This is a genomic window from Halomicrococcus pelagicus, assembly GCF_050954125.1.
The window spans coordinates 1-92,363 of the sequence record NZ_JBPBWC010000020.1 but is presented as its reverse complement, the minus strand read 5'-3'; the positions used below and the strand labels follow the sequence as shown (position 1 = coordinate 92,363).

At 56.1% G+C, this 92,363-nt stretch carries 80 protein-coding genes and 8 pseudogenes; 52 read left to right on the top strand and 36 right to left on the bottom strand.

The annotated features are described in order from the left end of the window. Nucleotides 1-143 precede the first annotated feature (143 nt). The 3 genes and pseudogenes from ACRYA2_RS22995 to tnpA all read left to right on the top strand — a co-directional run. On the top strand, nucleotides 144-1,001 hold the full coding sequence (locus tag ACRYA2_RS22995; RefSeq protein ID WP_433633449.1) for a universal stress protein: 858 nt from the start codon (nucleotides 144-146) through the stop codon (nucleotides 999-1,001). A 156-nt stretch (nucleotides 1,002-1,157) separates the two neighbouring features. Then, nucleotides 1,158-2,114 carry an HAD-IC family P-type ATPase gene (locus tag ACRYA2_RS22990; RefSeq protein WP_433633447.1) on the top strand — a complete coding sequence of 319 codons (957 nt, stop codon included), beginning with the start codon at nucleotides 1,158-1,160 and terminating at the stop codon, nucleotides 2,112-2,114. After that, nucleotides 2,089-2,256 (top strand): annotated as a pseudogene (gene tnpA / locus ACRYA2_RS22985) (IS200/IS605 family transposase); the annotation flags it as partial. The gene ACRYA2_RS22990 and the pseudogene tnpA, both read left to right, overlap by 26 nt. Before the next feature lie 1,089 nt (nucleotides 2,257-3,345). Here the strand turns inward: tnpA and ACRYA2_RS22980 are convergent. The 3 genes from ACRYA2_RS22980 to ACRYA2_RS22970 form a co-directional block, all read right to left on the bottom strand. Beyond that, the gene (locus ACRYA2_RS22980; RefSeq protein WP_433633445.1) at nucleotides 3,346-3,804 is read right to left on the bottom strand and encodes a pyridoxamine 5'-phosphate oxidase family protein; all 459 of its coding nucleotides are present in this window, start codon (nucleotides 3,802-3,804) and stop codon (nucleotides 3,346-3,348) included. A gap of 383 nt (nucleotides 3,805-4,187) precedes the next feature. Further along, nucleotides 4,188-4,613, bottom strand: a complete 426-nt coding sequence (locus ACRYA2_RS22975; protein WP_433633443.1) for a universal stress protein — start codon at nucleotides 4,611-4,613, stop codon at nucleotides 4,188-4,190. Nucleotides 4,614-5,414: 801 nt separating this feature from the next. Next, nucleotides 5,415-6,965, bottom strand: coding sequence for an SLC13 family permease (locus ACRYA2_RS22970; protein ID WP_433633441.1), 1,551 nt, complete (start codon nucleotides 6,963-6,965; stop codon nucleotides 5,415-5,417). Between the two features lie 709 nt (nucleotides 6,966-7,674). On the opposite strand from ACRYA2_RS22970, the gene ACRYA2_RS22965 reads away from it, so the two are divergent. The 5 genes from ACRYA2_RS22965 (at nucleotide 7,675) to ACRYA2_RS22945 (ending at nucleotide 13,942) form a co-directional block, all read left to right on the top strand. Continuing rightward, nucleotides 7,675-8,913, top strand: a complete 1,239-nt coding sequence (locus tag ACRYA2_RS22965; protein WP_433633439.1) for a sugar ABC transporter substrate-binding protein — start codon at nucleotides 7,675-7,677, stop codon at nucleotides 8,911-8,913. A 29-nt stretch (nucleotides 8,914-8,942) separates the two neighbouring features. Beyond that, nucleotides 8,943-9,962: an ABC transporter permease gene (locus ACRYA2_RS22960; protein WP_433633437.1), complete on the top strand. Its 1,020-nt coding sequence runs from the start codon at nucleotides 8,943-8,945 to the stop codon at nucleotides 9,960-9,962. Continuing rightward, nucleotides 9,946-10,743, top strand: a complete 798-nt coding sequence (locus ACRYA2_RS22955; protein ID WP_433633435.1) for an ATP-binding cassette domain-containing protein — start codon at nucleotides 9,946-9,948, stop codon at nucleotides 10,741-10,743. Before ACRYA2_RS22960 ends, ACRYA2_RS22955 begins: the two co-directional genes overlap by 17 nt. A 299-nt stretch (nucleotides 10,744-11,042) precedes the next feature. Beyond that, nucleotides 11,043-12,287 carry an RNA-guided endonuclease InsQ/TnpB family protein gene (locus ACRYA2_RS22950; protein WP_433633433.1) on the top strand — a complete coding sequence of 415 codons (1,245 nt, stop codon included), beginning with the start codon at nucleotides 11,043-11,045 and terminating at the stop codon, nucleotides 12,285-12,287. A 131-nt stretch (nucleotides 12,288-12,418) separates the two neighbouring features. After that, nucleotides 12,419-13,942 carry an aldehyde dehydrogenase family protein gene (locus ACRYA2_RS22945; protein ID WP_433633431.1) on the top strand — a complete coding sequence of 508 codons (1,524 nt, stop codon included), beginning with the start codon at nucleotides 12,419-12,421 and terminating at the stop codon, nucleotides 13,940-13,942. Between the two features lie 19 nt (nucleotides 13,943-13,961). Here the strand turns inward: ACRYA2_RS22945 and ACRYA2_RS22940 are convergent, their stop codons facing one another. From ACRYA2_RS22940 to ACRYA2_RS22920, 5 genes and pseudogenes are all read right to left on the bottom strand, one after another. Continuing rightward, complete coding sequence (locus tag ACRYA2_RS22940) at nucleotides 13,962-14,774, bottom strand: creatininase family protein (RefSeq protein ID WP_433633429.1); 813 nt, start codon at nucleotides 14,772-14,774, stop codon at nucleotides 13,962-13,964. Nucleotides 14,775-15,156: 382 nt separating this feature from the next. Continuing rightward, nucleotides 15,157-15,540 (bottom strand): annotated as a pseudogene (locus ACRYA2_RS22935) (metal-dependent transcriptional regulator); the annotation flags it as partial. 97 nt (nucleotides 15,541-15,637) lie between these two features. Then, nucleotides 15,638-16,723, bottom strand: a complete 1,086-nt coding sequence (locus tag ACRYA2_RS22930) for a metal ABC transporter permease (RefSeq protein WP_433633427.1) — start codon at nucleotides 16,721-16,723, stop codon at nucleotides 15,638-15,640. Then, nucleotides 16,720-17,544 carry a metal ABC transporter ATP-binding protein gene (locus ACRYA2_RS22925; RefSeq protein WP_433633425.1) on the bottom strand — a complete coding sequence of 275 codons (825 nt, stop codon included), beginning with the start codon at nucleotides 17,542-17,544 and terminating at the stop codon, nucleotides 16,720-16,722. Before ACRYA2_RS22925 ends, ACRYA2_RS22930 begins: the two co-directional genes overlap by 4 nt. Beyond that, the gene (locus ACRYA2_RS22920; protein WP_433633423.1) at nucleotides 17,541-18,623 is read right to left on the bottom strand and encodes a metal ABC transporter substrate-binding protein; all 1,083 of its coding nucleotides are present in this window, start codon (nucleotides 18,621-18,623) and stop codon (nucleotides 17,541-17,543) included. The genes ACRYA2_RS22925 and ACRYA2_RS22920 overlap by 4 nt, the downstream gene beginning before the upstream one ends. 311 nt (nucleotides 18,624-18,934) lie before the next feature. On the opposite strand from ACRYA2_RS22920, the gene ACRYA2_RS22915 reads away from it, so the two are divergent. Then, nucleotides 18,935-19,270, top strand: coding sequence for a DUF8118 domain-containing protein (locus tag ACRYA2_RS22915; protein WP_433633421.1), 336 nt, complete (start codon nucleotides 18,935-18,937; stop codon nucleotides 19,268-19,270). A gap of 321 nt (nucleotides 19,271-19,591) precedes the next feature. Here ACRYA2_RS22915 and ACRYA2_RS22910 read toward each other — a convergent pair. Then, nucleotides 19,592-21,353 (bottom strand): annotated as a pseudogene (locus tag ACRYA2_RS22910) (cbb3-type cytochrome c oxidase subunit I). Nucleotides 21,354-21,983: 630 nt separating this feature from the next. Between ACRYA2_RS22910 and ACRYA2_RS22905 the strand changes: the two are divergent. From ACRYA2_RS22905 to ACRYA2_RS22890, 4 genes are all read left to right on the top strand, one after another. Beyond that, on the top strand, nucleotides 21,984-22,331 hold the full coding sequence (locus ACRYA2_RS22905; protein ID WP_433633419.1) for an amphi-Trp domain-containing protein: 348 nt from the start codon (nucleotides 21,984-21,986) through the stop codon (nucleotides 22,329-22,331). Between the two features lie 411 nt (nucleotides 22,332-22,742). Next, on the top strand, nucleotides 22,743-23,303 hold the full coding sequence (locus ACRYA2_RS22900; RefSeq protein ID WP_433633417.1) for a hypothetical protein: 561 nt from the start codon (nucleotides 22,743-22,745) through the stop codon (nucleotides 23,301-23,303). Nucleotides 23,304-23,645: 342 nt separating this feature from the next. Beyond that, nucleotides 23,646-23,930: a hypothetical protein gene (locus ACRYA2_RS22895; protein WP_433633415.1), complete on the top strand. Its 285-nt coding sequence runs from the start codon at nucleotides 23,646-23,648 to the stop codon at nucleotides 23,928-23,930. A 696-nt stretch (nucleotides 23,931-24,626) separates the two neighbouring features. Continuing rightward, on the top strand, nucleotides 24,627-24,812 hold the full coding sequence (locus tag ACRYA2_RS22890) for a hypothetical protein (protein WP_433633413.1): 186 nt from the start codon (nucleotides 24,627-24,629) through the stop codon (nucleotides 24,810-24,812). Nucleotides 24,813-25,942: 1,130 nt separating this feature from the next. On the opposite strand, the pseudogene ACRYA2_RS22885 reads toward ACRYA2_RS22890, so the two are convergent. Next, nucleotides 25,943-26,689 (bottom strand): annotated as a pseudogene (locus ACRYA2_RS22885) (aspartate aminotransferase family protein); the annotation flags it as partial. A 433-nt stretch (nucleotides 26,690-27,122) separates the two neighbouring features. On the opposite strand from ACRYA2_RS22885, the pseudogene ACRYA2_RS22880 reads away from it, so the two are divergent. After that, a pseudogene (locus ACRYA2_RS22880) lies at nucleotides 27,123-27,299 on the top strand (zinc ribbon domain-containing protein); the annotation flags it as partial. 114 nt (nucleotides 27,300-27,413) lie between these two features. Here ACRYA2_RS22880 and ACRYA2_RS22875 read toward each other — a convergent pair. Continuing rightward, complete coding sequence (locus tag ACRYA2_RS22875; RefSeq protein ID WP_433633411.1) at nucleotides 27,414-28,616, bottom strand: aminotransferase class V-fold PLP-dependent enzyme; 1,203 nt, start codon at nucleotides 28,614-28,616, stop codon at nucleotides 27,414-27,416. A gap of 102 nt (nucleotides 28,617-28,718) precedes the next feature. Between ACRYA2_RS22875 and ACRYA2_RS22870 the strand changes: the two genes are divergently transcribed. Then, complete coding sequence (locus tag ACRYA2_RS22870) at nucleotides 28,719-29,828, top strand: mannonate dehydratase (RefSeq protein ID WP_433633408.1); 1,110 nt, start codon at nucleotides 28,719-28,721, stop codon at nucleotides 29,826-29,828. Nucleotides 29,829-29,928: 100 nt separating this feature from the next. On the opposite strand, the gene ACRYA2_RS22865 is transcribed toward ACRYA2_RS22870, so the two are convergent. After that, nucleotides 29,929-31,251, bottom strand: a complete 1,323-nt coding sequence (locus ACRYA2_RS22865; protein WP_433633406.1) for a sugar ABC transporter substrate-binding protein — start codon at nucleotides 31,249-31,251, stop codon at nucleotides 29,929-29,931. Between the two features lie 233 nt (nucleotides 31,252-31,484). Between ACRYA2_RS22865 and ACRYA2_RS22860 the strand changes: the two genes are divergently transcribed. Further along, a complete protein-coding gene (locus ACRYA2_RS22860) occupies nucleotides 31,485-32,291 on the top strand; it encodes an ATP-binding cassette domain-containing protein (RefSeq protein WP_433633404.1) in 807 nt (268 codons plus the stop codon). A gap of 23 nt (nucleotides 32,292-32,314) precedes the next feature. Here ACRYA2_RS22860 and ACRYA2_RS22855 read toward each other — a convergent pair whose 3' ends face one another. Both ACRYA2_RS22855 and ACRYA2_RS22850 read right to left on the bottom strand, forming a co-directional pair. Then, complete coding sequence (locus ACRYA2_RS22855) at nucleotides 32,315-33,325, bottom strand: ABC transporter permease (protein ID WP_433633402.1); 1,011 nt, start codon at nucleotides 33,323-33,325, stop codon at nucleotides 32,315-32,317. Nucleotides 33,326-33,571: 246 nt separating this feature from the next. Further along, nucleotides 33,572-34,390 carry an SDR family NAD(P)-dependent oxidoreductase gene (locus tag ACRYA2_RS22850; protein WP_433633400.1) on the bottom strand — a complete coding sequence of 273 codons (819 nt, stop codon included), beginning with the start codon at nucleotides 34,388-34,390 and terminating at the stop codon, nucleotides 33,572-33,574. A 529-nt stretch (nucleotides 34,391-34,919) separates the two neighbouring features. Between ACRYA2_RS22850 and ACRYA2_RS22845 the strand changes: the two genes are divergently transcribed. Further along, a complete protein-coding gene (locus ACRYA2_RS22845) occupies nucleotides 34,920-35,831 on the top strand; it encodes an SMP-30/gluconolactonase/LRE family protein (protein WP_433633398.1) in 912 nt (303 codons plus the stop codon). Nucleotides 35,832-35,906: 75 nt separating this feature from the next. Then, entirely contained in the window at nucleotides 35,907-36,689 is a 783-nt protein-coding gene (locus tag ACRYA2_RS22840) for an SDR family NAD(P)-dependent oxidoreductase (protein ID WP_433633453.1), read from the top strand. Here ACRYA2_RS22840 and ACRYA2_RS22835 read toward each other — a convergent pair. The 4 genes and pseudogenes from ACRYA2_RS22835 to ACRYA2_RS22820 form a co-directional block, all read right to left on the bottom strand. Then, complete coding sequence (locus ACRYA2_RS22835; protein ID WP_433633396.1) at nucleotides 36,637-37,179, bottom strand: DUF7347 domain-containing protein; 543 nt, start codon at nucleotides 37,177-37,179, stop codon at nucleotides 36,637-36,639. The genes ACRYA2_RS22840 and ACRYA2_RS22835 overlap by 53 nt on opposite strands. 207 nt (nucleotides 37,180-37,386) lie before the next feature. Further along, nucleotides 37,387-38,322: an SDR family NAD(P)-dependent oxidoreductase gene (locus ACRYA2_RS22830; RefSeq protein ID WP_433633394.1), complete on the bottom strand. Its 936-nt coding sequence runs from the start codon at nucleotides 38,320-38,322 to the stop codon at nucleotides 37,387-37,389. A gap of 476 nt (nucleotides 38,323-38,798) precedes the next feature. After that, nucleotides 38,799-41,150, bottom strand: coding sequence for a lamin tail domain-containing protein (locus ACRYA2_RS22825; RefSeq protein ID WP_433633392.1), 2,352 nt, complete (start codon nucleotides 41,148-41,150; stop codon nucleotides 38,799-38,801). A 288-nt stretch (nucleotides 41,151-41,438) separates the two neighbouring features. Further along, nucleotides 41,439-41,642: pseudogene (locus tag ACRYA2_RS22820) on the bottom strand (hypothetical protein); the annotation flags it as partial. Nucleotides 41,643-41,686: 44 nt separating this feature from the next. On the opposite strand from ACRYA2_RS22820, the gene ACRYA2_RS22815 reads away from it, so the two are divergent. Further along, nucleotides 41,687-41,833: a DUF7560 family zinc ribbon protein gene (locus tag ACRYA2_RS22815; protein WP_433633390.1), complete on the top strand. Its 147-nt coding sequence runs from the start codon at nucleotides 41,687-41,689 to the stop codon at nucleotides 41,831-41,833. A gap of 90 nt (nucleotides 41,834-41,923) precedes the next feature. Next, nucleotides 41,924-42,127 carry a hypothetical protein gene (locus ACRYA2_RS22810; protein ID WP_433633388.1) on the top strand — a complete coding sequence of 68 codons (204 nt, stop codon included), beginning with the start codon at nucleotides 41,924-41,926 and terminating at the stop codon, nucleotides 42,125-42,127. Nucleotides 42,128-42,653: 526 nt separating this feature from the next. Here the strand turns inward: ACRYA2_RS22810 and ACRYA2_RS22805 are convergent. Further along, on the bottom strand, nucleotides 42,654-43,424 hold the full coding sequence (locus ACRYA2_RS22805; protein WP_433633386.1) for an IclR family transcriptional regulator: 771 nt from the start codon (nucleotides 43,422-43,424) through the stop codon (nucleotides 42,654-42,656). A gap of 269 nt (nucleotides 43,425-43,693) precedes the next feature. Here ACRYA2_RS22805 and ACRYA2_RS22800 point away from each other — a divergent pair, with 269 nt between their 5' ends. The 7 genes from ACRYA2_RS22800 (at nucleotide 43,694) to ACRYA2_RS22770 (ending at nucleotide 50,852) form a co-directional block, all read left to right on the top strand. Then, complete coding sequence (locus ACRYA2_RS22800; RefSeq protein WP_433633384.1) at nucleotides 43,694-44,719, top strand: alcohol dehydrogenase catalytic domain-containing protein; 1,026 nt, start codon at nucleotides 43,694-43,696, stop codon at nucleotides 44,717-44,719. 41 nt (nucleotides 44,720-44,760) lie between these two features. Beyond that, nucleotides 44,761-46,161: a substrate-binding domain-containing protein gene (locus tag ACRYA2_RS22795; RefSeq protein ID WP_433633382.1), complete on the top strand. Its 1,401-nt coding sequence runs from the start codon at nucleotides 44,761-44,763 to the stop codon at nucleotides 46,159-46,161. A 30-nt stretch (nucleotides 46,162-46,191) separates the two neighbouring features. Next, nucleotides 46,192-47,127, top strand: coding sequence for a carbohydrate ABC transporter permease (locus ACRYA2_RS22790; protein WP_433633380.1), 936 nt, complete (start codon nucleotides 46,192-46,194; stop codon nucleotides 47,125-47,127). Continuing rightward, nucleotides 47,127-48,041 (top strand): carbohydrate ABC transporter permease, encoded by a 915-nt coding sequence (locus ACRYA2_RS22785; protein ID WP_433633378.1) that lies wholly within the window; start codon nucleotides 47,127-47,129, stop codon nucleotides 48,039-48,041. Before ACRYA2_RS22790 ends, ACRYA2_RS22785 begins: the two co-directional genes overlap by 1 nt. 97 nt (nucleotides 48,042-48,138) lie before the next feature. Continuing rightward, the gene (locus ACRYA2_RS22780; RefSeq protein WP_433633376.1) at nucleotides 48,139-49,317 is read left to right on the top strand and encodes an ABC transporter ATP-binding protein; all 1,179 of its coding nucleotides are present in this window, start codon (nucleotides 48,139-48,141) and stop codon (nucleotides 49,315-49,317) included. Between the two features lie 126 nt (nucleotides 49,318-49,443). Continuing rightward, complete coding sequence (gene dgoD / locus ACRYA2_RS22775) at nucleotides 49,444-50,595, top strand: galactonate dehydratase (protein WP_433633374.1); 1,152 nt, start codon at nucleotides 49,444-49,446, stop codon at nucleotides 50,593-50,595. Nucleotides 50,596-50,708: 113 nt separating this feature from the next. Continuing rightward, nucleotides 50,709-50,852 carry a hypothetical protein gene (locus tag ACRYA2_RS22770; RefSeq protein WP_433633372.1) on the top strand — a complete coding sequence of 48 codons (144 nt, stop codon included), beginning with the start codon at nucleotides 50,709-50,711 and terminating at the stop codon, nucleotides 50,850-50,852. 428 nt (nucleotides 50,853-51,280) lie between these two features. Here the strand turns inward: ACRYA2_RS22770 and ACRYA2_RS22765 are convergent, their stop codons facing one another. After that, nucleotides 51,281-51,556 (bottom strand): DUF8118 domain-containing protein, encoded by a 276-nt coding sequence (locus ACRYA2_RS22765; RefSeq protein WP_472850137.1) that lies wholly within the window; start codon nucleotides 51,554-51,556, stop codon nucleotides 51,281-51,283. A gap of 341 nt (nucleotides 51,557-51,897) precedes the next feature. Between ACRYA2_RS22765 and ACRYA2_RS22760 the strand changes: the two genes are divergently transcribed. From ACRYA2_RS22760 to ACRYA2_RS22730, 7 genes are all read left to right on the top strand, one after another. Beyond that, nucleotides 51,898-52,254 carry an HTH domain-containing protein gene (locus tag ACRYA2_RS22760; RefSeq protein WP_433633368.1) on the top strand — a complete coding sequence of 119 codons (357 nt, stop codon included), beginning with the start codon at nucleotides 51,898-51,900 and terminating at the stop codon, nucleotides 52,252-52,254. Further along, on the top strand, nucleotides 52,247-52,693 hold the full coding sequence (locus ACRYA2_RS22755) for a type II toxin-antitoxin system VapC family toxin (protein ID WP_433633366.1): 447 nt from the start codon (nucleotides 52,247-52,249) through the stop codon (nucleotides 52,691-52,693). Before ACRYA2_RS22760 ends, ACRYA2_RS22755 begins: the two co-directional genes overlap by 8 nt. Nucleotides 52,694-52,758: 65 nt before the next feature. Further along, the gene (locus tag ACRYA2_RS22750; RefSeq protein WP_433633364.1) at nucleotides 52,759-52,959 is read left to right on the top strand and encodes a hypothetical protein; all 201 of its coding nucleotides are present in this window, start codon (nucleotides 52,759-52,761) and stop codon (nucleotides 52,957-52,959) included. A gap of 1,254 nt (nucleotides 52,960-54,213) precedes the next feature. Then, nucleotides 54,214-54,444, top strand: coding sequence for a DUF7576 family protein (locus tag ACRYA2_RS22745; RefSeq protein ID WP_433633362.1), 231 nt, complete (start codon nucleotides 54,214-54,216; stop codon nucleotides 54,442-54,444). Nucleotides 54,445-55,113: 669 nt separating this feature from the next. Next, entirely contained in the window at nucleotides 55,114-55,440 is a 327-nt protein-coding gene (locus ACRYA2_RS22740) for a hypothetical protein (protein WP_433633360.1), read from the top strand. A 265-nt stretch (nucleotides 55,441-55,705) separates the two neighbouring features. Beyond that, the gene (locus ACRYA2_RS22735) at nucleotides 55,706-56,500 is read left to right on the top strand and encodes a ParA family protein (RefSeq protein ID WP_433633358.1); all 795 of its coding nucleotides are present in this window, start codon (nucleotides 55,706-55,708) and stop codon (nucleotides 56,498-56,500) included. A gap of 7 nt (nucleotides 56,501-56,507) precedes the next feature. Continuing rightward, nucleotides 56,508-57,014, top strand: coding sequence for a hypothetical protein (locus tag ACRYA2_RS22730; protein ID WP_433633356.1), 507 nt, complete (start codon nucleotides 56,508-56,510; stop codon nucleotides 57,012-57,014). A gap of 183 nt (nucleotides 57,015-57,197) precedes the next feature. On the opposite strand, the gene ACRYA2_RS22725 is transcribed toward ACRYA2_RS22730, so the two are convergent. Beyond that, nucleotides 57,198-58,037 (bottom strand): aldo/keto reductase, encoded by an 840-nt coding sequence (locus ACRYA2_RS22725; RefSeq protein WP_433633354.1) that lies wholly within the window; start codon nucleotides 58,035-58,037, stop codon nucleotides 57,198-57,200. Between the two features lie 147 nt (nucleotides 58,038-58,184). Between ACRYA2_RS22725 and ACRYA2_RS22720 the strand changes: the two genes are divergently transcribed. After that, entirely contained in the window at nucleotides 58,185-59,165 is a 981-nt protein-coding gene (locus tag ACRYA2_RS22720) for a D-2-hydroxyacid dehydrogenase (RefSeq protein WP_433633352.1), read from the top strand. Nucleotides 59,166-59,307: 142 nt separating this feature from the next. Here ACRYA2_RS22720 and ACRYA2_RS22715 read toward each other — a convergent pair whose 3' ends face one another. Further along, nucleotides 59,308-59,622 (bottom strand): enolase C-terminal domain-like protein, encoded by a 315-nt coding sequence (locus ACRYA2_RS22715; protein WP_433633451.1) that lies wholly within the window; start codon nucleotides 59,620-59,622, stop codon nucleotides 59,308-59,310. Between ACRYA2_RS22715 and ACRYA2_RS22710 the strand changes: the two genes are divergently transcribed. Together ACRYA2_RS22710 and ACRYA2_RS22705 are read left to right on the top strand one after the other, a co-directional pair. Then, entirely contained in the window at nucleotides 59,606-60,895 is a 1,290-nt protein-coding gene (locus ACRYA2_RS22710) for an RNA-guided endonuclease TnpB family protein (protein WP_433633350.1), read from the top strand. The genes ACRYA2_RS22715 and ACRYA2_RS22710 overlap by 17 nt on opposite strands. Before the next feature lie 18 nt (nucleotides 60,896-60,913). Then, a complete protein-coding gene (locus tag ACRYA2_RS22705) occupies nucleotides 60,914-61,261 on the top strand; it encodes a hypothetical protein (RefSeq protein WP_433633348.1) in 348 nt (115 codons plus the stop codon). 81 nt (nucleotides 61,262-61,342) lie between these two features. On the opposite strand, the gene ACRYA2_RS22700 is transcribed toward ACRYA2_RS22705, so the two are convergent. Beyond that, complete coding sequence (locus tag ACRYA2_RS22700; protein ID WP_433633346.1) at nucleotides 61,343-62,305, bottom strand: NAD(P)-dependent oxidoreductase; 963 nt, start codon at nucleotides 62,303-62,305, stop codon at nucleotides 61,343-61,345. 138 nt (nucleotides 62,306-62,443) lie between these two features. On the opposite strand from ACRYA2_RS22700, the gene ACRYA2_RS22695 reads away from it, so the two are divergent. Continuing rightward, nucleotides 62,444-63,595 (top strand): mandelate racemase/muconate lactonizing enzyme family protein, encoded by a 1,152-nt coding sequence (locus ACRYA2_RS22695; RefSeq protein WP_433633344.1) that lies wholly within the window; start codon nucleotides 62,444-62,446, stop codon nucleotides 63,593-63,595. 61 nt (nucleotides 63,596-63,656) lie between these two features. On the opposite strand, the gene ACRYA2_RS22690 is transcribed toward ACRYA2_RS22695, so the two are convergent. The 4 genes from ACRYA2_RS22690 to aldA all read right to left on the bottom strand — a co-directional run bounded on the left by ACRYA2_RS22690 (nucleotide 63,657) and on the right by aldA (nucleotide 67,340). Further along, nucleotides 63,657-64,886, bottom strand: a complete 1,230-nt coding sequence (locus ACRYA2_RS22690) for an NAD(P)H-dependent oxidoreductase (RefSeq protein ID WP_433633342.1) — start codon at nucleotides 64,884-64,886, stop codon at nucleotides 63,657-63,659. 157 nt (nucleotides 64,887-65,043) lie between these two features. After that, nucleotides 65,044-65,454 (bottom strand): VOC family protein, encoded by a 411-nt coding sequence (locus ACRYA2_RS22685; RefSeq protein WP_433633340.1) that lies wholly within the window; start codon nucleotides 65,452-65,454, stop codon nucleotides 65,044-65,046. A gap of 18 nt (nucleotides 65,455-65,472) precedes the next feature. Further along, a complete protein-coding gene (locus tag ACRYA2_RS22680; RefSeq protein WP_433633338.1) occupies nucleotides 65,473-65,892 on the bottom strand; it encodes a VOC family protein in 420 nt (139 codons plus the stop codon). Beyond that, on the bottom strand, nucleotides 65,889-67,340 hold the full coding sequence (gene aldA / locus ACRYA2_RS22675) for an aldehyde dehydrogenase (RefSeq protein WP_433633336.1): 1,452 nt from the start codon (nucleotides 67,338-67,340) through the stop codon (nucleotides 65,889-65,891). The genes ACRYA2_RS22680 and aldA overlap by 4 nt, the downstream gene beginning before the upstream one ends. A 119-nt stretch (nucleotides 67,341-67,459) precedes the next feature. On the opposite strand from aldA, the gene ACRYA2_RS22670 reads away from it, so the two are divergent. The 5 genes from ACRYA2_RS22670 to dgoD (ACRYA2_RS22650) all read left to right on the top strand — a co-directional run bounded on the left by ACRYA2_RS22670 (nucleotide 67,460) and on the right by dgoD (ACRYA2_RS22650) (nucleotide 72,677). Continuing rightward, nucleotides 67,460-68,194 carry a fumarylacetoacetate hydrolase family protein gene (locus ACRYA2_RS22670; protein WP_433633334.1) on the top strand — a complete coding sequence of 245 codons (735 nt, stop codon included), beginning with the start codon at nucleotides 67,460-67,462 and terminating at the stop codon, nucleotides 68,192-68,194. A 112-nt stretch (nucleotides 68,195-68,306) separates the two neighbouring features. Next, nucleotides 68,307-69,071: an HpcH/HpaI aldolase family protein gene (locus ACRYA2_RS22665; protein ID WP_433633332.1), complete on the top strand. Its 765-nt coding sequence runs from the start codon at nucleotides 68,307-68,309 to the stop codon at nucleotides 69,069-69,071. 28 nt (nucleotides 69,072-69,099) lie between these two features. Further along, on the top strand, nucleotides 69,100-70,332 hold the full coding sequence (locus ACRYA2_RS22660; protein ID WP_433633330.1) for a mandelate racemase/muconate lactonizing enzyme family protein: 1,233 nt from the start codon (nucleotides 69,100-69,102) through the stop codon (nucleotides 70,330-70,332). Between the two features lie 87 nt (nucleotides 70,333-70,419). Continuing rightward, nucleotides 70,420-71,283 (top strand): fumarylacetoacetate hydrolase family protein, encoded by an 864-nt coding sequence (locus tag ACRYA2_RS22655; RefSeq protein ID WP_433633328.1) that lies wholly within the window; start codon nucleotides 70,420-70,422, stop codon nucleotides 71,281-71,283. Between the two features lie 218 nt (nucleotides 71,284-71,501). Then, on the top strand, nucleotides 71,502-72,677 hold the full coding sequence (dgoD, locus tag ACRYA2_RS22650; RefSeq protein ID WP_433633326.1) for a galactonate dehydratase: 1,176 nt from the start codon (nucleotides 71,502-71,504) through the stop codon (nucleotides 72,675-72,677). Between the two features lie 90 nt (nucleotides 72,678-72,767). Here dgoD (ACRYA2_RS22650) and ACRYA2_RS22645 read toward each other — a convergent pair whose 3' ends face one another. Next, nucleotides 72,768-73,943 carry a mandelate racemase family protein gene (locus ACRYA2_RS22645; RefSeq protein ID WP_433633324.1) on the bottom strand — a complete coding sequence of 392 codons (1,176 nt, stop codon included), beginning with the start codon at nucleotides 73,941-73,943 and terminating at the stop codon, nucleotides 72,768-72,770. A gap of 319 nt (nucleotides 73,944-74,262) precedes the next feature. On the opposite strand from ACRYA2_RS22645, the gene ACRYA2_RS22640 reads away from it, so the two are divergent. Beyond that, nucleotides 74,263-75,480, top strand: a complete 1,218-nt coding sequence (locus tag ACRYA2_RS22640) for an MFS transporter (protein WP_433633322.1) — start codon at nucleotides 74,263-74,265, stop codon at nucleotides 75,478-75,480. A 116-nt stretch (nucleotides 75,481-75,596) separates the two neighbouring features. Then, nucleotides 75,597-77,057 (top strand): 2,5-dioxovalerate dehydrogenase, encoded by a 1,461-nt coding sequence (gene xacF, locus ACRYA2_RS22635; RefSeq protein ID WP_433633320.1) that lies wholly within the window; start codon nucleotides 75,597-75,599, stop codon nucleotides 77,055-77,057. 866 nt (nucleotides 77,058-77,923) lie between these two features. On the opposite strand, the gene ACRYA2_RS22630 is transcribed toward xacF, so the two are convergent. Beyond that, nucleotides 77,924-78,883, bottom strand: a complete 960-nt coding sequence (locus ACRYA2_RS22630; RefSeq protein ID WP_433633318.1) for a C-terminal binding protein — start codon at nucleotides 78,881-78,883, stop codon at nucleotides 77,924-77,926. Between the two features lie 389 nt (nucleotides 78,884-79,272). On the opposite strand from ACRYA2_RS22630, the gene ACRYA2_RS22625 reads away from it, so the two are divergent. After that, a complete protein-coding gene (locus ACRYA2_RS22625; protein WP_433633316.1) occupies nucleotides 79,273-80,625 on the top strand; it encodes an Nramp family divalent metal transporter in 1,353 nt (450 codons plus the stop codon). A 606-nt stretch (nucleotides 80,626-81,231) separates the two neighbouring features. Here ACRYA2_RS22625 and ACRYA2_RS22620 read toward each other — a convergent pair. Beyond that, nucleotides 81,232-81,705 carry a hypothetical protein gene (locus ACRYA2_RS22620; protein WP_433633314.1) on the bottom strand — a complete coding sequence of 158 codons (474 nt, stop codon included), beginning with the start codon at nucleotides 81,703-81,705 and terminating at the stop codon, nucleotides 81,232-81,234. A gap of 87 nt (nucleotides 81,706-81,792) precedes the next feature. On the opposite strand from ACRYA2_RS22620, the gene ACRYA2_RS22615 reads away from it, so the two are divergent. After that, nucleotides 81,793-82,299 (top strand): LUD domain-containing protein, encoded by a 507-nt coding sequence (locus ACRYA2_RS22615; RefSeq protein ID WP_433633312.1) that lies wholly within the window; start codon nucleotides 81,793-81,795, stop codon nucleotides 82,297-82,299. Continuing rightward, nucleotides 82,296-84,515, top strand: a complete 2,220-nt coding sequence (locus ACRYA2_RS22610) for an LUD domain-containing protein (protein WP_433633310.1) — start codon at nucleotides 82,296-82,298, stop codon at nucleotides 84,513-84,515. Before ACRYA2_RS22615 ends, ACRYA2_RS22610 begins: the two co-directional genes overlap by 4 nt. An 82-nt stretch (nucleotides 84,516-84,597) precedes the next feature. On the opposite strand, the gene ACRYA2_RS22605 is transcribed toward ACRYA2_RS22610, so the two are convergent. Then, on the bottom strand, nucleotides 84,598-85,695 hold the full coding sequence (locus ACRYA2_RS22605) for a Gfo/Idh/MocA family protein (RefSeq protein WP_433633308.1): 1,098 nt from the start codon (nucleotides 85,693-85,695) through the stop codon (nucleotides 84,598-84,600). A gap of 256 nt (nucleotides 85,696-85,951) precedes the next feature. Between ACRYA2_RS22605 and ACRYA2_RS22600 the strand changes: the two genes are divergently transcribed. Beyond that, entirely contained in the window at nucleotides 85,952-86,719 is a 768-nt protein-coding gene (locus ACRYA2_RS22600) for an IclR family transcriptional regulator (protein WP_433633306.1), read from the top strand. A 233-nt stretch (nucleotides 86,720-86,952) separates the two neighbouring features. Here ACRYA2_RS22600 and ACRYA2_RS22595 read toward each other — a convergent pair whose 3' ends face one another. The 5 genes and pseudogenes from ACRYA2_RS22595 to ACRYA2_RS22575 form a co-directional block, all read right to left on the bottom strand. Continuing rightward, entirely contained in the window at nucleotides 86,953-87,156 is a 204-nt protein-coding gene (locus ACRYA2_RS22595; RefSeq protein ID WP_433633304.1) for a hypothetical protein, read from the bottom strand. Between the two features lie 536 nt (nucleotides 87,157-87,692). Further along, on the bottom strand, nucleotides 87,693-87,989 hold the full coding sequence (locus ACRYA2_RS22590) for a DUF7344 domain-containing protein (protein WP_433633302.1): 297 nt from the start codon (nucleotides 87,987-87,989) through the stop codon (nucleotides 87,693-87,695). A 507-nt stretch (nucleotides 87,990-88,496) separates the two neighbouring features. After that, a pseudogene (locus ACRYA2_RS22585) lies at nucleotides 88,497-88,667 on the bottom strand (HalOD1 output domain-containing protein); the annotation flags it as partial. Between the two features lie 195 nt (nucleotides 88,668-88,862). After that, nucleotides 88,863-89,297, bottom strand: a pseudogene (locus ACRYA2_RS22580) (TrmB family transcriptional regulator); the annotation flags it as partial. Nucleotides 89,298-89,381: 84 nt separating this feature from the next. Further along, nucleotides 89,382-89,633, bottom strand: coding sequence for a TrmB family transcriptional regulator (locus ACRYA2_RS22575; RefSeq protein WP_433633300.1), 252 nt, complete (start codon nucleotides 89,631-89,633; stop codon nucleotides 89,382-89,384). 415 nt (nucleotides 89,634-90,048) lie between these two features. On the opposite strand from ACRYA2_RS22575, the gene ACRYA2_RS22570 reads away from it, so the two are divergent. The 3 genes from ACRYA2_RS22570 (at nucleotide 90,049) to ACRYA2_RS22560 (ending at nucleotide 92,267) form a co-directional block, all read left to right on the top strand. After that, the gene (locus ACRYA2_RS22570) at nucleotides 90,049-90,354 is read left to right on the top strand and encodes a hypothetical protein (RefSeq protein WP_433633298.1); all 306 of its coding nucleotides are present in this window, start codon (nucleotides 90,049-90,051) and stop codon (nucleotides 90,352-90,354) included. A 254-nt stretch (nucleotides 90,355-90,608) separates the two neighbouring features. Continuing rightward, complete coding sequence (locus ACRYA2_RS22565; protein ID WP_433633296.1) at nucleotides 90,609-91,430, top strand: TrmB family transcriptional regulator; 822 nt, start codon at nucleotides 90,609-90,611, stop codon at nucleotides 91,428-91,430. Between the two features lie 369 nt (nucleotides 91,431-91,799). After that, nucleotides 91,800-92,267 (top strand): hypothetical protein, encoded by a 468-nt coding sequence (locus ACRYA2_RS22560; protein WP_433633294.1) that lies wholly within the window; start codon nucleotides 91,800-91,802, stop codon nucleotides 92,265-92,267. Nucleotides 92,268-92,363 lie beyond the last annotated feature (96 nt).

Sequence of the window (92,363 nt, the reverse complement as noted above, 5' to 3'; positions counted from 1 at the left end):
GGCTGCCTTCGGGGACGCACGAACGGCGTGCTCTCCCACGAAGGAATCCTCGCGCTTCAGTGCGGGGAGGATGTCAAATTCGCCTACAGGATTCCACTCCCATCCTTGATGAGGCCTCAAGTCGAACTCCCTGTTATCGACTGATGTTCGACAATATCCTCGTCCCGACTGACGGCAGTGACTGTGCGCAGGCGGCAGTCGGTTATGCCGAAGACCTGGCAACGCGCTATGAAGCGAGAGTACATGCACTGTGTGTGGCCGATCCCAGAACGCTCGAAAACGCACCCCAGTCCGACCAAATCAAGCAAGAACGAGCGGAGACTGCAGAGAGAACCTGCAACGAGCTTTCGGAGAGTGGCGTCGAAGTCGAACAAGCCGTCCGTACTGACATCCCCCACAAGGCGATTCTGCGATACGCAACAGAACAGGATATCGATCTCGTCGTCATGGGGACTCACGGCCGGACCGGCGTCGAACGGTATCTTCTGGGAAGCGTCACTGAGAAGGTTGTCCGGCTATCGAATGTGCCAGTGTTGACAGTCAAAGCGAAAGACGACGGTGAAATCACGTACCCCTACACCGACATCTTGGTCCCGACCGACGGAAGCGAGGGGGCTGAGGCCGCTATTGGCCCCGCTGTCGATATTGCCAGCACCTACGATGCTCGCATACATGCTCTCTCTGTCATCGATACGATGGCGATGGGAACTGATGTCGGTTCGGGTGCAATCCTTGATGCGCTCGAAGAATCGGCACAGTCAGCGGTAGAAACCATCGAGGAGCAAGCTACCCAGGCATCCGTTACAGCAGTCGAAACTGCGATACAACACGGGTACCCATATCGAGCGATTCGCTCCTACGTTGAGGAGCACGATATCGATCTCGTCGTAATGGGAACTCACGGACGGAGTGGCATCGAGCGATACCTCCTGGGGAGTGTTGCCGAGAAAACAGTGCGGACGTCACCAGTACCTGTGATGACGGTTCGGCAGCCAGAGTGAACCAGCGGCTTTGGAAGTCATTGGTCAGTCTCACAGCATAGAGACTATCGTTCTCAACATTGACTCCGTCCTGAAGCGCTTCTCTGGTCGAAGGGCACCGAGTTTCTGTACTGACCATTGACCACTAAGTCGTCCCCCGGCGTACATCCCTAACCAATGGCTGTCTCCGCTTCGAAGGACACCGAAAGCTGGTATTCGCGGGGACTCGGCCAGATTTTCGACGCCCTTGAAGCCGAGCCAGGTGGTCTCTCGACCGAGAATGCCACAAACCGCCTCTCCGAATACGGACCAAATCGTCTGCCGAAAGTGAAGCCAGACACGGTCTGGCAGATCTTCCTCCGTCAGTTCAAGAATCCCCTCATCTACATTCTCGCTGTCGCGGCAATCGTCTCATTCGCTATTGGCGAGGAGACGGACGCCGGATTCATCGCTGCGGTACTGTTGGTCAACGCGCTCGTCGGCGGTATCCAGGAATGGCGTGCGGAGCGCAGTAGTCAGGCACTCCAGCAACTCATCCGCACTCGCGCGACGGTCATCCGAGATGGGGAGACACGCGACATCGATGGAGAGGAGGTCGTCCCAGGAGATGTTGTTGTCCTCGAATCGGGTTACCGCGTTCCTGCAGATATTCGTCTCGTTTCGACGCACAGCCTGGAGATCGACGAGTCAGCACTCACCGGCGAATCAGCCCCCGCCCTGAAAGACGAGGAGTGGGCAGGCGACGACCGGGCCGCGTTGGGAGATCGGCGCAATATGGCCTACGCGGGCACAGTCGTCAACCGTGGACGTGGCCGCGGTCTCGTTGTCGAAACCGGTGCCGATACGGTCGTCGGCCGACTGGCCGAGGACGTTACGGCCGTCGAGGGCGGGCAGCCACCTCTCGTGACGCGCATGGAGCGATTCACCCGTATCGTCGGACTTGTCGTGCTCGTCGCCGCGGCAATCACCGCTCTCCTCGGAATTTTCGTCCAGCAGTACGACGCCGTCGAGATGTTCCTGTTCGCCGTGGCACTGGCCGTGTCGGCGATCCCCGAAGGACTCCCCGTTGGTATCACCGTCGCGCTGGGTGTCGCTAGCCGGCGAATGGGAGGACGATGTGCGAGAGTTGTTTGAGGAGACTTCCGACCACTTCGGGCACGAGATTCTGGCGTTGGAGATTGCGGACGACCACCTACACCTGTTCGTCCAGTGCGACCCGAAGCACAGTCCTGCCGACATCGCCCAGCAGGTCAAGTCGTACTCGGGCAAGCACTTACGGAAAATCAAGGAGAAAGCCCCGTGCTTTAGCGCGGGGATGAATCCGACAACCCCTACGCAACCAACATTATCAAGTGGCCCGGCATCATACTGTAGTCCAAGCCAATCGCGTAAAGTATCAATCGGAAGACTCGGGGTCGCTTCCCGCCGACACGGACGGTTCCACGCCCACCACCTCGGTTCACAACGAGGTGGGGAGTCCGTGGTTGAGACTCGTTCGCCGTCCTCACAGAACCCGTAGCCCCGCTGGAATCGGGCGGTAACGCCCGTGTACGGGAGGGGGTGACGGCTTAACCAAAACCCGCCCCGTTCGCGGTTGCACTTCGCTACGAATCGGCGTGGCGGAGTTCGGTCGATGGCACGGCCCGTGTCACGCTCCTCGAAACGAAGGGTGTGAATCCCCCGCGTTCGCACAGTCCGCTTGGGACTGGGCGTGGGAGCGCCACAAGCAGGGCGACTCGCTAAGAGTCGGCGTCACCATGCGCTCACCGCCCTGACGTGGAGCGCACGAACCCGGTCTCCCATCGGTGGGAGGAAATTGCCCTCGGGGGCTTGGGAACGGTCCGATGCCCCACGCGGGAATCCTCGCCCTTCAGGGCGGGGAGGATGTCAAACGACGCAGTTCCCACCACTCGTATCTGATTCCTAACCCGGTTCCGAGGGTACCAGCAATGAGGACGGGACTCAGTATTATGAGCCCCCGCGGAAGGAGGGTTCCCCACACACCGAAGCCGAAGAGAACGAGCGGTGCTACCGCCAGAAGAAGAAAGCCCACGACCACTGGCGGCCAGGGCAGTGACCATTCACGTGCGTTCCAGTAACTCATCTGTCTTTCAATAAAATAGGTAAGTGAGCATTGACTATCACACCCACGCTCTTCCCCGTCGTCGGTGGTAGTCTCGTTCGTTTAACCGATACTCTGCCACCGACGGTGTCCGAACTCGTCTTGTTCGAATCTGAGGCGCTCATTTCCTGGATAGGTACTCTCTCGGTCGCCCTGTTCATCTCCCCCCGCGAAAACGGCGATGAGCGTTATTCGATTTCGAATTCGCCACCGTCCTCTCCGTCTTCCGGCCATTCGAGCTACTCACTCTCCGGTTCCAGCTTCTTGTTGGCCAGTAACCTCGTCCGGGGTGAGCTGGAAGAATCGGAATTCCAGCGTGAGGGGATGACTGTCGTACACGTCCACGAACGGGATTCTCACTCGCTGCATCACCTCAACGATGTCGGGGTCGAGTGCTGATTCCGTGATCTCGTCCAGTCTACCGGTTGCGATGACACTTCGCCAACCACGATCCGTCTCGTCGTACGTAACGAACGAAATCTCCTCGTCTTCATCGATAATTTCTCTCTTTCCGGCGTCCTCGGGACCGACGGCAAGCCGAAAATAGAAATCCCCCGTATCCGCATCGTATCCGTACGAAATCGGTCGGGTATACGGAGGGCCGTCGCTGGACGGAGCGAACGAGATGACACCCGTCCCACCACTACCCAAGAATTCATTCTGTTCTGCTGTGCTCATCTGTACCGAGCGAACGTCTTCCATACGAGTACTTCGAGTTGGACCGTCAAAAATCGTGTCTCCAAACTCTACCGAAGCTAAATGTGCGTCTTCACTTCTATCCCCCGCTGGTTTGCCTTCTCGGCAGCTGTCTCGACGATTTCTTCGGCTTCGGTGCGCGGTTGTCATCGCATCTCTGGCCTGTTCTTCGGGTGTTATTCGACGTTCCCGAACAGTCCTGTCGAAATCGGTGAGCTGGCCGCTATATGCGCCAGTATCGACCACGCTCAGTATGTGGACGGGCATGTCGAATTCGTCCGTAAGCCAGCGCTCGTGGTGAGCGGCCGCGTTCGCGTGTTGACTTCTGTCGACTGAATCGTGACGCGACACATGGTGCGCTCGAAGACGGGAAAGTGTTCTGTAGTCGCTCACTCAGCAGTACTATTGACGACTAATACTGGAACTTGGTCCGCTCGGAGGAGTGCCTCGGCCGTGCTTCCGAGGAGAATCGTCTTGAAGGCGGAGCGTCCTTTCGCGCCCACGACTGCGAGATCGATTCTCCGATTTTCGACGTACGTTAGAAGCTCTTCGTGCGGAACTCCCTCCCGAATCGAGGTGATGACGGAGACATCCTGCTCACCCTCTATGGCCGTCAGCGCTTCTTCTCCTTCCTCTCGAAGGTTCTGCCGTACGACATCGGAATCGACGATTGCATTATCGTACTCTGTTCTGGTTTCAATAACATAGACGGCGTGGAGTTCGGCTCTGTACTTCCGGGCCAGATCGAGAGCCTGGCGCGTAGCGCGTTGCGCATTGTCACTCCCGTCCGTTGCGACGAGAATCCGATCGTACATCGTATCCCAGTACGCGACAGGGAGCAAAGAACCAAGGGCTAGAACTCGACGCTCCTGAGTGCCTTCTATCACCCTCGCGCCAGAAGATTCACTACTAAGTTTCGTGTGGCCGTTCACGCCCTGGTTGCCCCTCGAACAAGCTATCAGAGACTGTCCCTACGCTGCCCGTTGATTCAAAAAAATGCAGGGAAGGAGCTGAGTCATAACGAAGAGACGAACGGGATCGGGTTGTAACGAGTGACCTCCTCCCCGTCGTAAACGACGGGGCTTCCCACAAGCCGAAGCCCGCTGCGTTGGGACCGTCCGTTTGCACACCGACGGGGTGCTGGCGGGGCCACGCCGCCGGTACTCCTATCCGGCAGTGGGGTTGGGGTTCTGCCCTGCTGACTCGGAGGTATCTTGGGTGTTTTGCGTCGGTCAGCACCCAGTCCGGTCACCGAACACGTAAATCTACCTAAGACGGCGATTCACGCCCGCCGTACACAGCGGTATTCTCTCGCCTATGAAAGATAGCCGGCAGCCAGAGGTTTTAACGTATCAAACGTTTGAAACCAGCAACCTCTGGCAGTCTGTGCTTCGGATACACTGTGAATTCCGTGCCATCCTCTCTGTCAACGAGCGTGAACGGTCCGAGGTCACGGCGTAGCGTCGGGACAGTCGCCCTGTCGCGTCGGGCACGCTCGTTTCTCACCCGCCTCAAACGTCCACGACACCATGATATCTGCGTTCGTGCTTCCGCCATGAGATACCTATTTTGCTCCAAATGAGACCTCGTTAACCTTCGAATCCGGACGTAGCCGGTCAGCCGAGGACGACCGGCCAGAGGAACCGGATGAGTAGGTACGCGACACCTGTCGTCAGCAGGATGACGACGGCGTCAAGCAGCGCGCCTGCACGGAGCATGTGTTCGCGTTCGATATACCCAGCACCGAAGACGATTGCGTTGGGGGGTGTCGCGACCGGCAACGCGAACCCGTAACTGGCAGCGATAGCTCCGGTCACTGCTAGAAGCACTGCTGCGAGTTCTTCCGATGTGCTGAGCGCTTCAGCGTACGCTGGTCCGATGTTGATGAGCAGCGGGGCGAGAATGGCGGCCATCGCGGTGTTCGACGCCAGTTCGCCGACGACGATCGTCATCGTGATCATGACGAGGAGGATCACGACGATAGAAGTTCCCGTGAGAGAACCGAGCGTCACTTCCGCGAGCCACACCGTCGCGTTCGTGTCGGCCAACGCGTTCGCCAACGAAATGCCGCCGCCGAGCAGCAGTAACGTCCCCCAATCGATGTCTGTCAAGTCGTCCCAGGCTGTCGCGCCGCTAACAACCAGTACAGGAATAGCGAGCAAGCCGACGAGAACGTAGAACAGCACCCCCTCGTGGCCAGCAGTTCCAAACACATTTCTCCCACCCCCGCCGAAGAGCGTGACGTACCACTCACGTGGGAGCACGTCTTCGAACAGGAATCCGAGCCCGCCGAGAAGCCACAGGAAGGCAGTTATTCCGAAAATTCCGACGGTGCGGCGTGCGCGAGTCGATAGCGCTCCCATCGAATGAAGTTGGTCACGGGCACGCTTCCGTGCGTGGCTTACATCGTACTGTTGGGGTGGGTACACGACGTACGTCAGGAGTGCCCACGCGACTGGGAGTGTGACAACTACCATCGGGAGCCCGATCGCAAGCCACTCGACGAACGTGATCTCGTAGCCGAGTAGTTGGTTCAGCTGGCCGACGACGATCGCGTTCGGCGGGGTTCCGATCAGCGTTCCGACACCCCCTAGACTCGCCGCGTAGGCGATCCCGAGCAACATCCCGATCTGGAGGTTCGATGCACCCGATCCGGGACGTCCCTCTCCTGCCTTCATCAGATCGGTGACGCTCTCGATGATCCCGAGGACAATCGGAACCATCATCGCGACCGTGGCTGTATTCGAGATGATCATCGAGAGAAACGCTGTCGCGACCATGACGCCGAAGACGAGTCCCCGGGCCGATGTCCCGAATCGGACGAGTAAAGCGAGGGCGATTCGTCGATCGATGGCGTGTTTCTGGAGCGCTTCGGCGAACATGAATCCCGCCAGGAGCAGGAAGATGACTGGATCGGCAAAACCCGCGACTGCAGCCCCGAAGTCTGGATAGACCCCGAACACCGTCAGAAGAATCGGGATAATCAGGGCTGTGAGCGGAAGCGGAAGCGCGCCAGTGACCCAGAGGACTGCCGCGAACACCATTGTTGCGACCGCATACTGGCCGGCAACAGTGAGTGACCCAGGGGTGGAGATAGTCGCAACGATACCCATCAAGAGTATGGCGAGCGTGATCGTCAGGACTCTAGTGATGTACTTCGATGACACAGGACTTACCTGTATGCATGTTAGCTGGTCGGTCGATGTTAGTATTACCTCTCCGCTGGTTCGTCACTCACCGACCCACAAACAGGAAGCGACCAGACCGACGTTCAGGACCGTCCCGAGCAAAACGAGAAGTACGGGTGCAATCTGACCTCGGTTCCCTTGCTACGTTGAAATCTGCACTAGAAATGGCGCGCTGAATAGAGGGAGTGCCAGAGTCAACCGCCTCGGGGTCAAGCCCCGTGGCATCCGCCTCGTACCGCCTGTGAAGACCGACAGTTTAGCTGAATTGAGGTGCTAAGCCGCCGTCCTCAACGAGCGAGCGGAGCGAGCGAGGAGGGAGGGGAGACAGCGCCGTCATCGTCTTTCGTACTCTCTCACCGACACACGTACTCCTCACACGGTCGAATTGTGGTAGTACGATGCTCACCACGATTCCGCCGGTGTTCAAGCGCGACACCAAGCGCGCATCGTCGGTTGTGGTCGAGTGTCCATTCGGTAGGAGTAGGACACTCCGAACCACCCGTAAAGGGAAGTCGCCTGCGGAGTCTGGAATCCCCGTGCCTTCGGGTACAGATCGATTGGTATTGTTCCACCTGTTTACAGAGCCGGCAAGAAGAATATCTCAGTTTGAGTTTGTTTGAACTACCTCCTAAATTGTTCATTTATAATAGTTAACTATTAGCACGATACAGATGGTAGTCCGTGATGTATGGTATCGCAAAACAAAGAGGGGGCGTATTTGGACCGACGCTCGTATCTGAAAGGCGTTGGCGGTGCGACCGCTCTGGGAATGACAGGACTGTCAGGGTACACGAGGCAGGATGACACACTCACAGTTGGCCTTTCGACACACTTCACGTCCGGAGCGTGGGTGACTGCAGTTGTCGAAGCAACACGATTCTACGCGGAAGACCAAGGATTTGACTACAACCTGTTTACCACCGGCGGAGAAAGCCAGAAACAGATTTCGGACATCCGCCAGATGGTCAATCAAGATTTCGACGGTATCGTTTTGATCCCGTTCAACTCCCAAGCGATTGCATCGGTTGTCGAAGAAGCAACTAACGCTGGTGTTCCAGTGTTCACGGTGGATATCGACGCTGCCACTGGTGCCGACAAGATGCACTTCTCGTGGGACGACGAAGCGGCGGCACGCCGCGCCGGTGAGATGCTCGTCGAAAATCTCCGACAGCAGAAGTCGGACCAAGACCAATACCAGGTTCTCGAAGTTCGTGCACCACCGGGACGCGACATCGCTCGCTTACGACATGAGCCGTTTGTGAACCTTATCGAGCAAACCGACGATGTCACTGTCGCTGATACAGTTGTTGGTGACTGGGTGCGTTCGACATCCAAACAGCGCACACAGGAGTGGATCAACGCTAACCAACCACCGGACGCTATCTACTCGGCGAATTTCCTGATGAGTCTTGGAGCCCTTTCGGCACTCCAGGAGATGGACTTGGCTGCCCCTCGTGGACAGGACGACCACATCGTGATGACGCAACTTGACGGGTCGCAGAACACACACGAAATGATCATGGAGGGATTCATCGACGGCGCCGTCGACCAGCCGAATTACTTCTACGGCCCGCTTGCATTGGCGTATCTCGAACGGTACGTCAACGAAGGGGAATCAGCGCTTCCGTCGGAAGGGTCGACCGTGACCTCGACGAAAGAGCCGGTTACCGAAACAGGTAACCAGACCACGACGGCTACGAACGCAACGACGACTGCGAGTAATGGTGGTGGCGAGACGATCAGTATCGAACCTGCTCAGCATCGAGGCGTCGAACTCTGGCAGGCACCGATTTGGTCACCCGCCACGGTCGGTCGAGCGTTGAACCATCGTCAGTTCGTCACGAGTCACGTCGAGATCACCGAGGAAAACGCTGACGCGCCGTATCTGTGGGGGAACATCTGGGGACCTGACGCGTCTGTCGAGTGACGTCCCCTCCTAGCCGTATATTCACATCCATGAGCACTGTCGACGCCATCAGACGGTCGGTCGATATCGACGAGTTCCTGCTACGGATGCTCGAGAACATGATTTGGCCGATTCTGCTGTTGATGTCGCTGGCTATCTGGCTGGTCGTCCCCCGGACGTTTACGAACCTGCGGTCGTTCGAATTCATTCTCCACGGGTCGGTCGGACTTGGGTTCGTTGCACTCGCGGAAGCCGTCTGTCTCATTTCGGGGCACTTCGATCTCTCCGTCGGCTCTATCGCCGGGTTCTCCGCAATGTTGGCGGGGCTCATCGTCTCGGCGAACAAGTGGGCTCTCGTTTCGGATCCGTTCGTCGGTGTTCTCGTCATTCTCTCGATCGGGTTGGCTGTCGGTCTCGTGAATGGCGTGATGGTCGGGAAAGTGGGCATCAACCCATTCCTACAGACGCTTGCGTTCCTGATCATCCTTCAAGGCGCGAAGCTCAGCTTGAGTACGATTACCGTCACGGGATTACCGGAGGGGTACGTCGAGATCGGGAATTCAGCCGAGATTTCGGTCGGTCTGCTCGTCCTCACGTTCGTCCTCGTCGGGTTAGTGATGAAGTACACCTCGTTCGGACAGGCGATCTACGCAGTCGGGAGCGATAAGGAGGCGGCGCGTGCGGTCGGTATCAACACCGAACGGATGATAATCGCGGTGTATGGTATCAGTGGCGTGCTCTCCGCTGCTGGTGGTCTGATGCTCACTGGTTTCATCAGCGTCGTCCCGCCGACGATCGGTGACGAACTCGTCTTCCCGGCGTTTGCGGCCGCGGTCATCGGTGGCGTGAGTCTCTTTGGCGGTCGTGGAAAGGTCACGGGCGCGCTTGGCGGTGTACTGCTTCTCGGAGTCATTCAGGCCGCCCTGAACATCAGCGGAACGCCACCCGAGCAGGTAACGTTGGTGAACGGCCTCGTGCTCCTTGGCGCGATTTTGGTGTACAGCTCGCGGCGTCGGCTGCGCGAACGCATTCTCTCACAGCAGGTGGAGCCACGTGACTACGGACGATAATCTCGAAACAGCTGCGGTGGACGCTCGAGACGGTCCGTCCGAGAAAGCTCGCTTCGAGAACGTCACGAAACAGTTCGGACGAGTGATCGCCGTCGAAGACGTGACGCTGCCGGTTTACGAGAACGAAATCCTCGCCCTCGTTGGTGACAACGGGGCAGGGAAGTCGACGCTGATGAACGTTCTCTCGGGCGTCCATCGGCCGACGACCGGTCGCGTTATCTTCGAAGGAGAACCGGTACAGTTTTCGAATCCGAACGACGCCCGCAAGCGCGGTATTGAGACCGTCTATCAGGATCTTGCATTGATGGACGATCTCGACATCGCGACGAACATCCATATGGGGAAGTTTCCGACACGGTTTGGTGTTGGCCCGGTTGAGGTTATCGACTGGAGCCAGACGTACGATGATACAACCGAGATTCTGGAGTTTCTCCAGCAGGACATCCGACCGACGACTGAGGTGGCATTTCTGTCTGGCGGCCAGCGCCAACTCGTCGCAGTGGGGCGGTCGCTGCTGTTCGATCCAGAGGTGCTCATTCTTGACGAACCGACGAGTGCCTTGTCCGTCGCAGGGACCGAGTTAGTCCACGAGACGATGCATCGGTTGAAAGAGGAGGGGCATACCCAGATCGTCGTGAGTCACAACTTGGAGGACGTGTTCAGTCTCGCGGACCGCATCGCTGTGATGTATCGTGGGCAGCTCGTCGCAACCGTCGATCCAGACCAGACTGACAAAGCGGCGGTGGCCGACATCCTTCGAAGCGGACGACCGCCGTCTTAGCTGGATACAGGCGCTAAGCCCCTGTCCTCAACGATCAACGTAGGGCGAAGCCCGAGTAGCGCAGTAGGGCGGGGATATAGCGCCGTCATCATCCGTTCATACATGTTCTATTGCAGGCCCACGGCCCACGTCCACCGACGATTGTATACGTGTGGCGTGCATAGCATGCATTACGGTGAAACGGAAGACGATTACTATTCGGGAGGACCAAGACGAGTGGATTGAGGACCAACACCTCAACCTCTCGTCGTTCGTCCGAGAGCAGTTGGACGAACTTATCGAAGAACGCGAGTAACGCCATGTACTACGCCTACAAATACCGCCTCAAGCCGTCCGACGCCCACCGCGAGGCGTTGGACCGCCACCGCGATATTTGTCGGCAGCTGTACAACCACATGCTCTACCGCCTCAACGAGTACCAAGACGAACACGGTGAATTGCCGTCCATGACCACGCTACGGTCAGAGCTACCCGACCTGAAGCAGTGGTGGGATGGCCTCTCGGACGTGTACTCGAAGGTCCTCCAAACCGTCGTGGAACGGCTGTTCGACAACCTCAAAGGACTCTCCAAACTCAAGGAGAACGGCTACGGCGTCGGCCAACTCAAGTGGAAACCGCTACGGGAGTTCCGAAGTTTCACGTACAGTCAGTCTGGCTTCAAGCTCGACAAGAAGGGCGGTCAGACTGTCCTCTCGCTCTCAAAACTCGCGGACATCCCGATACGGCTTCACCGACCCATCCCCGACGACGCCACGCTCAAGCAGGTCACGGTCAAAAAAGAACCGACGGGCGAGTGGTTCGCCACATTCGGCGTCCAAATGGACCGTGAGACCCCCGAACCGCCCGAGAACCCCGAGCAGTGCGTCGGTATCGACGTGGGCATCCTGAAGTACGCCCACGACACAGACGGGTACGCCGTCGAATCGGTTGACCTCTCGGACGAACGCGAGCGGTTGGAACGCGAACAACGAAAACTCTCGCGGAAGCGACACGGGTCGAACAACTACGAGACCCAACGGCGGCGCGTGGCGGAGTGTCACGCCGACCTCCGACGCAAGCGCCGCGACTTCTTGCACAAGCTCTCGAACTACTACGCTCGGGAGTACGATCTCGTGGCGGTCGAAGACCTCAACGTGAAGAGGATGATGGAGTCGCCGTCGACCAGCCGCAACACTGCCTCTGCCGCGTGGCGGACGTTCCTCTCGTTGCTCGAATACAAGTGCGAACGAGCAGGAACACACTTCGTGGCGGTCGAACCAGCAGGGACGACCAAGGAGTGCGCGGCGTGCGGCATCTCGACGGAGAAGCCGTTGTGGGTCCGTGAACATTCGTGTCCGTCGTGCGGGTTCACCGCCGACCGAGACTGGAACGCGGCGTGGAACATTCTGTCTCGCGGTGCGAAACAAGTAGGAGCGGGACGCTCCGAATCACCGCCTGTGGAGACTGCGCTCCCGACGGAAACCACTACGGTTCCTGCAAAGCGCGTCATCGAAGCAGGAAGCCCTACCCTCAAGGAACGAGCCGCGTCAGCGGTGAGTGAGTAGGGTAGGGTAGTTCACCAACCCACCCACCGTTCACGGCGCGTTTCGCCCTGCAAAGTCGTGATTGGGTCGAAGAGCGTGGTCGATCGCTCCAGAGGACTTATGCACAATCGTGGGCGATGATAACGTGAACCATGACAGATTGGGGGAGTGAATCAGCGACCGAGATGGGGGATGAACCGACGTCGTTTCCGATGTACATTGCCGGCGAACCGACCGATAGTGAGAGCAACGAAACCTTCGCTGTCACGAATCCGGCAACAGGAGACACCCTCGGTGAGATGCCCGCTGGGACGCGAACAGACGCACAACGAGCGATTGACGCGGCACGAGATATCCAGCCAGAGCTCGAATTCATGACAGCGTTCGAACGCGCCGAACTCTGTCACGAACTTGCCGACGCCATCGATGTAAACAGCGATCGGTTGGCTGAATGGCTGACGAAAGACCAGGGAAAGCCACTCGCCGAGGCGAGAGTCGAGGTCGACCTTTGTGCGAAGGAGTTTCGGAACGCAGCTGAGGACGTCAAGCGCGACGAAACAGAGGTCATCCCGTCGGAAGACGCTGGAAAACATATCTACACTCTCCGAAAGCCGCACGGTGTTCTTGGCGTCATCACGCCATGGAACTACCCATTGAACATTCCGGCAGAGTATCTCGCGCCCGGCCTCGCCGCCGGGAACAGTGTCGTCTGGGTGCCAGCACCAACCACCTCAGTCGTCGCAACTCGACTACTCGACGTGTTTTCGGACACATCACTGCCTGACGGCGCACTCAACCTAGTTACTGGCGAGGGGCCGGTTGTTGGGAACGAACTCGTCGTCAACGATGGCACTGATGTAATTGGATTTACGGGAAGTCCCGAGACGGGTGAAGCGATTGCGAGGGATGCCGGAACGAAACCAACTCTCCTCGAACTCGGGGGGAATGGCCCTGTCATTATTCTCGATGACGCTGATCTTGATGCGGCGGTCGAATGTACGTCCTTTGGGTGTTTCAGCAATGCCGGCCAGATCTGTTCTGCGAGCGAGCGCATTCTCGTCCATGAGGATGTCCACGACGAATTTGTTTCTCGGCTTGCCGACCACGCACAGCAGTTGTCACTCGATGACCCGATGGCTGAGGGAACGGATCTCGGCCCGCTCAACAACGATGCTGTCGCCGACAAGATGGACCGTCATATCGCCGACGCGAAAGAACAGGGTGCGACAGTCGTTGCTGGGGGGAGCCGTGCAGAGAACATGCCGACGGATCGGTACTACCAGCCGACCGTTCTCGACAACGTAACAACCGAGATGGCGGTAAACTGGGAAGAATCGTTCGGGCCGATCGCTCCAATCATCTCGTTCGAAAGTTATGACGAAGCGATAGCAATCGCCAACGGAATCGAGCTTGGACTCACGTCCAGCGTCTTCACCAGTAACATCGAACTGATGCACTACTTCACTGAGCGCATTGAAACCGGCATCGTCAACGTCAACGATAGTAGTGCGTACTGGGAGATTCACACACCGTTCGGCGGTTACAGTGGCAAGAACAGTGGCCACGGACGAATCGGTGGGAAGTACTCACTCGAACAACTCTCACAGATCAAGACGATTGCTGTCGATTACGAGAACGCAAAGTCACCGCTCGATCAAGGCAGCGACACAGATTGAATCCAAATCAATTGGCGGATTAGGTGCTGGCCGTCGTTTGATCATGGATCTCCTGGATGATGTCTGCGAGAGCTTCGCAGAGCTGGTTGAAAATCTGCTTTCCTTTCTCTGCACTCGCCAATTCAGGGTCACCAATCACGCCGGACGACGAGTACGCCGTAAACGGTCGATAGACGGATAGTGATCCGCTTTCCACTAAGTCGACCGAAGCTCGTTCGTATGGTTCATCGGGATATTCGCCCTCGATGCTGTCTTCGCGAACGAGTTCGGGGCGAAGATGCATGAGAAGCGAAGTCTCGAACTCGCCTCCGTGCGCCATGCCACCGGAGTCGCTCTCTCGGATATCGTCGACGAACGATTGCGCGAGCTCGAAGTACGTTAGATCAAGAATTTCGTGGTCAGGATGCGTGACACCAATGGCACTGGTTGCAGCATCGACGAGTGATTTATTCCCCCCGTGGCCGTTGACCAACAGCAGCGCATCGAAGCCACTTTCCAGTGCCGAATCAGCAATCTCCTCAAGGACATGAAGGAGCGTCTCGTTGTCGAGGGTGATGGTGCCGCCGAATGGTAAGTGGTGAGGCGAGTAACCAGTCCAAACAGGTGGAAGAGCAAGCACGGGAAGATCGCCGGCCACTTGTTTCACACTCTCAGTGACGACGGCATCGACCAGGATTGTGTCAGTAGCGACTGGCAAGTGCTTTCCGTGTTGTTCGAGGCTTCCGACCGGTACGACGAGAATCGAGCCACTCTCGGCTGCAAGACTAGTGATTTCGGACGCAGTTCTCCCGGCCCACGAGACATCTATTTCACCGAAATGCTGGTAAATCATGTGACCGTAATCGGGCCGCAACTGCAAAAACCCGAGCGTCAATTACGGAAGTGCGAGGAGAAAGCTCCGCCGTAAACGGCGGGGGTGAATCCGACAACCCCACCACAGACCACGTTCGATGTGCAGGACGGCTGTTTTAACTCACCTAATCCCGTACTATTAGTCGACCGAGGCGGCCTGCCCGCCCACTTACTCGGACAGTATCGGGATTCCCTGATTCCACCCAGAAAGCATCCTCTTTCTGTGGTGGGACTTCGGGGTGCAGTCAGCAAAAGTACCTCCGAATCCCCTGCCGGGAGAGGAGTAACGGCTGATTGGCACAGCCAGTAGCCGTCCAACGCGGTGGCTACAAACCGTAAACATCCCATCCCAGCGGCGCGGTGCCGTGGGAATCCTCGCCCTTCAGGCCGGGGAGGATGTCAACTAGCACCTCGGCGATGCGGTCGGTCAGTTCCTTGGAGACGTGGTGCTCAAGTCTATCGGCCTCGTCGTGGACATCGGCCCAATCGTAGTCAAGCTGTTCGGTCAAAAACGCTTCGAGGAGGCGGTGGTGCCGGAGGATCTCGAGAGCGACGAGTTTCCCCTCCTCTGTGAGTGTCACGCCCTTGTACTCCTCGCGGTCGACCAGGCCGCGTTCTTCGAGCTTTTTCAGCGTGGAGGAGACGGTCGGCGCGGTGACCTCGAGGTGGTCGGCGAGAGCTGAGGTCGACACCCGCTCGTCGCTGTCGCTCTCGATGGCGTAAATCGCCTTGATGTAGTCCTCCATAACCGCGCTCAGTATTCCTGCCGACACGTCCGACTGTCCCCCTTGTCGCTTCGAGTGCGACCGTCACTTGGCGAGTCGCCATCACTGGCTGTGACCATCAGTCATCCCCCGTCCCGGTGCCGACATCGGCGCTGTCGGACTCAATGCTACCCATGTCGGGCGTGGCCTGTTCACCACGGACAGATTGAACTTTGCCCAGCGCGACGGCGCAGATGTAGATTCCTACGGCGACGAGGACGATGACCCCACCGGCCGTGACACCGCTGTAGTAGGCGACAGCAATGCCCAGCAACACTGCGAGTTCCGCGAGGACGACTGAGACAACAAGCGATTCGGAGAAACTACGGGATACCTGGGTCGCGCCCGCGACTGGAACCACGAGCATCGCCGCGACGAGGATGACACCCATGATCTGCATCGCGCCGACCACGACCATCGCCGTCAGCATCACCATCACCCGGTTGTACCAGTTGACGGAGATGCCGGAGACAGCGGCCGCGGTTTCGTCGAAGGTCACGTACAGGAGCTGATTGCGTGTCACGGCCACCGTCCCGACGATGACGGCGAACAGCACCAAGAGGATAGCTGCGCTCTGGGGCGACACCGTGGAGAGGTTGCCGAAGAGGAACTGATTGACGCCGACAGCGAGCCCACCCGCGTTGAGGCTGATGAGCGTCGTCCCCAGCGCAAACCCGGTCGACAGGACGATCGCCATCGAGACGTCGTTATAGGCGTCCGTGACCTCGGAGATGAGTTCGATGAACAGCGCGGCGATCATCGCCACGACGACGGCGGTGAGATAGGGCGACACCCCCAAGTCGATGACGGCGTTCAGGAACAGCCCGACGGCTACCCCGGCGAACCCGGTGTGAGCTAGCGCGTCTCCGATGAGCGCGAGCTGTCGGTGGACGAGGAACGTCCCGATGAGCGGCGCCATCACGCCGACGCAGAGCCCAACGAGTATCGCCCGGTGCATGAACCGGTAGCGCGGGTTCAGCATCTCCAGACCCGTAAAGTAGTACACCCAGTCCATCAGCCAGTACCACTGCTCCAGGAACCACAGGAGGACGCCGAAGACCAAGTCACCGATGGCGCCCAGCCCGCTCTGTAGCGGGAGCACGACCGACAGGTCCACGGTGGCGAGGACACTCGCCGTGAGCGTGGCCGCCACGCCTGCGCTCATTCGTCCACCCCCGTGAGAAACCGTACCTCGGTTCCGAATGCCCGGGCCAGCGCGTCGCTTTCGACGAACTCGTCGGTCGGACCGTCGAAGTAGACCTCGCGGTTCAGGCAGACGACACGGTCGGCGTGCTCAACAACCGCCCCAAGGTCGTGCTCAATAAGTATGATAGTGATGCCCTCAGCGTTGAGCGCCGCCAGCAGGTCGTAGAAGGCGTCAACCGATTCGGCGTCGACGCCGACAGTCGGCTCATCCAGCACGAGCAAGTCAGCCTCGCTCGCCAGCGCCCGCGCGATGAACGCGCGTTGGCGTTGGCCACCCGAGAGCTGCGTGACGCGCCGGTCGGCGAACGCACTCATCCCGACGGTCGCGAGCGCGTCGTCAACGATGGCCCAGTCCTCGCTCGACAGTCGGCCAAACCCGACATGCGGGAATCGACCCATCTTCACCACTTCGCGGGCGGTGATAGGCATCTCCTTCGCGGCGCTAGCCTGTTGGGCGACGTAGCCGATCCGCTCGCCGTCGTCGAAACGGTCGGCACGTTCGCCGAACAGATGTGCTGTACCCGTGTCGGGCTCAAGTAGACCCAACATCAGCTGCATCAGTGTCGACTTCCCAGACCCGTTCGGCCCCACGATGGCGGCGTACTCACCCGAGTCGATGGTCAGCGAGACATCCTCGACCACGGGTGTCGCTGTGTAGCCGAAGGTGACGCCCGCGAGATCGATGATTGGCTCGTTCATCGTGGTGTCCGAGTCAATCTCGGGGGTTGTCCGTTCGTCTGTGCCGGCCGCCGTCGCGGAATCGGTATCCTGTGTGCTCATATCGGTTCGAAGTTCCGCCACTGCTCGAGCCAGCCCTCCGAGGGGGCCGCGTCCTCGAGTGTCTTGTTGCCGAGGACAATCTCGAACGTGGGCATATTGATATTGTAGGCGATCTCCTCATAGCCCCAGTTCTCCTCGACCCACTCCTCACGGACACCGGCGTACGGCGTCACGGGGAGGTACGCCTCGACGTCCGTCTCGCGGACGAGCTGCTGGGCCGGGCGCTGGGACTCGAAGACCCCGTTGGCGATATACCTGATGTCGTTCTCGCGGATGACCTTTGCCGCCTCGCGGATGTCGGCGGGCTTAACGTCGCCGCTCGCCGCGAGACTCGTCACTAGCGGTCGCATTCGCACGCCATAGCGCACCCCGATGTACTGGAAGGCATTGTGCGCGGCCAGCTGGACGATGTCGCGCTCGGCTCGGTCGAAGATAGCCTCGTAGTCCGAATCGATTTGTTCGAGCACCTCGGACTTGTACGTCTCGGCGTTCTCGCGGAAGGCATCGGCGTGTTCCGGGACGACCTCGGCGAACCCGTCGGCAATGTTGTCGACGGACTGCTTTGCACGACGGGGATCCAGCCAGAAGTGCGGGTCCTTCCCGCGCTGGGCGCCGACGCCCTCCTCCTCACGATCGAGGGTCGCGGCGAGATTCACTAGGTCGATGCCCTTCCGGGCGTTGATGAGCGCCGTGTCCACGTTGTCTCCTTTGATTGTGTGGATGGCGCGGTCGGCCCAGGGTTGGAAGTCTTCCCCGACGTGGATGAACGCGTCTGCCTCGATGATGCGCTGGGTAATACTGGCGTTGGGCTCCCAACCGTGGCCGTGGAGTCCCGTCGGGACGAGGTTCTCCACCGTCAGCGGGGTCCCGTCGGCGATCTGTCGGCCGAAGTCGAAGAAGCTGAAGAACGAGGCTACGGCGATCGGTCCGTCGCTTCCGTCGTCACCGTCACTCCCGGTCTGTGCCGGTGCGCTCGGCAGTGCCGTGCACCCGGCCAATCCCACAAGTGTCGCCGCACCGCCAGCGCGTAGCGCGTTGCGTCGCGTCACTGCTCGTTCATCGTGCACCTTGCATGTCATAGACCACCACCAAAGCTATCGATTAGACGCATCTAATCTCTTTTTTCTAGCGGCGCACTTGTAGATTGTGATTCCAAAAAATATTGTGACCGGACCGCACGAGTCGGTACATCGTCCGTGCGAAAATACCGCCACTCACTCCGCTCCATCATCCGACCCGACCAAACCGTACTCAATCTCCTCTGCTCGGTCGTATTGGAGTATCTGAACCACAGTGCTCGACGACAACGAGCGCGGATCTTGAATCTGACGAGAAGGCACAGAAACGCGCGCAGTCCGAACAGTTCAGTTTCGCCGTCGACGCCCCCGGAATGGTCGACGTGACGAATGAGAGCTATGAGAACCCCGATGACCACCAATACATCGTCATTCTGGACGACGGGACGGAAGAGGCACTTGCCTGCACCTATCACGTCCACCGGCACGCTCACTGCAAGCACATGGCCGCCGTCGAAGACGCGACCGCCGACGGCTCACTCGACGCCGTCCCCACTGACGACGATGACGACACGAGTGACGACGGGCCGCGCGTCACTGGCCCGCACGTCGGCCAGGACACGTACCGAAACATCGACCACCGCTACTGGCGCTGCGAGCACTGCGGGACTGAGACCACTGACAAAGACATGCTCAAGGATTGCTGCTAACCACCTCTCTTCCTGTTTGTATGACTCGCCAACAGACGTTGCCCGACGTCGCCGACTAGTGCACGCTCACCTCACAGCATCGACGAAATGACCATGATGACTGCGATACTGTAGCGAAGATACAGGCAGCTCTGCTCGACCGAGCACGAATGCACGCGGGCGATATCGCTGCCGAGCACTTCTCCGAGTTCCCTGTCGACTCCATCGACTGGGAGGTCTCCAAGCGCGCCGAGCGACAGGCTGGCGTCATCGAATACGATCCAGAATACCGATGCCTGTCTTCAGATATCTCCTCTGAAAGCCGACGGGCATCCCGGAAGCCTACTCTCTCTCGTCGCTCTTCGCCCCGACAATTTCAGGGTCTTGTTCCGTCGTGCGGCTCGTATCGCTTGGTTCGCCGCCGTCAGCTACTGTTGTCTCCAGTTTGCGCTCAAGCCACGCCCACTCGTGCGTGCGCAAGCCATCTGTGTCGGAGGTTCCACGGATCTGCATCTTCGATTTTGGGACCTTCGAGCCATGACTGGACGACGTTCCAGACGAAGACGAGTTGGCCGAGTGCCAGCATGTAGACGCCGATGGTCGCAATCTGGTGGAGGTCAGCGAAGTAGCCGACCGGGCCGACGGTGAGGTCGTAGCCCGCGTACCGACGCGGCATCCCGCCGTAGCCAAGCAGAATCATCGGGAATAACGTGACGTTCGTGCCGATCATCGACAGCCAGAAGTGCCACCTCGCGAGGGTCCGCTGGTACATTCGTCCGGTGTAAAGCGGGAACCAGTAGTAGACCGCCGCGAAAACGGCGAACGCGATACCGCCCATGATGACGTAGTGGAAGTGTGCGATGACGTGGTACGTGTCGTGGAGCAGGAGATCGATCGGAATCGATGCCTCGAACACGCCGGTGACGCCGCCGACGATGAAATTGGCGATGAAGCCAACGCAGAACAGCATCGGCGCGGTCAGTCGAACTCGACCATTCCACATGGTCGTAATCCAATTGAACGTCTTGACTGCACTCGGTACTGCAATCGCAATCGAGACCGCCATGAAGCTAGCGCGGATGCGGGGATCGATACCAGTGGTGAACATGTGGTGCGCCCAGACGCCAAACGAGAGGACGCCAAGTGCGAGCGTCGAGTAGACGACGAATTTGAATCCGAACAGTTTCCGGCCCGCGAACCGCGGCAGGATGAGGCTGACCAGCCCCATTGGCGGCAGCACGAGGATGTACACTTCGGGATGACCGAAGAACCAGAACAGATGCTGCCAGAGGATGGGACCGCCACCGTCCGTAGCGAAAAATTGCGTACCGAAGTTACGGTCGAGCAGCAGCATGACGAGCGCGCTGCCAAGTAGGGGGAAGGAGAACAGGATTTGGCCTGATTGGACCAAGACGGTCCACGAAAAGAGGTCGAGGTTCGCCCACGACACCTCCTCGCCGCGCTCGGTGAAGATGGTCGTAATGAAGTTGATCGCTCCCATGGTCGCCGAGACCCCCGAGAGGTGGAGACCAAGCAACAGTAGGTCCACGCCAGGATTCGCCTGCTCAATCGATAGTGGTGGATAGAGCGTCCAAGCGGTCTGTGCACCCTCGATGCCGCCGACGAACGGTTTGAGGAGGATTCCGCTCCAGATGAGCAGGGCCGCCACCGGCAGCAGCCAGAACGCGATGGCGTTGATGCGGGGAAATGCCATGTCGTCGGCGCCTATGAGTAGCGGGATGAGGTAGTTCGAGATAGCTGCCAGTATCGGCGTGCCGAACAAGAATAGCATCGTGATGCCGTGCGTTGTCATGAGCGCGTTATAGAAGTTCGCCCCGAGGAGGTCGATAGGGGGCGTGACTAGTTCTGTCCGCATCAGTATGACGGCGGTACCACCCCACGCGAACGAGACGAGTCCGAAGACGCCGTACATGAGCCCGATGTCCTTGTGGTCGACCGTCGTCAACCACCGGACGAATCCTGAGGGTTTCTCGGTCGTCGCGGAGGTCGACTCCCGACCAGTCGCGTCGCCAGTCGGTGTGTAAGAACGCCAATCCTCGAAACTCATAAGCCACCACCCAACACCAAGCAACAAGAGACTCATTAGGGCTGAAATCGCTAGTTCCATCATTGTGGTGGGGCTAGGTCACAAACTTACATGGCGATTATTCGTTACATGTTCGCCCATTTACTTTATAAGTGCACCACATTCGACGAATTGCGTATATAGCGGCCAGTAGAAGGCGGTTGGACGTGGTCGGTTTCATACTATGAGAGAGTGGTACAACGCACCCGCTTCCAGAAGTAGTGGCCGACTTCCCCCGAGTACGAAAGACAGCGGGTCCCAACTCCGGTTCTTAGTGCTTCCCAGGGTTAAATAACAAACACAAATATCTATCATGGGGTTTGAATACTAACTAGGCATGACCAGATAGTTACACTCGGGTCTGCAGAGGTGGGGCCACTCTCAGATCGCCGCCAACCGGGGTCTGAGGGTCGAATAATGCGCTCGTCCCCATCCGTACTCGACCGTTCCTCGGTCTTGCTTATCGGTGACGTTGAGTGGGTCGAACGGTTCGCAGTGACGCTCGAGACACGGACTGACGCGAGAGTTTATACAACTGAAACTGAGACAGAGGCACTCACCGTCTTCCGAAACGAGGCGTTGGACTCTGATATTAACGAGGTAGGCGTGGCAAGAGGAGTTTTGTACACCGTAGCCATCTATTGACGCGTGACAGATCAAGAGCAGACTGGAAACGATGAAGAGGAAAGTGAGGAAGAGGAGTTTGAGTTGGAAGGGTTCATGTCCCGCGAGGAGGGAGCGACTGTTCTCCGTCGGCTCGCTGACGGCGTCGAAAATGGATCGGTAGAACTCGGCGGCGACGAGGGGACCGTGACCATCTCCGAGCAGTTCGAAGTGGAAGTCGAATATGAGGAGGAAGAGGACGAAGCCGAACTAGAGGTCGAATTAGAGTGGTCGATGGGCGATGGTGCGCCAGTCTCGGCTGAGGAAGAGTCCGATGAAGACGAGAGTGAGGTGGCTGAAACGAGTGAAACGGAGGCTGACGGCGAAGAATAGCGTCGTCTCGTCGTCGATGAGTGACCTACACTGCGCTCATCAGTATAGCATCTAGTAGCGATACAAGAGTTACCACGAGGATTGTCCGTCGTATCTACCCCTTGTCGCCAGAACCACTTAAAGAGAAGTCCGAGATTCAAGAGCAGTAGTCAACGCCGACCGGAGCAGCACGGGGCGGTCGTCGGAGAAAAAGCGCGCCGGGTGTTCAGTCATGCCGATTCAGGTCCGTTTGTGAGGAGTGGGGAATGGGCTCTGTTGAAATCCTCAACGACTGATAATACCCGCGTGCAAGATACAGAGGGTAAACTGAACAGGGTCAAAGGAGGTGCGCAATCTAGAAGATGTGTCCCTCAGACTCACACAAGTGCGTTACTGGAAAAATACTTACCACTACTCTCCGGAGATTTCAGTATGCCCTCCAGACGACAGGTTCTCGCATCTACCGGAGTGACCCTCTCAGCAGGCGTCCTCGGGGGATGCCTCTCCTCGCTTCAGCAATCGAAGAACGGCCACCTCCAGTTGAAGGCGGTTTCACTTAGTTGGGAGTATAACGGACAACGATACACTGACGAACCACTTGATCTCCGGTTCGACACGAAGGAAAAGGAGGTCTCTGGTCAGTACGACCCCGATTTCTTCTCGGGGAGCGTCGACACACCGACGAACGTCGTCGTAAGTGACGAGCACCATCGGCGACTCAGCAGGCACTTCCAAGTTGAGTATCTCATCGGCGTCTGCGGGACGGACTTTGGCAGTGAGGATACTTCGTACGGATGTCTCAACACGCGTACAACCCGAGCTGACTTCAATCGCGTTCAGTTAAACAGCCGTGCAGACGTTCGTGAAAAGGACAACCAATTCAATGTCATTGCTGTCGAGGAGGATGCGTATTCCGTGAAAACGACCGATATTCACACATTTGATTTCGCACAATTCCATAAGGATGATGGGATTAACCCTGGGGATTGGTAGTTCAAATAACCAATCTATTTTCGAGGTTGGTTCTGAATAAAGAAACCGTATTACCAACTACTGTTATTCAGCACCGCCTGTGTAACTGTGTGCAATGCAGAGCGTATATTCAATAGCGTCGCATCCCGGTGAACATTCAACGACCGTTCTCCTTATCACTAATTTACGTCGTAACCAGTGCGAGTCTCGTGGCCAATATGCGCTTTCTATTCAGCACGAGTGCGATGACTTCCTCAGTCGCTGTCAGAAGTGCTGTGCTGGATACAGCGCGTATATTCACTACGGCTTCCACCCCCTCCGTTATTGTACTAGCCAACGTATCGGGAGAGGGTGTGCCATCAAATGCCATACCTGCTCATCGATCATACGGTCGAGGACTATGAGGAGTGGAAACCGTATTTTGACGACCACGCGAGTACCCGTGCGGAAAGCGGGAGCAAGGGAGGTCAGTTGTTCCACAAGGAGGGCGACCCCAACGAGGTCGTCGCGCTGTTGGAATGGGAGTCACTCAAGGACGCACACGACTTCGCAGCGTCCGCTGACCTCCGCGAAACAATGGACGAAGCGGGAGTTGTCGGTGAACCGGAGCTGCACTTCCTCGAAAAGCTCGAGGAAGTCCCCGAATGACCTCCTCCTCGCCGTAAACGGCGAGGCGTCCCACGGCACCGCTGGGTTGGGATATTTGCTGGTTTCCGACCCGTCGGCATGACGGGTCAATGGCGGGGCCACACCGCCGTTACTCCTATCCCGGCATGGGACTCGGAGTTATCTTGCTGACCGAGACACCACAGCGGTTCGAGAGGGTGTCTCGAACGGTCTGGGCCTCGGAGTCCCGATAGTGTGCAATTGAGTGGGCGGTGTGACCGCCTCGGTGTACGTTATATTTTAAACCAATACTACTTCAATATCCGTATTAGGGTCGATGCGTGGTTTGTGTGGGAGTTGTCGGCTTCACTCCCGCCGTAAACGGCGGGATTCTCTCCTCGCAGACAGATAGGATTACACCCCTCCCGCTCCAACCGTCATCTGTTGTGTCGGGGCAAGCGAGTTCTCCCCCTTACCCAAATGAAGTCAAGCAGACTCACCACCGGGTCGATCATCGACCACGTCGTCGAACACGCCCCATGTGACGTCGCCGTTGTCAAGACTGCCGGAGCCAACGAAGAGACACCACAAACCCCAGATAATAATATCCGGCTATGTTGAAACCCTATTGGTTCAACACCTTTCCTATTGAAACAGCCGTTAGGTAGGTGTGCGAACGTGGCACACTCAGCCGAGAAAGCATAGCAGTTATAATTTAATATATCAATAGTTTCTCTCATGAGTGAAGATTCAGTACCGAAACTCGTCGTTGACGAGAAAGTAGAGATAGCTCTGTCTCTGGTGGGAATTTTAGGAGTCTGTGTAGCCACTTACCACGTTGGAAAGACAGGGAACTGGAAACCGCTGTCGGCGACATCTTTTGGACTGGCACTCGTCGTCCTGTTCGTTACTTCTGAGAGCTAGGCATACTATATCTAAATGGTTGTGAAGCTACTGATGACCAGCAGAAGACCGCTCGCAAGTGTCTCCCCTCGTTTCTCCGCACGCCATTCGACGAAAAGCCATTATCCTCACTACTGACGGACTAGGACGTCGCTGCTTCGACGGGAATCTCATCGCTGTCGACAATCGTAGCGATCTCCTCGAGCGTGAGAGAGACGCACTCCTCAGCAGCCGTCATTACTCCTCGAGTGCGCCAGTCGGAACTGCGGTCAAGTTCTCCCGCGTCTTCAGATAGAACTCGACGGCACGGTCGAGCGCCTTGCTCTTGGTATTCTCGCCCGTGCCGTCTCAGAGACTGGTCGACCGCCTGCGTCAATCAACGGTCCTTCTGGAATTCCCTCCCACCCCGATCGATGATCTCCCGGACCAGCCCGAGCTTCAACCCATCAAGGGTCCTTCTGGAACCGTCACGTCGCGCTCGACGACACACGCCTCACTGCTGCTTCAACCCCATCACGGTTGTCACCGGTCCCACGGTCGGCAAGGCCGAGAACGGCCAGCTGCGAGCCTATATCTACATCGGCGATTTCATGTACAATACTGATTTGCTCTGCATCGGCTACACTCGTATCACAGACACCGAGTTCAGCAAGCGCTCGCGGTGCTCTCATCGTCCCAGCACTCAAGCGGATTCGGTTCCAAAGTTATGATGAACGGTTCTCGGGCGACCATAGCATCCGTCTCCAAGAACTGTTCGCTCTTTAGCTAGACAGTGCCACTGCAGTCTTTCTATCAAAATATTAAACAGAATATGAGGTTGTGGAAATTTGGTATATTCCCTCAGCACTTTTTCGCCTAAAATACGAAATGTGATCGTTGAGGCCGCAGAATTAGTCAACGCGGCATACAAACATCTCACTAACGGAGCTGGCCCCGATGCAAAATATGTTCACGAGATTGTTCCTACTACGATGGTTTTATTCCATCTGTGGGTGTCATAATACATGGCGAATCAAAGGACACTGAATGGGAAGACTGCATTGCTGGCGCAGAGGTATATGCAAATCTGTATGTATGACTTCAAATAAATAAATGTTAACCAGTAATTTCCGATATCAATAAATGATTGTAGATGATCTGGTAAAAGGTGATTAGATCCGCTGATCAATACCCTCAACTACGATATTCATGCCAGTTTCAGCCTGGTCTTGCGTAAGCACAAGCGGAGGGATCAGACGGAGTACATTACTTTGGCGACCAGCCGACCAAACTAGTACGCCACGTTCGTAACAGTATTCTTGAATGCCTTTGACTAGTTCCTTGCCGGATTCCGTTTCGGTACTCGTGAATTCAGCACCGGTGAACATTCCCCGCCCTCGGACATCGATTAGCCTATCTGTACTCGCAGCTATTTCACGAAGCCGGTCACGCATATACTCCCCTATATCTCGAGCATGAGCCAGTAGGTCGTTGTCTTCAATATATTCTATAGTACGAGTTCCAGCCACCATCGCGGGGACATTTCCTCTGAAGGTACCAACGTGACCACCGGCTTCCCATGTATCAAGAGACTCATGATACATCGTTCCGGAAAGTGGGAGACCAATACCTCCAATACCCTTAGCCATAGGCATCATATCAGGGGTGACGTCTTCCCAGTCGCTGGCGAACCACTGTCCAGTCCGACCGAAGCCAGTCTGGATCTCGTCGACAATTAGTGGGATATCATTAGCATCAGTGATGGTTTTTAGTTCCGAGAGAAATCCTGACGGAGGGACGACGATACCGCCTTCGCCTTGGATTGGCTCGATCCAAACACCGGCAGGGTTCGCAAGGCCACTATAGGAATCCTCTGTCTCCTTCTCGGCATCGCCATGATGCGAAACAGCCGGGAACGGTTGAGCCACCGCGCGAAGTTGCGGGATAGATAGGCGCTCAGTACGGACTGTGTATTCAGCATACTGTTTCTGACGGCTGTCCAATAGCCTATTGGTGAATGCGGTTAGTATACGCTCGGTATTGCGCACCCTCCACCTGAAGCGACTCAAACCGCATCGTGCTCGCGTCCGATAACGCCGTATTTGTTTTCATGGGTCGGCATCGAAATCCGGGGAGTCATCAGATTATCCGGGGATTGGCGGAAGGAGGTGTCTCAAATGAGTTGGTGGAAGGTAGTGAGTCAAGTTGGAGCAAAGAGACAGCGAGGGTGGCAGAACGGTTGATGGCGGTGGTCAGTCGTACGTGATTTCGTTCATAACCGTCAGACGCCGACGAATTACTCGACCCATCGGAAGCCGAGGACCACTTTAGGAATCATAAGGAGTCGTTGGTGTACACAACTGGGCGTTTGCACGCCTTACCGGACGCATCGAGAACAAAGCCTGTGACGCCGGGATTCCGGTACGGTTCGTGAATCCTGCGTACACGTCTCAGACGTGCCACAAGTGTGGACATCTTGGTTCGCGCTCGTCGCAGGCGGCGTTCCGATGCACGAATGGTGAGGGTCACTCCCGCCGTAAACGACGGGATTCTCTCCTCGTAGAAAGATAGCGTGAATTGTACCGTGCCCAACAACGGCCACCTGCAGAACAGGGAGCGACAAACGAAGCGACGTCTCTAAGATTAATCGATATACGATAGGACGCGCTCAACCACGTAGTCCGCTTGGTCGTCGGTGAGACACATCGGGTTGATGGTGAACGTCGACGCACCAAGATCGTCACCACCAACGAAGACCCGCGGTTCCTCGCGGCGCAGTTGTTTCACCAACGAGTCGGCCGCGATGCTCGCTTCGTTCACCATCACAGAGACCTCCGGTACGACCGCCGTCTTGTCGGCTCCCATGATCGACGTTTGAAGGCCGTCTGCATCGTCCAATCCTTCGGCTATTCGATTCGCTCGGTCGAACCACTCCTCGGCGAGCGCGTCCTGGTCTTCCTCCAGAAAGAGCTCGAGAGCGCGAACGAGGCCGACCAACTCCTCCTTACCGACTTTGAGAGAACGTCCGATTCCTTGACGTGGGACACCGTCAAGCCGCTCGACGTCTATCAGATCTGCGGGCGGATCCCACACCGATTCGGCGGCATGCATATCCAAATGCTGGAGAGCGGCAGACTCTATGAGGTCCGCTCGTCCTGCCAGAATCCCTGTCGACTGCGGTCCGCGGATCGCCTTCCCGCCGCTAAACGCTACGAGATCTGCGCCTTGGTCGATGAACTTCGACAAGTTCGCGGTCGGTGGTAGCTCTGCAGCCGCGTCGACGATGACCGGAACGTCGTTCTCGTGTGCGATGTCCACGACTGTCTCGAGTGATGGTTCCGTGAACGGTTTCTGTACGTACGCGACTGCCGCGGTTTCGTCGGTGATTGCGTCTGCGATTTCCCACGGTTCGACGTTACGCGCTCCTGTTCCGAGGTGGTGGTCGTTCGTGCCGACGTCGACGATGTGTGCGCCTGCACTGCGAAGTGCGTGATCGTATCCAGTCCGATGCGTGCGAGCCATTACGATCTCGGTCGCTGCATCTTCGGCGTGCGGAAGCTGGTTCATCACGCCGAGATCGTCTCGGGCGATACACGCTGCCGCCGCTAACAGTAACGCGCTGGCCGCGCCGTTCGTGACGTAACCAGCCTCTGCCCCCGTCGCATCACAAATACGGTCACTCGCACAGGCTTGGACGTCGGAAATGCGAACGAAGGACTTGGCCGCCTGCCGCATCGCCTCGACCGCCTCCTCTCGAATGAGACTGCCACCGATCCGCGTTTTGGTCCCCGAGGCATTGATGACGGTCGGGACACCGAGGTCCGCGTAGATCGAATTTTCGGTCATGTCACCGGACTGTAGTCGTGACGTACCACATTAAACATTCAGGTGTAGACCAAGGTCCGCACCGAGAACCGTCACGGTCGTGATCTTCGATCGAACAGTCGGTTGGAAACACCCGGGTTAAAACTGAGCGTAGCGGTTTTGTACACCATTACCGTACTCATATCGACTATGGTTAGCGGAACCGCTGGAACCGAGAGTGGTCTGCCGATGAAACCCGCTATTCGGTTCAACCGACCGACGAAGAAACGACTGCAGTACGCGAAGCAGTTGGGAGCCGAGTCTGTCATCGTCCACCCGTACAAGCTCCCGTACCTCCCTGACGACGAACTCCCTCTTTCCACCGAGGAGGAGTGGTCATTCGAAGAGCTGGTCCATCTCAGAAACAAAGTCGAAGACGCGGGTCTTGAACTCGGCGCTATTGAGAACATTCCGATGAATCTCTACGAGGCTGTTATGTTAGGGAGAGAGGGCCGCCACGATCAACTCGAATCCATCAAGCGAATCGTACGGAATATGGGTCGGGCCGGGATTCCGGTTCTCGGTTATCATTGGATGCCGAGTGGTGTCTGGCGAACCTCACTGACTCGGCCGGTCCGAGGGGGCGCAGAGGCGACCGCGTTCAGGTTCGAGGACGTGGAGGACGCGCCGCTGTCACATGACAGGGAGTACGACGAGGCCGAACTCTGGGATAACTACCAGTATTTCCTCGAAGAGGTTCTTCCCGTCGCCGAGGATGCTGGTGTGAAGCTGTGTCTCCACCCCGATGACCCACCGGTTGAGAACATAGCGGGGATTCCGCGACTGTTCCGTAACTTCGAGAATTTCGAGCGGGCGATGGAAATAGTGCCGAGCGAGAATCATGGGCTGGAATTCTGTCTCGGTACGTGGTCGGAGATGTACATCGACCGGTCTCTCGTGGATGTGATTCGTCACTTCGGCCAGCGCGACAAGATTTTCTACGTCCACTTCCGTGACGTCGAGGGGACGACGTCCGACTTTCAGGAGGTGTTTCTCGACCAGGGCAACTACGACGAGTACGACGTGTTGAGCGCGCTCCACGACGCCAGGTTCGACGGGATGGTCATCCCCGACCACGTCCCGACGATGGTCGACGAACCTAAGTGGCGACCGACCGGACGTGCGTACACTATCGGATATATCAAGGGGATGCTCAAAGCTCTCGACAGTGCACCAGAGGGACGCGACAGTTGAACGGCCTCACAGGGCAGCGCAACCGACCGCTAGAGCCGACTCGTCGTGGACGGACGTACTCGCGGTCACCCCGCGAAACTCTCGTCTTCGGACGAGAGTCTCAGAAGTTGGCGGCGACGTTGGGCCAGAGGAACGGGTCGTCGGCGTTGGTTTCGTCAACGACCGTGCCGCCGATTTGGAAGTGGGGATACAGCGTTTCTCCGTCCTGTTCGAATGGAATGATATCGGCGGGCGACCAGAGTGGTTCCTCCCAGACAGTCACGCCGACGTGTTCGGCTGGCTCGATAGTGAGGTCGTCTTCTGTCACCGTTGTTTCGATTTCCGGAAGCACGCTGGGGTCCTGATCTGCGTTCAGGAAGTCGACCATGTACTTCATCGCGATCGGGTTGAAGAAAAGCGGTGTGTCCAGGATCGAGAAGTCGACGAAGTTGTTTTTAAGCCCTTCGAGGATCCGCTGATTGGCGTCGATGGTCACGAACGAAACATGGCCGTCCTCTCCCTCCTTGACCTTCATATTCATCCGCTCGAGCGCAGCTAACGCTCCGCTGGCCGTCGTGAGAATCGGCGTGTAAATCGCGTTGACGTCCGAGTTGGACCGTAGGAAACTCGTGGTCTTTTGGACGGCCTCGGATTCGGTCGCGTCGGTGTTTAGCTGTCCAACGACCTCGATGTCGGGATACTCGTCCATTACGCTCATGAATCCATCTCTCCGCTCGACAAGAATCTGTGACGAGAGCGGTCCGTTGACCGTCAGCACCTTCCCTCTCGGCTCGCCGTGCTGTCTCTCCAGAGCTTTGACGAGTTGTTCACCGGCCAAAGCGGCCCCGTTGAAGTTGCTGAATCCGACCCAGAAGTCGACGTTCTCGGAGAACGTGTTCGAGTCGGTGTTGAAGAACGGAACGCCCTGCTCCTCTGCTTGGTCGGCGACCCTGGCTGTCGACTCCGAGTCGAGTGGACTGAGAATCAGGCCGTCAACCCCTGAATTGAGGAGTCTGAGGCCGTCCTGGACCTGCTTGGAGACGTCCACTTGTGCGTTCGCCACGGTGATTCTGATATCGTCGCGGTCCTGGGCGTACCATTGGGCCGATCTCGCGAGTGATTCGAGCCAGATGTCTTGCGTTCCCAGGATTGAGACGCCGAGGTGCCACTCATCCTGCTGTGCTCTCGCCATCGTCGTTGGGGCCAGGCCGGCTACCCCTGCTGCACCGACTAATTTCAGATAGGATCGTCTGTTCTGGTCGATTGTGTTTCTCTTTGCACTCATTGATGTCCCCCCTATCCAAGTTCTTCGTACTCCAACAAAACAATATTCATGACAAGCATGAGTGTTTTTATTAATATTATTTATTATAATGATATAAATTCGAAGGATATAGTGCTGTTTGAGATTCGAGTCAATACCAAGTTTAGAGTTAGCGACCACGTTTGCAAAGCTACAGCCATCTCAAAAATTCGGGGGAGCGGTGAGATGGAACCTGAACGACCGGGATCCCGGACAGCATTGTCTGTTCAACTGATCGTGAACCGGAGTCCATCACTCCGAACTCTCCCCGAGGAAAGGCAGGCAACAGCCAGAACACTGAATATACTATTTTACTGATTGAATATTGGCTCGACGGTGACTTTATATACGAAACGATAGAAACCATACCCATTATGGGGGAAACTACGGAAGACGAGGGGGACAGTGGCGAAGCCCTGATCGAAATGCGGAGTATCGAAAAAAAGTTCGGTCGGGTTCAGGCTCTCGACGGCGTCGATCTCGAATTACGGGAGAACGAAGTTCTGGGTCTCGTCGGAGACAACGGCTCGGGCAAATCAACCTTGATAAAGGTACTCGTCGGCATCCACGACCCCGATGGAGGTGAGATCTACATCAGAGGAAAGCGGGTCAGAATCGATAACCCCACCGACGCCCGGAAGCACGGGATTGCGACGGTATACCAAGACCTTGCGCTCGTCGACGAGATGAGCGTCGCGTCAAACATCTTCCTCGGTCGAAATCCGACACGACGCATCGCAGGCGTCGTCGAACTCATCGACTGGCAGCAGATGCACCAGCGGGCGGAAGAGATACTCAAAAACCGACTTAACATCGACCTCAACCCGACCCAACGCGTCGAATTCCTCTCCGGCGGTGAACGCCAAGCTATCGCCATCGCACGCGCTTTGGTGACCGAACCGGACATCGTCGTGCTGGACGAACCGACCTCGGCACTCTCAGCCGACTCCGCGTCGCGCGTCCACGAATTAATACGCTCACTCCACGAAGAAGGGCTGTCCATCATTATCATCAGCCACAACATCGACGAGATATTCTCACTGACCGACCGAATCACGGTGCTCGACAACGCGAAACTCGTTGGAACGGTCGACTCGGAAAGCGTAACAAAAGACGACGTGCTGCGTATGATTATCGAGGGCGTCGGCGTCGACGAACCCTCGACTACCATGTCGGCGTAAAACCGGCTCCCGACCAAGTGCGGCTACTCCGAGAGTGCCCGGGTCCGGAGACGTTCGACGACGGTATACAACAGAATCGCGAAGAGGAGTACGAACCCGTTCACCATCTGGACGAGTTCCGGCCTGACGTTGAGCATAACCAGTCCTGTCTGGATGGTACCCAGGAGCAACACACCACCTAGCGCTCCGATGACGTTTCCTCGCCCGCCGAAGAGGCTCACGCCGCCGATGACTGCCGCGGCGAACGCCGGGAAGACAGTGTTTCTCGCCAGTGACGGTGTCGCGGCCCCCAAGAACCCGGTGTAGAGGAGGCCGCCGAGCGCGGCCAACGTCCCCGAGAAGACATAGACCATGACGACGATACGGGTCGTGTCGATTCCGGCTTCCCTCGCCGACATCTTGTCCCCACCGACGGCGTATATCGCCTGTCCGGATCGGAAGTACTTGAGCCAGAACCCGATTACGAGATAGATTCCGAGGACGAGAAAGATTGCGATGGGGACGCCACTGAAGCTCCCGCCCCCGAGATACAGATACGACTCGGGGAGATCGGCAATCGAGTACGTGGACAGCAGGATGACGCCACCGCGGAAGATTATGAAAAACGCCAGCGTTTGCAGAAACGGATTCACACCAATCAACGAGATGGATAACCCGTTCAACAGCCCGATTGCCCCACCGACGACCAAAATCAACAGCACGCCGGCCCAGCCCGGCGTACTCGGTATCCATTCCGACATGAACATCGCCGTAAACATGGCCGAGAAGCCTGCAACCGACCCGACTGATAGGTCGAAGTGGCCAGAGAGCAGGCAGACGGCTTCCGCGAGCACGATGAGTCCGAGCGCCGCGCTTGAGTAGATGAGAAACTGGAGATTATTTGCCGTGAGGAAGATCTCGGGAAGGAGAAACGAGAAGCCGATGATAACCAACGCCAGAATCGGCCATATCAGATTATCGAGCGTGAGAATAATAAACTGCGTTCGGTCGACGTTTCTGAACTTCTCCGGGACGGCTTCAGTTATCGAGAGCATTTCTGGCTAACGCGTCTTCGTTGATATCGCCTCGCGAGGGTTTCGTTTGCCCCACGTCGCTCCATAAGTAGTCACCATCATCGATAATGAAGTTATGGGGCCGATCAACTGCCTCCGTCTTCGCTCAGTCTGACGACCTTGTTCATTAAGGGTGGTTGTCGGTAGACTCTCCTTCTGCCGACACACAGTCGGACGTGAAATCGGCGCCCGCGTGCCGCGATCGGCCATCCAGGGCCGTTCGATAGCTCAGTCACGTGCGGTCGGTTTCTCCCCCACGTCGTAGGTGACTTGCTGGAGACGCTGATTGCGGCCGGCGATCATGCCGCCGTCAACCACTATTTCTGTCCCGTTAACATACGACGACTCATCGGACGCCAGGAACAGTGCAACGTCGGCCACCTCTTCGGGCTGTCCGAATCGCCCGATCGGGAACTGGTCGGTCCATTCGGTCACGACTTCCTCACTCGCGTCGACGTACGGATGGGCGTCCGTGGCGATTTCACCGGGACAAATGGCGTTCGACCGGATGCCATGCCGGCCGTACTGGGTGGCGACGAGTTTCGTGAACGGAATCAATCCGCCCTTCGCTGCAGAGTAGGCAGTGAGTCCTAGGCCGATGAGGCCGTTGATAGAGGACATATTGATGATGCTTCCCCCGTCACTATCTACCATCGTCGGAAGCGCCGCTTTCGTGCAAAGGAACGGACCTTTGAGGTTTACGTCAAGGTTCTCCTCCCAGACCGCTTCGTCGATACGATGAAGGTTGTCGTCCGAGAACGCGCCGCCCGCGTTGTTCACGAGGACGTCTATTCGCCCAAACTCGTCGACGGCAGCGTCCACGAGCGACTGCACCTGCGTCGCATTTGTGACGTCGGTTTGTACAAACTCTGCGGTGCTGTTCTGCTCTCGAATAGCCTGTGCCGTCTCGGTCCCTCCCGTTTCGTCAACATCCGCGATGATGACCGCGGCTCCCTCGTTCGCGAACCGTTTCGCGATCGCTCGCCCGATCCCCGACGCTGCTCCAGTCACGATGGCGACGTCGTCGTCGAGACGGCCGCCACTCATGGCCACGCTCCCAGACAGATGGCGCTCGGGGTAGTGCCCCGATAGTTGGTACTCTCCCCCACCATGGAAGCGTACACTTCAGGTAACTATATATCCTTTCGGGAACCGACTCTGAGGCGATACTGGTTCCCATAAGCTGAGGGAGTGTTCTGGCCGGTTGACGTCTTCAATCACCCCTGCTCCTTTTAGATTGTGCGTACAGGGCGCTCAATCCCACGACTTTAGGTAGGATACAGCGCCCGTCATCGTCTCTCGTCCATAATTTGAAGTAGCCAAGTGACGAACCTCGGGGCATGATGGCGTCGCTCGTGCGATCGGCGTCAGGCCTGACAAGAAGGGCTGTCGAGCGCCATCCATGCCATCACCACCGAATAGGCAGGGTTGGGGCCGAATCAACGCCCTCGGAGACTGCGCTCTCTGTGCGGGGACTCGGGTGCAGTCGAGTATCCGTAAAAAGCGCGTCATCGAACAGGGAACCCCACCTCTTTAGGGGAAGGTACTTCACAGTGAGTCCGCTGTTACTGTAGCCATGGCACCACCAGAGATAGCAGACTGTCTCTTCAATCTCGATGACGCCATCGTTATTGGAGCCGACCCGTGGCTTGACCGATGCCTAGACCATCCAGAGGACGTGGCTGTCGACGAGACGGGCGTGATCTATGCTGGGGGCGAAGCCGGCCAACTGTACAGGATCGACCGGACGAGCGAGACGTTCACAGAGCTGGCAGCAACCGAGGGGTTCGTCTTGGGCGTCGAGATCGGACCCGACGGCGATCTGTATGCGTGCGATTTCCAGCAGCACGCGGTCTTTCGGCTACCGCTCGGCGACGACCGGCCGGCCGGCAGTCTCGAGGCGGTGGTCAGGGGGGGCCCGGACCAGCGCCCGTTACACCCGAACTACTGCGCCTTCGACGAGGCGGGGCGACTGTTCGTCTCCGACTCCGGCTATCGTCGGAAGCTTCCAGGTCCGTTCGATGACTCTGACGGCTGTCTCTACGCCGTGAACCCGGACGGAACCGAACGGGTACTCACGACTGAGCCTGCGGCGTTTCCGAATGGTCTCGCGATCTCGAAGGACGGGTCGACGCTCTATGTGTGTGAGACGGGCACGCGTGTCGTCACAGCGATTCACTTAGACGACGGTGAGGTAACGGACTCGGAGGTTATCACCGACGAGTGCGGTATGGTCGACGGGCTCGCGCTTGACGTGAACGACCGCCTCTATGTCGCGTCGATTGGCGACAACGCAATCTACCGGGTGGCGGACGATGAGGTCGAACCCTTGATCGCAGATCCAGAAGGCCAACTCATTAACAATCCAACGAACGTCGCCTTCGGCGGCCCGGACATGCGAACGCTCTACATCGCGAATCTAGGCCTTGCCCACATCACGGCGATCGAGATCGACGCGACAGGCCGCCATCCGACCGGAAGAGCATGAACGAGCCACTCCCATCAGCTCCCGCCATAGCCACGCACGTGCGAACACGTATTGGTAAAGCAATAGTTGAACGAGATGATGTCACTCGAGGATTGTACAGCTATCGTTACCGGCGGTAGTTCGGGTATCGGCCGCGCAATCGCTACGCGCCTGGCGGAGGACGACGCGAACGTGGTCGTCGCGGACGTGCGCCGAGAACCGAAACAAGGAAAATACTTTCAGGAGGACGTCACCACGCCTACCGACGAAGTGATTCAGACCAACTTCGAGGGCGATGCTACCTACATAGAGACAGATGTCGCCGAAGAGGAAGATATAATCAATCTCATCGACAGCACCATCGAACAGTACGGCCAACTCGACGTCCTAGTCAACAACGCCGGGATCGAAATTCCCGGCGACAGCCGGGGGACGTCGCTCGAACATTGGCAGCGGGTCGTTGGTGTTAATCTCACCGGTTGCTTCTTGGCCGCAAAGTACGCCGTTCCGCACCTGGTTGAGTCCGACCAAGGCCGCATCGTCAATATCAGCAGCGTCAATGCTCACTTCGGTGGCGCCGGACCCTCGTACGCGTCGACGAAAGCCGGAGTCGTGAACCTGACCCGCGACCTGGCAGTGGAACTTGCGCCAGCTGAAGTCACCGTCAACACTGTTCTCCCAGGCGTTATTGGGACGCCGATGCAGGACACCCTTGACGAGGAAACACTCGAACGCCAGTCCGAAAATACCCCTTTACCGCGTATCGGAACCCCCCGCGATGTCGCGAACGCCGTCCGATTCTTCGCGGGCAAAGAGGCAGAGTGGATTACTGGTGCGCAGCTGCTCGTAGACGGCGGCTACATGGCCGGCGGATACTGACCTGTCGCGAGCACTTCCGCCCCAGAAGGAGGTAGAGTTCCCTGTCTTGGTAGGTGACTGCTGTCGGCGCCCCGCAGCGACGGCAAGAGGACCACGACCCGGTCACGGAGGCCAACGCGCCCGTACCCCTGTCGAGTTCAGTTGATTCGAGCGTTTGCTCTTCGATACCCGTTCCCGCGATAACCGTCTGGACGAATTGGAGGCCGCCACGGTTGAGTTCGTAGCCGTCGTCAGTCTTGCGGATGAAGTGCCCGACGAGTTGCTGGAGATGGTAGTTGAACTGTGAGCCGTCGCGCATCCCGACGCGCTTGCGCAATTCCGTGAATGGGATGGTGTTGGCCTTCGCGAACGGGTCGTACGCCTCCCAGAGGGCCAGCAGGATCGCCAGCCGGGTTTCGTTGCCCAGGGTCGCAAACGCCTCGATGGCTCGCGGGCCGGCGGCCCCGGCGGCCGCCTCAAGTGGCGAGTCGGTCGCAATCTCATCTACCATGTGTGATGTTACCACGGACCGCTTCATAAAGTGCGGGCCGACTGCTGAAGACGCGCGCTGTATGCAGCAAAGCCGATACAATCTCTCAAGATTCTGTTAGCACGAACGTGCTGCATACAGAGGCTGAGTTCAGCATACCAAGCCCACCTCCTCTCCCCGGGATAGCAACACCCCCAGTCAGTCAGGATATCTTACAAGTCGTTGAATTCATTCCGACATCTTCGACTCGCTGAGGCCAGTCAGTGCAGCCGTATCGGCCCAGAGCTGTTCGCGGAGTGTCCGATCCTCGGCTCGTGGGTCCGGATCAGCTCGTTCCCACCGGTCGAAGTAAGTCCCCGTCCCGTCCGGAAGTTCTTGCTCCAAAGCGTGGTGGACGAGCAGCTCCCCGGCTGTTTCTTCGGTTTCGATCGGCCCGAGAGGGGCGATTCGAGCGACGAGTGCAGCTATCCAATGAGATACCTTGGTCCCGCCCAGCGGGGCGTCTCGGGTGATGTCGGTCGTGCCGATCAGGCCGGGGTTGACGCTCGCCGCGGTCACCCCCGTCCCAGCGAGGCGGTCGGCCAGTTCGTACGTGAACAGCAACAGCGCCAGCTTCGAGTTGACGTAGGCCTGCTCGAGATTGAACGAGGCGCCGTTGGCGACGGCATCGAAATCCGAGAGATCTGCCTCACCCATATCGTAGGCATGGTCGTGCTGCGCGACGGTCACCGTGCTCAGGACACGCGCCGGGGTGCTCTCGCGCAACCGCGGGACGAGTAGGTTCGACAGGAGGAACGGCGCGACGTAGTTGACCGCGAACGTGAGTTCGAGACCGTCGTCGGTCAGGTTCTTCTCCGCTTGGCCCGTGCCGGCATTATTGACGAGGACATCGAGGCGGTCGTAGTCCGTCTTGACGTCCCGAGCGAGACGGTGGACATCATCTTGGTTGGCGAAGTCTACCCGATAGAACGCACCCTCGCCGCTCGGGTGGGCATCTTGTATCTCGTCGAGCGCCGCCTCGCCTTTCGCTCGCCGACGCCCAGTGATTAGGACGGCCACTCCACGGGCTGCCAGCTGCCGTGCTGCTGCTCGCCCGATTCCGCTCGTGCCTCCCGTGAGCAGGACCACGGTTCGATTCTGTCGTTCAGTTATGGTTGGGTCCATCGGTTCGTTTACCGCTCGCTGGGGCACCCCGGCTGTGTTTCTCTCCGAATAGAGTCGTTGCCGAGGCGTACGAACGTCTCGGACACCCCGATTCCTGCCAAACGAGCGACTACCTGACCCGGTGAACCGGCGCTATTGGGATAGGCCATGATGTTCGATAACATAAAGCACACTATAAAACGAACGGGTGGATGCTCGCTACCCGCCCTGCAGTAAGAAAACGAGGCTTCCACCCCCTCCGTTATTGTACTAGCCACCGTATCGGGAGAGGGTGTGCCATACCTGCTCATCGACCATACGGTCGAGGACTATGAGGAGTGGAAACCGTATTTTGACGACCACGCAAGTACCCGTGCAGAGAGCGGGAGCAGGGGAGGTCAGCAGTTCCGTAGGACGCAGTGAAAGAAATCGAGATCGATGTCGCTGTATCAGAACAAATTCTGCAACTCTTGGTGAACCCTCAAATACAGGCTGTATCAGTAGGTCTTTGAATCGTGGAGGTTGCCGGCTTCGTCGTAGAGATAGACCGTGTCGCCACTATTGTTCCAGATCATTGTGTCTGACCCCCAGTATACGTCTCCATCCTGATCGTCGCTGGTTCCGTCGCCAGTGTGCAGGCGACATGTCCCGTCCGCCGTGATCGTGTAGCCGTCGGTAAACCCGTACTTGTGGCCTGCCTCGTCTTCGACATGGAACTCGTCCATGTTCGGGGCGCTGTCAGCGTAGTTCTCGAATTCGACCCATTCGTCGTTCAGTGTCCCATCGCCATCGGCCTGGATCGTTCCAACCTGGATATCGACGTCGCCGGTGTAGGACCGCTGTGTCACTTCGGACCCACTATCGTCGAACAGGTATGCCGTGTCTCCACCGTTGTTCCAAGTCCAGCCATTATTCCAGTACAGGTCGGTGCTTGAGTCGGTTCCGTCACCGCTGTGGAGGCGGACGGTCGCGCCCGCGTCGAGGGAGAATCCGCTTGGGAAGGTGTAGGTATTGCCCGCCGAGTCCTCGACGGTATAGCTCGACATATCGACGCTGCTACTCCCCGAGTTCGTGATGTCGACGTATTCCTCGTTGTAGTTGTCGCCGTCGGGGTGGATGACGTCGAATGTGAGCGTCGCACTGCCGTCCGATTCAGTCGTCGCTGCTGACGCTGTGTCGGTGTTCCCGGCCGAGTCGGTGACCGTCGCTTTGACGGTGTAGGTGTGGCCTGCGCCATCGTCGCCCGGCGCGATGAGCCGAGTAGTGCCGGAGGCCGACCCACCACTGACCGAGACAGTCGTGGAGTCCTCAGATTCGCCGTCTGTGTCGTCGCTCAATGAGAGATCGAGCGACGAGAGGTCGTCATTCGGATCGGAGACGGTCCAGTCGACGTCGAATTCGGCGTCCGTGTCACTCGTTTCGACTTCGGATATAGCTATGCTATCGACGGCTGGTGAGCGCCCAGAGTAGGCGGTCCAGAGTGAGAAGTCGGCCGTGTTGAAGTTCGTCGTGGTGAGTATATCCTTGTTGCCGGCATTGTTCGTGCTGTCGTGAACGTCGTCATCGTTGAGGCGGAGGTCCGTGCCGAGGTCGTTGGCGAGCGCATTGAGATTCTCGCGTTGGGTTGCGGTCGCCGCGTGACTTCCCATCAGGATGACGGCGCCCCCGTTCGAGATGAAGGTGGTGAGGCGGTCGACTTCGGAGGCAGTCCAGGCGTCGTTCCCGCCGGTGACAATGAGGGCTCTAGCATCAGCGAGTGTAAATCCGGTCGAATCACCGTATGTGTGAATCGGATGGCACTGGATGTTTTGCCCCTCTAGGTATCTCTGATAGTAGACGACGTCCTCACAGGAGAGGGCGTGCGTGGGGCCGAATGTGTGATGTCCGCCGTCGATGAGTACGTGCCCAGACCGGGAGCTGGACGTCAAAGCGTCGATGAGATTCGTGGTGAACACGAAATGCTCCAGGGTCGAGGTATCCGATTCGTACTCCTCATTGATCGAGAGGCCCCCGAACAGCGCTAGGTTGGTGGCGTCATCGACGCCGACGAGGGGGATGGTGCCACTACTGTAGTCGACCGTGCTCGACGTCGTGTTATCTTGAACTGCGTCTGACTCAGCCCACAACGGTGCCCGTGAGTCGGGGAGCTGGCTGCCGTCGCTGAGTTTGATACTTGAGGTGTGGGGATGGAACGTCGTGGCGACATCATCGTCCTTCACTTCGGGAGCTGTTCCATCGGATTGTTGCCAGACTCGCGTTCCATTGCTCCGCGCAGTGGCTTCGGCAGCGACGTATTCGTCTGTCTCGCTCATACTCGCGGCATAGGTACGCGCGTACCCCTTCTGGACAGCGGACTTATTGTAGACGGTTTCTATGGTTCCATCGCCATCCTGGTCGTATTTGACGAAGGCGAGAAGGCGGTCAAATGGGTCCATCTTGTCGGCTTCACAGTCCAACTGGATCTCGACGCTCGCACCTTCGAGCTCACTTTTTGCCCAGTCGGACGCGTTATTCCCCCAGGTTTCGAGGTGGCTCGCGTCTTCGATGAACTCCCATTCTTGAGTTTTCTCGTATTCGGTGTTCCCGGACTTTTCAGGGGTGTCGATGCCGAGAAAACGGACTTCGTAGCATTTCCCGTCCTGGTCGACTGTTATCTCTGCTGTATCGCCATCGGTGACGCTGTTGACCGTTCCACTATACCACGTGCCGCAACTGAGCGATGTCGAGGTTGCTGTCGAACTGCAACCTGCGGCTACGCCTGTTCCTGCCCCGGCCACGATGCTGGCGGCTCCGCTACCGAGTAGTTTGAGGACGTTACGCCGTTTCGTTCTAATTTTGTCGCCCGACATTATATGATATACATCATCGATGTAATTAAGTGTTTTTCTAAATGGAATCGAAAATGCTAATCTATCCAGTGTTTCAAGGAGCTGTCTGATTCAGGAAGTACAGAACGAACAGGTGATAGACGACCTCGAACAGCGACGTCCGGACACCGAGAACTTCGACACTCTCACAGGGGACAGCGATGATGAGTGGTGTCAGCTCTGTTTGGAGAAAATCGCATCCAACCTAATCACTCTCGATTCGGATTAAGGTGAGATTCCGCTCTGTGAGTATGGTCTGTCCTTGCCCTGTCAGCACGCCCCGCCGCCCGCACCGCCTGCTGCACCAGCGCCAGCGCAGCTCGCAGCGCTTGCACTGGCGCCCGCAGCGGCCGCTGCACCCCCGACGACGATAGCTGCGCTGTCTGTCTGGCTATAGTCCTTACACTCACCCCACGCGACTGGTGCGATTTCGTCGTCGATGTCGTGTGCGGCAAGGACCGCATCCCGGAGGTCCCTTTGGAATTTCATCCTATTAGTTTCGGACGGCAGAGAACACCGTGGCCCAACAGTTTGAATTCAACTGTCCGATTTGTCGTGCAGAGACTGAAGTCGATGCCGAAGTCCGTACTCTACTGTTGAACCAGGGATGTTGGATGTGCGGCGAATCCGTGGACCGAGACGCCTTCTCTCGTGTCGTGGATTAATCGGTGCACGCTTCTGGGCGCGATTTATCGACTTTCCCGCCGGCTATCTGTGTTCTCTCGCGGATCGGTGCGTATGCACTCTGGTCGAACATGATCGACGTCTGGGTTACGATCGGGGCTGGCCTGCTCGGCTACGTGATGCGAGCGGAGGACTATCTGCTCACACCGATGGTGCTCGGACTCATCCTCGGCCCAATAGCGGAGGTCACCGAGCTACTGCCGCCGGACACTGACGCCATGGCACACTCGGTGCGCTACTTGGTGCTGGAGCAGCTACGGCAGGTCGTCGCTTGACTAGCGACGATTGAGAGTCCGATATTACGCCATGACCGTAACACAACCGTATGTCAGGCCACACAGGGCGTCATAATCGCTCCTAAGGGCCCTTCCTCCATTGGGCCGAGTGCGATACGCCAGAGTGCGGCTACCCGGTGGCTCTCGGATGAGACCCCAGGGGAATTTTATACTTTGTAGCGGCAGAATTCCGCTCTCTCCGCCTCCTACTCCATTTGTCCGTTGTAACCCCGGATGGTCACGTCAAAACTGACTCCTTCACACTCGTATCCGGAGCATCGCCTCGCCCGTTCCCGTCTGCTTGTCGAGGCCAGCCACGAATTCGTGGGTCGTCTGCGAGGGTTCGTATTGGATGGTCGTTGCACCATCGAACGTGCATGTCCGACGATTTAGTACATACATTATGAATGGCACTGAGCGAACATCCTGCCGTCGAATGGACGGAGGTCGTTGACGAACAGATTTTGTTCCGCCATGACCCAGATTCCGTTCTCAAAATCAACGTGGTTAACCGTCTAAGGGTAAGCTAGTTAGTTGACTTCGATAGATCGACCTGTATCGATTTTGCAGTGCTGATTACTTGTCCAGTAATATCTTCTTCGAGATAGCGACCTGACAGTCGGTCGGCCGGACCAGAAACGGCGATGGCGGCTGCTGGCCCGCGTTCGTTGAGACTGACCGACGCGGCGACACCGACGGTCTCGGTAGACTGTTCTTCTCTGGAAAACGCGACCCCGTTTTCTCGGATTGTACTGAGTTCGTCCCTGAGGCGGTCCGGGTCAGTGATAGACTGTTCGGTCGGCTTCTCACTTCGTTCGCTAATGATGTCGTTGGCTCGGTGTGGGTTCATCGAAGCGAGAATCGCTTTTCCGGGCGCTAACGTGTGGAGTGGAAGGCGCTCGCCACAGCAGTACTCTGGCGACCAGGAACCAGCGCCAGTAGCAATATAGATAGGAATTCCCGCCCCTTCTTCTTCAATAAATAGCATTGAGGCTTCGTCGGTCGACCTGGCGAGATTGTCTACATGGGGTCTAGCGGCGCTGTATATCGGATACTGACGCCGTGTCTTATCACCTGGTTCGAGAATGCCGAACGAAGGAGCGTAGCGCTGATTTTGTTTCTTGACGTATCCCAATTCTGAGAGTGTGTATAAGTGTTTGTGGACGACTCCCTTCGAGAGATCGACTGACTCGGCGAGTTCTGTGACTCCCATTTCTCGGTCGGCAGTGACAAGCTTCTCAAGAATCTGAAAGGAGTTCACGGTTGCATTGACCGTTTTCGAGCTCCGTTCACTCATCAATACCATGCTATTGTGTACCGTGGTTATATAGTATTTGTTTCTCAGAGAAGAACGATATGTTAGCGGTACAGTGTTTGACTTGTCGTATGCAAACTCAATTATAGTTACTACATATGTTTTCGGGCACAATACAAAATCTGTTTCGCTCTGGAAAACGATTCAGAAGTGCCGATTTCGTCGCATACAGACTCTATTAGCACAGTATTCGATTTCGCTGCGAAACATTTATCATCATCTTTCGGATTGGCCGCGATAGACATCGAAGCATGCGAACAGCCAATCTGACAGGCGCTCAGACGATAGAGATCGTAGAGAAGCAGAAACCGAGCTCAGATCCAGACGAGGTCTTGGTCAAAATCGAGGCCTGTGGAGTTTGCACGACGGACCTTCACATGTACAGTGGATCGCTCACCATCGATTACCCGATGGTGCCTGGACACGAAAGTGCGGGCGAAGTCGTCGCTGTCGGCAAGGAGGTCAACGACTACACGACCGGGGACCGAGTTGCGATCAACCCGTCGATTCCCTGTAACGAGTGTCAGGCGTGCAAGGCCGGTCGAGAAAATCTTTGCCGTGATCTGACGTCTATTGGTGGTGCAGCCAAACACATCATCGACGGCGCATTCGCCGAGTACGTGTCGGTCCCGGTTGGAAACGTCGAACGTGTCGGCGAAATGGACTACCGGACGGCAGCGCTCGCCGAACCGCTCGGCTGCTGTATTAACGGAGTTGACCAGATCGACCTAACGAGCGGCGAGACCGTCGTTGTCGTTGGTGCCGGAGGAATCGGCCTCCTGTTCGTTCAACTTCTCCAGGCAAGCGGTGCCGGACCAATCGTTGTCTCCGAACCGGTTGAGGACCGCCGGACGGCCGCACTGGAAGTCGGGGCAGATCATGTCCTCGATCCAACTGAGACAGATCTAGTGGAGACGGTTCCAGATCTCGTTGGCGATGTCGATGTCGCTGTCGAGGCAGTCGGCCTTCCGCAGACGATCGAACAGGCCTATTCGCTGACTGGACCGGGCGGTCGGACGCTTGTCTTTGGTGTTCCACCGGAGAACGAAACGGTCGAAATCCCCCCGTTCGACGTGTTCTACGAGGAACGGGAGATCATTGGCACCTATTCGCTTACCCCGGGGACGTTCGCACGGGCTGTAACGCTGCTCGAGAACGGTCGAATCGACGTCGACACACTCATCACCGACGAGTTCGACCTCGACGGGCTCGAGCACGCCTTTGCGCAAATGGAGGCTAGCGAGGGACTGAAGAAGATGATTTACCCGAATCGGTAGCATCCACGACGAATAAGCACAACAGTAAACTAAGACATAATATGACTGAGGAATACGACCGACGGACGTTGATAAAGACGGCCGGAGGAGCCGCAGTCGGCACCGCACTCGCCGGCTGTACGCGCGGTGGCGGACAGGGGGCGAACAACGAAACCAACAGTCCTCCCGACGAGCTCGTAATCCCATTGAGTAAGTACGACGCGGACATCGATTGGAAACAGTTCAAGGGCTCCACGATCAATATCGGTGCGGTCCAGCACCCTTGGGTATCGGCGATCAAGCCAGCCGTGCCGGTGTTCGAGAAACTGACCGGCATTGACGTGATCTGGAACATCCTGCCGGAACAGCAGTTCCGGACCAAGCGACTTACCGATGTCTCGACCGGCGCCGGAAAGTTCGACGTGTTCTTCATGGACCAAGTCGTCAACCAGTTCCGTCAAGCGAACTGGCTTCAAACCCTGGACACGTACTTCGCCGACGATAGCTTATACGACGAGAATTGGTACAGACCAAACGATATATTCGAAGCCGCCCGATGGCAGGCCCACGGCGGCGGCTACACTGACCGGTGGACGGGCATCCCGATAACCGTCGAGGTCCAGACCCAGTTCTACCGGAAGGACCTCTACAAGAAACACGGCCTCTCGGTCGCAGAAACCCTCGAAGGGTTCGTGGAGAACGCCAAGACTATTCACGAGAACGAATCGAACATCGTCGGGACTGTCGGGCGCGGACAGAAAGGGTACGGGATGAACATCTACATCCTGAACACATTCCTCCGCGAGTTCGGCGGACAGCTCTGGACCAACTATCCAAATAACTCAGGACTCGACACCAAAGCCACCAAGACCGCCGCGAAATGGTACGTAAATCTGCTCCAGCAGTACGGCCCACAGGGCGCTGCCAGCCAGACGTGGTCGGACGTTCTCTCGACGATGCAGTCAGGACGCGCCGGTCACATCGTCTCCGACGCCAACCTGTTCTGGCCGGGGCTTACCGACCCCGAGGCCTCCGACGTAGCTGACACGGTCGGTATCACGAAAACGCCGGCTCCCAGTGACGGACAGTTCGCTCCAAATGCCTACACATGGCAACTCTCCACCTCGAAGAACGCCCAGCACTCCAAGGAGGGGTTCCTCTTCATGTTGTGGGCATCATCACAGCCGACGAATCGCTGGATGCACCTCAATCGCGACGCAGCGTTCTCCGTCCGACAGACGGTCTGGGGGAATTCGGAGTTCCGTTCACGCGTCGGCGACGAATTCGCTTCGGTCTCACTCAAGTCGCTCAAATCGGCCAGTCCCGATCCGTTCGATCCGAAGTACCCGACGTGGGGACAGAAGTACTCCGAGGAGCTTCAAACGGCCATCGGCGGCTCGCAATCCCCGACTAAGGCCATGACCAAGGCGGCTAAACTGGCTGAAGAATCATATACCGTCTAACAAGAGATACTAATCATCATCATTCAACGTATGAGTACCCAAGAACAAACCAAAACTGCACGAGGCATCAGCCTCAGACGGGCGCGCGAACTGTGGAACGAGTACCTACCGTACTGGTTCATGACGCCGATGGTGCTGGTGATGCTGCTCATCACCATCTTCCCTGGCGTCTACGACCTTTATATGAGTCTCGTAGCATACGAACTGACGAGTCCGTCAACCATCGGAACGTTCGTCGGGTTAAGCAACTACGAGACGGCCTTCACCAGTGCCGGCGTCGTCCACTCGTTCGTTATCACCATCGCGTTCGTCGGCGGTGCGCTGGCTCTGGAGACGATCATCGGATTCATTCTCGCCGCGCTAGTGGCGGGCGTCAAATCCGACCGGATGCAAAAGTTCTACCGCATTGCGTTCATCCTGCCGATGGCCGTCGCACCGGTCTCGCTAGCGACCATCTTCCGCATCATGCTGAACGCTGAAGTCGGCGTCGTCCCCTACCTCATCCAGACGACGACGCCGTTCACAGCACCGAACTTCCTCGCCGAAATCCCCTTGCTCACCGTCATCCTAATTGACACGTGGAACTGGACGCCGTTCATGTTCATTATCTTCTACGCTGGTCTCTCATCAGTGCCTGACACCCTAGTCGAGGCCGCGAAGGTCGATGGCGCCCCAATGTGGCGACGCTACGTTCACGTCATCCTCCCATACATGAAGCCAGTGGTGTTCGTCGCCACCCTCATCCGCCTGATCGACTTATTCCGGACGTTCGGGATGGTATTCAGCCTCACACGTGGAGGGCCGGGCACCGCCACTCAACTAGTGAGCATCAATATCTTCGAGCAGGGGTTCAGGTTCGTCAACCTCGGTGTCGCCAGTGCCATCGCCATCGTGTACCTTGTCGTCATCGTCGCGCTGTGCAACGTCCTCATCGCGAAGGTCGGGTTCGAGGGGGTGTGGGACTGATGGCGACAACCGACGCAGATACGAACGCAACCGTCGGAGTTGACGACGACATCGAAGCTACGAAACCCTCTCATCGTTTCTCGAAGGAGACTCGCGAACGGCTTGTCGAGGGTGGGCGTCACGCTCTCCTTCTTGTCTGGTCGTTCATAGTGTTGTTCCCGATCTACTGGATCGTCTCCATGTCGCTGAAGCCGCCGCGCGAGGCGATCGCCCTGCCTCCAGACTGGATCTTCCTGCCGACTGTGTACAACTATCTCCAGCTCTTGCAGCAGTCGGACTTTGTCGCCGCGTTCGCCAACAGCCTCTTTATGGTGTCCACGTCAGTGATAGCCGTTCTGCTCATTGGCGTCCCGGCGGCGTACGTTCTCTCGCGGTACGATATCCCAAAGGAGCGAGACGTTCTCGTGTGGATCCTCTCCTCGCGAATGCTTCCGCCCATCGCCGTCGTCATTCCGTTCTTCGTCATTTTCCGGGCGCTGAACCTGTTCGACACGCGCATCGGAATGATATTCATGTACATCACTATCAACATCTCGCTGGTAGTGTGGGTGATGAAGGCGTTCTTCGACGGCATCCCCGAGACGCTGGAAGAGGCCGCGCGTGTCGACGGAGCAACTCAATTCCAGGGGTTCCGGAAAGTAGTTCTCCCGGCAGCCAAGCCGGGTATCTTCTCCGTCGCGATTATTAGCTTCATCTTTGCTTGGATCGAACTCCTATTCGGTCTCGTACTGACGAACAACAACGCTGTCACCGTCTCGATGCAGGTTTACCAGTTCATTGGCGTCCGCCAGATCCAGTGGGGGCTGCTTGCCGCCGCCTCAACGGCGGTCATCATCCCGGTGCTGGTGTTCGTCGTCGCGGTCAACAGGTACCTCGCTGCAGGCCTCAGCTTCGGTGTGGTGATCAAAGAATGAGCTCGACTGGACAGCAGATGATACACGAACGATGTGAATCGCTCGCTAATCATACCCCTGCGGCGGGGTCGAACAGCCGTGCCACGGAGACCCACTAATGGCTAGAATCACTATCGACAACGTCACGAAGCGCTTCGGTGAAGACAGCAACGCGGTCGTCGCCGTTGACGATGTCTCACTCGAGATTGCAGACGGCGAGTTCGTCGTCTTCGTCGGACCGTCTGGAAGCGGGAAGTCAACCCTGATGCGGACAGTCGCGGGACTTGAACAACAGTCGGAGGGCGACATCGCCATTGGCGACACTATCGTCAACGACCTGGGACCACGAGCCCGAGACATCGCGATGGTGTTCCAGAACTACGCGCTGTACCCGAACATGACCGTCAAAGAAAACATGTCGTTCGGGTTGAAGATGTCGACAGATCTCGATAGTCAGGAGATAGAGCAACAGGTTGAGTCCACCGCCCAGATGATGGACATTGACTCACTCCTAGACGACCGTCCGGGTGAACTTTCCGGCGGACAGCAGCAGCGGGTCGCACTCGGCCGAGCTATCGTTCGTGACCCAAACGTGTTCCTCATGGACGAACCCCTGTCGAACCTCGACGCGAAGCTCCGGACGACAATGCGGACCGAGATCAACCGCCTCCAGAATGAACTCGGTGTCACCACACTGTACGTCACCCACGACCAAACGGAAGCGATGACAATGGGAGACCGACTCGTCGTCCTCAATTACGGCGAACTCCAGCAGGTCGGTACACCACTCGAGTGTTTCTACCGGCCAACTAACCAGTTCGTTGCCGGGTTTATTGGGTCGCCATCGATGAACTTCTTTGAGGGCCAAATCGAAAACGGAACATTCGCTTCCGATGGCTTCACATACGAACTCTCGAAACGAATGCAGTCGAATCTCGACGGGCGTGACAAAGCAACGTTGGGAGCACGTCCCGAGGATATTGATCTCTTCGAGGATTCCGACGACACAAACGGGTTCGAGGTGGTTGTCGACGTCGTTGAGCCGATGGGGAGTATTTCGTACGTCTACCTCCAACCAGTCAACCAGGACTGCAAGGAGACGTTCGTCGTAGAAGTCGACGGCCAGCGACCCATCACCGAGGGACAGCGTCTCAACGCGCACCTTCCACCCGCCGACATCCATCTCTTCGATGCAACGTCGGGCGAGACAATCCACCAGCGGAAATTGAACGAAGATGCCGAAGAGGCACTCTCCCAGCGAATCCCTGACCATGACGTGAGCGCCGAGGCCGACTGATTCCCAGACGCCTTTTGTTGTATATCTTCGTTCCCGCGCGGATCGGCGATTGACTATTTGATGTTATATCTGGCTCATACGTAGCAGCCTTGTGTTTCAAATGGTTTCACCACTAGTGCCGACCACATGCAAATCTCGGGCTACGAACTATTTGCCGTCCCACCTCGATGGCTACTCCTCAAACTGGAGACAAGTGACGGCCTTGTCGGATGGGGAGAGCCGATCATCCAGGGGCGGCTTCAGACCGTTCGGGCAGCCGTCGAAGAGCTGGTTGAACTACACCTCCTTGGTGAGGATCCTCTTCGGACAGAGTACCACTGGCGGAAAATGTATCAGGGAGGATACTATCGTGGTGGTCCTATCCTCATGAGTGCTCTCTCGGGAATCGACCACGCGCTCTGGGACATCAAGGGTAAACACTACGACGCCCCTGTTCACGAACTACTCGGTGGGGCGGTCCGGAACCAAATTATGGTTCACCAGTGGATAGGGGGAGATAAGCTGGAGTCAATCACAAAGCAAGCTATCCAACGGCGGAACCAGGCATATAAGGCGCTCAAACTGAATGCGACTGCGGAGTTCAGCCCAATCGAGACACCGGCTACGGTAGAACAGGCGCGACAGCGCGTCGCGACCGTTCGCGATGCAGTCGACGATGACCTCCTCCTCGGCGTCGATTTCCACGGTCGTGTCTCGAAACCGATGGCATCGCAACTTGTCAAGGCACTTGAACCATACAATCCGATGTTCATCGACCAGCCGGTGCTCCCTGAGCACTCGGAGATGCTTACAGATCTCTCCGATCGAACGACCGTTCCACTCTCAACTGGAGAACGCTTCTACTCCCGGTATGATTTCAAACCATTGCTCGTCTCAGACGCGGTATCGGTCATCCAGCCCGACGTGACCCACGTCGGTGGAATCACCGAACTCCGAAAGGTGGCGACAATGGCGGAGGCATTCGACGTAAGCGTAATCCCCCACTGTCCTTTAAGCCCAGTGGCATTCGCAGCAAGTCTTCAAGCCGCCTTTGCATCCACAAACGCGGTCATGCAAGAGCAGGATCTCAGCCTGCATGACCCCTCCGAGAGCACCGGCCTCCAATACCTCGAAGATCCCGAAATATTCGAGTTCAAAGACGGCTACGTCGCATGTCCAACGGAGCCTGGATTAGGAATCAAGGTTGACGAAGACTACGTGCGCGATCAGGCAAAGACGAACGTGAACTGGCACAATCCGATTTGGCATCACGAAGATGGAGGGATCGCTGAATGGTAGGTGCGTTACGCCGAGTATGCGTGACTGGCTGGCCTCGTCGCAAGTGTGATCGAATCAGGTCGTGGAAAAGCCTAGCGGTGAGACACCGCAGATACCAGCGGAGGTGGCGATCAATGAGTGATGCCGACCTGGCCCGTGTCGCGGACGCCCTAGATGACGCGGATGCACCTGTTGCTGAACTAATCGAACAGATGCGAGCGTTGACCGAGCGAATCGAAGACCTTGAGCAGACGGTTGCTGCAAAGGACACCGGATAAACGATCTCCAGCAGCAGGTCGAGACGCTCAAAAAGGACCGCGATCCCGCCGAGAAAAAGCGTGCGAGCGACCGTGAGCGTCTCAGTGAACTTGAGAAGACAACTGAGGCTATCCAAGACGATGCGGACGTCCTTTGAGAAGGGAGATCGGAACGCTCTCACAGGCATCAGTAGCGTGGCTTATCGATCCTGTCTGCGACTACGATAGCGCCGAGGGCGTCGATGATAGATCACCGAATCTTGCGGCAGCAGCAGCGACAGCGGCCGCATGCGTTCGCGCTCGGTCGAGCAGGGCCGCCTGCGTTTTCGGCGCGCTATCGGAGACGTCACAGTCATCGGTCGTCTCGTCGATGCTTTCGGTGAGCGTGCGCTGTTGGGCAATGTCCGGAAGCATCTGTTGACGAGTCATACAAACAGGAAGAGAGGGAGTTAGCAGCAGTACTCGAGTGCGCGTTTGTCGGTCGTCTCAGTCCTACAGTGCTTGCAGCGCCAGTAGCGATGATCGATGTTGCCGTACTTGTCCTGGCCGACGTGCGGGCCAGTTATGCGCCCCCCATCGTCACTCTCGTCACTCGCGTCGTCGTCAGCGGAGAAGGTGTCGAGGGAGCCGTCGGCGGTCGCGTCTTCGACGGCGGCCATGTGCTTGCAGTGAGCGTGGCGGTGCACGTGATGCGGGCAAGTGCACGCCATCCGGTCGTCGGTCACGTCGTCCAACGAGACGACGTATTGATGCTCAGCAGGGTTCTCATGGCTCTCATTAGTTACTTCGACCTGGCTGGGGGCTTGGCGTCGAAGTTGAACTGTTCCCACTGCGCGCGTTTCTGTGCCTTCCCGTCAACTTCAAGGTCCGTAGGCGGTTTCGTACTCGTGGTCTTTTGAGCCTCATTTCGGAAGACCGGTGCCGGGTGTTGGCGCACCCGGCGCGTTTCAACACGCCCGAGGGCACCATTCTTCCGTTCCAATTGCTTCGTGGAAAATGGCAATAAACCTTGCCCCATTTGTCGCGTACCAATAGGTTTAGGGTGAACGAACATCTACACTACGACATGAGTCGAGAACGGAACGACGAAACAGGCCGCTACGTCCAGACCCTCACGCTAGATACGGTACTCACAGCCATGCGGAACGCCAGTGACCCAGTTGTTACGGCCAAGGAACTAGGCGAGCGTCTTGACTGCTCATCCGAAGCCGCTCGCCAGAAGCTCACTCAACTCCACGAGCAGGGCGTAATCGAACGACGAAAAGTCGGTGCCGGCGCTGTTATCTGGTGGATTGGGGAGGAGTCAAGTGAACCGAGCGGCATCAATCCAGATAATCCGTTCTGGTCGCTGAAACCGACAGCCGGTGAGCCCGTTGCCGAGGAAGAGATCGACGACGTGCTGTACGGCGATACCGATGAGTGACCAGCCACAGCCGCTCTTCATCGACACTGGCGCATTCTTCGCTTGGGTGAACACGCGTGCTGGACAGCACAAAACAGCTAAATCCGTCTTTGACGCGCTCCGTCGTGAAGCAATTCTCTACCAGCCGTTGTTTACAAGTCGGTACGTATTATCGGAGTTAGCAACACTGACCAGCCGGAAAGTCAATCACGACACAGCGGTTGATGTTCTCCAGACGATCCGGCGCTCAGAAAGTTTCAATATTCTACCGGTCGGGGCTGGAGTTTTCGCGGCAGCCTGCGACGAGTTCGAGCGCTACGACCAGCAAATCACGTTCGTTGACCACACAAGTGCCGTGCTAGCGCGCGAATACGAGATCGATCATATCTTCGCCTTCGACAGTGACTTCGCGACACTCGGCCTCACTCGCGTCCCCGCAGATATCCACCTTCCAGAATAGGCAGTGGGTGTGGTCGGAGTTTTGAATCGTCGGTAGCCGCTGGTGCACGAGCATCGTCTCCGCACTTGTGTGAGACAAAGGAGATTGACTGGATAGCCGACCGGGTGCGGGAAATCTACGACTACGAGCGGTTGAAGAATTGTGACATCGACGACCTGTATAACCAAGAGTTCGGGATGCGCGCGGACGCCCAAATCTTTGAGGCGATATTTCCCGCCGAGGAAAGCGCCGTCCAAGGCCCCGCACGGGCATTCTTGTTGGATTAAGGGAACGCGGACAGGGAGGCACTAACCGAGGCAGAAAAACTACGTCTCCACATGTTACAGAAAGAGGCAGAAATGGAGATTCGATGCGCCTTCGGGCATCGGAAAGAGCTCCACTGAGAGCATCGGAACAAACTTGCTAATTCCGTCTCGGACGCACTCAGCTCTCTTGGATCACTATTCCCCTGGGGCTAAATAATTAGACCGAGAACAATCGCGGATTGCGTTAGTAACGGGGTCATAGAAATGTGGCGTGCAAGATACGTACCTTGAATCGTGTAGGGCCTCAACGATTCATCGATCTTCGGTCACAACGCCGTATTTGTTTTCATGGGTCGGCATCGAAATCCGGGGTGTCATCAGATTATGCCGGGGATTGGCGGGAAGAGTTGTATCAAATGAGTTGGTATAAGGTAGTGAGTCAAGTTGGAGCAAAGAGACAGCGAGGGTGACAGAACGGTTGATGGCGGTGGTCAGTCGTACGTGATTTCGTTCGGATGCCCTCGCCATGTGAGATGACCGCATCTCCATGTAAATACTTATGCTTAGGTGTGAAATATACCTCGACCCCTCGCCTAGATAGCTTGGAGACGAAGACGAACCTCTCTTCTGGAATACCCCCAGTTTATGAAAGTCTGTACGTACTAGATCGACGAGTGGCGGGGGTGTTTGCTCGGTTAGTGTCGTATCGCAGTCATGCGATTAATCCGGTAGTCGGCGTCACGTAGTACTAGGACCACGGCGAATCTTCTCGTCGGGTGACGGCTGGAAACGGTCCGAGGCGGCCGATTGTTTGCAGCAGTCCCGTAGGACGCAGTGAAAAAATCGAGATCGATGTCGCTGTTTCAGAACAAATTCTGCAACTCTTGGTGAACCCTGTGTCGTACTCTGCGACGAAGGAAAACACAATTGTGGATGCTTCAGTCAGTTGAGGGAGAATAGAACACGGAGCCGTAGTCACCGAACGAGACATTTGAGCCACTTGAAATATCGCTCATGCGACGACCGACCTCCTTTGTTGTGGCTCTCTCGGTATGCGCTGACTATAGGAGACTCTGACCTAGGTTCGTGGACTGCGATTGAGAACACCACTGGCTCTCCGGCTACTAACAGGACTGAGTTCGCTGAAGCTCTCCAAGAGGAAATCTGCGATAGGGACCCCTATCCCGCTGCAGCCAACTGCGCTACTACTCATTCGCTGGCAAAACGTGTCATGGTCACTTGTTTCATACTCGTGCTGTACCATTGTGCCCGTACATGACCCTTGCATCCCAACGACGACCATCAGACGAAGACCAGCGAGTTGAACACGCTTCGACCCGTGTCCTTTCTGAACCAGAGACCGCGTCCTGCGCGAATTGTGGCGCAGCGATTCAGCTTCATCACCGACATAAGTGTGTCTCTGTGATTCAACTAGGAGACGATGAAGAGACCGTATTCCGCCAATATCCACTCTGTGACGCCGACTGTCTGTCCGAGTTCAGATAGTCATTCCGTAATTCCCATTCTGGGATAAGGAACGGGATGACAGAACAAGAGGAACACAAAGACGACTGGGTATGCCGAGGCTTAGGATGGCTTGCGGCGGTGTCGTCTGGTCTGTCACTGCGACCGCAGTCCACTGTTTATTCCCGATCGTAAAAGGCGTGAGCCAACCAGGGTAAAAGTGAAGCTGTATTGTTTATTAGAGGTGAGAGTGATCGTCACTCGTTACTCATTTTGTCTATAGAGCTACGCTGATGCTAAGAAGTGGAAGTATTCTTCGTTGTCTTCACCAAGAAGTAATTCTGTAGTCTTCCTCCTCATAGCACAGACTCCCTAGCGGAATGGGTCGCACTGAAAGCAGACGATAGATGCGCGTCTGCTCGGGCAAAACGTGACAGGCGGACGTACCTGAAGCGGTCTATTTGTGGGGCGGTACCACGGCACGAACAAGTAGCGAGGGAATCCACAAATCAGTTGTGAACAGACAGAATCACCTGTCACAAACTACAAGCTAATGTACTCCCTAGTTCATCTCCGAAAACTCACTGGATTAGTCTCGCCAAGAATAACTCGATTACACTGTTAAGATGAATAGCAAGCAGTGCTTGGAGAGTCTCGTCCCATTCAGCCATCAGAGAAGCTTCCCAAAGCAAGCTTTGTAACGATGCTTCATTGGCTTGTCTTCATCTTCATAGTGAGTTAACATTGTGTTCGCTGCTGCAGTTAGAGGCTGAAGACGAGATACCCTGCAAACGCTCGGATATCTATGAGCGGTACCAAGTTGTCGCGGAGAGAGTGGATTCTGACATAGTGTCTGACCGGACAATCCACGACCGTATAAGCCAGCTCCGATTGAAGGGGTTCATCCAGCACGACGAACGGAATGATGGAATCCACGGCGGCAGCTACTACCTGTATAGTTTAGATATTTGCCGTGAGCTCGTAGAAGAAGCCTTGCGACAAAGCAGCTCCCGTGTCTCCACCCTGTTCGACGAGTAACGAATCCTTTCTCAGATACAGCAGATTCATCAGATATAACCCACTTCTATAGCGTAGAAGATAACTCAGTTACATCAGGCACCTCAGATATAATTGGTATTCTATAATATAGAAACCGCCTCAGATATAATAGCTCCTTTAGATATGGTGGGTCTGTATAGTATAGAGTGTTCCTCAGATATAGCAGCTAGCTCAGATATAGAAGATACATTAGATACGCCTGACATACTATTATGGGATTAGAGATAAGATACGTCAGATATAGTTGGAACATGACTCAGATATTACGGTCTCAAATCAGGCTGGTGGTGTCGGGAAGACAACGACCGCAATCAACGTCGCCGGAGCGTTGAACAAGCTTGACCCCGATGTCCTCCTCGTTGACGCTGACTCACAAGGAATTGCTACGGAGGGCGTTGGGTTCCGCGAGCTGTATAACCAGAAGATCCCGAGCTTACATCAGGTGATGATTGACCCATCCCGGACCAACGAGATCAACGACATCATCGAAGAGCACGAGGAATTCGACGTCATCCCGTCGAACAAGGCGATGGATGCATTGAAGGATATGCTGCTGACGCAGGTAGCAAATAACGAGATGCGGCTGAAACTCGCACTAGCCGAACTAGAGACGGATTACGATTACGTTATTATTGACTGTCCACCTGACCTCTCGCAGATACTGGATAACGCTTTGCTAGCAGCTGAGAACGTGGTGATCCCGGTTGAACCAACTCGTCGTAGCATCCGGGGAATCGAGAAAATGAACGAGGAAATCGACTATCTAGAGTCGAGCTTCCGCGGTCAGATAGATCAGATACAGATCCAAGGTATCATAGTGAACTCAGTTGAAAGCACACCGAACAACGATACGAAAGAGATGCTAGAGTTCTTCAGTGATGCTCCATACCCTGTTTTCCAGGTGCCGGAGCGTGTACTATCCGTCGAGCGTGGAACAACGGTGTTTCCGTATTCCAGCATGAAGACCCGGCGAAGCTCAGTGATACCCGTGACGCTTACCTCTCAATTAACGAGAAACTGGCAGCAGAGACGGAGGTGACTGCGTGATGACAGACGATCTTGACGAACGGAAGGAGGAAACATGGAGAATGAGTGAAGTACGTTCAACCGGAGCAGGCTCAGAAACAACAGATCCGTCACCCACGTCAGATACAACAGATACAGAAGATCAACAAGATAGTTCAGACACACAAGGTGCTGAAGATGGCTCGGATACAGAAGGAAGCGCTGATGCCGAAGACACTTCGAACACTAAAAATACAAAAGATAGATCAGATACCTCAGATGCGCAAGATATAGCAAAAGGCGACACTATTCGAGCGATGGCGGTTGAGACCGAAGCGAAAGGGTTCGCTGTCCGGGACCTCCACAATGTCAACGTCTATCTCTACGAATACATTTATCAGGAGATGATTCCTGAATTCAAAGATCTAGATTCGGAGTACTTCCGAGAGCACGGCAATGAACTCTCAAAAAACAAGGAGTTCTTCAATGCTGTTTTCCGAGCTGGACTCCAGAGTCCACAACTGCGTAAGGAACTGGAATTAGAGTAGGTATTCAGCGAGACTTTATAGAGCCGGAAAAGAACTTGTTCTTTCGTAGTGCTGAGTTATGTCTCACTCTGTCGACATCAAGTTCCTCTCCTAAAATTAAAAATATAGTGCTGCGCTCGAAAAGATCTCGACACTCACTGGTGAGTAGATACTCCAAACGGAAACAGTTTACAACAGCTAGTTCTACCGAGCAATACCATATATGTCGTCAGTCCAGTCCCTAGTAGCAGTATCGTAGACAGGATGGTTGCGGTCACCGTCATCAAGATGCTGGTGATCGGTCTCGTCCAGTTTCCAGTCAAAGAGCGCGATATTTTCTCGGATATGATCGGCAGAGGAAGATTTGGGAATGACAACCACATCCTTCTCGACGGCCCAGCGGAGAACGACTTGTGCAGGGGTCTTGTCATACTTATCGGCTAATTCCTGAATAGTGTCGTCCCCGAATAGTTCCCCTCGAGCTAGTGGTGCGGCAGCCTCAATGCGTACGTCTGTCTCACGGCAGTATTCGATCAGGTCTGGTCGCTGGAACCATGGATGGAACTCTATTTGATTGACGGCAATCGGAATATTCGAGACATGTTCGGCGGCACTGAGCTGGTACGCGCTGAAGTTAGAGACGCCGACGTTGCGGACTTTCCCCTGCTCGTGTAACCGTTCCATTGCGTTCATAGTTTCGCGCAGTGAAACCGCTGGATTGGGCCAGTGAATCAGGTATAGATCTAAATAGTCAGTGTTCAACTTCCTCAGGGAGCTCTCACATGCTTCGAGAACGGACTCATAATTGAGGTTCGACGGAAGTACTTTCGAGGTGAGAAAGAGTTCGTCGCGGTCGTTGTCAGCCAGCACGTCACCGATTTCTGCCTCGTTCCTGTATCCTTCAGCAGTGTCAATGTGCGTGTAGCCAGTGTCGAGAGCTGTACGAACGGAGTCACGAACAGTGTCGCCCTCAATATCCCACGTCCCAGCACCAACAATCGGCATCGTGTCTCCGCTCGGGAGACTCACGGATGGTATTGTCATCACGTCTTTCTTCACACTCTACAGGGTTAATGATTCGGGGCCGAACACGCCGCACATCCACAAATTCAGTAACTAATCACCAATATTAATATAATGGTCCGGCAGTCATTCATAGATACGGCAATTAAGCAACGAACCTCAAAGCCCATGACTGAAAACACACCGTACATCACCGTACTACGACAAAATCCGCACGGGCTCCCTACAGAACAGTACGCAAATAAATTGCGTGATCGACTCCCGGACACGGCGATCCAGGTCGCCCGTACACCTGCCGAGGAGCACGAATTAATTTCTGAGACGACAGTCGTGTCAGGGACTCGAATTCGGGAATCCTTGCTCGAAAATGCCAAGAATCTCCGACTCTTCGCCGGTGCTGCCGCCGGATACGACCATCTACCGTTGGAGCGGATGCAGGAGATGGGTGTTGCAGTGACCAACGCTTCGGGTATCCACGCGCCCAATATAGCAGAACAAGTGCTAGGGTACCTCCTGTCGTTCACCCGGCGACTCCACGAAGGCCAACGACGAACCGAGCGCGGTGAATGGCGCCATTATCAGGCGTACGAATTGAAAGACAGCACTGTCACTATCATCGGTCTTGGCGCCATCGGCACGGCAGTAACGCAACGTCTCAAGGGATTCGAGGTTGATACCATTGGCGTCCGCTACACACCGGACAAAGGCGGCCCGACGGACGAAGTGATCGGCTTTGAATCGGACGCGATCCACCGGGCACTCGCCGATAGCGACTACGTTGTCGTGGCCGCCCCACTAAGCGATACGACGCGGGGACTTATCGGAGAGGAAGAATTCAAAACACTCTCACCCCACACAACGCTAATCAACGTCGGACGCGGACAGATTGTCGATACCGACGCTCTCGTTGGAGCACTCCGATCTAATGGTATTCGCGCCGCAGCTCTCGATGTGACTAACCCTGAACCGCTGCCAAGCGACCATCCACTCTGGACCCTCGAGAATGCACTCATAACCCCGCATAATGCCGGCCACAGCCCCCGGCATTGGAGTCGATTGGCCGACATCGTGGCCGGCAACGTTCGAACACTACGTGAAACGGGAACCGATGAGAAGCTAGAAAATCTCGTACAGTCGTCTGGTCAGTGACCGCGCCAGACACAGTGTGAACTGCCTCGGGGTCACGCCCCGAGGCACTCGCCCTGATCAGCTTGTAGAATTGGTCTAGAGATTGAACGTGTCGCAGTCAGGCCAATTCTGAGCTGGATCGATTCCGGAAAAGCGGTACGAGTCACTTATCTACTCGGTATTGATCGATGGCAGTTCTATCGAGGTTGATACCAAGACCAGGGCCAGATGGGATGTCGACGCGGCCGTCGGTGTCGGCTGTGAACGAATCGTCGCTCAGTTCCTCGCGGAGTGGATTGGCGGACCGGTCAAACTCAAGCCACGACTCTCGGTCGACGGTCGCAAGGAGATGGAGGCTTGCCGCGAGCGCTACTGACGTCCCCCAGACGTGGGGGACCAGTGGAATGCTCGCAGCGGCGGCTAGGATTTTAGTAATACCGGTGCTATATAAGAAATGTCGGATGGCCGCCGAAACCACAGCCACGAAAACACTTGAAGTGACGCTTGCGCCACCCACAGCGCACAAAGAGCGTCGCCTTCAGCGAACCGTGGCAACGTATCGACGCGCGCTTTCGGAGTCGTTCGAGAGCGGCGCGGATACACAGACGGCGGTTAACGATGTCGTCACCGGCTACGAGCTTACGTCCTACGCCAAAGACGCGCTCAAGAACTACGTCCCGCAACTCCGGAATACGTACAACGCTTCCGAGTTGGACGACGACCACCCCGTCCGGTTCACCAATCGAGGGTGGAATATCGACCATTCCGAAGACCGCGAACACGAGTTCTGCTGGCGCGTCCCGCAGGTCGGACGAGGAACATCGTTCTGGATACCGCTTCGGATCAACCCCGCGCAGCGCGAGTTGTGGAACGACCTGCTCGACGGCGATGTCTCGGTCGGCGAGTTCCGACTCCAACAGCATCGCACCAACTGGGTGCTGCATGTCACTGTCGAGTACGAAATCGACGAGCCAGATGCCGGGGATGATCCGACGCCGGTCGGATTCGACATCGGCAAATCCAAGCTGGTGGTGGGCTGTGCCTACCGCCGCGATACTCCGACCCAACCTCTGCTGATCGATGGCGGTCGTGCTCGCCAACTCCGCAAGGAGATGTACACGACCTTGGAGCGACTGCAGGAGCGAGATGCTGCCCAGTGGCGGATTGACGAGCGATTCAACCACTATCAGAACGCGCTCACGGATATCGTCGAGAAAGCCTCTCGGGAGGCAGTCGACTACGCAACACAGTTCGACGATTCGGTGATCATGTTGGAGGACCTGGACTACCTCCGCGATAACCTTGACTACGGGAAGTGGATGAATCGCCGACTCCACAACTGGGCGTTTGCTCGCCTCCAGGGCCGTATCGAAGACAAAGCACGCGACGCAGGCATCCCGGTCAAGTACGTTCCGTCGGCGTACACGAGCAAGACCTGCCATGCGTGCGGCCATCTCGGTTCACGCAGCGCCCACGCAGAGTTCTATTGTACGAACGAGGAGTGTTGGGTGTCGGAGTATCAAGGTGACATCAACGGAGCAGCGAACATCGCAAATCGCTTAGACCCGTGGGGAGAGAGCCTGCCAGTGAAATCGGCGGGCGATGACTTGCCACGGGATGGGAGTGCCTGTGACAGCACCACGGAACACCAAGACGCGAGTCGGAAACCCCGACAGATGACCCTCTCGGCGTATAGTTCCGAAACCTCCTCAGATGACGAGGCTACTCTTGTTGGAAGCCCCGGCCTTTAGGCCGGGGAGGATGTCACGTTGCAGTTGCGGTACGCCGGCCATCGCGCGATTGATGCCGAGATTGTCGCGTTCGGCCGCGATAATGGCGTTGACCCAGGATTGCTCTCGTCGTTCCTCGGGCTAGATCTCTGGGAAAAGTATCTTCACGACGATTTCGAGCAGGATATCGAAGGGATGGGCGGTCGCCGTATCTGGCAGAAGGACATCGGGTACGCCCTTGACGTTGCCCGACGGAACGATACTGCACTCCCATTAAGCAGCGACGTCCATAAAGCGTACAAAGCATCGGCGCGTTCAGCAGGCCCGGATGAGGGGCATGCTGCTGCAACCATCCAGTACTGGCAGCGTCTCAACGGCCGCGGCTGAGTGACTATCCATTGCTTCGCACACTTCCCACATTTCCCATGGTCGGTCGCATTCGCCTGACGTAACCGTCTCTATGTCGCTCTATAGGATTTGGCCGCGACTTTTCTCGCGCCGGTCCGCTCGGCTTTCGACGTCCGTCTCGAAGAGTTCCTCGTACAGTTCGAGGACGTCGGGATGCGGGCGGTCGCCATATCCGGCGTTCATCGCCATTTGATGCTCCTGTTCGGCGAAGCTCCCGACTGGATAGTGCACGTCGTGTGCATCGGCTAGTTCTTCCAGCTCGACGAGGTCCTTGTGTGCTTCGCGAAGGTTGAACTGCTGGTCGGGACCGAGACGAACGTCCTCGGACTCAGGGACGAAGTGGTCGACGAACGCTTCGTCGAACGCGTTACCGAAGAAGGCGTCTAGTTTATCGTCGTATATCTGGGTATAATGGCGGAGCGTCCGGTAGAGGACGGCCGGGTCGACGCCACGTTCTTCGGCGAGGAACAGCCCCTCGACGAAGATCAGAAGGACAGTCTGTCCAACCTGATTATGAATGAGCTTGACCAGTTGTGCATCGCCGACATCGCCGATATGGTAGACGTCCTCTGCGATGGCCGACAGCACGTCTCGGTGGTCGCGTAACCGTTCGTTGTCGCCGCCAGCCATGACGGTCAGTTCGCCAGCCGCTGCACCGACGGCCCCACCAGTGATTGGGCAGTCGTGATAATGCATCCCGGCTGCCGTGGCACGTTCGGCGAGCGTTTCGGCCGTGCTTGGGGAGAGTGTGCTCGTATCGAATACGACTGTCTCGGGGGTGCCGTGTTCGCAAATTGTCTCGACCACTTCGCGACTAATCTCTGGGTGTGGAAGCGAGAGGATGATTGTGGAGGCTTGCTCCGCGACGGCGGCGTTGTTTGAGGCGACGTCAACGCCAACATCCATGGCCTGTTGACGCGATGACTCTGAAACGTCGTAGCCGATTACGTCATGACCTTCGGCGAGCAGTGCTTTGCTGATGCCTACGCCGACTTTGCCGAGTCCGATGACTCCGACCTGCATATAGACACCAATACACAATATAAATATAAAAATTTGGTCTCGATGATTCTGAGAATATTCAGGGTTCGTTGCGGATATCTCGTCCTCCCCCTACGCTGAGGCCATATTTCTATATGTAGGTATCGAGAAATGCTATATATGGAGATCACGGTGCTTGAGACCGTGCAGTTTGAGTCGGAGTCGGACCTGACTAATACCGAACGAGACATTGACCTCACCATCCTCCGCGTCCACACTGACGCGGGCGTCGTCGGCCTCGGGGAAACCTTTCCGCAGGCAGAGATGGAGGCTGGAGCGATACACGGCCCCATAGCTGACCAAGTGCTCGGGCGAGACCCACGCGATATCGAAGCCATTCGGGATGACCTTCAGACGTACTTCAACTACTATGGGCATGCCGGGGCAGAGAGCCGGGCGATGAGCGCACTCGACATTGCTCTCTGGGACATCAAAGGGAAAGCTGCGGGCGAACCGATATACCAGCTTCTCGGCGGAAAATCTCGGACTGAAATCCCGGCGTACAATACCTGCTATGACCAGGAATTTGACTTCCGTGAGGAACCGGTTGCACTCGCTGAGTCCCTCCTCGAACAAGGTATCACATCAATGAAGATTTGGCCGTTCGACGAGTTCGCGACAGAGACCCGCGGCCAGCGAATCACTGCAGAACAGCTCGAGGCAGGCGTCGCACCGATCCAGCAGATCCGAGACGCCGTCGGCAACAAGATGGACATCGCCATCGAACTCCACGGCCTCTGGGCACTTACTCCAGGGAAGCGCATCGTCGACGCTGTCTCGCAGTACAATCCTGTCTGGGTCGAAGATGTCGTACGCAAGGGAAACTTTGAAGTATACGAGCGCCTCGCCGCGAGCACGGACTGCCCGCTCTGCATTAGTGAGCGTCTCATCGGCCGTTATGAGTTCGAGCAGGCGTTACAGACGAATGCTGTAGACATTGTGATGCCGGACCTCTGTTGGACTGGCGGTATCAGCGAAGGCCGAGCCATCGCGTCGATGGCAGAGGCACACCACCTCCCAGTTGCCCCACACAACTCCGGGGGACCAGTCCTTCACGCCGCGAATGCTCACCTCTCGGCGACGGTGCCGAATCTATACGTCATGGAGACCATTCGTGACCGATATGACGGCTGGCATCAGAACTTGGTCACCGAGACAATGCCAGTCCGTAAGGGCTCCCTCGCCATTCCTGACAGGCCGGGACTCGGGATGAAACTTGACTCGTCACTCCTCAACCATTCAGAAACAACGGTGCGTCGGACATCGACGTAACTGCCTTGCCCAACGCCCGCTTGAAGGATTCTAGACTGGATCTGTCACCGCCACGACCGAATCAGCGTCGGTCTTGGATGTGCCGCAGGTGATGGAGGAACGAGTCGTCGTTGATTTCGACATCGTCGTATGTCACGACGTCGTCTGTCTCGATTGGCTGTCGGACGGTCGCTCCTTCGAGGAGTTCGAACGGAACGTGATTTTGTTCGGCAGCGGTCTCAGCGGTCTCTAATAGTCCATACACAGTGTAGCCGCCCCCACCGTCAAGTTCGTCGCCTGGTGTGAGGTTGCGCTTCGCGGCGCCGACAACTTCGGCCTCGTGACGGTGGGGGACGCCGGTTGCTTCATTCCGTAATGCGGCGTTAGCGACGCTGACAGGGGTTTCGACGCCTGGGAGATGATACGGCCGATAGAACAGCTGGTACTTGCCATCGCTAGCAACATATAGGCCGGTCCCGGCGTTCTGTTTGAGGTATGTCTGCACCTGTTCATTCGGCGTAGTGGTGACAAGGAAAACGCCGAAGCTGATGTCATCTGAAACGGCTGATCCATCGGGTTGAAGCGTGCTGATCGTGTCGACGGAGCCGCGGGAGTCCAGTATCCCCCCGTCGTCGGTTGGTCGAAGTAGCTCCGGGATTTCTGGAATCTCTGCCGTCGGAAGATGCATGCCGGGTGTATCGGGCGTCAGCCCGGTTGCGTTTGCAACTGCGCACATTTCAACGGCGACTTTCGTTCCATCCAGGAACGAATTGTACATTCGGGCGTTGAGATCCTGTTCTTCGACGAATGACGCGTCGTAGCCGAACCGCTCGAAGACATCGTCGGGTGTTCCATGGCGGTATTCCTCCCGAAATGGATTGCCTTTCCCGGCTGCGACGACATCGAGACCAACTGTCTCGGCCCAATGATAGAGCTCGACTATGAGTGACGGCTGGTCGCCGTACGCCATCGTGTAGATGACATCGTTGTTGTCGGCGAATTCGGCCAGAATCGGGCCGACGACCGTGTCAGCTTCGACTGTAACCATTACGACGTGTTTCTCCGCCATGATCGCTTCATAGGCATGGCGGGCGCCGACCTCGGGAACACCGGTCGCTTCAACGACCACGTCCACCTCGGTTGCTGTCAATTCGACCCCATCGGTCAGTATGGCCCGGTTCCCGTCGCCCACTGCTGTGTCGGCCTCCGCGGCACTGTTAGCGTCGACGACAGCGTCAGACGAGATACCTGCCTCGGCGTAGGCGTCGACTGCCTTCTGTTCGTCTACATCGGCGACAACGGCGGTCGTCATCCCGGGCGCTCGTTCGAGTTGGTCGATGAGTTTCGTTCCAAACACGCCGGCGCCAATGACACCGACGCGAATAGGTTGCTCCAATTTATGTAGTTTTGATGGTACGTTAAGCATGGTTCAGTGCTGTCGTGCGTGGGCTCTGTCCGGACGACGTGATTCATTCAGTCATTTCTTCGATGAGTTGGAGATAGATGCCATCGGCGGTTTCGGTCTCCATGTCGATAAGACGGCAGTCGGGGAATGTCGGTGCGACAATCGGTTCGTCCCACGCAGCTTTGATTCCCCGCCTCTCGCACGTGGCAACGGCTTCATCTATGTCATCCACCTCATATGCGACGTGGTTGAGTCCGTTTCCCTGTTCCGCCAGAAACGTCTCCATCTCCTCGTGATCAATGGGTTCCTGTACCTCGATATAGGTCTCGCCGACTCGATACACAGCAGCCTTGTACCCGGCATCGGGCATCTCTCGAGTCGTGACTGCGCCCATCGAGAGCGTGTCGCCGAACAGCGTCTTATAGGCGTCAAGATCATCGACAGTATACGCGATGTGGTGTACTTTGTCGAACATCAGTTTATTAGAACACTCTCACTCTTCGAGCAGTTCAACAGTGTTTCCGTCGGGGTCGTACAGGTATACTACTTGGGCGCCATTCTCAAGCGTCTGTGGCTCGCTCACGAATTCGACAGAGTCCGACAATTCCTCGTACTGTTGGTCAACGTCGTCGACGGCGAGACAAAAGTGAGACGCACCGATAGTGTCGTTCGAGACGCCTTCATTAGCGTTCCCGCCACCGTTCTCGTATTCGAGAAGTTCGATGCTACACCCGCCTGCGTCCAGGAACACGATGTCAACATCGACGTCCTCGACATCGACGAACCGGCTGAACGCCTCGTCGTCGAATCCAATCTGATCAAGCTCATCCATTCCGAGCGTATCGCGGTAGAACGCGACCGACTCTTCGAGATCCGATACTGTGATGCCGTAATGATGTGCTTCTCCAATCATTGGTCGTAATTGTGATAAACTGTTTTCAGCTGCGTGTACTCGAGAACGCCGTACTTTCCATCTTCTCCGCCTATCCCCGATTCATTCCAGCCGACGTGATGGCCCTGCCATGACTCACCGAGCGTACGATTGATGTAGGTTTCACCGAACTCAAGGTCTTCAGCAGCCTGCATCGCCGTTGCATAATCGTCGGTGAAGACGTACGACGAGAGGCCATAACGCGAATCATTCGCGTATTCAATCGCCTGTTCGAGCGAGTCAATCTCCATAATCGGACTGACCGGGCCGAACACCTCCTGTTGCATGATGTCCATATCCTGTTCGACGTCAGTGACGACCGTCGGCTCATACCAGTAACCGGTAGCGAACTCCTCGTCACTTGGTCGCTGCCCGCCCGTGAGCACCTGCGCGCCTGCCTCAGTGGCCTGTTGGACCGCCGTCTCAGTTTTCTCGAGTTCACGTTTGTTGACGTGTGGTCCCATATCCGGGTTCTCGCCCGGATCACCGATAGTGACGTCCTCAGCAGCCGCAACATAGCGCTCTTCAAACTCCTCTCGGACGTCCGAATGAACATAGATGCGCTCAGCGCACGTGCACACCTGTCCAGTGTTCGTGATTCTGGCTGTAAGGATGTCCTCAACCGCGGCGTCGATATCGGCATCCTTCCAGACGATAGCCGGCGCTTTCCCACCGAGTTCGAGCGAGACATGCGCCATTGTGTCTGCAGCGTCGCGCATGATCTGTTTACCCGTCTCAGTGTTACCGGTCATCGAAATCATGTCGACCGTCTCGTGGGTGACCAGTGCATGGCCGACATCTGGCCCGCCAGTAACCATGTTGAGTACGCCTTCTGGTAAGGGGGCGTGCTCGTCGACGAGTTCGACGAGACGGAGTGTTGCAAGCGGTGTTTCCTCGCTTGGCTTCGCTACCATCGTGTTACCAGTAACGAGCGCCGGTGCGAGCTTCCTGATGAACACCGCGAGGGGATAGTTCCACGGGATGATGCCAGCTACGACACCGTGCGGACGACGGAGAATATGAATCGATTCGTTCCGAGCGTCACCCGGAACAATATCACCCTCGATACGGCGATCCCAGCCAGCCATGTACTCTGCAAGTTCGACGGCGCCTTCAATCTCACCGTGAGCGATATCCAGCGGCTTTCCCTGTTCGTCGACGATCAGTTGCGCAAGTTCATCAGCATGATCCTCCATCACAGCCGCGATATCACGGACGAAGTCGCCACGCTCTTTCGCTGGCCGTTTCGCCCACTCGTATTGGGCCGCCTTCGCAGCAGTGACGGCTTCATTGACTGCTCCAGTCGTCGCCTCGGGCACTGTCGCGATCGCCTCCTCCGTGGCGGGGTTCGTGACGCTGATTCCAGTATTACTTTCGATATCTTTCCATTCGTTGTTCGTGTATACGCCTCTCACGCTCCGCGATGACATGCACCAGTATATGCACAGTCGAGTTGTATAAATATTAGGCTGAAGGAAACCCTTCCATCATTTGTGAAGACAGTACGGAGCGGAAAACGTTATGTCCCCCCCGCCGTGGATATAGCACTATGTATCGCGTACGATTTCGCGACCCAGCAGGTACGGTACGGAACGGAGAATGGACCGCTAGCGGAGTAACGTTCGGCAATGAGACGTACGACCGCGACGAAGTAGATATTCTGGCGCCAGTCGACCCGTCGAAGATCGTCTGCGTCGGTCTCAACTACGAGAACCACGCTAAGGAGTCCGGAATGGAGATTCCGGACCGTCCACTATTGTTCCTGAAACCGCCGAACACTGTCGCTGGACACGGCGATACAACTCCGCTCCCGGCCGGCAAGGAGCGCATCGAGTATGAGGCCGAACTCGGTATTGTGATCGACCAACAGTGTCGCAATCTCGACGCTGAGGATGCAATGGATGTGGTGGCAGGATACACCTGCGTCAACGACATCTCGAACCGCGATGATCAGGAAGTCGAGACGAACTGGGTTCGTGGGAAAGCGTTCGACAGCGCGGCGCCGCTTGGCCCCGTCGTCGCGACGCCGGATGAGGTTGAGAACGACGCCCGCATCACCCTGCGAGTTAACGGCGAGACGAAACAGAACTCGTCCAGGGCGGAGTTCATCTTCGACGTTCCGGAACTTCTCGAGGAGATCACGCGCTATATGACGCTTGAACCCGGTGACGTTGTCTCAACTGGGACGCCTGAAGGAGTTGGACCACTTTCAGACGGCGATACCGTCGAAGTTGATATCGAGGGTATTCCGACTCTCGAGCATACTGTCCGTCAGGAACGGTAGTTGCGTCGCGTCTGGTACAGGATTCGACGCTATGAGAGATCCAGACCGGGTCTAATTTTATCTCCAGATTATCAGCGTAAGTTATATAGTTAATACTGTCACTGGATAACGTATGGCTTCAAATAGCCTGCGCGAGCGACTCGCCAGTGGCGATGAACTCGTCGGAACGTTTCAAATCACCGCATCGCCGATGGTCGCCGAAACCATCGGTGAGACGGACTTAGATTTCGTGGTTCTCGACCAAGAACACGGCCCGCTCACGGCCGAAACGACTGCTTCACTCACGATGGGTGTCGACAACACCGACACATCAGCTGTCGTCCGTGTCCGGTCGAACGACCCACCGGAGATTCAACGCGCGCTAGATCTTGGAGCAGAGGGGGTACAGATCCCCCAGATTGAAACCGCTGAAGATGCGCGGACCGCAGTCGACGCTGCTCGGTTTTCACCAGTTGGCGAGCGCGGATTCTCGATGTACGTCCGTGCTGGGGAGTACATCGGCTCTGAATCCTATACCGAAGACCAGAACGAGCAGACTACTGTTATCGTTCACGTCGAGGGCGAACGCGGCGTTGAGAACATCGACGAAATCCTGTCGGTTGATGGGATCGACGTGATCTTTCTCGGTCCATACGACCTCTCGCAGTCGCTCGGCGTTCCGGGGCAAATCAACCACGAACGAGTTACCTCGCTCATGGAGGACGTCTGTGAGAAGGCTGCCGACGCCAACAGGGTTGTCGGAACCCATGCCGACGATCCGGAAACCGCACGGCGCTGGCTTGATGCAGGCGCCCAGTATGTCACACTCTCGGTTGAACTACCGACGCTTCACGACGCATTCGACAGCGCGTACCACGATGCAGTCGCCGACGAATAATATATAATCAAATTCCAAGGTAGCTACTATGATCGATCCAACTCAACTGAGCGATCCGAACGCAGAGTACACGATGCGGGATCTTTCCCAAGAGACGATGAACCTCTCGGACGAACAGGCAGTGACGGATGCGGAGATCACTGACATTCAAACGACGATGGTCGACGGGAACTATCCGTGGATCCTTGTACGGGTGTACACTGATGCTGGTGTCGCCGGCACGGGCGAGTCCTACTGGGGTGGTGGTGACGCATCCATCATTGAGCGGATGAAGCCGTTCCTGCTGGGCGAGAACCCAACTGACATCGACCGGTTGTATGAACACCTCGTTCAGAAAATGTCTGGTGAGGGCTCGATCTCGGGGAAGGTCATTTCCGCGATCTCTGGGATAGAGATAGCGCTTCACGACGTCGCCGGTAAATTACTGGGTGTTCCAGCTTACCAGTTACTCGGTGGGAAATACCGCGATTCTGTGCGTGCGTACTGCGATTGTCACACCGAATCAGAAGCCGACCCTGAAGCATGCGCCGATGAGGCCGAACGCGTTGTCGAGCAACTCGGCTATGACGCTCTCAAATTCGACCTCGATGTCCCAAGTGGGCATGAGCGTGACCGTGCGAACCGCCACCTGAACCCGCTCGAAATCCAGCACAAGGTTGATCTGGTTGAAGCAGTGACCGAACGCGTTCGCGGGCAGGCCGAAGTCGCATTCGACTGTCACTGGACATACAGCGCCGACAGTGCGAAACGACTTGCAGAGGCGCTTGAGCCGTATGATGTCTGGTGGCTCGAGGATCCAGTTCCGCCGGAAAACCACGATGTCCAGCAAACAGTTACAGAGGATAGCTCGACGCCGATTGCGACCGGTGAGAACGTCTATCGGACGCACGGTCAGCGCCGACTCATCGAGGAGGAGGCAGTTGACATCATCGCGCCTGACATCCCCAAAGTCGGCGGCATGCGCGAGGGCCACAAAATAGCCGCCTTGGCCGATATGTACTACCTCCCGGTGGCAATGCACAACGTCTCTTCGCCAATTGGAACGATTGCAAGCGCGCACCTTGGCGCGGCAATCCCGAATGTACTGGCCGTCGAATACCACTCATACCAGCTCGGCTGGTGGGACGATCTCGTCGAAGAAACCGTCATCGAGAATGGCCGCATCGACGTGCCACCGGATCCTGGCCTTGGTCTGACGCTGGACATGGACGCTGTGGAAGCTCACATGGTGGAGGGAGAGGAACTCTTTGACCCAGCCTGAAACTACTGTCCGGTGAACGCTTTCGAAGATATTCACTCAGGTTCGGCGGTACAATTATATCCCTTCGTTCAAACATTCGAATTGTACATGAAGTACTATCGGTTGATCGACGGCTGCGAGTCTCGACTGGCCGCCGCCGGCACGAACACAGTATACGACCTGACCAGTGCCCGGTCAAATGTACAGTCATTCCGTGATCTGGTTCAAGCTGCCGTAGCAGTCGGTGAAGATATCGATGCGGTAGCGGAGCGAATGGTGTCGAACGCTGAGCAGATTGACCTCAGCGAGCAGATCATTGATGTACCGGTCAACGCAGAAGAGATCTGGGCCGCAGGTGTGACATACAGAGTCAGCGAGGAAGCGCGCCAATCCGAGAGCGAAATGCCGGACGTCTACCAACAAGTGTACGACGGCGACCGCCCAGAAATATTCTTTAAAGCGACGCCGAGCCGGACCGTCGGGCCAGGATCAGCGGTGGGCGTGCGGTCGGACTCCGGTTGGGACGTTCCTGAGCCAGAACTCGCGGCCGTACTCTACGACGGCGACATCGTTGGCTACACAATTGGCAACGACGTGAGCAGCCGCTCGATCGAAGGAGAAAACCCTCTATATCTCCCCCAGGCCAAAGTCTACGATAGATGCTGCTCGATCGGTCCCTGCATCGCTTCCCCCGAAACGGTCGGCGATCCCCATGACCTCTCGATCTCGATGACGATCGACCGCGACGGTGAGACTGTCTTCGAGGGAGAGACGGAAACATCGAAAATGGTAACAGAGTGTGAGGAACTCGCTGCCGCCTACACGCGCTCTAATCCCACTCCAGAACTCGCCGTACTCCTGACGGGAACATCGATCGTCCCCGAAGACGAGTTCACACTCACAGAAGGCGATGAGGTGGGCATCGAAATCGAAGGAATTGGCACGCTCCAAAACGGCGTTACCACTGTCTAAGTAGAGCTGGCTCCTGAGGACGAATAGTTAGCGTCCAGTACTATTCCGCTTCCGCTCGTCATTTTCCTATTCTAACTCCTCTCATGGCCTCAATAGTGGCCTTCCGTAGCGCTGAGTTACCCCTAGTCGGCTATCTGGGTGAGGAGCACGTACTAGCGCAGAATAGATTGCTTGTCGAGACCGATACGTTTAGTTAATCATGGTTGAAATAGACTCCTGTGAGCGAGTTAGAGATTACCGATGTGGAGACGTACGTCGTATCGAATCCATGGAAACCGTGGGTGTTTGTGGAACTCGAGACAAACGAGGGAATAACTGGACTTGCCGAAGCGACAACTCACGGCAAGCCTCGGACTGTCGCAGCAGCGATCGAGGAGATGCAGGACTACTTCATCGGCGCAGACCCATTCGATACCGAACGGTTGTTCCTCGAAATGTATCGCGACGAGTGGTTCTCGAAGAACGTCGTTAATACGACCGTCATCAGCGCGATCGACATTGCGTGCTGGGATATCAAAGGAAAGGTCCTCGACCGGCCACTCTACGAACTCCTCGGTGGTGCCGTTCAAGGCAGCGAACTTCGTGCGTATGCAAACGGGTGGTACACTGACGTGGACGGTGACCCGGAGAAATTCGCCGAGGCAGCCGAACGAGTTGTCAATGATGGCTACGACGCCATGAAGTTCGACCCGTTCGGGAATGCGTGGGAGCGCATGACTCGTGACGAATTGAACCATGCTATCGATATTGTTCGGGCAGTACGGGATGCAGTCGGACCAGACATTGACCTACTGATCGAAGGCCATGGTCGGTTTACTGCTGGAATGGCCGTTGAGGTCGCGGAGAAGCTCTCGGAGTTCGATCCGACGTGGTTCGAGGAACCGTGTCCGCCAGATAGCATCAATAGTCTCGGGAAGGTCGCCGCGAAATCCCCGGTTCCCATTGCTACTGGCGAACGACTGATGACGCGCTACGAATTCCGCGACTTGCTCGCGAATACGGACGTCGACATTATCCAACCCGATCTGGTGAACACAGGCGGTGTGACTGAAGGACAGAAAATCGCCGCGATGGCGGACGCCGAGCATGTTAATTTCGCTCCCCATAATCCACAGGGACCGGTAGCGACGGCCGTCTGTGCCCACGTTTGCACCAGCGTTCCGAACTTCTTCATTCAGGAAGTATTCGAAGACTACGACGTAGACTGGAAGACCGACCTGCTCGAAAAGCCACTTAAAATCGAAGACGGACATCTCCACCTTCCGGACGGACCCGGTCTTGGAGTCGAACTGAATTCAGACGCTCTCCGCGAGCACGCATATAACGAAGAAGAGGTCCACACGATCAATCTCTTCGAGAAAGATTGGGAGGGGCGGTCACTCCCCGAAAACTAAGAGGCGGATACTGGACGTCACCAAACAGATTTTCCGTTCCGATCAGTCGTGAACAGCTTCGGGGGTCACCTCCGAAGCGCTCGACCTGTCTTAATTGTAGACGTGGACGCTGCCCGTCTGGTTCGCCTCGATGAACTCCCAATCGTACTCGACACCAAGTCCCGGATCGTCCGGGACAGCAACCGTCCCGTTTTCGTCGACGGTATCAATCATGTCGGAGTAATCGCCCTTGTAGACGGGCGGTTGAGTGTTCTGGCAGTCGGGATGGACAAGCGCCAGTTCATAATAGTTGGAGTTACGTGTCGCAGCGATACAGTGTCGCTGAGCTGGGCCCGGTGCATGGAACTCGACGTCGATGCCGAACCCTTCTGCTACATTAGCAACCTTCATTGCACCAGTAATACCCGCATCGTATTCGGGGTCCGCTCGGAGGAAGTCGGTTGCCTCGTTCGCAACGAAATCTGTTTTCAATTCTAGCCCACGAACGTGTTCCGTCTGGAGAATGGGCGTATCGAGTTTCTGGGCGAGCTTTCGATGTCCGTGCTGTGAGATGCCACCGTCACGGTAGGGATCTTCGTACCAGAAGAATCCGGCCTCATCACAGGCTCGGCCGACTTTTAGGGCGTCGGCAAACGTCTCGTACTCGCAGGCAGGGTCACACATGAGGTCCATCTCGTCCCCGACCCGATCACCCAGTTGCAAGAGCGTCTCCACCTCTCGGTCGATGTTGCGTGAGGTGTCGGAGCCGCCCCAACCATGGACTTTGAAGCCACCGTACCCCATCTCGCGACACTCCTCGGCGAAATCAGCGAATGCTTCAGGAGAATCGAGCCCCCCGTTTTCGTCGCCATGGTACGTTGACGCGTATGCTGGGATCCGCTCGCGATATGTTCCGAGCAGTTCGTGTATCGGCGCATCGTAGTATTTCCCAGCGAAATCCCAGAGTGCAATGTCGATCGGTCCCATGCCCATGCGATCGTACTTGCGAAGGGCACGCTTGATTTCACTCCAGTGTCGCTCCCGGTTGAGTGGGTTCTTTCCCACGAGATAGTCAGCAAATGTGTTGATCTGGGCCGCTCCAGGAGAGTTCCCGCCGACGTACTCACCAGTTATCCCTTCGTCAGTGCGGATTTTAATCCCAAACAGCTTTCGCTCAACCGTGCTACCCGGGTCGTAGACGAGATTGAATCCGTGCGTGTCGTAGCTAGTGTCTTTGATCGGGTAGCTGAACTCTGTACTTTCGATTTCCGTTATCGTCGGCCCCATACAGATAACCAATCGAGTCACTATTATAAAGGTATGCTTCTAGTGGATCACACAAGCAAAGGAGCCTGATTTACTGGCTGCGACCAAGGTTCGTGAGCGAACTCCGTCCTGACCGTTGTTCTTTCATCTTTCCTCACCGTCTCAGAACGTCTACTTCGAACATAGTAGTTTCAGCCAGAATTCACAAATGAGCTACCGAAACAATCATGGATGACATGCACAATGAACGAAACACAGTGACTCAAGAATGGAATAGCCACTTTCTGAAATTCCGGCAACATACACCCCTCTCACAGCCATCGGAACCAGGAGACCAGTAATGGATGGAAACGACCGTCGGATACTCACAGTAACCGCGACAGGACACGCGCTCGTCCATACGTTTGAACTTTCCATCCCAGTGTTTCTCCCCGTCTGGATGGAAGCATTCGATCTCTCAGTAGCGATGGCTGGCGCTGTCGCGTCGCTCGGTTACGCCGCGTTCGGAATCGGTGCGCTCCCTGGCGGAGTGCTCGTGGACAGGTATGGATCGAAACCACTGATTGCAGGATCACTTGTGGGCATGGGGTCGGCGTTCTTGGCGCTGCTCGTCGTCCACGATGTGGCCGTCTTTGCGCTCGCGCTCGTTCTCTGGGGGATGGCAGCTAGCGTCTATCATCCGGCCGGTCTTGCGCTCATCAGTACCGGCGTCAAGGAGCGTGGCAAAGGATTCGCGTATCATGGCATTGCAGGGAACGTAGGCACCGCGCTCGGTCCCTTAGCAGTCGTGGTGTTGCTCGGTATGAGGGATTGGTTGACGACGGTTGTCGCACTGGCCGTGGTGGCAGTGGCGGCTGGAATATTGGCTGCCTCCGTTGGTATTGACGAAGACCGCGCTCTCGGAACTGAATCCTCGTCAACTGCTGCAACGGATGGTGGGATGCAATCGTTCTCGCAGTTCCTCACGACGTCGCGGCGGCTCTTTGTCAGCGGGTTTGGTATCGTATTTGTGGCTGTAATGTTCGAGGGAATCTACTACAGAGGTGTTCTCACGTTCCTCCCAGGTATTTTCGAGTCGACGCTCTCGACGATGTCGATTCCGACCGGTAACTCGTCGTCCCGGTATGCATATAGTGCACTTCTTTTGGTTGGGACCATCGGCCAGTATCTCGGCGGACGACTCTCGGACCGAATCGACCCGGCAAGAGGGCTGGCAGGCGTATTCGCTGCATTAGCGGTTGCCGCACTCTTATTTGAGCCACTCGTTTCGCTCGGAGTCACCGGCGTCGCCGTCACTGTTCTCTTGTTCGGGATTCTCCTGTTCGGCGAACAGCCGTTGATGCAGGCAACTGTTGCTGAGGAGTCGCCTCCAGATGTGCGCGGACTCACGTATGGTTATACGTACCTCGGGGCGTTCGGTGTCGGCGCACTCGGTGCCGGTCTTACGGGTGCGTTTCTCTCGGCTTCGAGCCGAACGGCTCTCTTTATCGTGCTCGCAGCGATTGCCACAGTTGCGGCAATCGCAGGTCTTCGCGTCTACTGGCGACGAACTACGTGATGTTTCCCACCGCTCACGATAGATGCTGAATAGGTTTAACTGCGAGGCTGTGCTCTCCCCGTTTTCATCCGATGCCGAAAAATGTCTAAGAGAGGCCACCATAGGTGTGACTGAAGATGGAATCCTTCAAAAACTATATCGACGGTACGTGGCAGGAGTCCAAGTCCGGCGATACGTTCGAAACCACCAATCCGGCCGATACCGACGAGGTAGTGTCGGAGTTCTCTCTCGCTCACGAGGAGGACGCAAACCAAGCTGTCGAGGCCGCCGACGCTGCACAGGCCGACTGGGAAGAGATACCAGCACCTACTCGTGGGAAAGTGCTCCGGGAGACGGCCAAGCGACTGGACGACCGGAAAGACGAACTCACCGAAACGCTCGTGCGTGAGGAAGGAAAGACTCCCGCCGAAGCCGGTCCAGAGGTGCAGCGGGCAGTCGACATTTTCTACTACTACGCCGAGCGAGCGATGGATTACGACGGCACTGTCAAGAAGTCCAGTAACCGTGACCGCGACCTGTATACAGTTCGGGAACCAATGGGGGTCGCAGGTCTTGTTACCCCGTGGAACTACCCCATCGCCATCCCCGCGTGGAAGATGGCGCCCGCACTGGCCACCGGCAATACGCTAGTGATCAAACCGTCGGTTGAGGCGCCGACAGTCCTCGCAAAGGTTTTCGAATGTCTCGCTGAGGCACTCGAAGAATCTGATGCACCTGACGGCGTCGCGAACATGGTTGTCGGCAGTGGCAAGGAAGTCGGTTCGACCATTCTTGAACACGATGCAGTCGACACTGTCTCATTCACGGGTAGCCGGAAGGTCGGCGAGATGATCTACCAGCAAGCGACTGATAGTCAAAAACGCGTTCAGACCGAGCTTGGAAGCAAAAACCCCACAGTCGTCATGCCCAGTGCAGACGTCGAAAATGCTGCCCAGATCGTCGGCAACGGAGCGTTCGGCGTTACCGGACAAGCGTGTACTAGTACCGAACGGGCACTCGTCCACGAGGAGGTGTACGACGAATTCGTCGAGGAACTCACGTCGTTTGCCGACGATATCGACGTAGGTCCAGGACTCGAAGGTGCAGATATGGGCCCGCAGGTCACGGAGAGTGAACTTGAGGGCACGCTCGATTATATCGAGCTTGCTCAAGAAGAAGGCGCGACGCTCGAATACGGTGGCGAGCGTGTCGAAGACGGTGATTGTGAGAACGGGTTCTTTATTGAGCCGACCATCTTCACCGACACTGAGTCCGACATGCGAATTATGCAGGAGGAGGTATTCGGGCCATTCGTTGGTGTCATGCCCATCAGCAGTCTCGACGAAGCGATCGAAGTGACGAACGATGTTGAGTACGGCCTGTCGGCAGGAATCATTTCGGACAATCACAGTGAGGTAAACCGCTATATTGAGGAAGCTGACTTCGGTGTTATCAAAGTCAACGAGAAGACGACGGGACTGGAACTGCACGTTCCCTTCGGTGGGAAGAAGGCTTCCTCGAGTGAGACGTACCGCGAACAGGGCGACGAAGGGATGGATTTCTTCACCATCATCAAGACCGTCTACGATACCTCCTGATCGTTCCGATATAGCGAAGGAGCGTCGCGATTTTTTCTGGCATTCTTTTCCTCACACGTAGTTACGATCCCGCTATCGACGGCGGAGGCTATCGTAGCTTAGACCGACACGCAGGTCATACTGACAGAACTTAGCGGCGAGATAGAAACTGCGAACTCCCAGAAGACGCTGGCGTACCCCTCAGTGGGCGAAGCCCACGATTTCAGTCGTGGGAGTAGTCACCGTTCCCTCTCGAACAGATACTGAATGAACTCTCTTCGGAGTGGCAGGTGGTCCGGGGTCTGTGATGTTGACGTCATCGGCTGTTGGACTGCCTGCCCGTACCGAGCACAGTTGGATTAACTGGTATGGGTCAGGCCATGTATCTATTTGTATATGGCCACTGCTGTATTCTGTCCACGATTGAAGCCGTTGGACACTTCTAGCAGACTTACTGATATTGACTGCCTTCGTTGCCAGCTTAGTCTACGGATCCCTACAGTTCGGCATTTCCGAAAGGGTGTGCCGATAGTCAGAAACAGCTCCACCTACATTACAGGCCTACAACTGTAATGAATGCCTGCCGTTACCAAACACCCATTTATTTATTCCGAACACAGAACGACAAGAGTACTCGCTTCACCCATTTCGCAGTAACAGCGTCGCCCACCAGCGGAACACATCCATTGAACAATGGCGGAGGTTCCGACACTACTGGACCACTGCACAGCACTACAGACAGTCCATTCTCAGTCTACGACTACCAGAACCCGTCGAATTGAAGGCCTTGTCTCCGTCCTGCCCCTTCATCCGCAAGAGTGTCGAATGAACGAGATTTCAGGGTGGGGAAGAGCGGAGTTGGAGGAGAAACGCAACAAGTTGGTGGATTACACGTCGTTGACGAGGTTCTCGGGGGCGCCTCCATTTAGGAGACGTTCGATATCGCTGGTCACGGTCCGACGGAGGGTGTCGAACGACTCTTCAGAGTACCATGCAATGTGCGGCGTCACAACGACCTCATCCTGTTTAGACAGCGATTCATTCTCCGGCGGTTCATTTGGGAGGACGTCAAGGCCTGCGCCAGCTATCTGCCCATCCTTGATTGCCTCCGCCAAAGCGTCGGTGTCGATAACTGACCCTCGCGACGTATTAACAAGAACGGCAGTATCTTTCATCTGGTCGAACGCGTCGGCGTCGAACATTTCTTCCGTCTCCTCGGTCAAGGGGGTGTGGACCGAGATGTAATCCGACCGGTCAAGTAGAGCGTCGAACGAGACTTTCTCAATGCCTTGGCCATCCAGCTTTTCCTCGGAGACGTACGGATCATACGCGATGACGTCAACGCCGAACCCGTTGACCTTCTGGACGAGGTGCTGGGGAATTTTCCCGAACCCGGCAAGTCCGAGCGTCCGCCCACGCATGCAGTGAATCGGACGTCCGCCAGTCCAGTCCCACGTTCCATCTTTGACAGCCGCGTCGAGCGAGGAGACTTTCCGCACGCACGCTAACAGGAGTGCAAATGTATGAGTTGAGACTTCGTCCTCACAGTAGGAGGGAACATTTACTACCTGCACTCCGTGGTCGTTTGCCGCGTCAAGATCAACATTGTCAACGCCGATTCCGTATCGACCAACTGCTTGAAGACCGTCAAGCCGTTCAAAGACTGTTTTGGTGATTGGAGCGTACTGCACTAACAGTGCGTCTGCCTCGACTGATTCCGCCGCTTCGATAACTTCCTCGGCAGTGGACGCCTGCGCGGTTTTCAGTTCCGTGTTTGTTCCATTCAGTACGTCACGTTCGATGTTCGAGTCGGGGAAATCCGAATCCGTGATTAGTACCGTTGGCATCTATTGATAGTTCAGTGCCTGGTCTTATATATACTTACCCGGTTATATCTGGTCGGTCTTTCCGCTCGAACTATGTTCGTCCATCAACCATCTCATGTTACTGGCGACGGCCGTCTTGTTCGTCTGTGAGCCCGAACTACTGGCCTTCACCGATAAATATTAGTGTATGTGTTTGGTACCAATAGTCAGAGTGTGAGATAACGATGTGCGCAGGGGTAGACACCGACAAAAGTCTCTCACAGACGGAGGTCAGTCAAGAGACGACCCAGAAGCAACGAGACGATCAAGACAATATCACGTATCCAGAACCACCAGAAGAGCTGAAACCAGGATCACGAAACTGGCGAAAGTTACTTCTTTACTTTGGACCAGGAGCGATCGTCGCCTCGATGACGCTCGGTTCCGGTGAGACCTTCTTCGCACCACGCGGTGGTGCGTTGTTTGGCCTCTCGATTCTCTGGGCATTGGTCTGGGCAGGGCTCGTGAAAGGGGTCATGCTGTACTCCGGCGTTCGGTATCGAACGCTCACCAGCGAAAATATCATGTCTAGATGGGCGAAGCTTCCAGGGCCGCGAGGCTGGTTCTCGCTACTGATGGGTCTGCTTGCACTGGTGGCGTTCCCATCATGGGTCGGCGGCCTTTCGAAGATGCTTGGGCAGGTCACGGCGTGGATTGTCGGAATGCCCGTAAACAACACGACCTCTGCCGGGATCGGGACCATAATGATATTTGTCACGTTTGGTCTCGTCATCTTAGGCGGCTACGACAACGTCGAAAATGCACAGATAGCCATCGTTGGGTTCCTGTCAGCCTCAATGGCCGTACTCGCGATCGCTAGTGCCCCACCGCTCGGTGGCGTCGCCGCCGGGCTCGTCCCGAAGATTCCGAACTACGCGCCGTTTGTCCAGCAAGATTATCCAAGTATCGCAGAGCGTGCCGTCTGGGTTGAAGTGGTCACGTATATGGGCGCTGTCGGCGGTGGTATCTACGACTATATCGGATACACCGGCTATTCGAAAGAACGAGAATGGGGAATGTTCAAACGGTCTGACTCCGAGGACGTCCAGAACCTCATGCGTCAACTCGAACCCGGCGAGACTGCCCCTCTCAATACAGACTCAGACAACGTTACACGCGGACGTTCGTGGCTCAAGGCCCCGCAGATGGACGTACTGATATCGTTTGCCGCGATCACGTTCTTTACGGGCGCTGCAATGGTGCTAGGTGCACTGAGTCTCCACGAGGACGGACTCGTCCCGTCAGAGTTCGACCTCTTTACGTACCAGGCTAGTTGGTTCACTGGTATTGCTCCTGGTCTCGACATCCTGTGGGAGGTTGGTGTTTTTGCAGCTCTCTTTGGGACAATGTATGCATTATGGGAAGGATACACGTGGACATGGCTGATGTCGTTCCGGCCGTTTTCCTCCCGTATCCGGGAACTGGAACGCACCGGTATGACCAAGGCCCGAATACTGACATTCCTCTACTGTGGCGGCCTCGGTCTAGTCCTGATGTGGTCGGACCTGAGTGCCGTCACCATCGTCACGCCAGCTTCGATCCTCGGCGGCGTTTTCGGATGTGGACTTTGGTGCTTTGGCATGCTCTGGGCGGAAAAGACGGCTCTGCCGTCTGAATTCCAGGGAAGCACAACCTACTACGCCGCTCTGGTCGCATCGGGTCTGTTCCTGACATTCGCAGGTGTCATCTCTATCATCGAGTACCTCGGCTTGATGTCATTCTAAACAGCACAGCGAGAGTTTCACGGATTACCTAACTCATGATCGTTTTTCGGTCGGCGTCATAGGTCGACCACTGACAACGATGGCTACCAAACTTATTTAATGATCGAAGCAAATAATCCATCTGCAATGAATCTCATTAACGAACCTGATGAGTACCGAATCGTAGTCGTTCTCGGCATACTAGCCATACTCTGGATCAGCGTCATTGTCACACAGTTATTGTGAACTACCCTACTCGCTCACCGCTTTCGCGGATCGCTCTTAGAGGGTAGGGCTTCCCATTTCAATGACGTACTTTGTAGAGAGCCGTATCCACAGCGAGTGCAGTTTCTGACGACGGTGAGTCGGAGTGTCCCACTCCTACGCCTCTGAGGTCGCGAAAACGGATGTGCACCACTACATCCTCATCCCTACCCGCTTTGCACCCGTCCGACGGACAGAGTATTCTCCGATCCACACTACCTTGCCCGTCGCAACGTCGCAGGCGGTGCACTCCTTACTCTTCCCCGTGCCAGTTCGACTGCGACAAAGTGCGTCCTCTCCGATAACGCAGGTGCTAAGACCCTCTCTCAAGGAATGAGCTGAAGGAAGCGAGTAGGGAGGAAATCACTCCCGTGAAAGCGTTTCGATCCGTGTATCGAGCGTCCGGCGGATACGACGAATGCGGACATATCGGACGAGACAGTAGCCGGCAACGGCGGTACAGACAGCCGTCAGTGCTACTGATAGAGGAATTGCAACGGCGGCAATGATCGCAGAGATACCAGTGAGAGCGCCCCAGATACGTCCTTTCTGGCCATATGTTCCCTTAACCTCTGAGAGAACCTCGATCTGTTCGTCAGCTGTATATTCTCTATCTGGGTCGATTTCGTATTGCTCGCTCAAGTCGTTGCCCTCTGCTCCCTCAGCCATTTCGAGCGCGAGGATGCGCCGTAAAGCGAAGATACCGATAAGTAGCGGGAAGAAACTCTGAATGAAGCCGATGTTTGAGTATGCCCACCCGGTCACTGAGAAGGCCCCGACGGCTACTGACGACCAGAGAATCTCTCGGCGGCGGAGTTTCGTGCTAGTTTCGGTCATGGGCGAGTGTTGGGAGAGCCATATTTGACTCTTACGTTCGAGATGAGGGAGAGAACTACTAACTATCTGCGACCAGTAACAAGAAATATGGCGTCTGACCAGATCGCCGTCTTCGAACAGTCTATCCAGTCGCACGATGCGACTGCCGTTCGAACGACGGTCAATGATTTCGAACAAACAATCTCGTCGGCGATCACTCCACCAGCGGTCGGAGCAAAACTCCCGTTTGAGGAATTTTCCTTGCCGTCGAACGTGACGACGAATCCGTCCCCCGAGCAAATCCGTGAAGCACGAACGGGCGTCACGCCCGCCGGCCTCGGCATCGCAGAATACGGCACGATCGCAATCCAGTCGCGGGTGGCAGGTGACGAACCGATCAGCCTCTATCCGGAGCAACACATTGCTGTCGTCCGAGCAAGCGACATCGTGCCGAACATCGGGGATGCGGTAGAGTGGTTTGAAACTGAAATCGAAGCAGGAAACAGTTCGGCCGTCTTTGCGACCGGCCCGAGTTCAACGGGCGATATGGGAGCGCTCGTACGCGGAGTTCATGGTCCGAAAACTGTCCACGTTGTGGTGGTGACTGACAAATGAGTGAGACCGAATCGCGTCGACAGAAAGCCCAACGAATTAGGACACTGCTTGATACTGAAGGCGACGCAATTTGGGAGAATACGACATACTTCAACCAAGAGAAGTACAACGCTATCGAGAGCGTCGACGAGTATGAGGACCTACGCGACCAAGCGCGAGCAACTAAAGAAGACGCCATTGAGAATCTCCCTGAGTTGATTGAGCAGGTTGAGGAGGCAGTCACAGCCAACGGTGGTCACGTTCACCTTGCTGACGACGCTGCCGAGGCGCGCAAACTCGTCGCTGAACTCGCCGACGATGCCGAGACAGTCGTTAAGAGTAAGTCGATGACCACCGAGGAAATCGAGCTCAACGACCAACTGGCCCGCGATGGGACCGACGTTTGGGAGACGGATCTCGGGGAATTCGTCCTACAGGTGGCCGACGAGACGCCCTCCCATATCGTTGGGCCGTCGCTACACAAATCGCAGGAGGAGATTGCTCGTCTGTTCAACGAGCAGTTTGACCCTGAAGAGCCATTCGAGACTGCCGAGGAGCTTACAAACTTCGCACGCGATTTTCTGGGCAAGCGCATCTGTGAGGCCGACGTCGGCATCACCGGCGCGAACTTCATCGCCGCTGACAGCGGGACGCTTATGCTCGTGACGAACGAGGGGAATGCCCGGAAATCTGCAGTGACACCTGACACCCATATCGCCGTTGCCGGCGTGGAAAAACTCGTTCCCTCTGTCGGTGATTTCAAACCGTTCATGGAGCTCATCTCCCGGGCTGCAACCGGACAGGATATCCCTCAGTACCTCACACTTCTCTCTCCGCCAGTTGATACGCCAACGCTCGACTTCGAGGTCGACAGTCAAACGGGAATCAACGAAGATAGTGATGAAGAGCGGACCGATGATCGGGCGTTCCACCTTGTACTCATCGACAACGGCCGGATGGCCATGCGCGAGGACGACCAGCTCCGAGAGACACTGTACTGCATCCGGTGTGGCGCTTGCGCGAACTCGTGTGCGAACTTCCAGCACGTTGGCGGCCACGCGTTCGGCGGTGAGACGTACACTGGTGGTATCGCCACTGGATGGGAAGCCGGTATCGAGGGCGAGGAGGCCGCTGCCGAATTCAATGACCTCTGTACTGGCTGTTCGCGCTGCGTCAACAATTGTCCGGTGAAGATTGATATTCCCTGGATCAATACTGTCGTCCGGGACCGAATTAATCGCGGCGAAGACGCGGAGGTTGACTGGCTCGTCGAGGGTCTTACTCCTGACAAAGAGCCGGGCGGCGTCAGTCTGCGAAAACGTTTCTTTGGGAATTTCGAGACAGTCGCGAAAGTAGGGAGCGCGACAGCACCGGTGTCGAACTGGATAGCTGACTTGGCACCTGTGCGGACACTTTTCGAAGAACTGTTGGGTATCGATCAGCGTCGGTCACTACCAGCGTTCAAGCGTGAAACACTCCGTGACTGGTTCGAGAACCGTGGTGGAAGTCACGTCGCACCGACACAAGCCCGCCGCGAGGCTGTTCTCTATCCGGACACGTATACTAATCATGTTCACACAGAGCGCGGGAAAGCGGCTATCAGAACACTCGAAGCGCTGAATGTCTCAATCCATATCCCTGATATTCCGGCGAGTGGACGAGCACCGCTTTCACAGGGAATGATCGCTACCGCCGAGAATCGCGCAGAGACTGTCGCAGACACACTCGAACCTTACATCGACCGGGGGTGCGATATCGTTGTCATTGAACCGAGCGACGCCGCCATGTTTGAGCGGGAATACGAACAGTTGCTACCGGAGGTTCGTCACAACCGCCTTCAGGAGCAAAGTTACGAAGTAGTCGAATACGTCTACGGTCTTCTCACGAACGGCGCTGACGCAGATACGCTTGTCAATGGTAACGGACAAACGGTGGCGTACCACGGTCACTGCCAGCAGCGGACACTGGGACTAGACGCATACACCGAGGCTGTGCTTGGCGATCTCGACTACGACGTTGTCACCTCTGACGTTGAGTGCTGTGGGATGGCAGGCTCGTTCGGCTACAAGACGGAGTACTATGAGCTTAGTATCGACGTGGGAGAGGACCTCCAGGTCGAGTTCGCCGATGTCGATGGACCGGTCGCTGCGAGCGGTACATCCTGTCTCGAACAACTGCAGAGCCTCTTGGATCGCCCCGTCTATCATCCACTCGAACTCGTCGGCCCCACGAGCTAACTGGCGCCTTTATCTCCCCCTCCAGCCATACTAGTGAATTTTTCGCATCGAAATTCATCCCCGAGAAGAGATTGGGAGGATACTACCAGGACGTAATTTCGACGTCCTGAAGCGGCTGTGAGAGCGGCAGTGAGACGTGTGCGTCAGTGTCATGCGAGACGTAGAAGGCAATAATGATCTCAAGCGATCGAACTGCGTCACGTCCGCTAGAGCGGTTTTCGGCGTCACCATCGAGTAGGTCTGCGATGTGTGCTGCCGCATTGCCGAACGACTCTGTGTAGTCGTTTTCCCACGTCCACGCTCCCTCGATGCCCGGTAGTGGTTCCTCGATGTGCTCTCCGTCTTCTAGTCGCCAGTACCGCCACTCACCGTCGTCGTTGTTCAGATAGAGTTTCCCTTCGGAGCCGATGAACTGATACGTCATCGAGGAACTGTCTCTGGGAATCGTGCAATCAAGTGTGACAAACGTCTCGTCCTCTGTGACGACGAATCCACCGCCACCTGCATCGTCAACCCGACGGTCCGCATTGAGGGAGTCGACGGCTTCGTTCTCGCCAGTGATATAGCCACTCACCTTTCGAGCCTGTGAGTCAAGTAGCTGTACTAGCGTGTCGATGAGATGCGTCGAGTTCCGCATCAGCTCCATCCGAAACTGCGCAGTAACTGATTGCACGTCCCCGAGGAGGTTCTCGTCCTGGATGAGTTTACAGAGCTGTTGTTGTTTTTCAGTGAAGCGGAACGAGTGGTTCACGACGAGTTCCGTGTCGGTGTCGTCGCACGCTCTAATCATCTCTTCGGCGTCGGAGACCCGTGATGCAATCGGCTTCTCACACCAGATTATGTCTGGATTCGCAGACGAATGAGCTGCATCGATGGTATGGTCGGCGTGCATGAGCGATGGTGTACAAACGGAAACAATGTCGAGACTCTCCGTGTCAAGCATTGACTCGTGACTGTCGTATCGGTGGCTCGACGGGATGTCCCACGCAGTGCCGAATTTGTCTCGTTTCTCTTGGTCGACGTCCGCAATGGCGACAAGGTCGATTCTGTCAGTTGCTTCGTATCCTCCAGCGTGACTTGCTTGAATTCGCCCTTCGCCAATGCGCTCTTCATCATGCATTCCGAGGATTCCCATGCCGGCGATACCACCTGCTCCGATGATACCTGCTTTATATGTCATTTTCACACCGTTGGGTTCTGAGCCTGCGGACTAGGAAGTATCCATGACTGATATCTGGAATGCCGTTGCGGCACTCGTCTAGTAAGAAGCAGGCTGCTGGTCTGGAGTTGAGACTCACACACAATTATGTATACCCGACTTTCATAAACGTATTGGATGGCCAGTAGATTGGTATAGTTGTATCTGTTGTTCTGTATTAGTAAATCATTTCCGCTAATGAAAAATGCTTTTAGGGTTGACCCATTGTCGCCCCTATATGCCCAACTACCAGGCGAACAGTCCAGTCAAAGCTACTCAGATTACACTTCGCATCGTCGAAACGCTGCAACGACTGGACGGTGCCGGAGTTACAGCCATCGCTCAAGAGTTGGACATCTCGAAGAGTAGTGCACATGACTATCTCAGTACACTCCGAGAGAGTGGCTACGTCGTCAAGCAAGACAACGAGTACTCGGTCGGGCTTCGATTTCTTGATCTGGGCGCACACGCCCGACAGAAGCGGAAAATCTATTCGGAGGCCAAAAATGAAGTCGACGAACTCGCAGCCGAAACCGGTGAATTCGCGAATTTGATGGTGGAAGAACATGGACTCGGCATCTATCTCCACCGTGGCGTCGGCGAACGAGCAGTGAACGTTGACGTCCATGTTGGTCGCCAAGTCCACCTCCACAATACAGCGCTTGGGAAAGCACTACTGGCACACATGCCCGAGGAGAGAGTAACAGAAATTATCGACGAGCATGGCCTCCCGAGCACAACCGACCAAACAACCACTGATCGGGATCGCCTCCGAGAGGAACTGGACGAAATCGCGAATCAAGGCGTTGCATTCGACGACGAGGAACGACTATCGGGACTCCGGTGTGTAGCGGTTCCAATCCTTGACCAAGATGACCGCGCGGTCGGAGCAATCAGTATCTCTGGACCGACCAGCCGCATGACCGAACCACGGTACCAAGAAGAAGTCCCAGCACGTCTCCAACAGTCTGCGAACGTGATCGAACTCAACGTTAATTTCTCGTGACTTCCACCCCAGGTCAAAACATTCGGCTCCGGAGATATGATGAAAGGAATTACTGTCGACGGAGAGCAGGTGAGCGTTTAGCCGCGACATACCAATAGAAGATGATACCTAGACAGATTACAAGCACGCCTAGAGAACCATCCAGATTCAACCCTATATGCGATGGCAAGCGTGGTGATAATGATGAGCAGCCGCTTCGCCGTCTCGTTTGCGAGGAGTGTTGTGGACATAAGCTAATCGTCGTGATCGGTGATGGTCTCTTTGAGTTTTTCGAAGAGTTCAGGGTGGTGTTTGCAGAGTATTTCGATGTCTTTCGGGAGTTCTTCAGTGATGCGGGCACGAACTTCTGAGACGGCCTGGTAGTGGCGGGTTTGTTTGCCTTCTTCAGCGATGAGTTCGCGATCGCGTTCAGTGAGAAGCGCACGGGTTCTGGCCATTGGTACCCCGCCTATGTGTCCGCCCTCTACTTGGGGGATACTGTCTTGAGCTCTGAAGCGGAATATTTATTATGTTAAAATTCACAGCTGAATGATTATCTGATGTATGTCAGACCGTTAGATCAAAGTAATAGTTGTAGTATTGGTAGATTATCTACAGATACAGCTGACATTCAAATCCAAAATATAGTAATATTTATTTATAAAATAATAAGAAAAACATGGTAGCGAGAGAAGAATACTACTCCCTATCAAATCCATAAACGGAAGTGCAACCACCCCGGGACCCCTGAATCAATCTGTGCGCAATCCGTAGTGGATATCTCCGTGTCGGTGACGCTTTCAAACTGTGCTGTTGGGTTAGTATTGGTCACAGCGAACAGAATACACCGTACAGCCACAAAACCATCCTGGCTCCTGCGTCTTTAGCTATCAAGTGGGATCACGGTAGCTTTCAGAAACGAAAGTGGAACTCCCCACGGGACTGCTATCTCGATCTGTGCGGAGTTGGTGGCACAAATAGGCCACTGCATGCCCTATGGCCAGTCGGCGGGTAGCTCGTCTTCGTGGTCGGCCATCAATTGCAGAAGTGGCGCAATCTCGTCGAAGTTCGATCCCCGACGAATCGTCTCTGTGTCGGGGTTCCATTCGATATAGCCTTTATCGGCCAACTTGGGGAGATGGACGTGATGAAGGTGCGTTTTTACGTGGTCGAGATTGTCCTCGTCCGAAGCGAGCGACTCCGTCGTGAACTCGTCTTCAGTCCGTGGATTATGATCCGACACCGCCAGTAGGATACGCCGGCGGTGTGAGTCGCTCAGTACGTCAAGCATCGTGTCGAGTGACGCTGAATTGGTAGTGTGTTGCATGGTTGTCTAAATGAACTCACGGAACGGCTGGACTCGATGAGCGTTCCGCGTGACGTCCCACGCGAAGAAACAAGGAAAACCCTTCACGACTGGTGAATCCTGTACAAGCGGCCCCTCCATCGTTGGGGCGCAAACGCACTTACTGTGACTCCGTCCTCCCTATTTAGCGTTATAGATGGATAAGCAGCGTGTTCACCCAGATAATCGGAAACGAAGCTCTTTCACCTTGCTGGAAACACACACTCTAGTCAGCTAGGCCAACGATTGGTGAGTTCAGCGGTCAACAGATGTGGAGTCGTCTCAACTCACCCACGGACAGCATCAAATCTGTGTTCGCCAAAGAGTAGCTCGTTCTCAATCGAAATTCCAGGACTCGATGGATATTGTGAGTAGCTCTGGCTTTCCTCCACTGTAGACGCTGTCTGGCTCTATCAATCTGCAGAGGCGGACTTGTAGAGCGACAAAACGTGCTCAGTCTAACTGAAGGTGGACCTCCCCGTTTCGTTGAAGGGTGACCTCATAGTCGGGATAGGTGATCTCGATTTGGACGGCAGGCGCCTGATCGCCATTCGTCGTGGTCAGCAGTGTTGTGAGTGCGTCGGGCTCGACGTGATTATAGAGTGTTGCTGGATCTTGGTTGGTGGCATCCGCAACTTATTCGGTCACAGCCTCAGTGGGCGGTGTCACTGTCCAATCGTAGTGAGCGTGGATGGTATCAGGCGGTTCGTCTCCAGCCGTTGGTTCACTCGCAGAGCGGTCTTCCTCCCCACTCATAATGAGTGCTTAGAGGAGCTCCACGCGTCTAGAGTTATTGTGAGTAAACGAGTAACAACGAGTTCAGCGAGCGGCATCCTCATCTGTTTGTGAGAGCCGCCACGTAAAGATCGCCCTGAGCACCACCACAAGACTATTCGTCTCCCCGGCACCCCAAATTGCCGTCTCAGACTGCTCTGTTGACGCCATTTCTGACTCGTTGTTGTGCACGCTCACAAGCGTCTTCGTCCCGTCAATCATGAGTAGTCGACCTGCCGGCGTATCTGACCACACCCAGAGTGACTCGAACATCTTTGCACCTGGAATTGCATCCTGGAGACGAGCCTGCACGGTCGGCGAGATGCCCGCGAGTCGTATCGTGACGCCACGCTCACTTGCTGCAGCCAACGCGTCGACAATCTCGTCCGTGAGGAGATCTTCGACCGTCATGTAGACGATTTCATCCTCGGCGCTGGCGAAGAATTCCGTGATACGATCGGTGATCGCCTCCTGGCTGGTGACTGTCCAAACACCCTCCTGCTCGGTCCGTCGGGGAGCGGTATCGAGCGTATCAAGTGCGGTCTTAAGTTGGGCAAGCCAAGATTAGTACGTTCGTTCGAACGACCGGCTAAGAGTCTCGGTTGATACCGGCCAGAACTGCTTTGGCGTCGACTGCTGGATATCGACGAGTCCTTCCTCCTGAAGTTCTTCGACCGCGTCATACACCCGCGTTCGCGGGACATCAGCCACTTCGCTCACGTCTTTTGCTGTGCCAGAGCCAAGGGCTACAAGGGCGACGAGTGTCCGGGCGGCATACGTGCTGAGCCCCAACTGTTCGAGCTGGTCGATTGCCACAGATCTAGGGTTATCAAGCGGATTCCCAGACATCTACTCCCGGCACCATTTTCTGACTCCTGAATGATCTTCTCGGTTCTGAAACCCTACCACGGAATGTAGTAGGGTTGACACGTAGTGGTGAGTGGTTGGGACACCTCCGATCTACGTGCCATGTAGAGGTTAGGCCCCGCTGGTAAGAAGTTTTTGTGATTAAGTGGGTCACAGTAGTGATGTCTCTCGCTGTCGTTGGAGCAATATGATAAAACAGATAATCGCAACCTATATAGTTATATAAATTTATAAAAGGCAGTATATGATTTACTAGTGAATAAATGGATAGTAGAGGAGCTTGTTACTCACTTCATCACAACGCTCAATTCGATAAAAATACTTGGTTTTGAAGCAGTTCAGGAGTCTCTATATATAAGTAACGATGAACACTAGCACTCGTTTTGACCTTCTCAGAAAAAGCCAACGTCGAGAAGTACTCCTCGCGCTCATCGACCAGGAGGCGCCTGACATCATTGTCCACGATGGTGGCGGTCTCGACATCGACGCGACGTATTCAGGCGCATGCAAGCTCCAGCTCGAGCATTGCCATCTCCCGAAACTGGCCGAGCACAACGTGATTGTGTGGGATCGCGAGACAAACACGATTACCAAAGGTTCCCAGTTCGGTGCTATTGAAGCACTTCTTCGGGTGAGCCAGAACGAGGATAATGACGTTCCCAATGGGTAATCCCGTCCATACGATGGTTGCCTTTGACTGACCACTAACGGCTGGCTTGCCAATATATTAGCGAGCAGTCCTGTACCGCTATTTGCTCCGTGTAACGTACCAACACCAATGTACTAATCTGACGTGAGCCGGACGTTTAGAGACTTTTGCACTGGTCCAGCGTACGTCGGTGAGCGAGAGGAGCGTCAGTCCCTTGTGGACTGAGCGTCAACAACGAAAATACGCCGGCATCACCCGGAGAGTGGTTGGGATATATGACATCAAACGAGCGATATGAACACGCTGTCGACCTGCTGCAACAACTCGGGTTAAAAGAGTACGAAGCGAAGTGTTTCGTGGTCCTGTCGCGGCTGCCAAAGGGAACTGCCAAACAGATCAGCGAACAGTCCGACGTCCCTCGAACGCGCGTCTACGACGCGACGCGCGTCCTCGAAGCACGCGGTCTGGTCGAAGTCCAACATTCGAGCCCGCAGTACTTCCGGGCCGTCCCGATCGACGAAGCTGTCGAGACGCTTCGCCAACAGTATGAATCGCGATTCGCCGATCTCCGGGACGCCGTTGAGGGATTGGGGGAGTCGACGGCCGAGGCAGACGATACGGTGCATGAGGTTTGGTCGCTATCCGGGAGCGAGGGGATCGCAACTCGGACACAGCAGTTGATTGACGAGGCCGAGGACGAAATCGTGCTTATCATCGGCACTGAGGAGGTTCTCTCTGAGGAGCTGTTCGAGCATCTGAGCGACGCAGCTGCCAACGATATTTCACTCATCATCGGCACGCTCTCGGAAGGGGTGCGAGAAGCGATTGACCAGCGGCTTGACGCCAAAGTCTTCATCACGGGGCTGGACTGGCTCAAAGCCCCCAGTAATGATGACGAAAATGCTGTTATACGTAAAGAGACAGCGATTGGGCGCCTGCTCATGGTTGATCGGGAAACAATTTTCGTGAGTTCGCTTGATCCAGCCAGTGGCAAGGAACAGGCGGTATTTGGCCGTGGGTTCGGGAACGGTCTGGTAGTAATTGTGCGCCGACTGATGGCGACAGGCTTGTTGGCCAGCGAGGACCCAGGCACCTAAGCAGGATTTTCCGTGGGAGTGGACAGGCATACACTGTCCACTCCGACTGATAGTTCACGGCCGTTGCGTGCTCACGTGCGACGGTGATGGAAAATGAAAGACGGTCCGAAGCGGGGACATGAGAGTCAACAAATTCTCGCTGCCCACTGCTACCGAGTGGCAACGACCAGACCTGAATCCAGTCAGGTTGACGCCTTCACACAGTTTACTGAATCGCTTAGTCAGTTGGTTTATTCGAAGTAGCTCGGTCACTGCTGGTGATGAGTGGTAACGAGGAACCCTGCGGGGTGACAGTGCAACCCCAGTACTTGTCCGTGTCGCTCGCTTTCTACTTTATGAGAGGACAGTATGTATCGGGTCCAACTACCAATGCAGGAGCTCGACCTTGCTCGCCCACTCTCACTCGGCCCAGCCACCTATCTCGAATTCGCCACGCTCGGCGAGACCGAGATGGGAATCCTCCCGCGATTTTGGGCGTACGGACCCGAGCGTGAGGCGCTCTGCGAGCGTCTCGAAACCGACCCCGACGTCGAAGCCGTTTCACAGCAAACCGAGTGTGATGATCGTGTCCAATACAGTGTCCGCTGGGATACCGATCTAACTGGTGATCTCGCTCACTTCGTAGAGACAATTCACGCCCACGATGCCATCGTCTTGTTCGGCCGAGCAGACCAGACGTTCTGGCGGTGTCTCCTCCAGTTCCCCTCCAAACCATCGCTTCTCGACTTCTTTGCCAACTATGAGCTCGACTCGCTTACAATCGAACATCACTCGCCACAGCAAGCACATGTGTTTGTCAGTGGCGTTGAACGACGCACATCGACGTCTGATGACTGACTGTGTCGCAGTTGTCTTGTGTTCCCGCTCTCGCCTCCAAATGTAACCAACAAGCGATTGTTCGAGCTATTCGTCGCCCCATACAGCTGAGGTGTT

Excerpts from the sequence above, each read along its gene's own strand:
- ACRYA2_RS22995 (WP_433633449.1), top strand. The coding sequence starts at position 144 with ATGTTCGACAATATCCTCGTCCCGACTGACGGCAGTGACTGTGCGCAG.
- ACRYA2_RS22990 (WP_433633447.1), top strand. The coding sequence starts at position 1,158 with ATGGCTGTCTCCGCTTCGAAGGACACCGAAAGCTGGTATTCGCGGGGA.
- ACRYA2_RS22980 (WP_433633445.1), bottom strand. The coding sequence starts at position 3,804 with ATGGAAGACGTTCGCTCGGTACAGATGAGCACAGCAGAACAGAATGAA.
- ACRYA2_RS22975 (WP_433633443.1), bottom strand. The coding sequence starts at position 4,613 with ATGTACGATCGGATTCTCGTCGCAACGGACGGGAGTGACAATGCGCAA.
- ACRYA2_RS22965 (WP_433633439.1), top strand. The coding sequence starts at position 7,675 with ATGGTATCGCAAAACAAAGAGGGGGCGTATTTGGACCGACGCTCGTAT.
- ACRYA2_RS22960 (WP_433633437.1), top strand. The coding sequence starts at position 8,943 with ATGAGCACTGTCGACGCCATCAGACGGTCGGTCGATATCGACGAGTTC.
- ACRYA2_RS22950 (WP_433633433.1), top strand. The coding sequence starts at position 11,043 with ATGTACTACGCCTACAAATACCGCCTCAAGCCGTCCGACGCCCACCGC.
- ACRYA2_RS22945 (WP_433633431.1), top strand. The coding sequence starts at position 12,419 with ATGACAGATTGGGGGAGTGAATCAGCGACCGAGATGGGGGATGAACCG.
- ACRYA2_RS22940 (WP_433633429.1), bottom strand. The coding sequence starts at position 14,774 with ATGATTTACCAGCATTTCGGTGAAATAGATGTCTCGTGGGCCGGGAGA.
- ACRYA2_RS22930 (WP_433633427.1), bottom strand. The coding sequence starts at position 16,723 with ATGAGCGCAGGCGTGGCGGCCACGCTCACGGCGAGTGTCCTCGCCACC.
- ACRYA2_RS22925 (WP_433633425.1), bottom strand. The coding sequence starts at position 17,544 with ATGAGCACACAGGATACCGATTCCGCGACGGCGGCCGGCACAGACGAA.
- ACRYA2_RS22920 (WP_433633423.1), bottom strand. The coding sequence starts at position 18,623 with ATGACATGCAAGGTGCACGATGAACGAGCAGTGACGCGACGCAACGCG.
- ACRYA2_RS22915 (WP_433633421.1), top strand. The coding sequence starts at position 18,935 with ATGGTCGACGTGACGAATGAGAGCTATGAGAACCCCGATGACCACCAA.
- ACRYA2_RS22900 (WP_433633417.1), top strand. The coding sequence starts at position 22,743 with ATGCCCTCCAGACGACAGGTTCTCGCATCTACCGGAGTGACCCTCTCA.
- ACRYA2_RS22895 (WP_433633415.1), top strand. The coding sequence starts at position 23,646 with ATGCCATACCTGCTCATCGATCATACGGTCGAGGACTATGAGGAGTGG.
- ACRYA2_RS22890 (WP_433633413.1), top strand. The coding sequence starts at position 24,627 with ATGAGTGAAGATTCAGTACCGAAACTCGTCGTTGACGAGAAAGTAGAG.
- ACRYA2_RS22875 (WP_433633411.1), bottom strand. The coding sequence starts at position 28,616 with ATGACCGAAAATTCGATCTACGCGGACCTCGGTGTCCCGACCGTCATC.
- ACRYA2_RS22860 (WP_433633404.1), top strand. The coding sequence starts at position 31,485 with ATGGGGGAAACTACGGAAGACGAGGGGGACAGTGGCGAAGCCCTGATC.
- ACRYA2_RS22855 (WP_433633402.1), bottom strand. The coding sequence starts at position 33,325 with ATGCTCTCGATAACTGAAGCCGTCCCGGAGAAGTTCAGAAACGTCGAC.
- ACRYA2_RS22850 (WP_433633400.1), bottom strand. The coding sequence starts at position 34,390 with ATGAGTGGCGGCCGTCTCGACGACGACGTCGCCATCGTGACTGGAGCA.
- ACRYA2_RS22845 (WP_433633398.1), top strand. The coding sequence starts at position 34,920 with ATGGCACCACCAGAGATAGCAGACTGTCTCTTCAATCTCGATGACGCC.
- ACRYA2_RS22840 (WP_433633453.1), top strand. The coding sequence starts at position 35,907 with ATGATGTCACTCGAGGATTGTACAGCTATCGTTACCGGCGGTAGTTCG.
- ACRYA2_RS22835 (WP_433633396.1), bottom strand. The coding sequence starts at position 37,179 with ATGGTAGATGAGATTGCGACCGACTCGCCACTTGAGGCGGCCGCCGGG.
- ACRYA2_RS22830 (WP_433633394.1), bottom strand. The coding sequence starts at position 38,322 with ATGGACCCAACCATAACTGAACGACAGAATCGAACCGTGGTCCTGCTC.
- ACRYA2_RS22825 (WP_433633392.1), bottom strand. The coding sequence starts at position 41,150 with ATGTCGGGCGACAAAATTAGAACGAAACGGCGTAACGTCCTCAAACTA.
- ACRYA2_RS22810 (WP_433633388.1), top strand. The coding sequence starts at position 41,924 with ATGATCGACGTCTGGGTTACGATCGGGGCTGGCCTGCTCGGCTACGTG.
- ACRYA2_RS22805 (WP_433633386.1), bottom strand. The coding sequence starts at position 43,424 with ATGAGTGAACGGAGCTCGAAAACGGTCAATGCAACCGTGAACTCCTTT.
- ACRYA2_RS22800 (WP_433633384.1), top strand. The coding sequence starts at position 43,694 with ATGCGAACAGCCAATCTGACAGGCGCTCAGACGATAGAGATCGTAGAG.
- ACRYA2_RS22795 (WP_433633382.1), top strand. The coding sequence starts at position 44,761 with ATGACTGAGGAATACGACCGACGGACGTTGATAAAGACGGCCGGAGGA.
- ACRYA2_RS22790 (WP_433633380.1), top strand. The coding sequence starts at position 46,192 with ATGAGTACCCAAGAACAAACCAAAACTGCACGAGGCATCAGCCTCAGA.
- ACRYA2_RS22785 (WP_433633378.1), top strand. The coding sequence starts at position 47,127 with ATGGCGACAACCGACGCAGATACGAACGCAACCGTCGGAGTTGACGAC.
- ACRYA2_RS22780 (WP_433633376.1), top strand. The coding sequence starts at position 48,139 with ATGGCTAGAATCACTATCGACAACGTCACGAAGCGCTTCGGTGAAGAC.
- dgoD (WP_433633374.1), top strand. The coding sequence starts at position 49,444 with ATGCAAATCTCGGGCTACGAACTATTTGCCGTCCCACCTCGATGGCTA.
- ACRYA2_RS22770 (WP_433633372.1), top strand. The coding sequence starts at position 50,709 with ATGAGTGATGCCGACCTGGCCCGTGTCGCGGACGCCCTAGATGACGCG.
- ACRYA2_RS22760 (WP_433633368.1), top strand. The coding sequence starts at position 51,898 with ATGAGTCGAGAACGGAACGACGAAACAGGCCGCTACGTCCAGACCCTC.
- ACRYA2_RS22755 (WP_433633366.1), top strand. The coding sequence starts at position 52,247 with ATGAGTGACCAGCCACAGCCGCTCTTCATCGACACTGGCGCATTCTTC.
- ACRYA2_RS22745 (WP_433633362.1), top strand. The coding sequence starts at position 54,214 with ATGACCCTTGCATCCCAACGACGACCATCAGACGAAGACCAGCGAGTT.
- ACRYA2_RS22730 (WP_433633356.1), top strand. The coding sequence starts at position 56,508 with ATGACAGACGATCTTGACGAACGGAAGGAGGAAACATGGAGAATGAGT.
- ACRYA2_RS22725 (WP_433633354.1), bottom strand. The coding sequence starts at position 58,037 with ATGACAATACCATCCGTGAGTCTCCCGAGCGGAGACACGATGCCGATT.
- ACRYA2_RS22720 (WP_433633352.1), top strand. The coding sequence starts at position 58,185 with ATGACTGAAAACACACCGTACATCACCGTACTACGACAAAATCCGCAC.
- ACRYA2_RS22710 (WP_433633350.1), top strand. The coding sequence starts at position 59,606 with ATGGCCGCCGAAACCACAGCCACGAAAACACTTGAAGTGACGCTTGCG.
- ACRYA2_RS22700 (WP_433633346.1), bottom strand. The coding sequence starts at position 62,305 with ATGCAGGTCGGAGTCATCGGACTCGGCAAAGTCGGCGTAGGCATCAGC.
- ACRYA2_RS22695 (WP_433633344.1), top strand. The coding sequence starts at position 62,444 with ATGGAGATCACGGTGCTTGAGACCGTGCAGTTTGAGTCGGAGTCGGAC.
- ACRYA2_RS22690 (WP_433633342.1), bottom strand. The coding sequence starts at position 64,886 with ATGACGACCGCCGTTGTCGCCGATGTAGACGAACAGAAGGCAGTCGAC.
- ACRYA2_RS22685 (WP_433633340.1), bottom strand. The coding sequence starts at position 65,454 with ATGTTCGACAAAGTACACCACATCGCGTATACTGTCGATGATCTTGAC.
- ACRYA2_RS22680 (WP_433633338.1), bottom strand. The coding sequence starts at position 65,892 with ATGATTGGAGAAGCACATCATTACGGCATCACAGTATCGGATCTCGAA.
- aldA (WP_433633336.1), bottom strand. The coding sequence starts at position 67,340 with ATGTCATCGCGGAGCGTGAGAGGCGTATACACGAACAACGAATGGAAA.
- ACRYA2_RS22670 (WP_433633334.1), top strand. The coding sequence starts at position 67,460 with ATGTATCGCGTACGATTTCGCGACCCAGCAGGTACGGTACGGAACGGA.
- ACRYA2_RS22665 (WP_433633332.1), top strand. The coding sequence starts at position 68,307 with ATGGCTTCAAATAGCCTGCGCGAGCGACTCGCCAGTGGCGATGAACTC.
- ACRYA2_RS22660 (WP_433633330.1), top strand. The coding sequence starts at position 69,100 with ATGATCGATCCAACTCAACTGAGCGATCCGAACGCAGAGTACACGATG.
- ACRYA2_RS22655 (WP_433633328.1), top strand. The coding sequence starts at position 70,420 with ATGAAGTACTATCGGTTGATCGACGGCTGCGAGTCTCGACTGGCCGCC.
- ACRYA2_RS22645 (WP_433633324.1), bottom strand. The coding sequence starts at position 73,943 with ATGGGGCCGACGATAACGGAAATCGAAAGTACAGAGTTCAGCTACCCG.
- ACRYA2_RS22640 (WP_433633322.1), top strand. The coding sequence starts at position 74,263 with ATGGATGGAAACGACCGTCGGATACTCACAGTAACCGCGACAGGACAC.
- xacF (WP_433633320.1), top strand. The coding sequence starts at position 75,597 with ATGGAATCCTTCAAAAACTATATCGACGGTACGTGGCAGGAGTCCAAG.
- ACRYA2_RS22630 (WP_433633318.1), bottom strand. The coding sequence starts at position 78,883 with ATGCCAACGGTACTAATCACGGATTCGGATTTCCCCGACTCGAACATC.
- ACRYA2_RS22625 (WP_433633316.1), top strand. The coding sequence starts at position 79,273 with ATGACGCTCGGTTCCGGTGAGACCTTCTTCGCACCACGCGGTGGTGCG.
- ACRYA2_RS22620 (WP_433633314.1), bottom strand. The coding sequence starts at position 81,705 with ATGACCGAAACTAGCACGAAACTCCGCCGCCGAGAGATTCTCTGGTCG.
- ACRYA2_RS22615 (WP_433633312.1), top strand. The coding sequence starts at position 81,793 with ATGGCGTCTGACCAGATCGCCGTCTTCGAACAGTCTATCCAGTCGCAC.
- ACRYA2_RS22610 (WP_433633310.1), top strand. The coding sequence starts at position 82,296 with ATGAGTGAGACCGAATCGCGTCGACAGAAAGCCCAACGAATTAGGACA.
- ACRYA2_RS22605 (WP_433633308.1), bottom strand. The coding sequence starts at position 85,695 with ATGACATATAAAGCAGGTATCATCGGAGCAGGTGGTATCGCCGGCATG.
- ACRYA2_RS22600 (WP_433633306.1), top strand. The coding sequence starts at position 85,952 with ATGCCCAACTACCAGGCGAACAGTCCAGTCAAAGCTACTCAGATTACA.
- ACRYA2_RS22595 (WP_433633304.1), bottom strand. The coding sequence starts at position 87,156 with ATGGCCAGAACCCGTGCGCTTCTCACTGAACGCGATCGCGAACTCATC.
- ACRYA2_RS22590 (WP_433633302.1), bottom strand. The coding sequence starts at position 87,989 with ATGCTTGACGTACTGAGCGACTCACACCGCCGGCGTATCCTACTGGCG.
- ACRYA2_RS22570 (WP_433633298.1), top strand. The coding sequence starts at position 90,049 with ATGAACACTAGCACTCGTTTTGACCTTCTCAGAAAAAGCCAACGTCGA.
- ACRYA2_RS22565 (WP_433633296.1), top strand. The coding sequence starts at position 90,609 with ATGACATCAAACGAGCGATATGAACACGCTGTCGACCTGCTGCAACAA.
- ACRYA2_RS22560 (WP_433633294.1), top strand. The coding sequence starts at position 91,800 with ATGCAGGAGCTCGACCTTGCTCGCCCACTCTCACTCGGCCCAGCCACC.